This window comes from Blastococcus brunescens (assembly GCF_035320885.1).
In the GTDB taxonomy this organism is placed as follows: Bacteria; Actinomycetota; Actinomycetes; order Mycobacteriales; family Geodermatophilaceae; genus Blastococcus_B; species Blastococcus_B brunescens.
Genome location: NZ_CP141261.1, coordinates 2,461,855 through 2,570,175, shown reverse-complemented (window position 1 = coordinate 2,570,175; position 108,321 = coordinate 2,461,855). Strand labels below are relative to the sequence as shown.

Below are 108,321 nucleotides of genomic sequence, written 5' to 3'. Positions count from 1 at the left end.
GGGCGGCCGGCTCGTGCTGGTGACGGGCGGCGGGCCGATCGGCCTCCTGGTCGGGTTGCTGGCACAGGTGCACGGTGCAGCGGAGGTCGTCGTCGTCGATCCGACCCCGGAGCGCAGGGCGGCGGCGCTCGCGCTCGGCCTCGACGCCGTCGACGACACCCCGGACGTGGCGCGCGAGCTGAAGATGCGGTGGCGGCACGGACCGGCCGACCACGGAGCCGACGTGGCGTTCCAGTGCCGTGGCGCCGGCGCGGCGCTCGCCACCGCGCTGCGCTGTCTCCGTCCCCAGGGCACGGTGATCGATCTCGCCTTCTACACGGGAGGTGCCGACGACGTCGCACTCGGCGAGGAGTACCACCACAACGGGCTGTCGATGCGCTGCGCCCAGATCGGCCGCGTCCCGCGCGGGCTGGCGCACCGCTGGGACCGCCGTCGCCTCTCGACGGAGACGCTCGCGCTGCTCGACGTCCACGGCCCGAGAATCGGGGCGGCACTGGTGACCGACGTCGTCCCGTTCGACGAGGCGCCGTCCTTGTTCGCCGAGCTCAGCGCGCGGCGTCGGCACGTGATCACGGCAGTACTTCGTGTGCCGGAACCCTGAGGGGTCATCGAGGCCTCCTTCCTCGTGCCACCGCGCACGCCACCGTCCGGCGGCGAGTCGGCGCGCCTCGGGCCATGACACCTGGGCCGGGTGCGCCCCGTCGATCGGCAGAAATACGGATCTGTCCGGCAACGGCGCCCGCGGTGATGCGGGGGTCCGGGAGGACTGCCGACCTCGCCGCCGCCGGTTCCGCCGGGATCCCGGACGTGAAGGGGAGTGCCGGCCACCCGGGGCGAAGATGGGCAGTTGTGCCGAGGCGCTGGACGGCAGCCCGAGGATTCTGGAGGAGCGGCGGCCTGACGGGCACGGGCGAGCGCGTCATCCCCACCGCGTGATCGCTCTCGGGTCGGAGGCGTCTGCACCACCATCGGAGCCTCGCGGCGGGCTGCACCGACCAGCACAGGATGCCTCGGGAAGCAAGGAGAACGAGCCGGAGTGAGCGATGAAGCCCTGGTCACCTGGCAGTGAACCCGGGACGACGGCTGGTGGAGCGGCACCCGGGCACCCGGACGTGTTCGGGGTGCGGCCTGCAGTCATCGGGCACCGCGGGCTCGGCTGCGGCGTCGTCGCCGGTCACCAGCAGAACACCATCAGCTCGATCGGTGCCGCGGTGCACAGCGGGGCGAGATGGGTGGAGGCCGACGTCCGGCGTCTGGCCGACGACGTCCTGGTGGTGGCCCACGACGCCGCCTACCCGGACGGGACCCGGCTCGCCGACATCACCGGGGCCGAGGCCGACCGTCGCGGCACGCTGCGGCTCAGCACCCTGCTGGCCGAGCTCCCTCATCGGGTAGGGATCAACCTGGACCTCAAGTCCTCGATGGACGACTGTCTGCCGTCACCCGGGCAGACCACCGCAGGCCTGCTCGCGCCGGTCGTGGCGGCGGAGGCGACGCGGCGGCCACTGATGGTCTCCTCGTTCGACCCGGCAGCACTGTGGCTTCTGCGTCTGAACGCGCCGCGTGTGCCCCTCGGACTGCTCACCTGGCACCGGTTCCCCGTGGAGATGGCCGTGGCGGCCTGCGTGCACATGGACGTCGAGGTGCTGGCTCTCCACGTCGGCTCGCTCCGGTCGGGAACGGCCCGTGGCCAGATCGACTCGGGGGTCCTGACGAGTCTGCTGTCGCTGCTCCACCGGTGCGGCCGGCAACTGCTGGTCTGGTGCCCGCAGATCGCGTTGGCCCGGTTGCTGGTGTCCGCGGGCACCGACGCCGTGGTCGTGGACGACCTGCCCGAGGCGCTCGTGGCACTGAGCCCTTCCCCACAGCCGAGCACCAGCTGCTCGGCTGCAGCGGACACCTCGCCGGGCAGCCGGCCGCAGCACCCCGCAGCTCCTTCAGCCCTGCCCGGCTGGGCCACGCAGCGCGCGCTGCGCAGCGGCGGACAGGCCGATGCCCACCACGACGGCGGCGGCTGACGGCTTCGGTGACCACCGCAGCGCGGAGACGGCCCAGCCGGGTGGTGCGTCGTACTGCCGATCGGACTCATGGCGCGGTGCTGTCGTCGCCGGCGCGGGCGAGGTGGTGGCGAAGGCGTCGAGCATTCCGGGGACGAAGGCGGCCATGTCCTGGGGCCCTCTGCTCGTGGTGAGGTTTCCGTCCCGGACGAGCTCCTGGTCGAGCCAGGTGGCGCCTGCGTTCACCAGATCGTCGCGGATCCCGGGCCAGGAGGTGAGGGTCCGTCCGTCCACGAGTCCCGCCGATGCGAGTACCCAGGGTCCATGGCGAAGGGTGGCGATCGGCTTGTCACTCGCGGCGAACGCGCGAACGAACTCCCGTGCCGGGGCGGACTGCCGGAGCAGGTCGGGATTGATGAACCCGCCGGGCAACAGGAGGCCGTCGTAGTCGCCGGGATCGGCTTCGCCGATCGTCTTGTCCACGCGGACCCGGCTGGCCGGCATGTGCAGGTTCACCCCGCGGATCCGTCCGCGCCGCAGGGACACGACATCGATCGTGGCACCGGCAGCCTTCAGGGCTCGCAGCGGGACGATCAGTTCGACCTTCTCGAACCCGTCGGCCGCCAGGGCGGCGATCCTGCGGCCCTTCAGCCGGCGTCTGGTGGGCATGTCGTCCCCCGGTCGCTCGATGGCGCACAGATGGCGGACCCCTCGGCAGGGGGCCTCGATGGCTGGCTGCTCAGCGGTGAGCGGGATACCCGCACCCGGCACCCGGACACGTGCCTGGGCGAACTGAGGCGCGACCATCGGTGGACGACGATGTGCCCGCGACCGATCCGGGCCTGGGTCCAGCCGACGCCGTTCCTCCTGGTGGCCGGTACCGGCCCGTCCTCCTCCAGCGCGGTCGGCCTCCCGTCTGCTTACGCTCGGCCGGGTGGACGGCACGGGACCACGTGGGTGGGGAGTTCCGCTGCGTGCTGCGGTGCTGGACGTGACCGCCCTCGGACGGGGGACGACGCTCCTCGACCTGGGTTGCGGCGCGGAGGTGTTCGCCCGGGCCTCCGCCGAGGTGCCCGAGGGCGTGTTCGTCGTGGGGACGCGCAGGAGCCGCCGTCGGGGCCGTTCGACGTGGTCGCCGCGGTGCAACCGCTCATGGACGTCGCCGACCCGGTCGCGTTCCTGGCCGCGGCGGCGCGCTCCGGAGCGGTCGTTGCGGCGACGGTCTGGGGCCGGGAGGAGGAGTGCGACATCCGCGTGCTCGGGGAAGCGCTCGCCCCGTGGCTGGGACAGCGGCCACCGTCGGGTCCGTCGATCACCGAGCCCGCACGGCTGCGTGCCGTCACCGGGCAGGCCGGGCTGGACGTCGAGCGGGTTGACCAGGTCGTGTGCCCTTCCACTACGCCGACGAGGACGAGCTGCTCGACTCGGCGCTCGGCCGGGCGGCCGGCCGAGCGCCGGGCCGATCGCCCTGCGGGACGCAGTGTTCGAGCGGCTGGCGCCGGATCACCCTGCGGCGGGGGCTATCGGCTGGAGAACGTCTTCCGTGTGCTCGTCGCGCGCCGGAACGCTGAGGCGGCCCCGTCCGGAAGCCTCCCCCGAGCGTGCACGGGGTGAGGGGCGGGGGCCGTCAACCGATGCCGGAGGAGGTCGCGTACCGGGTCGTGAGAGAGCTCCTGCAGAGGTCGCCGTTCGCCTCCATGCCGAGCCGGGTCAGCCGGGCGCGCCGCAGGTGCAGAGGAACCTGTGCCGCGGTCACCGCGCTGCCGTCGGCATGGATGAGGGAACGGCGTCAGGGCACGAGTATGGCGCGACCGCGGACCTTGCCGGCGTCGAGGTCGTGCAGGGCGTCGACCGCCTTGTCCAGCGGGTACTTCTGCGTGTGCAAGGTGACCGTGCCCGCCTGCGCGAGCACCATGAGTTCGGCCAGGTCGGTGTAGGTGCCGACGATGTTGCCGACGATGTTCCGTTCGGTGGAGATGATGTCCAGCGTCGGGATGCGCAGCTCCCCGCCGTAGCCGATGACGAAGTAGGAGCCGCCCGGCGCGGTCATGTGCCAGGCGTCCATCTCCGCGCCGTGCTCCGCGACGTAGTCGAAAACGACGTGCGCGCCGGTCCCGCCGGTGAGGCCCGAGACCGACTGGACCTGGTTGCCGTCGGCGAGCACCGTCTCGTCCGCCCCGATCTGCTCGGCGAGCCTCAGCGCGTCGGGATTGCGGTCGACGACGACGATGCGCGCGCCGGTCAGGGCCCGGAGGCACTGGATGCCGATGTGCCCGAGCCCGCCGGCGCCCTGGACGACGGCGGTCGTACCGGGGTGCAGCAGCGGTAACGCCTTGCGGACGGCGTGGTATGCGGTGATCCCGGCGTCGGCGAGCGCCGCCACGTCGGCGGGGTCGGTCCCCGGGTCGAGCTTCACGCAGGCGCGGGCGGACGTGCGCAGGTACTCGGCCATGCCGCCGTCGTCGTCGGACAGCCCCGGGAAGAACGCGTTCGTGCAGCGCATGTCGTCACCGGCCCGGCAGGCCAGGCACAGGCCGCAGCTCGGCTGTGGGTGCAGGATCACCGTGTCGCCGACCGAGACGTTGGTGACGCCCTCGCCGACGGCGTGCACCCAGCCGGCGTTCTCGTGCCCGAGCACGTAGGGCAGTCGAGGGTTCTGCGCGGCCTCCCACTGGCCCTCGACGATGTGCAGGTCGGTGCGGCAGACCCCGGCACCGCCGATCTTGACGACGACGTCCAGCGGGCTCGTGATCTGCGGTTCCGGGATCTCGTCGATCGACGGGTCCTGGTGGTAGCGGTGCAGGCGAACAGCTCTCATCGGACGCTTCTCTCGACCTCGTCGCGACCGCCGCCCACCCCGTCCCGACGAGTGGCGGCGACGGCCACACCCTCGTCCCGCACCGGCGCCCGGCGCAAGGTGCGCTCGCCCGGCGTCTCGACCGGGCGTGGTGACCGCCGGCGGCGGAGCCCGGGCGAGGACGGTCGGGCCGCGACTGGCTCTCCCTCGGTCGAACGGACGTCGTCGACGAGCGACCATGCCCGGGCGACTTCTCACCCATGATCGGCAGCGGGCGCTGCCGGGGCCGACGGGGGATCGGGTCCGGTGGTCGTCCTGCCGGGGCGACCCTTCGGCGGAGTTCGCATCCGGGGGCCGAATCCGACCGGCAGCGTCCAGTGCCACGGTGATCGCCGTCGGCGAGGTCGGACCGACGACGCCATGAGTCGACGTCACCCGGGAGCACCCTCATGACATCCCTGCGATCCGCTCCGCGTCCGGGGCGGCGCCGTCCTGCGGGGAGCCCGCGCTCCCCGGGCCACCGAAGGACGGGGGCGGTCCACCCGGAGGACGGGGGGCGACCGTCGTCCGGGCACGGGGACGCGATCGGAATGACCGCACCGTCGGGCATCCCGGTCTTCGTCCGGTTCTTCCGCGCGGCAGCGCAGCTCAAGATGGACCGCAACGACGTCAAGCGGTTCTGCGACTTCGTCGACGGGCTGATCGACGACATCGCCGTGACCGGCCGCAACGCCGCCAGGTGGAACGGCCGGGACGTCATCGCGCCCCAGGACCTCCCAATCACGAAGGGCCTGCAGGAGCGGATGCGGGAGTTCGACACGTTCGAGGAGGCCGACGAGATCCGCGCGAAGCTGGCGCAGACGCTGCGCGCGCCCCCGCCGATGCCACCTTCTCCGACGAGACCGAGCAGCTGCTGCCCGAGCTCTTCGGCGGGTTGTCCCTGGCGCTCGCCAGGGCCTTCCGCTCGGTCGATCCCGAGGTGGTCAACCCCTCGACCCAGCACTGGGACCGGGTCACCGACCTCTTCCGTCAGGTCTTCTGATGTGCGATCCGCGATTCTCCGACGTCCACGAGACGGACGGCGGGCAGGTCGAGGCGCACCTCGCGCCGGCTGTGCGGCTGCACCACGTCCCGTCGGACGGTTTCACCGTCCACGTCCACCGCGTCACGCAGGGGCCCGTGTCCGTGGAGGAGACGCGGGGCACCGACGGCGTGCGGATCACGCTCGAGGGTGAACCCTCCTACGTGGTCGGACTGCCGCTCCGAAAGCCGGTGCACGCCGTCCACGGCCGTCGCGAGCTCGACCTCAGCCCCGGGCAGGCCGCCGTGTTCGCGCCGCCCGTCGAGACGACGATGGGCACGCCCGACCAGTTCGACGTCGTGCTGGTCCGCGTCGGGCCCGGCGCGCTGGAGGGCGCGCTGGAGTCGTTGCTGGGGCGAGCCGTCCGGCGGCCGCTGCCGCTGGCGACCACCGTGGCGCTGGGCACGACAGCTGGGCAGGCCTGGGCCGGGGTGGTCCGGTCGGTCGCCGGCGCTGTGCCCGGCACGACCTCGATCCTCGGCAATCCGCTGGGCCGGGCGCACGTGCAGGATGCCCTTCTGGCCGGATTGCTCTACGCGACCGGCCACCCCGACCGCGACGCGCTGGACGTCCCCGTGCTCACGTGGGGTCCACGGAAGGTGCGCGAGTGCCTGGACCTCATCGAGGCACATCCGGAGCGCCTGCTGACCTCCGGAACGCTTGCGGCTCACGCCGACATGAGTGTCCGGGCACTCGAGGGATGCTGGCGCCGGGAGCGGGACGTGCTGCCCCGGCAGGACGTCGAGCGGGTCCGGTTGCGCCGGGCGCACCGAGACCTGGAGGCGCACCGGCCGGGGAGACGACGGTCGCGGACGTAGCCGCGTCCTGGGGCTTCCCGCCGCGGCGATTCGCCGCGGCGTACGGAGCCCGGTTCGGCCGGTCGCCCGCGCAGACCCTGGGCGGACCCGCCTACGCGTGACGTGAGAGGGGCCGCGTCCTCGACCGGCTGAAGGCCCTTCGCCGGCGGTCAGCCGGGCCGTGGTCCGTCGTCGACGCCCGCGGTCCTCGCCGGTCGTGGTGAGTGTGTCGCGCGTCCTGCGCCGGCCATCCGCACAGCGGGGCACGGGCTCATCGGCCTGCCATGCCGATCCGCAGGCTCCCCGGTCGTCCCGCGAAGTCCATGACCGACGGGCGGGCCCCCGCACGCTGGGGAGGTGGGATCACGACGCGCCGCGGAGGGCACCGGTCCGCGACCCGTGCAACCGCGACGCCCAGAGTGGCCGGCCGGCCTCGTCGGCCGGGTCTGACCGGACATGTCGACGCCCGTCTCCCTGCTGCTGGAGCTGGGTGTCCTGCTGGTCGCCCTCCACGTCGTCGGCATGGTCGCGCACAGGCTGTCGTTGACGCCCGTTCCGCTGTATCTCCTCGTGGGACTCGCCGCCGGTGAGGGCGGGCTCCAGCTCCTCCCGACGTCCGGGTCCTACCTCGAGGCCAGCGGCCACATCGGTCTCGTCCTGCTCCTGCTCATGCTCGGCCTGGAGTTCTCGGGTGACGAGTTCGTCAGCAGCCTCCGCCGCCACGTGCCGTCCGCCGTCGTCGACGCCGTCCTCAACGCCGCTCCTGGGGCGGTCGCCGGCCTGCTGCTGGGACTCGACGCCGTGGGCGTCCTCGCGCTCGCCGGGGTCACGTGGGTCTCGTCGTCGGGCATCGTCGCCCGGCTGCTGGGAGATCTGCACCGTCTGCGCAACCCGGAGACACCGGCCGTCCTCGGCGTGCTGGTGCTCGAGGACTTCGCCATGGCGATCTACCTCCCCGTGCTGGCCGTGACCGCCGCGGGCGGCACCTGGTGGCAGGCGCTGGTCGGGGTGCTCGTCGCCCTCGGGGCCCTGCTCGTCGCCCTTCTCGCCTCGCAGCACTGGGGACACCGGCTGGGACGTGTTCTGTCGCACCCGGATCCCGAACAGTTCGTGCTGCGGATCCTCGGCATCGCGTTGCTCGTCGCAGCGGTCGCCGAGCACATCAACGTCTCCGCCGGCGTCGGAGCCTTCCTGGTGGGGCTGAGCCTCACCGGTGAGATCACCGACCGTGCCCGCGAGGTGCTCAGCCCCTGCGTGACGTGTTCGCAGCCGCGTTCTTCCTCGGGATCGGGCTGTCGATCGACGCCGCGGACCTTCCTCCTGTCCTGCCCGCCGCGGTGGCCCTCGCCGTGGTCACGGCCGTCACGAAGATCCTGTCCGGGTCCTACGCGGCTCGCCGCGAGGGCGTCGACCGGCGTGGTGGCCTGCGCGCCGGTACCGCCTTGATCGCCCGGGGCGAGTTCTCCCTCGTCGTCGTCGGGCTGGCCGGCGCGGCGGCCGATCCGCGGATGAGCGCACTGGTCGCCGCCTATGTGGCGATCCTCGCCGTGGGTGGCCCGATCGTCACCCGGCTGGTCGGTGAGGTGGACCGCGCGGAGCAGGGAGCGCCGGCGCAGCGCGGGACACGCGGTCCCGACTGACGGGCGGCCGACCCGATCCCTCAGGTCACGCCCTGCATCATCTGCCAGGCACGAGCGGCGACATGCATGTTGAGCCTCGTGTCGACCGTCCCCAGGTCCCGACCGTTGATCTCCCTGATGCGCCGCAACCGGTAGCGCAGGGTGCTGCGGTGGATGACCAGTGCGTGCGCTGCGGCGTCGTAGTTGCCGCCGCACTCGAGGTATCTCAGCAGCGTCATCACGAGGTCGGTCCCGCTGGCGGCGTCGTAGTCCAGCAGGGGCCCGAGCCATTCCCGGACGTAGGCCCTGAGCTCCGCGTCGTCCGTCCCGGGGCTGAGCAATCGGTAGATGCCCAGGTCGTGGTCCACCGTGATCCCGGCCGGGGATGTCGAGGCGACTCTGACCCGCAGCGCCCGCCTCGCTTCGGCGTAGGACTTCGGGAGCCCGGACGGGGCGGAACACCCGCCGCCGACGCCGATCGCCCCTCCCGGCGGCTGCAGGCGCTCGGTCACTGCCCGGTACAGCTCGTTCCAGTGCCGCCGGGCGGTGTGCTCGTCCGGGCAGGGCAGGACGGCCACCACTCCGCCGCTCCGACGTCCCAGCAGAGGCTTGGTGTCCACCACGCGGCTGACAGCGGTCTCCAGGGCATGGGTCAGCGCCACCTCGGTCGTCGCGCCGGGCCACCGCACCGCCAGGACCTGGTGGGGTCGGCGCAGGTCGTGGCCGAGAGCCTGCGCGCGGGAGACCGCGCTCTCGTCGTCGGTCCCGTCGAGCAGGTCGTCCATCAGCTCACGCCGCAGCCTCAGCTCCAGCTCGACCAGGCTCCGTCGGTGACCCAGCTCGATGGCCAGGACGGTGGCAGCGTGCTCGAGGACGAAGAGTTCCGGCTCACCGGCTCGCTGTTCCGGATCCACCAGGGTCAGCACGCCGAGGGCCTCGTCACGGCGCTGCGCAACGGCGACCACGCGATCTCCCTGGCGGACCGGCTCCGGGCTGCGGCGGGCGTTCCCGAGCAGCTGGGCGCGGCGCCGTGGCGGCAGCGGGGCGGGAGGCGCCGATCCCGTCGGGCCGGCCCAGGCCTGCAGATTCCCGAAGCAGTCCTCAGCCGTGACGACCAGCCCCGTGAGCCGGTGCAGGGCCTCGGTGACGCCCGTCGCGCCGGTCCCCGATGCGGCCACACCGCCGAGGGTCTCGTGGACCAGGCCGCGCCACTCCAGGTCCGCCACGCGCTCGAGGAGGCGGCCGTTCACTCCGGTCAGCTGCGTGTCGGACCCGGCCGGCTGGTCGCCCTCCTGCGGCGCGAGACCGTGGCACGACATGAACGGAACTGCGGTCATGCGAAGTGCTCCCTCCCTGGGCTCACGACGACGCGGGGTGGTCCCGGCCCGCCGGGTCAGGGGCGACGGCGCTGACTCCGACATGACGTACAGGGGCACGTCCCTCCACCGCGCTGCTCGGAGGCCGAGGCCGAGGCGATGGCCGAGCAATGGCCATCGCCCTCTGCCATGAGACCGCCGGTGACCCCCGGCGTCGATCGGCAGGAGTACCGATCCTCCGGTGGACGACGCGTTCGCGGAGAGCGCCCGCGGGCTGGAGGAGAGCCGGATCGCCCTGGCGGGATCAAGGACGCGGGCGCGGTTGCATCCCCTGGACCGAAGCGCCCTGTCGCGCAGCGCTGCCACGGTCGGTGCATCCACTCGACCCGTCCGGAGGTGAGGGCTCATGACTCTCATGCGCTTCGATCCGTTCCGCGAGCTCGACCGGCTGGCGGAGCAGACCCTCGCCGTCGGAACCCGGGCCGCGCGGAGCATGCCGATGGAGGCCCTGCGCCGCGGCGACGAGCTGCTGGTCCACCTGGACGTCCCCGGCGTCCCGGACGAGGACATCGACCTGACCGTCGAGCGCAACGACGTGAGCGTCCGGGTCCGTCGCGCACCGGCCCGTCAGGAGGGTGACGAGGTGGTCATCGACGAACGGCCCTACGGCGAGTTCGCCCGCCAGCTGTTCCTCGGGGAGAACCTGGACCCCGACCGCCTGTCCGCCGACACCCGGGACGGCGTCCTGACCCTCACCATCCCGGTCAGCGAGAAGAGCAAGCCCCGCAGGGTCGAGCTCGGGTCCTCGAGCTCGGCCGACGGCGCGGCCGCCCCGGACACGGGCGCAGCCACCGAGGACAAGCCATCGCCGGCCGGACGTCCGTCCGTCGGCTGATCAGGAGGCCACGATGACCGATCGCTCCTACGCAGGGCACTCTCCGGCCGGTGCGTCCGGCGCCGGACGGCCGTGGTCGCCGGGTAGTCCGGGCAGCTCGACGCGGTGGGCCAGGCGCGCGGTCGCGTCGTTCTCGACCTACGAGGAGGCCGAGCGGGCCGTCGACCGCCTCGCCGACCGCGACTTCCCCGTCGAGCGGGTGGCCATCATCGGCCAGGAACTGGAGACCGTCGAGCAGGTCACCGGGAGGATGGACTATCCCACCGCCGCCTGGCGGGGTGCGCTGAGCGGTGCCGTACCGGGGGCGCTGATCGGCTGGATCTTCGGACTGTTCGACTGGGCCGATCCGCTGGTGAGCGCGCTCCTGCTCGCTCTCTACGGGCTGCTCATCGGCGCCGTCATCGGGGCGATCATCGGGATGATCGTCTACGCGCTCCAGCGGGGTCGCCGGGACTTCTCGTCGGTGACCTTCATGCGTCCCCGCCGCTACGAGGTGGTCGTCGACGACGAGGTGGCCGACGAGGCCGCCCGACTTCTCGCATCGGAGGCCTGAGATGGCACGCGCGGTCGGCATCGATCTCGGGACGACGAACTCGGTCATCGCCGCCTGGGAGGGCGGCGAGGCGTCGGTCGTCCCCAACGCCGAGGGCGCTCGCACGTCGCCGTCGGTGGTGGCGTTCACGGAGAACGGCGAGCGGCTGGTCGGCCAGCTGGCCCGCCGGCAGGCGATCCTCAACGCCAAGGGCACGATCTACTCGGTCAAGCGGTTCGTCGGCCGGAGATTCGAGGAGGTCGAGGAGGAGGCCGGTCAGGTCACCTACGACGTGGTCCCCGACGAGAACGGGCTCGCGCGGATCAAGGTGCGGGACAAGCTGTACGCGCCTGAGGAGATTTCCGCGCTGATCCTGCGCAAGCTCGCCGACGACGCCGGACGGCACCTCGGCGAGCGGGTGACCGAGGCGGTGATCACCGTCCCGGCCTACTTCAACGACGCGCAGCGGACCGCCACCCGCGACGCGGGGAAGATCGCCGGCCTCGAGGTCCTGCGGATCATCAACGAGCCGACCGCCGCGGCGCTGGCCTACGGGATGGACAAGGGCCAGCACGAGACGGTGCTGGTGTTCGACCTCGGCGGCGGGACCTTCGACGTCAGCGTCCTCGACGTCGGCGACGGCGTCGTCGAGGTGCGGGCCACCGCCGGTGACACCCACCTCGGCGGGGACGACTTCGACCGGCGGATCGTCGACCACCTGGCCGAGGACTTCCAGAAGGAGAACGGCATCGACCTGCGGAAGGACCCGCAGGCGCTGCAGCGGCTCTACGAGGCGGCTGAGAAGGCGAAGGTCGAGCTGAGCTCGGTCACCCAGACCCAGGTCAACCTGCCCTTCGTCACCGCGGACGCGAACGGCCCGAAGCACCTGACGACGACCCTCATGCGCTCGACGTTCGAGCAGCTCACGGCGGATCTCGTGGAACGGACGATGGGGCCGGTCCGTCAGGCCATGTCGGACGCCAAGGTCGGGGCGGACGACGTCGACGAGGTCATCCTGGTCGGCGGTTCGACCCGTATCCCGGCGGTGCAGGCGCTCGTGCGCCGGCTGACCGGTGGCAAGGAACCGAACATGACCGTCAACCCCGACGAGGTCGTCGCGGTCGGCGCGGGGATCCAGGCGGGCGTGCTCAAGGGCGAGGTTTCCGACGTCCTGCTGCTCGACGTCACGCCCCTGTCCCTGGGGGTGGAGACCCAGGGCGGCCTGATGACCAAGATCGTCGAGCGGAACACCACGATCCCGGTCCGGCGCAGCGAGGTCTTCTCGACGGCCACGGACAACCAGCCCGCCGTCGACGTCGTCGTGCTGCAGGGGAGCGGGAACGCGCGGCGGACAACCGGGTACTGGGGCGGTTCCAGCTCACCGGCATCCGGCCGGCGCCGCGCGGGGAGCCGCAGATCGAAGTGGTCTTCGACATCGACGCCAACGGCATCCTCAACGTCACCGCGCGGGACAAGGACACCGGGGCCGAACAGGGCATCACGATCTCCGAGAGCACCAACCTGGACACCTCCGAGGTCGAGCGGATGGTCACGGAGGCGGAGCGGAACAGGGCGTCGGACCAGCAACTGCGGCAGGAGGTGGACGCGCGCAACCAGTTGGACACGGTGGCCTACCAGGTGCAACGCCGGCTCGACGAACTCGGCGACTCCGCACCCCCGCACGAGCGGGCCCGGGCCGAGATGCTGGTGACCGAGGCCCGGCAGGCGGTGGCCGACCAGGGGCCGGTGGATCGCGTCCGCGAGCTCACCGGCGAGCTGCAGCAGGTGCTGGCCGGGCTCCAGGCCGCCTCGACCAATTATGCCGCGGACGTCGGGGACCCGACCGCCGGTGAGACGGCGGCCGCGGACGACGACGTGATCGACGCCCAGTTCGACCGGAACTGAGCGCCGGCCATGGCCGATCCCGGAGCGAGGACGCCGCCCGCGGGGCCGCCGGGTGGACCGGGTGCAGACCCCGGAGCTGCCGGAGCACCGGCTCACCCGGAGGGAGGCCGCCCGCCGGAGGCGGCGCCCGTCCCGACCCCGGCGGCGGGTCCCACCCAGGACGCGCTCGACGCCGCCGAGGACCGCTGGCGGCGGGCCGCCGCCGACCTGGACAACCTGCGCAAGCGGTACGCGCGGGAGGTCGCGCGCGAGCGCGACAACGAGCGGGAGCTGGTCACGTCGGCGTTCCTGCCGGTGCTCGACACCATCGATCGCGCGCTCGAGCACGCCGCGGCCGACCCGGGATCGATCGTCGAGGGCATCCGCACCCTCCGTGAGCAGGCCCTCGCCGTCGTCTCGGGGCTCGGTTACGGACGGGAGGACGAGCCGGGAGTTCCGTTCGACCCGGCACGGCACGAGGTGGTGGGGGTGGTGGACGCCGACGGGGCCGGGACCCCGCCCGGCTCGGTGGCCTCCGTCGTGCGGCCCGGCTACGGCGCCCCCGGCCGTCAGCTCCGACCGGCGGCCGTCACCGTGGCGCAGCGCCAGGGCGGCTGACGATGCCCCGCGACTTCTACGACGTCCTCGGGGTGTCGCGCGACGCGAGCCAGGACGAGGTGCAGCAGGCCTACCGGCGGCTGGCACGGCAGAACCATCCGGACGTGAACAAAGATCCGGGGGCGGAGGAGCGGTTCAAGGAGATCAACGAGGCGTACTCCGCGCTGTCGGATCCGGAGCTCCGCAAGCGCTACGACCGTTTCGGGGAGGACTTCCGCCGGGTTCCCGACGACTGGGAGCAGCGCGTCGGAGCCGGGGTCGGCGGAGCCGGCCGCCGGGCCGGTCGCGGTCCCCGCACGACCTGGACCACGCAGGGAACCGACGTCGGCGGGGGATTCGGTGGCGGGGGCTTCGGTGGCGGGGGTTTCGATGGCGGGGGTTTCGAGGGCATCGACATCGAAGACCTCCTGGGCGGCATGTTCGGCGGTCGCGGCCGCGGCCCGCGTGCGACCCGCACCGCGGGAGCGGACCAGGAGGCCGAGCTCCCGCTCACCGTGGAGGAGGCCTATCGCGGCGGGCGCAAGGAGATCACCCTCAACGGCCCGGACGGCCCGCGCAGCTACACGGTCACGATCCCACCGGGCGTCAACGACGGGCGGCGGATCAGGCTGGCCGGCGAGGGCGGGCGTGGCCTCGGCGACGGCCCTGCCGGAGACCTCTACCTCGTGGTGCGGCTGTTGCCGCACCCGATCTTCCGTGTGCAGGGCAGGAACATCCACGTCGACCTGAAGCTGGCCCCGTGGGAGGCGGCGCTCGGCGCGAGCGTCCCGGTCGCCACGCCCGGGGCGAGACCACGGTGACCGTGCCCGCCGGCTCCTCGTCGGGACGACGGCTCCGGCTGCGTGGGCAGGGCATGCCGGACCCGGCCGGGCACCCGGGCGACCTGTTCGCCGAGATCAAGATCATGGTCCCGCCACGGCTCAGCGACCGTGAACGTGAGCTGTTCTCCGAACTCGCAGCGTCGTCGACGTTCGATCCGCGCCGGGCTACGACCGACGCCGGGGAGGACGGCGATGAGCCCGCCGAGTCCTCCGCTCCGCTACCCGCTGGTCCGGCGACCGGCATCCGCCCTGCTGGACCAGGAGGAGTTCGCCCGGCGCTGTGGCGTCCACCCGGAACTGGTGCGGCGGTTCTGGGCACTGGGTCTGATCCGGGCCGCGCGGCACGTCGACGGCTCGCTGTGGTTCAGCCCGGCGCAGGTACCGGCCGTCGCGCGCTTCCAGCGGCTGCACGCCACCCTGCCGCTCAACTACGCCGCCCTCGGACTGGTGTGCGACCTCCTCGACCGGATCACCGATCTCGAGGCCGCCTTGCGCGTTCGCGGGCGCACCGAACCCGTACGACGACGCAGCCCACAGGAGCCCGCCAACCGACCCGAGCGGAGTTCGCGATGGACCTGAACCGCCTGACCCAGAAGTCCCAGGAGGCGCTCGCCGCCGCCCAGTCCCTGGCGATCGAGCACGGTTCCACCGAGGTCGACGTCGAGCACCTGCTCACTGCGCTCCTCGACCAGACCGACGGCCTCGTCCCGCGGCTGATCTCGGCGATGGGCGCCGACCCCGCGGCCCTGCGCAGGGACGTGGAGGCGGAGCTCTCCCGCAAGCCACGGACCACCGGCACGGCCCCTCAGCCGGGGCAGGTCTCGCTCACGCAGCGGGTTGCCCGGGCGCTCGAGGCCGCCGACCGCGAGGCCAGACGGATGAAGGACGAGTACGTCTCGGTCGAGCACCTGCTCGTCGCGCTGGCGGAGACGGGCTCGGCCACCGGGGCCGGGCGGGTGCTGGCGCAGCACGGCGTCACCCGTGAGGCGTTCCTCTCCGCGCTGACGCAGGTACGCGGCAACCAGCGCGTCACCTCCGCGACCCCGGAGGGCTCGTACGAGGCGCTGACGAAGTACGGGATCGATCTCGTGGAGTCGGCGCGTTCCGGCCGGCTCGACCCGGTGATCGGCCGCGACGCCGAGATCCGCCGCGTGGTCCAGATCCTGTCCCGGAAGTCGAAGAACAACCCCGTGCTCCTCGGTGAGCCCGGTGTCGGCAAGACCGCCATCGTCGAGGGGCTGGCCCAACGCATCCTCGACGGGGACGTCCCCGAAGGCCTGCGCGACCGAACGATCTTCTCCCTCGACATGGGCCTGCTGATCGCAGGGGCGAAGTACCGGGGCGAGTTCGAGGAACGCCTCCAGGCGGTGCTGACCGAGGTGAAGGCCGCCGAGGGCCGGATCCTGCTGTTCGTCGACGAGCTGCACAACGTCGTCGGCGCCGGTGCGTCCGAGGGGTCGATGGACGCGGGCAACATGCTCAAGCCGATGCTGGCCCGCGGCGAGCTGCACATGATCGGCGCGACCACGCTCGCCGAGTACCGGAAGCACATCGAGAAGGACGCGGCACTGGAGCGCCGCTTCCAGCCCGTCTTCGTCGACGAGCCGTCGGTCGAGGACGCGGTCTCGATCCTGCGCGGGCTGCGCGAGCGGTTCGAGGTGTTCCACGGCGTCCGGATCCTCGACGGCTCGCTGATCGCGGCGGCAACGCTGAGCCATCGCTACCTGACCGACCGGTTCCTGCCCGACAAGGCCATCGACCTCGTCGACGAGGCGTGCGCCCGGCTGCGCACCGAGATCGACTCCATGCCCGCCGAGCTCGACGAGATCACCCGCCGGGTGATGCGGCTGGAGATCGAGGAGGCGGCGCTGGAACAGGAGGACGACCCCGCCTCGGTCGCCCGCCTGGACCAGCTCCGCCGCGAACTGGCCGACCTGCGCGGCGAGGCGGACGCCATGCGGGCGCAGTGGAACGCCGAGCGGCAGGCGATCAAGCGGGTCCAGGAACTGCGGGCGGAGCTGGAGCAGGTCCGCCACGAGATCGGTGAGGCCGAGCGGGCCTACGACCTCAACCGCGCCGCCGAGCTGCGCTTCAGCCGGCTGGCCGACCTGGAACGGAGGCTGGAGACCGAGGAGCGACGGCTCGCCGAGAAGCAGGGCGAGCACAGCCTGCTGCGCGAGGTGGTCACCGCCGAGGAGATCGCCGAGATCGTCTCGGTCTGGACCGGTATCCCGGTGTCCCGGCTGACCGAGGGCGAACGGGAGAAGCTGCTGCGCCTCGACGAGGTGCTGCACCGGCGCGTCGTCGGCCAGGACGAGGCGGTGCAGGCGGTCGCGGACGCGATCATCCGGGCCCGTTCCGGGGTCAAGGACCCGCGCCGGCCGACCGGCTCGTTCATCTTCCTCGGCCCGACCGGCGTCGGGAAGACGGAGCTGGCCAAGGCGCTGGCCGAGGCGCTGTTCGACTCCGAGGACAACATCGTCCGGATCGACATGAGCGAGTACCAGGAGCGGCACACCGTGTCGCGGCTGGTCGGCGCCCCGCCCGGCTACGTCGGCTACGAGGAGGGCGGGCAGCTCACGGAGGCGGTCCGCCGCCGTCCCTACGCCGTCGTCCTCTTCGACGAGATCGAGAAGGCCCACCCGGACGTCTTCAACACGCTGCTGCAGGTGCTCGACGACGGCCGGCTCACCGACGCGCAGGGCCGCACCGTCGACTTCCGCAACACCGTCATCATCATGACGTCGAACATCGGGTCGCAGTACCTGCTCGACGGCGTCACCGACGACGGCCAGCTCAAGCCCGAGGCCCGTGACCTCGTGATGGCGGAGCTGCGGGGCCACTTCCGGCCGGAGTTCCTCAACCGGGTCGACGACACCGTGCTGTTCACGCCGCTCAACCCGGGCGAGATCGAGAACATCGTCGAACTGATGCTCGCCGACCTCCGGGTCCGCCTCGCCGAACGCACCATCACGGTGGGGATCACCGAGGAGGCCAAGCGCTTCATCGCCCGCGAGGGCTACGACCCGGTCTACGGTGCGCGGCCGCTGCGCCGGTTCATCGCCAGGGAGGTGGAGACCCAGGTCGCCCGGGCGCTGCTGCGGGACGGGGCGATCGAGGGCTCGACCGTGCGGGTCGACGTGGACGGCGACCGGCTCGTCGTCACCCACGAAATGACGGGAGCGGAGGCATGAGCGCCCCCGCGACCGCGCGGACGAGCATCGTTCCCTGCGCGCACTGCTCGAAGAAGAACCGGGTGCCGGCCTCCGCCGGCTCGGTGCCGAAGTGCGGGAACTGCCACCAGCGCCTGCCCTGGATCGCCGACGCGGGTGACGACGACTTCGCCGAGGTCGCGGAGCGGGCTCCGGTCCCGGTGCTGGTGGACCTGTGGGCGACCTGGTGCGGCCCGTGCCGGATGGTGAGTCCCGCTCTCGAACGGCTGGCCACCGAGCGTGCCGGTGAGCTCAAGCTGGTCAAGGTCGACGTCGACCAGGCGCCCCGGCTCTCCCAGCGGTTCGAGGTGCGCGCCGTCCCCACGCTGATGGTCCTGCGGGACGGCGAGGTGCTCGCCCGCCAGCCCGGAGCCGCTCCGGAGCCGGCGTTGCGCAACTGGCTGGACCAAGCACTGCAGTCGAAGGGAGCCGAGGAACGATGACCGTTCCGGTAGGACTCGACCCGCACCTGGCCTTCGCTCATGACGACGTCGAGCCCCGCACGCCTCAGGGATGCGAGGAGTGCCTGAAGATCGGGTCCCCTGGGTCCATCTGCGGCTGTGCCTGACCTGCGGGCACGTCGGCTGTTGCGACCAGTCCCCGGGCAAGCACGCCCGCCGGCACGCCGGACTCGTCGGCCATCCGATCATCCGGTCGTTCGAGCCGGGCGAGGACTGGCGGTGGTGCTTCGTCGACGAGGCACCGGTGTGACCACCCAGGCGACGGCTGCCGAGAAAGGCCACGGCGTCGAGCAACTGCTGGCCGATGTGCCGCCGGACGAGACCCTGACCTGACCGGGGCGTTCCCCGGCTGGAGGACTCGCAGCTCCGGATGCTCGAGGCATGGGGGAGCGACGGACGGTCCCGCACGGCGAGGTGCTCATCGCGGAGGGCGAGCCGGAGGACGTCTGCTACGTGCTGCTCGCCGGGCGGGTCGCCGTGGCCGAGGCGGTCGGGACGCCGGACCAGCGCGTCGTCCGCGTGCACGGGCCGGGCCGATTCCTCGGTGACCTGGGCATGCTCACCGGGCAGCCCGCCTACGCCACCAGCGTCGTGGCCGCCCCCGGGGAGGTGCTGGCGATCCCGGCGGAGCGGCTGCGCGCCGGGGCGGCCGCCTCCCGGCCTTCGGCGACCTGCTGCTGCGCGCCCTCCTGCTCCGGCGCTCGCTGGCCCTGGGGGAGGGGATGGGCTTCCGGATCATCGGCTCCCGGTACTCCGGGGCCAGCCGGCAGTTGCGCGAGTTCGCCGCCCGCAACCGGCTGCCGCACAAGTTCGTCGACCTGGAGACCGATCCGTCGGCGGAGCGGCTGCTGCGCGGCCTCGGACTGGCGCCCGACGACACGCCCGTGGTGCTCTTCCGGAAGCGGGTGCTGCGCAATCCGTCCCCGGCGGAGCTGGCCGCGACGTTCGGCCTGCGCGAGGTCGACCCCGCGGAGAAGGTCGTCGACCTCGTGGTGGTGGGCGCGGGCCCGGCGGGCCTCGCGGCCGCGGTCTACGGCGCCTCGGAGGGCCTCGACACGGTCCTGCTCGACGGCGTCGCGCCAGGCGGGCAGGCGGCGCGGACGTCGTGCATCGAGAACTACCTCGGCTTCCCGTCCGGGATCTCCGGGGGCGAGCTGGCCGATCGCGCCGTGCTGCAGGCGGAGAAGTTCGGGGCGCGGCGGTCCGTCCCGGCGGAGGTGGTGGGGATGGAGGAGCGCGACGGGAACCACGTGCTGCAGTTCGCCGACGGCGGTGAGCTGGCCACCCGCACGGTGGTCGTCGCGTCCGGCGTGCGGGTCCGCAGGCTCCCGGTCCCCGGACTGGACCAGTTCGAGGACACCTGCGTGTACTACGCGGCCACGCCCATCGAGGCCCAGCAGTGCGCAGGCGACCCGGTGGTGGTCGTGGGTGGGGGCAACTCGGCCGGCCAGGCCGCGGTCTTCCTCGCCGACCACGCCGCCGAGGTCCGCCTGGTGGTCAGGGAGCACCGGCTCGACGAGAACATGTCGCGCTACCTCGCCGACCGGATCACGCAGGACCCGCGCATCGAGGTGCACCTGCACACCGTGGTGGAGGAACCGGAGGGCGAGGGCGGCCGCCTCGAGGCCGTCGTCGTGAAGGACACGGTGACCGGCGAGCGTCACCGCCTGCCCGCCCGCGACCTCATGGTGTTCATCGGGGGACGCCCAGCACGTCGTGGTTGCCCGACGCGGTCGCCCGTGACTCCGGTGGCTACCTGCTGACCGGGCCGCACGCCCGCCGGTCGACGGAGCGGGGAGTCCGACGGACCCGACCCGCTGCTGCTCGAGACCAGCCTGCCCGGCGTGTTCGCGGCGGGAGACGTGCGCAGCGGCTCGGTGAAGCGGGTCGCGTCGGCCGCGGGCGAGGGCGCGATGGCGGTCCGCCTGGTGCACGAGCACCTGGCCACGGCACGGTGATCGCAGCAGAGCAGGAGGGGCGACAGGGGTCCCGGCGTCGGAGGGCGTCTCACGACCGGGCGGGTGCCAGCCAGGGGGCGGCCTGCTCGCAGAGGCGGTCGTAGTCGGCCGACAGCGTCAGCGACTCCTTCGCGCTGTCGAGGACGAGGCGCGCCTCTCGCAGGAGGGAGCGGTGCGGTCCGGCAGACCGGCATCCTCCAGCTGACCGATCAGCATCTCGATGGTGCTCAGCAGACAGCGGGCGACGGTCGGGGACTCCGCGCCCGAGAGGCGGATGCGTTCGAACGCGGTGGAGACGTAGTCGCCGAAGGACTGCTCGCGGGGAGGAGGATCGCACGCCCCGCACTGCCCGTTCGCCAGGCCGGTGGCAGGTCCCGCAGCAGCAGCGCGCGCAGGACGATGCCGACGTGCAGGACCACCTCGCGGACGGTGGTCGAGTCGCTGCTGCTCCCGGCGCCGGCGCGCTCGGCGATGTCCACGAGCAGGGTGATCCCGTAGCCGAGGTCCTGCTCCAGCGTCGGGTCCGCCCCGATCTCGACGGCCGAGCGGACGGCTCCGGTCACGCGGTCGTCCGGCTGTCCGTTCGCCTCCGTCCGGACGGTCGCCAGCGGCATCCCGTCGGTCACGAAGTCCCCGGCGCGCACCGCCATCTCCACGATCGTCTGCGGCGGAAGGGCGTCGAGCACGGCGCCGAGGTCGATCCGCTGGACCCATCCGCTGTCGTGAGCCAGCACCTGATGCCCCGGACCGTCCGCGCCCCGGGGGCTCGCGGATGGGGAGGTGCCTGGTTGCCGCGGTCGAGCGGCGGGTGGGTGAGCTCGATGAGGCGGAGGCAGTTGTCGGTCATCCAGCGGATCAGGCGGCCGATCTCACCCCAGCGGCTGGCATTGCGGAGTGCGAAGACGACCAGGACCGCGGCCATCACCGGCACGGCGCACGCGATGGCCACCGACACCTGCGGCACGGAGCCACCGGCGTCCGCGTCGGGGATCGCCCGGGCGACGATGATCACGAAGGTCATCGAGCCGACGAGGGCGCCCATCGCGTGCCGTTGCACGGGATCGGTCAGGAAGCGGCGCCGGACCCGGGCGGACAACGGTTCCGCGCTCATCTGCACGGCCCACATCCGGACCATGAAGACGACCGAGATCACGAAGAGCAGGCTCGAGCCGAAGCCGGTGGTCAGGGCCTGCGCGACCGAGGTGCCGACCTGCAACCAGGACGGCGTCCCGTCCGGGCCGAGCCATCGGTCGAGCGCCAGGGACCCGGCCGCCAGGGCCGCACCGCCGGCGACGTACAGGAGCGCCACGACCACGGGATGTTCGGTCAGCGGCCCGGCGCCGACGTCCTGGAAGGGACGGCGCTCGCCCCTCGTGCGCTGCGGATCGGTTCGAGTCGGGGAGGCCACGGTCGGACCTACCTCGACCCGGGCACGAGCCGGGCGTACTCCCCGCCCAGCTGGGAAAGGACGTCGTCGAACTCGCCGGGCTCGACCGCGTCGCGGGTCGTGGCCAGCACGGCGACCATCCCGGCCCGCGCTTCCGCCTCGGGCAGGCGCGCCATCCGTGCGACCCGTCGGGCGAACTCGTCGGGACCGAAGGACTGTGCCTCCGGTTCCGGCGGGATGAGGTCGCCGTACAGCTCCCCGGGCAGTTGAGCGCGCAGGTCGTCGGCCTCGCCGGCGGTGAGCCGCTCGGCCAGCACGCGCAGCGTGGCATGGACGAGCGTCTCGGTCTCGTCGCGGGGGCGTCCTCCACGGGCTCGCACGGACGAGACGAAGTCGTCGTACTGCACTGATCCTCCTCGCGGTCCTTCGCCGGTACCGGACGCGTCGAACCGCACCCGGTGCTCCCAACGTGAGGGATGCCGCCGGGGAGGCCATCGGCAGACCTGCCGATGTGGCGCGCTGTCCGGGTACGGGTGCCGAGCCGGGGTACGCAGCCCGCGACGCCGGAGGCGGTGTCGGGCCGCCGTTCGTGGGGAGGACCACCATGCGAGTCGAAGACCTGTCGGGGGAGGACGCGGCGGTGTACCGGGCCGTGGCCGAGGCGGAGGTCGGTGCCGGCGCGCCGCACCTGCAGGACATCGCCCGTGGTGCCGGGCTGGACCTCGACCGGGCGCGGGCCGCCGTCCACCGCCTGCTGCACAGCGAGCCGAAGATCCTGCACGAGGTGCCCGACTCCGGCCCCACCGATCTGGGACCGACCTACGAACTGGCGCCGCGGACCTGACTCCGTCGGCGAGCGAACAGCCTGGTCCCGGGGGTTCAGCCGGCGCGATGGGGAGTGCCGTCGACCCGGTCCTCCCGCGGCTCGCGCATGTGCTCGGCGACCCCGGCCGGGGCACGCGTGCGGGCCTGCTCGGCGGCCCGGCTCGCCGACCGGCCCGCTCCGGGGTCGACGGGCACCGACCGCGCCACCTCCGCACGGCTGCGGTACTCGACCGGCGGGATCGCCCGGAGGCTGCGGACCACCGCCTCGGGTGCGCCGGCCCGCTCGGCGGCGGCGACCAGCACGTCCTTGCCGGCCGGGTAGTCGACGTTCCCCAGGTACCGCAGGATCTGGTCAGGGGTGCTCGGATCGGTCACGAGGGTTGCCTTCCTGGTCGGTGGAGTCGGTCTGCGCCGGGCCGTGGGCGGATCAGCCGGAGGACCCGACCGCGGCGACCGCCGCGTCGATCCGCCGCGCGAGCTCGACGTCCATGTCGGTCACGCGGTCGAGCGAATGCGTCCAGACCTCGAAGGTGATCGAGTCTCGCGACTGCTCGACGCGCGCGTGGTGGGTCATGTCCTGCTCGGCGCGGGCGACGGCGTCGCGCAATGGCCGCTGGCGCTCGGGCGGGAGCACGACGACGCGCCGCAGCCGGTGTTCGTCGCCTTCCCAGCCCTCCAGTGCGCCGAGCGCGCGGTCGATCTCATCCCGGCCGAGCAGTCGCGGGGTCAGCCCGATCGGCACCCCGGAACCACGAGGCGTTACCCCTGGTCGACGGGCGCGAACAGCTCCTCACCGTCCGGGAGTCGCCGGGCGAGGACGCCGGCCACGTCGGGTTCGGCGGCGGCCAGCGTCGACAGGACCGCCTGGGTGTAGAAGCGGGCCCGCTCGGCCGGGCATCCCGAGCCGGCGCTGACCGCGGAGACCAGGGCGGCACCGCTGTCGTGGTGCAGAGCCTGCCCCCGCATCTCGGCGGCGCCCCGGAGGGAGCCGGGCAGGACCGCAGCCAGCCGATCGCGATCGGCCTCCTCCAGGGACGCGGCCACGGCGGCGATGACGGCCTCCACCGCCCGCCGGGCCTCCTCGGTGTCGGCCGTTCCGGCCTGCGCCCCCGCGGCCTCGACGAACGTCGCGTACCTGATCACCGCGATTCCTCCTCGCTGCGCCCGTCGTCGGTCGCGTGGGTGGCCGGCGCACTCAGGCCATCGGCCCGACCAGCTCCCGGTACTCCTGCGGCAGTTGCGAGAGGACGTCGTCGAACTCCCCGGGCGTGACCGCCTCCCGCACCGTGATCAGGACCGCGGCGGCTCCCGTCCGCGCCTCGTCCCGACCGACGTCCCCCGTTCCGCGACGCGGCGCACGAACTCGTCCACCCCGAACGCCTCCGCCTCTTCGCGCGGGGGACGCAGGTCCTCCTGGAGCCGGGCCGGGAGCTGGCCGGCGAGGTCCTGGGCCTCACCGCCGCTGATGCGGTCGGCCAGCGTCCGGAGGGTGGCGTGCTCGATCCGCTCCGCGGTCTCCTCCGGCATGCCGGCCCGCTCGGCCGTGGTCCGCGTGAACGTCGCGTAGTCCATGTCCGCTCCTGGAGGCGCCGTCCGGCGCCGGTCGTGAGGATCCGTCGTGTCCACCGCGGCTCTGACGCTAGGACCGTTCATCCCGCGTGGGCATCGGTCGATCGGCCGATGTCGCCGTCCCCGGACGGGACTCCCTCTGCTCCGAGTCCCTGCGCCGAGCCGATCCTGGCCCCGAACCGCGGGAGGCTCGCTAGGCCCAGGTCGCGCCCTGGCGCCGACTCGTGCACGCCCGCTGCCGCGGGGGCCGGGACGTAGAGACCCTCCCGTTCGGCGCGGACCGCGGCGAGCGTCCTCGTCGGTGCTCCGAGCTTGCAGAGGATGTGCTCCAGGTGGGCGGCCACCGTCCGCTGGGCGACGACCAGCGTGCGGGCGATCTCGTGGTTGGAGTCCCCTGCACCAGGAGGCCGAGGACCTCGAGTTCCCGGGGGTCAGCCCGTGCAGGTCGGTCGCCGGTGACAGCAGGGCCACAGCGGTCAGCCCCGGCGGCACGTCCTCGGGCGCCGCCAGGACGGTGACGCGCACGTGCCCGCCGGGGGCGTGCGAGCCGCCCACCGGCCAGAGGAACGAGGAGTAGACGTCCCCGTCGTCGATCCGCTCACGTGCGGCGGCCACGACGGGGAGTGGGGGACCAGCAACGCATCCGCCGGCAGGCCCGGCAGCGCCTGACAGTCGCCGTCGGCGCGCAGCACCACGCCGGCCGTGGCGCCCCGAACCAGGCGCGCGGCGGTGACCAGCGCCCGCATCGGGTCGATGCCGTGCGCGAGCACCGGTGCGAGCCGCCCGAGCCGGCGGCGCATGGTCGGGGACGGTGACTGCCGGCTCGCGGACAGCACCCCCAGGAAGCCGACGGGACGGCCTCCGGAAGCGAACAGCGCGACGGCCAGCGCCTCCTGGATGCCGGCCGGGACCAGGCACTCGGACCACGTCGGGTTCTCCTGGCCGGCGGGGGCAGATCCGACCGGCTCATCGGCGGGCCCCGATCAGCACCCGCGGCCTCGATGTCGTGCGCCGTCAGTGGCCCCGCGAGGAACTCCACGGTCGGGTCGTCCAGGTCGACGCTCGCCAGGGAGGAGTAGCCGTGGCCCAGCGGGTCGGCCAGCGCCAGCCAGGCACCGTCGAACGGGACGACCCGGCGGAGGACCTCCAGCAGCGCCTGCCCGCGCTCGGACGTGGTCCCGGCAGATGCGGCGGTCTCGGCCAGCAGCAGTTCACCGGCTCGGTGCGAACTCATGTCTGCCCCCGGGGAACGGCGCGGTAGCGGGCCGAATCCAGCCACGACCGCACCGGCTGTTCGACCGACCGGGGAGTACTCGACCCGATACCCGTACCGCCTCACGCAGCGGCCAACCGCAGCGAGCCTGACGTAGAACCACAGGGCTGTGAGCCCCGGCCTCATGCGTCGGCCGTCGGTCCCCGTCCTCGGCGGTACCGTGTCGTGTGGACCTGCGGCAGCTCAGGTACTTCCTCACCGTCGCCGAAGAGCGGCGCTTCTCCGCTGCCGCGCGCCGGTTGCACATCGCCGCTCCGTCCCTGTCGCAGCAGATCCGTGCGCTGGAGCGGGACCTCCGGGTCACGCTCTTCGACCGCAATCCGCGGGGAGCGGAACTGACGCCCGCGGGGCGTCCTGGCGGAGCGGGCGCGGGTGATCCTGGCCGAGGTCGATCGGGCCCGGGAGGACGTGCGATCCGCAGAGCCCTTGGCCCGGGAGCAGGTGCCCCTGCGGATCTGCACGATGGCCGACCGGGTCCTCGACGGCCCGCTGCGAACGGTGGGCCTGGCCATCCCGGGCGTCGAGGTCTTCGTGACGTCCAGCCCGGGGGACGACGCCGTCGAGGCGGTCCGGCAGGCGCGGGCGGATGCGGCGGTCGTCTGGAGCCGCTCGCAGGAGCACCGGGACCTCGACGGCGTCGTCCTCGGTTCGGTGCCGTTCGGCGTCGTTCTCCCGGAGGCGCACCCGCTCGCCGACCGGGCAGAGGTCCCGGTGACGGCGCTCGGCTCCGAATCCGTGGTGATGTTCCCGTGGTCCCCGTTCTCCGGCATCTGGCAGCGCACCGTGGAACACCTGCTGCCGGGAGGCGCCCAGCACCGGCAGGTGGTCGTCGAGCCGGACCTGATCAACAGCCCCGAGGCGATGCTGCGGGCGGTCGCAGCGGGGTCCGGCGTCGCCCCGGGGATCCTCGGGGTCGCCGAGCGCATGGACGTCGCCGGGATCGTCGTGCGGCCGCTCGATCCCCCTTGCTCCTCGACCTGGAGGTCGTCTGGCGGCGACCGGCCCGCCCCGCCGTCGGCCGCCTCGTCGACTTCCTCGTCGAGTCGGTCGACGATCCGGAGGTCCTCGTCTCGGCTCCCCGTCGTTCCCCGGAGGCGGGGGCGCTCAGGGCTTCAGGACCACCTTCTCGCAGCCGTCGGCCTTGTTCTTGAAGATGCTGTAGCCGTGCGGGGCCTCGGCCAGGGGCAGCCGGTGGGTGATCACCCGGGTCGGGTCGATCTCACCCCGCTCGATCCGGTCCAGCAGCGGGTGCATGTACCGCTGCACGTGGCACTGGCCGGTGCGCAGGGTGAGTGACCGGTTCATCCAGGCGCCGGCCGGAAACTTGTCGATCAGCCCGCCGTAGACCCCGATGACCGAGACGATCCCCCGCTGCGGCAGGACAGGATCGCCTGGCGCAGGGCGTGCGGCCGGTCGGACTCCGAGCGGACCGCCTGCTTCACCCGGTCGTAGAGGTGCACGTGGGCGGCCCCGTGCGTGGCCTCCATGCCGACGGCGTCGATGCACTTGTCCGGTCCCCGCCCACCGGTCAGCTCCAGCAGGGCGGAGCGGACGTCGGCGTCGGAGTAGTCGATCGTCCGGTAGCCCTGGGAGGCGGCCATCTCGAGGCGGTACGGGACGTCGTCGATGGCGATCACCGTGTCCGCGCCCAGCACGCGGGCGCTGTCCATCGCGAACTGGCCCACGGGGCCGGCCCCCAGACGGCGACGATGTCGCCGTCCCGGATGTCGCACATCTCCGCGCCCATGTAGCCGGTGGGCAGGATGTCGGAGAGGAAGAGCACCTGCTCGTCGTCGAGGTCGCTCTCGATGCGGATCGGGCCGACGTCGGCGAACGGCACCCGGGCGTACTCGGCCTGTCCGCCGGCGAAGCCGCCGGTGAGGTGCGAGTAGCCGAAGATCCCGGCGACGGGGTGCCCGAACATCTTCTCGGCGACGCCGGCGTTGGGATTGGTGTTCTCGCAGCAGGAGTACAGCTCGGCCCGGCAGGCCAGGCATGCACCGCAGGCGATCGGGAAGGGGACGACGACGCGGTCGCCGACCCGCAGCCTGGACCCGTCGACGCCGCGGCCGACCTCGACGACCTCGCCCATGAACTCGTGCCCCATCACGTCGCCCTTCTCCATCGTGGGCACGTAACCGTCGAGCAGGTGCAGGTCGGAGCCGCAGATCGCCGTCGACGTGATCTTCACGACGGCGTCGCGGCTGTTGAGGACCGTGGGATCGGGGACGTCCTGCACCTCGACCTTGTTCGGGCCGGTCCAGCAGGTGGCCTTCACGCCAGCACCTCCTGGCCTGCCTGGAGCTCCTGCAGCTCCTCGTCGCTCAGCGGCCGGGCCGGGCGCTGCGGGAACTCCTTGCGGGCCCGCTTGCCCCACGGGGCGCCCTCGGAACGCACGACCTCGCCGGTCTCCATCACCTGCTTGAAGCGCCGCAGGTCGTCGTCGAGCGCCTGGGAGGGCTCGTCGCCGAAGTACTTCGCAACGGCTCTGCCCAGCGCGCCGGCGGGCATGTCGTAGCGCAGCGTGACGCGCACCTCGGTACCCCGCCCGCCCGGTGCGGGCACGAACAGCACCTCGCCGGAGGTGGTGACGTCGGCGCCCCGACAGACGCCCAGGCGATGCGCTCCGCGGCGACGTCGCCCGTGGTCACGGCGTCCCACTCGACGACGGTGTCGAAGGGGGCGCTGGCCGACCAGTGGCTGGAGCTCGGGCCGGTCACCCGCACGTCGTCCAGGTGCGCCATGAAGGTGGCCAGGTTCTCCAGCCGGTGCCAGAAGTCGTACACCTCCTGCGGCGGCTTGGTGACGGTCGTGGTCGAGGTCAGCTCCATGGGTGGGCTCCTGAGGGACGGTGGGCACCAGCGCGTCCAGCCAAGCCCCGCGTCGGCGCGGCCTCCATCGGCAGGACGACCGATCTCGCCGTGCCCTGCACGGCCGGCAGGGGCCTCCGCGTCGCGGATCGGCATGTCTGCCGATACCACGGCCGGCGCTGTGCCGGGTGCAATCGAGGCCCCCGACCCGAGCCCGGAGCCGTGGGAACCCCGACGAGGAGGCAGCATGAAGGCAGTGGTCTACGAGGGGCCGCGGCAGGTCAGCGTCAAGGACGTGCCGGACGCGCGGATCGAGCGGCCGACCGATGTCCTGGTGCGGATCACCTCGGCGAACATCTGCGGCTCGGACCTGCACATGTACGAGGGCCGCACCGACTTCGAGACCGGCCGCTGGTTCGGCCACGAGAACCTGGGCCAGGTGGTCGAGGTCGGCGACGGGGTGGACAAGGTCCGGGTGGGCGACTGGGTCGTCCTGCCGTTCAACATCGCCTGCGGCCACTGCAAGAACTGCGAGCGCCAGCTCACGAACTACTGCCTGACCGCCCAGCCGGAGCCGAACATGGCCGGCGCCGCGTACGGCTTCGCCGACATGGGCCCCTATGGCGGGGGACAGGCCGAACTGCTCCGCGTGCCCTGGGGTGACTTCAACTGCCTGCGGCTGGGGAGGACGCCGAGGAGCGCCAGACCGACTACGTGATGCTGGCCGACATCTTCCCGACCGGCTACCACGCCACCGAGATGGCCGGGGTGAAGCCCGGCGACCAGACGGTCATCTACGGCGCCGGCCCGGTCGGGCTGATGGCCGCCCTCTCCGCGACCATCCGCGGGGCCGGCAAGGTGATGGTCGTCGACCGGCACCCCGACCGGCTCCGGCTGGCGGAGTCGATCGGGGCGATCGCCATCGACGACTCGAAGGTCGATCCGGTGCAGGCTGTCCTCGACCAGACGATGGGGCTGGGCGCGGACAACGGCTGCGAGTGCGTCGGTTACCAGGCGCACGAGCCGGACGGGCAGGAGCGGGCCAACCTGACGATGAACCGGCTGGTCGGTTCGGTGCGCTTCACCGGGAAGATCGGCACAGTCGGCGTCTTCGTGCCGCAGGACCCCGGCGCGAGCGACGACCTGGCGAAGCAGGGCAAGCTCGCCTTCGACTTCGGCATGTTCTGGTTCAAGGGCCAGAGCATCGGCAGCGGCCAGGCACCGGTCAAGAAGTACAACCGGCAGCTGCGTGACCTGATTGCCGGCGGCAAGGCGGAGCCGTCCTTCATCGTCAGCCACGAGCTGACCCTGGACGAAGCACCCACGGCGTACGAGCACTTCGACAAGCGGGACGACGGCTGGACCAAGGTCGTGCTGCACCCTGCGATGGCGGGGGCGTGACATGGCGGGCGCGCTGAACGGGCGGCGGGTCGCCATCCTCGCGGCCGACGGGGTGGAACGGGTGGAGCTCGAGCAACCGCGGCGGGCCCTGGACGACGCCGGTGCACGCACCGACGTCGTCTCGATCGCGAGCGGCGAGATCCAGGCCCGCAACAACGACCTGGAGGATGCCGGCACCTTCGGCGTCGACCGGCTGGTCGGGGCCGCCTCGGTCGACGACTACGACGCGCTGCTGCTCCCGGGCGGCACCGTCAATCCGGACAAGCTGCGGATGGAACCCGTCGCGGTCCAGTTCGTCCGGGACTTCGCCCGGTCGGGCAAGCCGGTCGCCTCCATCTGCCACGGCCCGTGGAACTTCGTCGAGGCCGACGTCGCGCGCGGTCGCCGGCTGACGTCGTTCCCGAGCATCCGCACCGACCTGCGGAACGCCGGCGCCGAGGTGGTCGACGAGCAGGTCGTCACCGACGGCAACATCACCACGAGCCGGTCGCCCGACGACCTGCCGGCCTTCTGCGAGCGCATCGTGCAGGAGTTCGCCCGTGCCCCGCAGCCCGCCGCCGCGGGAGGTCGGACATGACCGGCCCCATCGGGAACGTGGCGTCCCTCGCCGCGCGCGCCGGCGGGAGCGTCGTCCGCCAGGTGCGGTCTGCCGTCGACCCGTCCGCGGCCCGGCCGGCCGGCGCGGCTCAGCCCGCATCGGGGTGGCTCGCGGTGACGGTGTTCCGCGAGCCGTCCGAGGTCGACACCGCGGCGCTGCCCACGCCGCTGGCGGAGTACGGGGACCGGATCGAGGTCCGCGTCCGCCCGGCGGCCGGCGGCAAGGGCACGGAGCTGGCGGCCCGCCTGCGCGACCGGCCGTCGTCGGGCGCCCTCAGCCGGATCACCGGCAGTGACCCGCAGGCCGACCTGCGGTCCGCGCTGCGCCGGGCCAAGCAGGTCATCGAGGTGGGCGAGGTGCTGGCGGTGGATCCCGCCCCCACGGCAAGCGGACCGCGACTCCCGGCGGCGCGCTCCTGGAGGCGTGGACCAAGGTGGCGCCCAAGGCAGGTGTGCGATGAAGGCGGTGACCTGGCGCGGGGTCAACGAGATCGGCGTCGAGGACGTCCCCGAGCCCAGGATCCTCAACGACCACGACATCATCCTCGAGGTGGGGCTGACGGCGACCTGCGGCTCGGACCTGCACCTGATGGGCGGCTACATCCCGGCCATGCGCGCGGGGACGTGCTGGGCCACGAGTTCATGGGCACGGTCGCCGAGGTCGGCCCCGGCGTGACCAAGCACAAGGTGGGCGACCGCGTGGTGGTGGTCTCCTTCACCAGTTGCGGGCAGTGCTGGTACTGCAAGCAGGGGCTCTGGTCGCTGTGCGACAACGGCAATCCCAACCCGGGGATCACCGAGGCGCTGTGGGGTCAGGCCATCGGCGGCTGCTACGGGTACTCGCACGCCCTGGGGGCTGGGCGGGCAGTCACGCGCCCTACATCCGGGTGCCCTACGCCGACCAGGGCGCCTTCGCGATCCCGGACGGCGTCTCCGACGAGCGGGCGCTGTTCGCCTCCGACGCCGCACCCACCGGCTGGACCGGGGCGCACCAGGCGGAGGTCCGGCCGGGCGACGTCGTCGCGGTGTGGGGGCCGGCGGCGTGGGCCAGATGGCCGCCCGGGCGGCCATGCTCATGGGCGCCGAGCGGGTCGTCGTCATCGACCGGTACGACAACCGGCTCCAGCAGGTCCGCACGCACATCGGGGCGGAGACCCTCGACTACGAGGAGGTCGACGTCCCCGCCGAGCTGCGCGAGATGACCGGTGGCCGGGGACCGGACGTCTGCATCGAGGCGGTGGGCATGGAGGCGCACAGCCCGGGGCCGCAGTACCTCTACGACCAGGTCAAGCAGCAGATGCGGTTGCAGACCGACCGGCCCACGGCGGTGCGGGAGGCGATCTACGCCTGCCGCAAGGGCGGGACGGTGTTCACCCTCGGCGTCTTCGCCGGCCTGGTGGACAAGTTCCCCTCGGCGCGGTGATGAACAAGGCGCTGACCCTGCGCGGCGCCCAGCAGCACGGGCACCGCTACATCCCGGAGATCCTCGACCGGATGAGCCGCGACGAGGTGCGGACCGAGCACCTCGCCACCCACGTGATGTCGCTCGACGACGGGCCGAAGGGGTACCGGATGTTCAAGGAGAAGGAGGACGGGTGCGTACGTGCCGTGTTCCGTCCTGGTGCGTGAGGCGCCGAGAGACGGACCGCCGCCACCCCCGGCGCCGTGGACCACAGGCCGGCGCCGGGGGCTCGCGGGGCCGGTGCCGGGCCGGCGGATGAGCGTCCCCGGCGCCGGGGCGGCGGTGGAGGCATCGAGGCCGACGATCCTGTCGTGGCGCCGCCTGCTGATCTGCCTCGGCGGCGGCCTCCTCGCGGCCGGACTGGCCACGGTCGCCGGCGTCCCGGAGATCGCGGTGCTCGTCGGCTGGTCCGTCGCCGCCGGCGGCCTGCTGGCCTGGGTGTGGCGGATCGGCTGGCCGCGCGATCCGGAGGGGACCAAGCGGCTGGCCGAGGAGGAGGGGCGGACCCGCGTCACGGACACGGTCGTGCTCGGTGCGGCGGTCGCCAGCCTCGGCGCCGTCGTGGAGGCCCTCGTCCGGTCCGGCACGAGGGACGCCGTCGGCGCCGCCACTGTGGTGCTCGGCGTCGTGGTGGTGATCCTGTCGTGGGCACTGGTCAACACGGTCTTCGCGCTCAAGTACGCCCGGTTGTACTACGCGGGGGCGACGGCGGCATCGACTTCCACCAGGAGGAGCCGCCCGCCTACAGCGACTTCGCCTACGTGACCTTCACCGTCGGCATGTCCTTCGCCGTGCCGGAGACCCCGCTCGCGGACACCCGGATCCGGAAGGTCGGCCTCGGACACGCGCTGCTGTCCTACCTCTTCGGCACCGTGGTGATCGCCGTGGCGGTGAACCTGGTGACCAACCTGGGGCAGTCGTCGTGAGGGCGTGTCGCCACAGTGCCCTCTCGGTGCCGGGCGCCCGGGGGTAACCGTGGCAGCCGTGGTCGTGGGTCTGGGCTTGGTGCTGCTCGTGACCGTGGACGCGGTGCTCACGGTGCTGCACCCGACCCGCCGCGGGCCGCTGACCCTCGTGACCGGTTCGGCGGCCTGGACGACGGCGCGTGCCCTGGCCCGGGCCGTCGGACGTCCCGGTCTGCTGGCCGGGGCCGGGATGCTGGCCGTCGTCGCGGTCTTCGCGCTGTGGACGGCGCTGATGTGGCTCGGGTGGGCGCTGGTCTACCTGCCCAACCTCGGCGACTTCTCCTACGACAGCGCGGTGCCCTACGGCGACCGTGGCTGGGCCGAGGCGCTGTACGTGAGCGGCATGGCGCTGACGACGGTCGGGTACGGCGACGTCGTCGGGGCCACCGACCTGATGCGCCTGGCCACCGTCACCGAGGCCGCCGCCGGGTTCGGCCTGATGACCGCGGCGATCACCTACGTCCTGTCGATCTACCCGCTGACGACCGATCTCCGCAGCGCCGCCCGGATGGTGGAGACGCAGGCCGACGACCCGGCCCGGGCCGCGCGCCTGGTCGTCCTCGGAGGGGCCTCGTACCTGCAGAACCTGCAGCACGAGCTGCTGACCATCGACGAGAACACCGAGCGCTTCCCGTTCCTCTACTACTTCCGGGCCAAGGACGCCGCAGCCTCCCTGCACACCCTCATGCGGGGAGCCACGATGGTCTGCCTGGCGGCGCGCTGGGGCGTCTCTCCCGAGGCGGCCCCTACGCCCGGCTGCACGGGGAGGAGCTGCAGGTGCGGCTGCAGCGGATCATGGACCACTACGCGATCCGCTTCCTCATGCACGCGCGGGAGCCGCTGGGGCAGCCGCTCGACCCGGACGACGCGCGGAACCGGCTGCAGCGGCTGGTGTCCGCGGCGAGGGACGACGGCGGCGAGCCATGCCCGGACGACGAGGAGCTCCGCAGCTTCGCGCTGTTCGTGGGGCGGTGCCAGGCGTTCCTGGACGACCTCGCCGATCACCACCTGCAGCCTCCGGCGCAGATCCTCGCCGCCAGGTGAGGGCGGCCGCGCGCTCACCGCCGCCCTGTCCGTACCGGCCCGCTCAACGCCGGCGGGATGCGCAGCCCGGCGCGCAGCGCCCGCGTGGCAGCTGCGGTGGGGCCGGGGGCATCGAGTGCGACCTCGGCCCGGCGGAGAGCCGCGGTCGTGGTGCCCGGGTCGACGTGGAGAGCTGCGGCGAGCGCGGCGATCCGCGTCGTGCCGGCCACCAGGTGCCCCAGGAGCCGGAGGTCGAGGGGGTGAGGCCGCGCAGGTCCCCGGAGGAGGACAGCAGCACCGCGGCCGACAGGTGGTCGAGGTGGGGAGTGCGCAGTCCAGCGCGGTGACCCGCACGAGCCGTTCGGCGTCCGGGCCCGGCACCGGGGCGAGGAAGGCGGTGTAGGGGTTACCGGCGTGCAGCTCCTGCGCGGCCGCGGCGAGGATCGGCGAGCCGGGCGTCAGCAGGCGGTCGGCGGGCAGCCCCGGCAGGGGAAGGGGGTCCCCACCACGGGTCAGCACCACGCCGGCCTCGGCGGTCCCGACCATCCTGGCGATCCTGGCGATCTCCTGCGTCCGGTCCAGGTCGTCCGCGATCACCCTCGTGACGGCGGCGACGATCTGCCGGTCGGCTGACGTGGGGCGCGCCGGGTCGTCGGCGAGGAGGCTGAGAAACCCCACGTGCCGCCCGGTGGAGGCGAACAGCGGGCAGGCCACACCACCCCGGAACCCGGCCGGGAGGAGGTACTCGCCCCAGGCGCAGATCTCGGCGAGCGGCACGGGCAGCTCGCTGGCCAGCACCGGGCGCCGGGCGCTGTTGAGCCCGAGGTGTTCGACCTCGACGTCGGCCCCCGGGGACTCGAAGTAGCGGCGCAGCGGTTCCGCTGGGCCCGTGGTGGCCAGCGGGATGTGTCGCCGTCGTTCGGGATCGCGGACGGCGAGCCACCCGACGTCGAAGGGCAGGATCCGGCCCAGCGCCGCGAGGACCTCCTCGGCCCGCTGCCTCGGACCCTCCGGCATCGTTCCGACGTCGGCCAGCTCCTCGTGCAGGCGCGTGAGAGCCGGGTTGCGCTCCTTCACAGCGCCTCCCTCGGGCGGGCCCCGGCGCACACGGCACGCAGGGGCCGACACGTTCTACCCGTACCGCCGCCAGGATGCGCACCGCGGGTACCACGCCTGTTGCAGGCGGCGATCCCGCCACGTCAGGACCCGCCCCACAAGGATCCGCCACGTGCTGCGGCATGGACGTCCTCCGGCACGGCGACGTGCCCGCCGGGCGACACTCGCACCCGGACGATGGGCATCCCACTCTGGCAGGCGTCGACGCACCGGCCCATCGGCAGCTCGGCCGATTTTCACCCGCTGGCGGATCGGGCACCCACGGGGTGATCGACGGTCCGAGGGTGGGCGGAGGCGGTGGGGGATCTCAGGCAGCTGGAGTGCTTGCTGGCGGTGGTCGAGGAGGGCTCCTTCACCCGCGCTGCGGCGCGGCTGTGCATGGTGCAGTCGATCCGGCCGTGCCCACCGGCAGCGTCACCGCCGCCCGCGGGCGCCGCGTCGCGTGGCGACCGGGGAGATCGGTCGTTCTGCCGATACGGAGACGGGTGCGGCGTGGGTACCCCCAGGGGCAGCGGCGGCGAGACGCTGCCGAGCGCCGCCTAAGGGAGCATGCGATGCGAGCGATGGTGTACCGGGGGCCGTACAAGGTCAGGACGGAGGAGAAGGACCGGCCGAGGATCGAGCACCCCAACGACGCGATAGTCCGGGTGCAGCTCGCGGCGATCTGCGGCTCGGACCTGCACCTCTACCACGGCATGATGCCGGACACCCGGATCGGTCACACGTTCGGCCACGAGTTCATCGGTGTGGTGGACGAGGTCGGATCGTCGGTGCAGCACCTCACCGTCGGTGATCGGGTGATGGTGCCGTTCAACATCTTCTGCGGCACCTGCTGGTACTGCGCGCGAGGCATGTACGCCAACTGCCACAACGTGAACCCCAACGCCACCGCCGTCGGCGGCATCTACGGCTACTCGCACACCACCGGCGGCTACGACGGCGGGCAGTCGGAGTACGTGCGGGTGCCCTTCGCCGACGTCGGCCCGGCCAAGATCCCGGACTGGATGGCCGACGAGGACGCGGTCCTGCTGACCGACATGACGGCGACGGGCTACTTCGGAGCACAGCTCGGCGACATCGTCGAGGGCGACGTCGTCATCGTCTTCGGCGCCGGGCCGGTCGGCCTGGTGGCGGCGAAGTCGGCCTGGCTGATGGGAGCCGGGCGGGTCATCGTCATCGACCACCTGGACTACCGGCTGGAGAAGGCGCGCACCTTCGCCCACGCCGAGACCTACAACTTCACCCAGTACGGCGACATCGTGCTGGAGATGAAGAAGGCCACCGACTACCTCGGCGCCGACGTCGCCATCGAGTGCGTGGGCGCCGAGGCCGACGGCAACGTCCTCCAGCACGTCACCTCGTCCACGTTCAAGCTGCAGGGCGGCTCCCCGGTCGCGCTCAACTGGGCGATCGACTCCGTCCGCAAGGGCGCGACGATCTCGGTGATGGGCGCCTTCGGCCCGCTGTTCAGCGCCGTGAAGTTCGGGGACGCGATGAACAAGGGGCTGACGTTCCACACCAACCAGTGCCCGGTCAAACGGCAGTGGCCCCGGCTGTTCGAGCACGTGCGCAACGGCTACCTCAAGCCCAGCGAGCTGGCCACGCACCGCGTACCCTCGAGGACATCGCTGAGGGCTACCACATCTTCTCGGCCAAGCTCGACGGCTGCATCAAGCCCCTCGTCATCCCGACCGCCGCGTGAGCAAGGAGTCCCGATGACCTACACACCGCAGAAGCCACCGATCGCGGAGTCGTCCGAGGAGCTCCGGCAGCGCATCCCGGGCTGGGGCGTGGACCTCGACCCCGCGGTCCGCCCGTCGGTGCCGAAGCTGAAGTTCCAGGAGGACCTCACCGGCGCGCACTGGGAGTTCCCCGAGCGGCAGCCGGAGACCTATCCGCGGGAGCGGTCGCCCGAGCACGGGATGCTCACCCCGGTCTTCGGCACCGCCCAACCGCCGTCGGGAGTCTCGGGCGCCATCCGCCGGTACGCCTACCGCTACAGCGAGGGCCGTGCCGCGCACTGGCTGCTGCTCCTGTTCGCCGACCGGGTGGATGCGTGGGAGCACCACCTGAGGTCGTTCCTCACGCTGCACCCGGACAATCCGGTCACCGAGACCGGGGTGAAGGCCGAATTCACCCACCACGGCCTCCGGTCCCGGATCGGGCAGCACCGCACGGACCTCAGGCACCACCCGCTGGACCCGGTGATCGTCGCGGGCCCGTGGGTCGTAGCGACGTGGCTGGGCTTCTCCGGCGCCCGATCGCTGCTCAGGCTCCTGCGGTCCTGAGCCCGTCGCGTGGCCGGCGTCCAGTGCGCCGGGCGGGCCCGCCCGGCGCCGTGCCGCCGGCCTGACCTGGTCCGCAGGGGCACGCGCGCGAGCCCGATGCAGGGGCGGCTCGGAAGCCGCCGGGCCCCCTCTCGGCAGGATGACCGATGGAGATCCCGACCCAGGACGAGTAGGGCAGTAGGTGACCACGCCACTCCCCGGGACGGACGGACGACCGATGACCAGCGGATACTTCCCAGGCCCCCACGGCAGCCCCTTCGACGACTTCTTCGCCCGCTACATGGGCGGCGCGCGCCAGCCCCGCCAGCGGGTCGACATCACCCAGTTCCTCAGCGAACGGGCCCGCGAACTGGTGAACGAGGCCGCGCGCCGGGCCGCCGAGGCGGGCAGCCAGGACCTCGACACGGACCACCTGCTGCGGGCGATGACCGAGGAGGAGTCCACGCGGCAGCTGATCAGCCGCGCGGGCGCCGAGCCGGCGCAGCTCGGCGCCGACATCGACGGCATGTCCCGTCGCGGCGAGCCGCGCGACGAGACGCCGGCCCTCACCCCGGCGGCCAAGCGCGCTCTCCTCGACGCCCACCAGATCTCCCGTGCGCTGGGTTCGACCTACATCGGTCCCGAGCACCTGCTGTTCGCGCTGGCGGTCAACCCGGACTCGCCGGGCGGCCGGCTCCTGCGGCAGCGCGGCGTGACGCCGGAGGCCCTGCAGCAGGCCGCCAGCGGCGCAGGCGGTGGGCAGGGCGGGGCCGGCCGGCCCGCGTCGAGCACCCCGACGCTGGACGAGTTCGGCCGCGATCTCACCGCCATGGCGCGCAACGGGGAGATCGACCCGGTGATCGGCCGCGAGCAGGAGATCGAGCAGACCGTCGAGGTGCTCTCCCGCCGCCGCAAGAACAACCCGGTGCTGATCGGGGAGGCCGGCGTCGGCAAGACCGCGATCGTCGAGGGCATCGCCGCCCAGATCGTCGAGGGCGACGTCCCGGAGACCCTGCGCGGCCGCCGGGTGGTGGAGATCGACCTGACCGGCCTGGTCGCCGGCACCCGCTACCGCGGGGACTTCGAGGAGCGGCTGAAGAAGGTGATCGACGAGATCCGCGAGCACCGCGACGACGTGATCGCGTTCATCGACGAGCTGCACACCGTCGTCGGGGCAGGCGCCTCCGAGGGCTCCGGCGGTGCCGGCAACATGCTCAAGCCGGCCCTCGCCCGGGGCGAGCTGCACATCATCGGCGCCACGACGCTCGACGAGTACCGCCGCAACATCGAGAAGGACGCCGCGCTGGAGCGCCGCTTCCAGCCGATCCTGGTGGCCGAGCCGAGCGTCGAGGACGCGGTGCAGATCCTCTGCGGCCTGCGTGACCGGTACGAGGCCCACCACCAGGTCCGGTTCACCGACGAGGCCGTTGTCGCGGCCGTGGAGCTCTCCGACCGCTACCTCACCGACCGGCACCTGCCGGACAAGGCGATCGACCTCATCGACCAGGCGGGGGCACGCGTACGGCGCCGGGTGAAGACGCCCCCACCGACCTGCGGGGCCTGGAGCACGAGGTCGAGCGGCTGCAGCGGGAGAAGGACCAGGCGGTCTCGGGCGAGCAGTACGAACGGGCCTCGGACCTCCGCGATCAGCTCGCCGAGGCCCAGCAGCGGCTCTCGCGCGCGCGGGACGGCGGCGGCGAGGGACCGGGCATACCCGAGGTCGGCGTCGAGGACATCGCCGAGGTGGTGTCCCGGGCCACCGGCATCCCGGTCAGCCAGCTCACCCAGGAGGAGATGGAGCGGTTGCTCGCCCTCGAGCAGCGCCTGCACGAGCGGGTGGTCGGGCAGGACGAGGCGGTCGAGGTCGTCGCCGAGGCGGTGCGCCGCTCGCGGGTCGGCCTCGGCGACCCCGATCGGCCGATCGGCAGCTTCCTGTTCCTGGGGCCGACCGGCGTGGGCAAGACGGAGCTGGCGCGGGCCCTCGCCGAGGCGCTCTTCGGCGACGAGGACCGGATGATCCGCATGGACATGAGCGAGTTCCAGGAGCGGCACACGGTGAGCCGGCTGGTCGGGTCGCCGCCCGGGTACGTGGGCTACGAGGACGCCGGGCAGCTGACCGAGGCGGTGCGCCGCCGGCCGTACTCGGTGGTTCTCTTCGACGAGATCGAGAAGGCCCACCCCGACGTCTTCAACACCCTGCTACAGGTGCTCGACGACGGCCGGCTGACCGACTCCCAGGGCCGGACGGTGGACTTCCGCAACACGGTGATCATCATGACCAGCAACCTGGGGTCGGAGCTGATCGTCGGGCGGCGCGGCCCGCTCGGGTTCGGCACCAGCACCGGGGACGCGTCCGACCACGACCTGCGCGACCAGGTGATGCGCCGGCTGCGGGAGGCGTTCCGCCCGGAGTTCCTCAACCGGATCGACGAGATCGTGGTGTTCCAGCAGCTGGACAGCACCCAGCTGGAGCGGATCACCGACCTGATGCTCGACGAGACCCGGCGGCGGCTGCGGGCCCAGGGCATCGAGGTCGAGTTCACGCCGGAGTCGGTCAGCTGGCTCGCCGAGCGCGGTTTCGAACCGCAGTTCGGCGCCCGCCCGCTGCGCCGGGCCATCCAGCGGGAGGTGGACAACCGGCTCGCCCGGCTGATGCTCGACGGCCGGGTGCGCAGCGGCCACCGGGTGCGCGTCGTGGTCCGGGACGGCGACCTCGACCTCGAGGTGGAGGACGCGCGGGAGACCGCGTCGGCGCAGACGTGAGCGGTCGTCCCCGACGTCCTCGGCCGCGTGTCGTGGAGGCCCGGAACCGACGCGGCGACGGTGGTCGCGCGCTCGCCGAACCGAGACGCCGGCACGGGCGGATCAGCTCCGGCGGCGCGGAAGGGGTGTCCGCGGCGCTCAGGACGTCGGGCCCCACGAGTGCAGCCGTCACCGGCGGTCCACGGCGGTCAGACGCCGCCCATCCACCGGTCGTGGAGCCACCTCGTTCAGCGGACGATCCGCACCACCAGGTGCCGAACCGATGCTGCCCGGCCCGACGGCGGCCCCGCCGCTCGTCGAGTTCGGTCAGAGGGACCGCCGGGGATGATGCTCGAACTCCTCGCCGCCGCCGACCCCGAGCAGTTGCTGCCGGCGCGCCAGCAGATGGCCTTCACGCTCGGCTTCCACATCGTCCTCGTGCCGTTCGGCGTCGCCTTCACCTTCCTGATGCTCCTGGCGAACTGGCGAGGGCTGCGGCGGGGGACTCGGAGGCGCTGGTGCTGGCGCGCCGGTGGTCGCAGGTCGCCGGCGTGCTCTTCGCCGTCGGTGCCGTCTCCGGCACCGTGCTCTCGTTCGAGCTCGGGCTGCTGTGGCCGCGGTTGATGGGGACGTACGGGGCGGCCTTCGGTCTCCCGTTCGCCGTCGAGGGGCTGTTCTTCTTCCTCGAGGCGATATTCGTCGCGATCTACCTCTACGGCTGGAAGCGGATGCGCCCGTGGCCGCACTTCTGGGCCGGGGTGCCGATCGTGCTGTCGGGCATCGGCGGGACCGCTTCCGTGGTGGCCGCCAACGGATGGATGAACCAGCCGGCCGGCTTCACGATGCGCGACGGGGAGGTCGTCGACGTCCGGCCGGGGAGGTGTTCTTCAACGGGGGCTTCTGGCACGAGGCCGTGCACATGCTGCTCGCGGCCTACATGGTGGCCGGCTTCTTCGTCGCCTCCGTGTACGCCGTCGGCATGCTGCGCGGACGTCGGGACCGGTACCACCGGTTGGGGCTGGCCATCCCCTTGACGGTCGCCGCCGTCTGCGCCCCCGTCCAGATCGTCGTCGGCGACATCGCCGCGCGAGAGGTCTTCCAGGAGCAGCCGGCGAAGTTCGCCATGATCGAGGCCGTGGTCGAGACGGACACCCACGTGCCGCTCACGCTCGGCGGGGTCCTCGTGGACGGCGAGGTGCGGTACGGCCTGGAGATCCCGTGGGGGCCTCGATCCTCGCCGGCGAGAGCCCCGGCACCCGGATCCTCGGCCTGGAGGAGATCCCGGACGAGTACCGCCCGTCCGACCGCCTCGTGAACGTCGTGCACCTGGCCTTCGACGTGATGGTCTCGATCGGCTTCCTGCTGCTGGGGCTGTCCCTGTGGTGGGGCTTGGCGTGGTGGCGGCGCCGGCGGATGCCGGCCAGTCGATGGTTCCTGCGCGGGACCGCCGTCTCCGGGCTCCTGGCCGTGATCGCGATGGAGGCCGGCTGGATCGTCACCGAGGTCGGCCGGCAGCCCTGGATCGTCGTGGGTCACATGCTGACCCGCGACGCCGTCGCGACCGAGGGCAACCTCTGGCTCTTCTACGGGGCGACGGTGGCCCTCTACGCCGCGCTGGCGGCCGGCACGGTGCTCGCCCTGCGCCTGCTGCGCCGTCGCTGGGCCGCGGAGGACGCCGGCGGACCGGAGGACGACGACACCGCCGGCGTCCCCTACGGTCCCTCGCGCGCTCGGATGGACGGGCGGGAGGACGACCCGTGAGCACCGTCGCCGCGGTCGTGCTCTTCACGGGTGTCGTGGTCTACGCCGTGCTGGGCGGCGCCGACTACGGGGCCGGGTTCTGGGATCTCACCGCGGGCGGGGCACGCCGGGGTCGTCGTCCGCGGCACCTGATCGACGAGGCACTCGGACCGGTGTGGGAGGCGAACCACGTCTGGCTGATCTTCTGCCTGGTCATGCTGTGGACCGGTTTCCCCCAGGCCTTCGCGGCGATCATGACGACGCTGTACATCCCGCTGGGACTGGCCGCGCTGGGCATCGTGGCGCGCGGCGCGGGTTCGCCTTCCGCAAGGTCATGGTGCGGACCGACCAGCAGCGCGTGACCGGTGCGGCGTTCGCGCTGTCCTCCGTGCTCGCCCCTTCTTCTTCGGCACCATCGCCGGGGGCATCGCCTCCGGCCGCGTCCCCGCCCGCGGAGGCGGGGACCCGATGCTCAGCTGGCTCAATCCCACGTCACTGCTCGGGGGCGTGCTCGCCGTGGCCGCGTGCGCCTACCTCGGCGCGGTCTTCCTCGTCGCCGAGGCCCGGCGCCGCGGGGACGAGGGGCTCGAGGCGTACTTCCGCAACCGGGCCTGGATCGCCGGCGCGACCTGTGGCGTTCTGGCTCTGGCCGGCATGTGGGTGCTCGCCGCCGACGCGCCTCGGCTGTTCGACGGCCTGCTCGGCCCTGGGCTTCCTCTGGTTCTGGCCTCCGGCGTCGTGGGAACGGCTGCGCTCGGGCTGCTCGGACGGGCGGCACCGCGGCGCCGCAGGCGCTGGCCGTCATCGCGGTGACCTCGGTCGTGGTCGGCTGGGGGTTGCTCAGTACCCCTACATGCTCGGCACCCGGATGACCATCGTGGAGGCGGCGGCTCCGACGCCGACGCTCTGGATGCTGACGATCGTGGCGGCGATCGCACTCGTGGTGGTGGGCCCCGCGATGGCTCTGCTGTTCGGCCTGGCGCAGCGCGGCCGGCTCGAACACTTGTGACCGGGCGCGCTGACGCGAGTGGTCGCTCCACGGGGCGGAGCCCGTCTCCCATCGATGGCGCGTGAGCACGTGCGCTGCCTGCTGCTGCGGTCCCGGGGCATGGGCACCCACCGGCCAACAACCATCTCCTCGGGCGGTCATGCGTCGTCCGAGGCCCGGCAGGTCACCATCCCGCTGCACGTCCTGCTCCAGTGGGACGACTGGGCAACGACCGGCAGGTGGCGCCCTGGGCCTGTTGGACGCCTTCGGCTCCCCAGGAGAAGGCGCTGCACGCGAACATGGGCGGACACGCCGGCGTCCCGCAGTTCGAGGGGACGCCGCCCACCGGTGCTTCGCCCAGCACCTGACGTGAGCTCTGGCCGGGGCGACCCTCGACCACGGGATGTCGACGACGTCGAGGACCTCGGGACCGCCGGAGCGGATGGTCTGGACGGCGCGCGTGCTGGGTGTGACCTGCGTCCGGACGCACCGCGGCCCACGTGCGCCCGGTTACGGCTGGTCGGCCGCTGGAGCCGCCTGCCCGGCCGCTGACGACGACGTCTGCGTGGCCGCCCAGCTCGCCAGCACCTTCAGGCCGTCCTCCGACGCCGACCCGGGAGCGGCCGTGTAGATGGTCAGGCGGAGGTCCGAGCGATCCTCGGCGGGTAGGTCGAGGGTGCAGTAGCCGAGGTCGAGCGTGCCGACGACGGGGTGGTGGAACTGCTTGGCGCCGCCGTGGTGGATGCGCACGTCGTGGGCGGCCCAGCGGGCACGGAACTCGTCGCTCACCGTCGACAGCTCTCCGACGAGCTCGCGCAGGTGCGTGTCGTGCGGACGGCGGCCGGCCTCGGCGCGCAGCAGGGCGGCGGTGATGGTCGCCGCGCCCTCCCAGTCCTGGTAGAAGTCGCGCGACCTGGGGTCGAGGAACTGGAAGCGAGCGAAGTTCGCCGGCTGCCGCGGGTCGTCGAACATCGGTGAGTGCAGCGCCCGACCCAGGGTGTTGGCGGCGAGGATGTCGAGCCGGCCGTTGGCGACGAACGCGGCCGACCCGGTCATCGTGTCCAGCATCCACTGCACGCGGGGCTGGAGCTGCGCCTTGCTGCGGCGCTGCGGTGTGCGGGTCGGACGGCGGCGCGCGCCAGGTCGAACAGGTACGTCCGCTCGGCCTCGTCCAGCTGCAGCGCCCGGGCGACGGCCTCGAGCACGTCCTCGGAGACGCCGCTGATGTGTCCCTTCTCCAGCCGGGTGTACCAGTCGGTGCTCACCCCGGCGAGGACGGCGACCTCCTCGCGGCGCAGGCCTGCCACCCGTCGTCGTCCGCCGCCGGGGAGCAGCCCTGCCTGCTCGGGGGTGATCCGGGCGCGCCGGCTGGTGAGGAAGTCCCGGATGTCGGCGCGGTTGTCCACCCGATCGACGCTACGTCGCTGCGCCGCTCGAGGGAGGTCGAGCTTCTACCTCCCACAAACCCGCCCTCCCACGCGAGGGCCCAGAGGCGTTCCGTGGAGTCCGACGCCCCGTCCACACCACCTCGCGAGGAGCACCCCATGCGCGTCAACGCCTACGCCGCCCCTGCCGCCGGCCAGCCCTTGGCTGCCACCACCATCGAGCGCCGCCCGGTCGGCTCGAACGACGTCCTCATCGAGATCGAGTACGCCGGCATCTGCCACTCCGACATCCACACCGTCAGCGGCGACTGGGGGCCGCAGCCGTTCCCGGTCGTCCCCGGTCACGAGATCGTGGGGGTCGTCACCGAGGTCGGCCCCGACGTCACCCGCCACCGCGTCGGGGACCGCGTCGGCGTCGGTTGCATGGTCAACTCCTGCGGCGAGTGCGCAAACTGCCGGGCCGGCGACGAGCAGTACTGCCTCGACGGCATGGTCGCCACGTACGCCGGCACCGACCGCGACGGCAGCACGACCCAGGGCGGCTACTCCACCCACGTCGTCGTCGACGCCGGCTACGTCCTCCGCGTGCCTGATGGCATCGACCCGGCCGCCGCCGCGCCGCTGCTGTGCGCCGGCATCACGACCTATTCTCCGCTGCGCCGCTGGGGTGCCGGCCCCGGCAAGCGCGTCGCCGTCGTCGGCCTGGGCGGCCTGGGGCACATGGCCGTCAGGATCGCCCACGCCATGGGCGCCGAGGTGACGGTGCTGTCGCAGTCGTTGAAGAAGCAGGAGGACGGCCTGCGGCTGGGCGCCGACGCCTACTTCGCGACCAACGACCCGGGCACGTTCACGGAACTGGCGGGGCGGTTCGACCTCGTGCTCAACACCGTCAGCGCGGTCATCGACGTCGACGCGTACCTGTCGCTGCTGGCGGTGGACGGCGCGCTGGTCAACGTCGGCGCTCCGGCCGAGCCGCTGAGCCTCGACGTCATGTCGCTGATCGGCGGGCGTCGCACGTATGCCGGCTCGATGATCGGCGGGATCGCCGAGACCCAGGAGATGCTCGACTTCTGTGCCCAGCACGGGATCGGTGCCGAGGTCGAGGTCATCGCGGCCGAGCGGGTCAACGAGGCCTACGAGCGCGTGCTGGCCTCCGACGTCCGCTACCGGTTCGTCATCGACGCGGCCACCCTGCGGTGACGTCGATGGCGGACCGGACGGGCTGACTCCCAGCCCCGCACCCTTGCAGAGCCGACCGGCCCGGCCGAGGTGTTCACCGGACGCGGCCGGCGCAACAGGCAGGTCTGGCAGGGGTCGCCTAGGCGCTGTAGCGCGCGACCATCGTCAGCACGGCCTCCTCGACCGCTCGGCGTTCTTCTTCCTCCGTGATGGACCAGGTGGCGTGGACCAGCCGGGGCCAGAAGATCGCGGTCGCGATCATGCCGAGGAACTGGGCGGAGGCGGTCTCGGGAGAATCGATCGTCACCAGTCCGGCGTCCTGCTCGGCTCGGAGGTAGCGACCGAGGGCGGCGAGGGCGGGCAGTGTCCCGAAGTCGAAGGTCCGTTCACGCAGCTCGGGGAAGCGGGGTGCCTCGGCGATCACGAGCCGGATCAGATCGGCAGTCCGCGGCTGCCTCAGCACCTCCGCGTACTCCCGGCCCAACGCCGCGAGGCCGGCGTGGAAGTCGCCGGTCGGGGGACGGCGACAGTTCCCCCGGGGTCTGGCCCACTGCCAGAACGGTCGCCTCGAAGAGCAGGGCCTTCGTGGGGAACTGCTTGAACAGCGTCGCCTTGGACACACCCGCGCTCTCGGCGACGCGGGCGAGCGACGTCCTGTCGTAACCGCTCTCGAGGAACAGGCCTTCGGCGGCGGCGAGAATGGCTGCGCGATTCTCGTCGGCCACGCGCTGGTGGTACTCGGTGAGCTCGCGGGACATGCCTGCCAGTCTGACACAGAGGTGAGACGCTTGACTCACCACGCATGCGCCCCTAGCGTCGCAGAGGTGAGTCGATCGACTCACACCTCAGCGAAGGGTGGACCTCATGCGCGACACGACTCCCCGAACGGCCGCAGGCACGGTGCTGTGGCACTTCTCGATGTCGCTCGACGGGTTCGTCGCCGGCCCCGGTCACGGCATGGACTGGATGCCCGCGGCGACCAATCGCCCGGGGCTGATCGAGGAGTACGTCCGGACGACCGGGGCCGTCCTCGGGGGACGCGACGGATGGGATGCGTTCCCGCATGCAGGCGCCGTGTACGGCGGTGCGTGGAGCGGGCCCGTCTTCGTGCTCACCCACCACCCCGAGGACGCCGAGCCCGCCGACGGGGTGACCTTCCTCGACTGTGACGTCGCCGAGGCCGTGCAGATCGCCCGGCGCGCCGCGGGAGGCAAGAACGTCGAGGTCTTGTCCCCGACCATCGGCCGACAGCTCCTCGAACGCGGCCTGCTCGACGAGATCGATGTGCACGTCCTGCCCGTGCTGCTCGGCGACGGCGTGCGGCTGTACGACAACCCGGGCGGGTCCCCGGTGCCACTGGAGTTCGTGAACGGAGACCCGGTCGAGGAGATCAACCTCCGCTACCGAGCGGTCGGCCGGACCGGCGGCTGAGACCTCCGACCCTGCGCGCGAGCGCGGGCCGGGTGGATGGCCGGGTCGTCAGGCGACGTCGGTGCGGGCGCCGGCCAGGTAGTCGCGCACAGCCGGCTGAGGAACCCGGAAGGACCGGCCGACACGGACAGCGGCCAGCTCCCCGCCGTGCACCAGGCGGTACACGGTCATCTTCGAGACCCGCATGATCGCCGCGACCTCGGTCACGGTCAGGAAGGAGACGGCCGCACGGGGAGCCGGCCGCTCCGGAGCGGCCGCCGGTGCGGAACCGGTCAGCGGGCGGGCGGCCATGGGGTGCGCGCCCATGGAGTGCCGGACCGTCGGGACCGGGCCGGGTGCGGCGAACCGGGTCGTGGAACGCTGGCCGTAGGCGGCCGGGCGAGGAAGGGCGGGAGCGGCGGAGCGCTGGGGCAGGGACACGTCGATCTCCTCGGTGGTGGTTCTCGGGTCGCGAAGCCGGCTCGTCGTCGGCAACGTTGAGCGCCCGTGCTGTCACCGAGAGTAGGGGCATGTGGCCGGGTGCGCGAGGGGATCGAAGACGAGACGGACCGGTCCGGTTCGTCACATGTTGACCGTGCGCCCGGGACCGGCGAGGCGCGCGTGGCGCGGGCGGCGACCCGCCGACGGCGCGGAGCCCTCGTCGTCATCGACGGCCGGCCACAGGTCCCGCGGTGGTGGCGGGCGGTCACCGATCGGCGCCGCGGACGTATTTCCGCCCGCATGTCGACCCTCCCACCCGACGACGGCGTGATCGGATGCGGCCGTCGTCGGCCACCGCCGGTGGGAGGCTGGCTCCCGAGCGGGGCCCAGCTGCTCGACGGGGTCATGACGGGAGCCTGATGGCAATGACGTCCTTGTTCGGAACGGGAATCCTGCCTCGGCAGGACCACCTCATCGGTGCCGACCTGCTCGTCTCCGTCGGAGGGAGCCGCGTCGCTACGTGGACCTCGACGCCGCAGCCACCACGTCGGCGTCGGAGGCGGTCGTGCGTGCCGTGCAGGACTTCCTGCCGTGGTACTCCAGCGTCCACCGGGGAGCCGGTGCGAAGTCGCAGTTCTCCAGCGCCCGGTACGAGGAGGCTCGTGAGACCCTCGTCCGGTTCGTGGGAGCCGATCCGGCGACGCACGTCGCCCTGTTCCCGAGGAACACCACCGAGGGCCTCAACCTGATCGCCTTCCGGTTGGGACTGACCAGGGACGACGTCGTCGTCACCACCGCCATCGAGCACCATGCGAACCTGCTGCCCTGGCGGCGGAACGCGCGGGTGCGGGTCGTCGACGTCGATCGATCCGGGACCTTCGACGTGGCCGCCGTGGTCGCCGCCCTCGACGAGCGGCCCACGCCGCGCGTGCTGGCGGTGTCCGGGGCTTCCAACGTCACCGGCTGGCTGCCCGACCTCGCTGCGCTCGCGGCGGCGGCCCGGGAGCGCGGTGTGCTGGTGGTGGTCGACGGGGCGCAGCTGGTGCCGCACCGTCAGGTCGACATGGCGGCGCTCGGGATCGACGTGCTGGCCTGGTCCGGTCACAAGATGTTCGCGCCCTTCGGCGCGGGAGGCCTGGTCGTGGCCCGACGGCTGCTCGCCCACGGAGAGCCCTTCCTCGTGGGGGCGGGTCGGTGAAGGCGGTGTCCTACGACGAGGTCATCTGGGCCGACACCCCTGATCGGGACGACGCCGGCTCGCCCAACGTCGTCGGCGTCGTCGCTCTCGCCGCCGCGGCCGAGGAACTGCTCGCCGGTCGCGGGCGGGACCGGGTCCACGAGGAGGCGCTCGTGCGGGCGCTGGACGACGAGCTCGCCACGGTTGCGGGCCTGCGTCGTCTGGGACCCGTGGTCGGCGACCGGCTCCCCGTGGCCGCCTTCGTCGTCGACGGGATGCCCCATGGCGAGGTCGCTGCCCGGTTGGCCCAGTACGGCATCGGCGTACGCAGCGGGTGCTTCTGCGCCCACCCCTACCTGAGCCGGCTGCTCGCGCTGTCCCCGAGCGAGGTCGAGCGGTTCCACGCCGACGCTCGGGCGAACCGTCAGGACAGGCTCCCGGGCGCCGTGCGCGTGAGCTGCAGCTCGGCCACGCGACTGGCGGACGTCGCCGTCCTGGGAGAAGCCCTGCGCGCCATCACCGGTCCCTCGTAGCGACTCCGGATCCCCGGCTTCCTCCCACGCCTGGTCGGGCAGCTGAGTCGCGGCTGCCACCTCTCCCGGTCGGGGCCACGGCCACGGCTGAGAGGATGGCCGCGACGCGCTACTCGAGGGAGACGGACCCGACATGCCCAGAGCTCTGCTGCTGGAGAACATCGACCCGGTGGCGGTCGAGCTCCTGACCTCAGGGGGATACGAGGTCGAGTCGCGGCACGGTGCGCTCGACCAGGCCGACCTGACCGCGGCGCTGGACGGCGTCCACCTGCTCGGCATCCGGTCGAAGACGCAGATGACGGCGGACGTGCTGGCGGCCCGTCCGGAGCTGGCCGCCGTCGGCGCCTTCTGCATCGGGACCAATCAGATCGACCTCGCCGCGGCCGCCGCGGCGGGGTGGCGGTGTTCAACGCGCCCTACTCGAACACCCGCAGCGTCGTCGAACTGGCGATCGCGGAGATCATCAGCCTGGCCCGACGGCTGACCGACCGGGACCGCTCGCTGCACGCCGGGATCTGGGACAAATCGGCGACCGGCAGCCATGAGATCCGGGGGCGGACGCTCGGCATCGTCGGCTACGGCAACATCGGCAGCCAGCTGTCGGTGCTGGCCGAGTCCCTGGGCATGCGGGTGCTGTTCTACGACCTGGAGGACAAGCTCGCCCTGGGCAACGCCGAGGCCTGCAGCACGCTGGAGGAACTGCTCGAGCGCGCGGAGACGGTCACGTTGCACGTCGACGGCCGGGGCGGCAACGCCGGGCTGTTCGGCGCGGAGCAGTTCGCCCGCATGCGGAGCCGCAGCCTCTTCCTCAACCTCTCCCGCGGGTTCGTCGTCGACCACGAGGCGCTGCGCGACCACATCCTCAGCGGCCACATCGCCGGCGCCGCCGTCGACGTGTTCCCCGACGAGCCGAAGACGCAGGGCGACGAGTTCAGCTCCGTGCTGCGCGGCCTGCCGAACGTCATCCTCACCCCGCACGTCGGTGGGTCGACCCAGGAGGCGCAGTACGACATCGGGCGGTTCGTCGCCGGCAAGCTCGTCGACCACTCCGGCACCGGGACGACGACGCTCAGCGTGAACCTGCCCGCCGTGGCCCTGCACGGCTCCTCCGTGGCCCGGTTCGCGCTGCTGCACCACAACGTGCCCGGCGTCCTGGCCCGCGCCGATGCCCTGGTCGGCGAGCACGGCCTGAACGTGGACGGTCAGGTGCTGGCCACTCGTGGACAGCTCGGCTACGTGGTGACCGACGTCAACGGCGAACTGCCTCCGGCGCTGCTGGCGGCGCTGCGGGCCATGCCCGAGACCGTCCGCCTCACGACGTTCCCCCGCGCGGCTGAGCGGCGGTCTCAGACCTCGACGGCGGCGCCGCAGATGCCGCAGATCTCGAGCTGACGGCGCTTCCACCGGGCGAGCGGCACGAAGAACAGCGTGAACTGCCGGAACTGCCGTACCCGCGCCCACTGCGAGGTGTTCTGGCAGTTCGGGCAGGTCCGCACCTCGCCGGGGCCGAGGTGCTGCTGCTTGGTGCCGAAGCCGACGAGGAGGAACACCACGTCAGCCTAGGGACCGCGACCCCGCACCGCCCGCGCTCGGTTCAGTCGTCGTGCGCCATCTGCGCCTCCCGCAGCTCGGCGTGCATCTCCCAGGGGCCTGGGGGAGGACGTCGCCGGTCTCCAGCAGCGACTTGAGGTTGGCCAGCACGGCCGGCCAGCCGGCGGACAGCGCCTCGAGATCGGCCGCCGTCGGGATGTCCTCGTGCCGCACGGTGAGCCGCACGATGTCCTGGTGCGGCTCGATGGTGAACGTGACCCGCGACGGCGTTCCGTTCCGCTGCTCGTCCGAGCCGGGGAACGTGACCACGAGGTGCTCTGGCGGACGGACCTCGAGCACGGTGCCGGTGATGTCGGAGATCCCGGAGCCGTCGGTCCGCACGTGCTCCCAGGTCGAGCCGTCCTGCCAGTCGGACTCGTTGCGGTGCCCCCAGTAGCGGGCGGTGAGGTCGGCGTCGGTCAGCGCCGTCCACACCTGCTCGGGGCTCGCCCTGATGTAGGTGACGTAGACGTAGGTGGGCGGATGGGACATGGCCTGCTCCTCTGCTGACTGCCGGACGGCGCTGAGCGCGCGCAACCGGGGGATCTCGAACGTGGACATCCACCGCTCCTGCACCTCGTGCAGCGGAACGGGATTGAGGTAGTGCAACTTCTCCCGGCCGTGCCAGACGGTGCTGACCAGGTTCGCCGCCTCCAGGAGGGCGAGGTGCTGGGACGCCGACTGGCGGGCCATGGCGAAGAGCTGCAGAGCTCGCCGAGCGTCTGGCCGTTCCTGGCGTGCAGCCGGTCCAGCAGCTGGCGTCGCGTCGGGTCGGCCAGTGCCTTGAAGACGAGATCGAGGCTCCCGGGCACGCCGGCAATCATGCAGGCAAAAGCCTGCATGTTGCAACCCTGTTCGCCGCGCGCATCGTCCGGAGGCGCTCCGCCTGCCCGATCAGCGCTGCCGCGAGCCGGACAGCCGCCCGGCGACCCAGGTCGCGGCCAGGTCGCGGGCCCGGGCCACCGGGTCGTCGCCGGGCAGGTCGGGGGTCGTGGCGGCCCGGGCCAGGCGGTTCAGGGCGCCGTCGTAGAACAGCAGGAGCGTGGCGGCGGCGTCGTCGCGGTCCTCGAGGCCGGCGGCGGAAGCCAGGTCGCGCAGCCGGTCCACGAGCAGCCGCGTGTCCGCGTCCAGCCATCGGTGCCCGGGATGGGCGGGCGTCAGCTCGGTGGCCGCCGCCAGGAAGGCGCATCCCCGCCGGTTTGCCTCCCGCGCGCGGTACCGGGAGATCGCGTCGAAGAGCGACAGCAGCCGGTCGACCGGGTCGTCCCGCTCGGCCAGGACCTCGTCCCACGTCTGCCGCCACGCCTCGTGGCGCTGCTCGAGATAGGCGGCCACCAGGGAGTCCTTGCCGGCAAAGTGTGCGTACATCGTCGCGGGGAGACGCCGGCGCGCCTCAGCACCGCATCCACCCCGGTGGCCGCGATGCCCCCTCGTAGAAGAGCTCGCCCGCCGCCGCCAGCAGTCGCTCGCGTGCCGGCCGACTGGCCGTACCCGTGGTCATGATTCTACTGTAACGATCGTTATGCCGAAACGATCGTTACGTCGCTCGCGAAGAGCCGCGCAGGGTGGAGGCCTCGTCGTCTCCGGGCTGGCCGTCATCGCCGTCACCTACGGCTTGGCCCGCTACGGCTACGGTCTGTATCTCCCGCAGTTCCGCGCGGCCTTCGGGCTCTCCGCCGGCACCGCCGGCGCCATCGCGGCAGGCGGCTACGTCGGCTACTGCGGTGCCGCGGTCGTCGCGAGCGGCCTGGTCGGTCGCGGACGGGCCCGGCAGGCCCTGTGGGCGGCCGGAGGCAGCGCCGCCCTCGGATCGCTGCTGGTGGCCGCGTCCTGGAACGGAGCGTCGCTGGCCGTCGGTGCCCTCGTCGCCGGCAGCGGCGCCGGGGCGGCCACGCCGGCACTGGTCGCCGCCGTCGCCGGCTCGGTTCGCGACCCGGATCAGCCGCGGGCCCAAGGTCTGGTGAACTCCGGAACCGGCGCCGGAGTGGTGGTCGGCGGCCTCCTGGTGCTCGCGGTCCCCGGGGCCTGGCGCTGGTCGTGGGCGGGTTTCGCCGTCGCGGCGGTGCTGGTCACCTCGTGGGCGGACCGCCGGGCCCGGTGGAACCCGGCAGCGGACGGGCCGGCCGCCCCGGACCGTCCGAGCGGCCGGCGACAGATCCGGCGGCTCGCCCGGCCGCTGGTCGCCGCGCTGCTGGCCGGCGGCGGCTGCGCCGGCGTGTGGACCTTCGCCCGCGACCTGATGACCGCCGACGGTGGACTTCCCCGGCGGTCACCGGGCTGCTCTGGTGCGTGCTCGGGGCCGCCGGCCTGGTGGGCGGGCTGAGCGGGGTGCTGGTCCGGCAGGTGGGCCTGCGCGCGGCCTGGACGATCACCGTCCTGGCGGCGGCCGCGGGCACCACGGCGCTGGGCGCGTGGCCCGGTGCCGTGGTGCCCGCCGCCCTCGCCCTCGTGTGCTTCGGCAGCGCGTTCGTCGCGCTCAGCGGCGTCCTGATCGCCTGGGGCGCGGAGCGGGCCCCAGCCGCCGCGGCGGCCGCGGCGGCGGTCCTGTTCATCGGGCTGACGGTCGGTCAGGCCGTCGGCTCGGTCCTGCTCGGCGTGGTCGCCGAGACCACCGGCGCACCCACGGCCTTCCTCGCCGCGGGCGCGCTCCTGGTCGTCTCGGCCGCCGGGGCCGAGCCCCGGAACGCCCGGTCGGCTGCCGCCCGGCGCAGCAGCGGCACACTGCCTGTGGTCGGCTGTGGGGGTCGGCCGGGGCGCACGCCCCGCTGAGACGTGGACGACGGAGGAGGCTCCCATTCCGGCTGACCGGATCCTGGACGACGCGACGCGGATCGCGGATCTGCTGATCGAGGTCCAGACGCGGGTGAACGGGCAGATCGACGCGACGCTGGCCGACCTGCTGCCCGACGTGCAGCGCCGCCTGGGCCTCGAACCGGCCGGGGACGCCGACCTCACCACGCTGGTGAACGCCCGCATCACCGGCCTGAGCGTCGTCGTCACGCCGGCCGCCGTCGCCACCGTGGTCCCGCTCCCCGCCGCGTCCGCCGCCACCACTCGCGCCGGGCGCCGTGCGGTCACCGACATCGTCACCGGCGCCGACGACCGCCTCGCCGTCATCGCCGGCCCGTGCTCCATCCACGACCCGGTGGCCGCCGTCGAGTACGCCGGGTTCCTCGCCCGCATGCGCGAGCGGCACGGCGCCGACCTCGAGATCCTCATGCGGACCTACACCGAGAAGCCGCGTACCGAGGTGGATTGGAAGGGCTTCGCCTACGACCCGTTCCTCGACGGCTCCAGCCGCATCAGCGTCGGGCTGGTCGCCACGCGGATGCTGATGTGCCGCATCACCGAGCTGGGCGTCCCGGTCGCGGCCGAGCCGCTCAATGCGCTCACGCCGCAGTACGTCGACGGGCTGATCACCTACAACGGCGTCGGCGCGCGCAACGTCACCGACCAGACCGCCCGGGAGCGGGTGTCCGGGTTCTCCTCCGTCGTCGGCTTCAAGAACTCCCCGGAGGGCAGCATCGACGCCGCCATCCAGGCCGTCATGACCGCGCGGGCGCCGCACGAGTTCCTGGGCGTCGACCACCACGGCGTGAGCGCCCAGCTCTCGACGACCGGCAACGACACCGGCCACGTCATCCTGCGGGGCGACAAGGACGGCCCCAACTACTCCGCGGCCCACATCGCCGACACCAGGGCCCGGCTGTCGGCGCGGGGCCTGCCGGAGGTCGTCGTGGTCGACGCCTCCCACGGCAACAGCCAGAAGAACCACCTCCGCCAGATCGAGGTGGTCCGCGACCTCGCCGGGCAGATCGCCGGTGGGGAGAGCGCGATCCGTGGGGTGATGGTGGAGAGCAACCTCGTCGCCGGCCGGCAGGAACTGGACCGCCGCGACCCCGGATCGCTGGAGTACGGGAAGAGCGTCACCGACGCCTGCGTCGACCTGCCGACGACGGAGCTGCTGCTCGCGGAGCTCGCCGAGGCCGCACGGCGCCGTCGCTCGTGAGGACCGGCGCCCGCGCCCGGCCGGCGATCGGGCTCTCAAGGAGCGGTGCGGACGGGTCGATGGAGGTAGGAGAGCAGCCGGTGGACGACGGGAGGCAGACGGTGGCGGGCACGATCGGATCGGGGTGCGGGCGTGCCCGGCGCATGGCGGGCCGGCTGACCGCCGTCGGGGCCGCCGTCGCCGTCGTCCTCGGGGGCGCCTCCGGAACCGCGTCCGCCGCGCCGGGCAGCCCCTCCGGGGGCCAGGTCGCCGCCGCGGCGCAGGACGCTGACGTCGCCGCCGCCGAGGTGGGACGGCTGCTGGAGCAGCTCGGGGCCGCCCAGAGCGCCCTGGACGACGCGAACGCCCGGGTGACGCGCGCCCTGGGCGAGGTCACCGCGCAGGAGCAGGCCGCCGAGCGTGCCCGTGCCGACGCGCGGCGCGCCGACCAGGCCGCGCAGGACGCGGAGGCCGAGCTGGCCGAGGCGCGGAGCGCCGTCGCCGGCTTCGCCCGCGAGAGCTACATGAGCGGATCGACGTCACCCCTCCTGGAGGGGCTGCTGACCTCGGGCAGCCCCGCGCAGGCGATGGAGCGGGCTGCTCTCCTCGACGCCGCCGGTGATCACCGGTCCACCGTCCTCAGCGTCGTCTCGGCGGCCCAGGGCCGCGCTGCCGAGGCGCGCGCCGTGGCGCAGGAGGCGGTGACCGAGGCCGAGCGGCTGCAGCAGTCCGCCCGGACCGCCCTGCGGTCGGCCGAGGTGGCCCAGGTCGCCGCGGCGCGGCAGGTCACCGACCTTCGGACGACGCAGACCGTGATGCAGGGCCAGCTCGCCGCGGCACGGAACGCGCTGGTCGACCTGCAGGCCCAGCAGGCTGCCGCCTCGCGTCCCGCGCCCGCGCCGGTGCCCGCGACGCCCAGCGTCCCGTCCGGCGGCGGTCCTGCGCCGACTCCGCCTCCGGCACCGGCACCGGCACCGGCCGGGAACGACTGGGACGCCGTCGCGCAGTGCGAGTCCGGCGGCAACTGGAGCATCAACACCGGCAACGGCTACTACGGCGGCCTGCAGTTCAGCCCCTCGACCTGGCTGGGCTTCGGGGGCGGGGACTACGCGCCGCGGGCCGATCTGGCCAGCAAGAGCCAGCAGATCGCCGTCGCGGAGAAGGTCCTGGCCGTCCAGGGTCGCGGCGCCTGGCCCACCTGCGGCCGCAACCTCTGACCGCCGGACGAGCGGACGAGCGGCTGGTCGTGATCATGATCTCCGGCTGTACTGGCCGGTAGGCGGTGCGACCTGCGACCACCGACTAGGTTCGGGAACCGACACAGCGGTCGTCGCAGGGAGTGGCACGTGGGCAGATCGGTGCTGGTGACCGGCGGCAATCGAGGCATCGGGCTGGCGATCGCCCGAGCCTTCGCCGAGCAGGGCGACTCGGTGGCGGTGACGCACCGCGGCAGCGGCGCCCCCGAGGGTCTCTTCGGCGTCCAGTGCGACGTCACCAGCGCCGAGGACGTCGACCGCGCGTTCAGCGAGGTCGAGGGGCACCAGGGCCCGGTCGAGGTCCTGGTGAGCAACGCCGGCATCACCCGCGACGGCCTTCTCATGCGGATGAAGGAGGACGACTTCACCGACGTCCTCGACGCCAACCTCACCGCGGCCTACCGGGTGGCCAAGCGGGCCAGCGCCAAGATGGTCCGCGCCCGCGGCGGCCGGATGATCTTCGTGTCCTCCGTCGTCGGCCTGCTCGGCTCGGCCGGCCAGACGAACTACGCGGCGTCGAAGGCCGGGCTGGTCGGCCTCGCGCGGTCGATCGCCCGCGAGCTCGGCAGCCGGGGCATCACCGCGAACGTCGTGGCCCCCGGCTTCGTCGAGACGGACATGACCGCGGAGCTGCCCGAGAAGCGGCAGCAGGAGATCCTGGGGCAGGTGCCGCTCGGCCGGTACGCCGATGCCTCCGAGATCGCCGGCGTCGTGCGCTTCCTGGCCGGTGACGCGGCGGGCTACATCACCGGGGCCGTCGTCCCGGTCGACGGCGGACTGGGGATGGGGCACTGATGGGCATTCTCGAGGGCAAGAAGGTCCTGATCACCGGGGTCCTCACGGAGGCGTCCATCGCCTTCGCGACCGCCCGGCTGGCGCAGGAGCAGGGCGCCACCGTCGTCCTGTCCAACTTCGGGCGGGCCCTGTCGCTGTGCCAGCGGATCGCCAAGCGCCTCCCGCAGGAAGCCGCGGTCGTCGAGCTGGACGTCACGAACACCGAGCACCTGTCGTCGCTGGCCGACCGGCTGCGCGAGCAGGGCTTCGACTCCCTGGAGGGCGTCGTCCACTCCATCGGCTTCGCGCCGCAGGAGGCGATGGGGGACGGCTTCCCCGAGGTCGCCTGGGAGCACGCCGCGACGGCGTTCCAGGTGTCGGCCTGGTCCTACGCCTCGCTCACCCAGGCCTGCCGGCCGCTGCTGGCGAACCCGTCCTCGGTCGTCGGGCTCACGTTCGACGCCTCCGTCGCCTGGCCGGTCTACGGCTGGATGGGTGCGGCCAAGGCGGCGCTGGAGTCCACCTCGCGCTACGTCGCCCGGGAGCTCGGTTCCGACGGCGTGCGGTCCAACATCGTCGCTGCCGGCCCGCTGCGCAGCATGGCCATGAAGTCGATCCCGGGCAGCGCGCAGTTCGAGGAGGCCTGGGAGGGCCGCGCCCCGCTCGGCTGGTCGGTCACCGACACCGAGCCCGCGGGCAAGGCCGTCGTCGCCCTGCTGTCCGACTGGTTCCCCGCCACCACCGGCGAGATCGTGCACGTCGACGGGGCTTCCACGCCGTAGGCGTGTGAAGGGTCGTAGCGCCACGCCGTCGGCGTGTTCCCCCGTCCGACCCCTGAGGAAGAAGAACCACCGTGCCCCGCGCAACCGTCGACATAACCCCCGCAGGTCAGCGGCCCGACGAGGACCCGTCGCTCGCCGTCCGCAACAACGGCGGGGTCGAGCCGTCCAGCGACCCCGCCCCGTCCGGTCGCCGTGATGCGCTGCTCGTGCTCTCCTTCGGGGGCCCCGAGGGGCACGACGACGTCATGCCGTTCCTCGAGAACGTCACCCGCGGCCGCGGCATCCCGCGCGAGCGGCTCGAGGAGGTCGCCGAGCACTACCACCACTTCGGCGGGGTCAGCCCGATCAACGACCAGAACAAGGCGCTGATCTCCGCGGTCGAGAAGGAGCTCGCGTCGGCCGGCATCGACCTGCCGGTCTACTGGGGCAACCGCAACTGGGCGCCCTACGTCGAGGACACGTGGGCACGGATGGCCGAGGACGGCATCGACCACGTCTACGTCTTCCCGACGTCGGCCTACGCCTCGTTCTCCGGCTGCCGGCAATACCACGAGGACGTGGCGCGGGCCCGGGTCTCCCACGGTGGAGGCCCGACGGCGGAGAAGCTGCCGCACTACTACGACACCCCGGGCTTCGTGCAGGCCAACGCAGATGCCCTGGCCGCGGCGCTCGCCTCGCTGCCGGAGGACGCCCGCGGCACCGCCCGACTCGTCGCGACGGCGCACAGCATCCCGAACGCCATGGCCGCGGTCGCCGGGCCGGACGGCGGCGCCTACGAGGCCGAGCTGCTGGCCGCCGCAGAGCGCGTGGTCGCCGAGGCCGCGCCGGGCCGGCCGTTCGACCTGGTGTGGCAGAGCCGCAGCGGCCCGCCGTCGGTGCCGTGGCTCGAGCCGGACGTCAACGACCACCTGCGCGCTCTCGCCGCCGCCGGCGAGACCGCCGTCGTCCTCTTCCCCGTCGGGTTCATCAGCGACCACCTCGAGGTCATCTGGGATCTGGACAACGAGGCGAGGGAGACCGCGGAGGAGGCGGGGCTGGCGTTCGCGCGCGCGGAGACGGCGGGGATCCACCCGGCGTTCGTCGAGTCGATCCGGATGCTGCTGGAGGAGCGCCGCGCTGGTGGGCTCCCGCGCCTGGGCACCAACTGCCCCGCGTCCTGCTGTTTCGTGCAGCGCCCCGCACAGAGTTGATCATCGGCGGGTGGCTGTCCGACCCGCTGGCGGGTGCAGCCACCCGATGATCAACTCGCCGGGGGCGCCACGTGGGGGCGACGTCCTTGTAGTAGCTGCGACCGAAGGTCCTCGCCAGCACGGTGACCACGGGGAGGGGACCGTCTGCTTCAGGAAGGCGCGGTGCTCGTCGCTCATCCCGTCGGTCAGCCAGGCGAAGAACCGGCCGGCCACCCCCGGGGGCTGGCGGCTCAGCTTCCTCTCGACGGCCTTCCACTCGGGCGACTCGACGTGCGGCGCGAGCTGCGGCTCCAGCTCGGTCTCCTCGTGCTGGAGGTGGCGCTCCACGACCTCCTGCGTGCGGACGACGCTGCCCCGGGCGGCCGCGGCATCGGCGGCCGACCCGCTCCGCGCGACGGTGGTCATCGCCCCGGCGGTCTCGGCCAGCGCCTCGGCCATGGCGTGGTGCTCGCTCTCCATGGCGTCCAGCAGGCCCTGGTCGACGCCGATCTTCGCCAGCATCGGCCAGATGTAGGTGTCCTCGCCCTCGTGGTGGTGGGTCAGCTGGGTGCGGAGATTCGCGTAGCCGCGCTCGAGCGCCTGGGCGCGGGTCGTGTCGCCGTCCTCGAGCTGCCCGAGCGCGGTCGCCAGTCGGTCCAGGTCGCGGCGCACGGCGCCGTGGATGACGCGGTTCATCGTGAGGTTCGGCGCTGTCATGGCCGACGACGGTAACGATGCGCGGCCTATCGCGGAACGGCGTTGAACGCGGCCTCCGTGGCCTCGCGCACGGCTCGCGCCAGCGGCCGCAGGGCATCGTCCCGGGCGGCCGCCTGGGTCCGGGTGACGGCGGCACCGGGGGCGTCGGCCATCGCGAGGTCGAGCACCGCGCCCAGCCGCTGCGCCCGGCCGAGCACCGAGAGCGCGAGAGGATCGTGGTCGGGCGGCAGCCCGGGCGCGGCCGTCGTCCTCGACAGCCCGGCGAGCAGCGTCGGCACCTCGGGGTTCCAGCGGGCGAGGTCGAGGCCGGCCAGCGCGCGGGCGGTGTCGCCGACGGCCAGGTCCAGTGCGCCGGAGACGGCGCGCAGGTTGCCCTCCGGGGCGGGTGGCAACGGCGGGACGCCGTCCAGCGGGAAGGCGGTCCACTGGACCACCTCCGGCCCGAGGGGCTCCGGCACCAGCACCAGCCGCTCGCCGACCGCCGCCTGGCCGGACTCCAGGGCGAGCGGGGCCAGGCCGGGCACCCGCGGCAGCCCGCGGACGTCACCGGCCACCGGGAGCACGAGCCGGACGCGCCGCTCGCCGAGCCGCCGCAGCCCGGTCAGTGCACCACCGAGGAAACCGCTTCGTCGGTGCCCGGCAGGCCGGCGACCCGGTGCGCGGTCTCACCCAGGATCGCGTCGAGCGCGTCGTCGTAGGAGGTACGGCCGGCGAGCCAGGCTGTCGCCCAGACCGCGAACCGTCCGGCGGGGAAGTCGTGCACGCAGCGAGGCTACGACGCCGGCCGTCGTCGTCCCGCCGGAGGACACCGGGTCACCCGCACGGTCACAGGTAGGCGTCACACCGCGTCACCGGGCGCGCAGAGGTCGCCGGTTCTGCGACACCCGGACATGGCTGCCTGGTTGCTCTGGCTCATCGCCGCCGGCCTGTTCGCGGCCGGTGAGGTGGTCAGCCTCGACCTGGTCCTGCTGATGTTCGCCGGCGGAGCACTGGGCGGGATGACCGTCGCGCTGCTCGGCGGTGCCACGGTCCTCCAGCTCGTGGCGTTCATCGCCGTCTCCGGCGTCCTCCTCGCCCTGGTGCGGCCCATCGCCACCAAGCATCTGACGAACCGGTCGCCACTCCAGCTCGACGGCGTCGACACGCTCATCGGGCGGACGGCGAAGGTGACCCAGGAGATCGACTCCTCCGGCGGACGGATCCGGATGGGCGCCGACGAGTGGACCGCCCGGAGCCAGCACAGCGGCGAGACCTTCGCCGTCGGCGAGACAGTCCGCATCCTGCAGGTCGAGGGTGCCACGGCCGTCGTCGGCGACGCGCTGGAGTGAAGTCGACGCGGGGGTACTGACCTGGGCGGACTCCACGGGGAGGATCGAGCACGACCCCGACGAAGGGAGACCGCTGTGGATGCGGCACTCATCGCACTGATCGTCGTCGCGCTGCTGGTGATCGTCGTGCTGGCCAAGAGCGTGACCATCGTTCCCCAGGCCCAGGCGAAGGTGATCGAACGACTCGGCCGCTACAGCCGGACCCTCTCGCCGGGGTTGTCCATCCTGGTGCCGTTCGTCGACCGGGTGCGCGCCACGGTGGACCTGCGCGAGCAGGTCATCTCCTTCCCGCCGCAGCCGGTCATCACCTCCGACAACCTGCAGGTCGGCATCGACACCGTCCTCTACTTCCAGGTCACCGACCCGCGGCTGGCCGTGTACGGCATCGCCAACTACATCACCGGCATGGAGCAGCTGACCACCACGACGCTGCGCAACGTCGTCGGCGGGCTGAACCTCGAGGAGGCGCTGACCGGTCGCGACGGCATCAACAGCCAGTTGCGCGGGGTCCTCGACGGAACGACCGGACCGTGGGGCCTGCGCGTGGCGCGGGTCGAGATCAAGGCCATCGACCCGCCGCCGTCCATCCAGGACTCGATGGAGAAGCAGATGCGCGCCGACCGCGACAAGCGCGCCATCATCCTGACCGCCGAGGGCGCCCGGCAGTCGGCGATCACCACGGCCGAGGGCGAGAAGGCGTCGGCCATCCTCTCCGCCGAAGGCAAGAAGCAGGCGGCGATCCTCGAGGCGGAGGCCGAGCGGCAGAGCCGGATCCTGCGCGCCGAGGGTGAGCGGGCGGCGCTGTTCCTGCAGGCGCAGGGCCAGGCGAAATCCATCGAGACCGTCTTCCAGGCGATCCACGACGGCAAGCCCGACCAGGGCCTGCTGGCCTACCAGTACCTGCAGACGCTGCCGCAGATCGCGCAGGGCGACGCCAACAAGATGTGGATCGTCCCCAGCGAGTTCAGCAAGGCGCTGGAGGGGCTGGCCAGCCTGGGTGGTGCCGAGGGCGGGAAGTCCTGGATGGACGTCGAGCCCTCCGGCAACGGCGGTTCGGCCCCCAAGGACGGCGGACTGGACACCTCGAGCTGGTTCGAGTCGCAGCTGCCGCCGGCCGCGGAGCAGCCCGAGGCGAAGATCGAGCTGTCGAGCATCACCGACAGCGCGCCGGCGGTGCCGAGGCCGGAGGTCCCGTCACCGCCGTCGATCTCGCAGGTGAAGCACGACGTCCAGGACAGCGGCCCCGCCGCCGACCCGGAACTCCGCCGCGACGAGTAATTCCGCGTCGCCGTCCGCCTCGCCCAGGTATAGGAACCTTTACCTGCGTCCTGGGCTCCAGAACGCAGGTAAAGGTTCCTATGCCTGGGTCAGTCCTTGAGGAGGCCCTCGCGCAGCTTGGCCAGGGTCTGGCTGAGCAGCCGGGAGACGTGCATCTGGGAGATGCCGATGTCGGCGGCGATCTGCGACTGGGTCATGTTGCCGAAGAACCGCAGGATCAGGATGCGGCGCTCGCGGGCCGGGATGGTGGCCAGCAGCGGCTGCAGCGATTCCCGGTACTCCACACCCTCCAGCGCCGCGTCCTCCTCGCCGAGCGTGGCGGCGAGGGTGGGGAGTCGTCCTCACCGGACAGCCGCTCGTCGAGCGAGCTGCTGCGGTAGGCGTTGGCGACGGCGAGACCCTCGAGAACCTCGGCGCGCGGGATGCCCAGATGGGCGGCCAGCTCCGACGGCGTCGGTGCCCGGCCGTTCTTCTGCGCCAGTTCGCCGACGGCCGCGTTGAGCGACAGGTGCAGCTCCTGCAGCCGGCGCGGTACCCGCACCGACCAGCCCTGGTCGCGGAAGTGCCGCTTGATCTCGCCGGTGATCGTGGGGACGGCGAACGACAGGAACTCCACGCCGCGGGTCGGGTCGAACCGGTCGATCGCCGCGATCAGGCCGAGCGTGCCCACCTGCAGCAGGTCGTCGAACGGTTCCCCGCGGTTGCTGAACCGCCGGGCGAAGTGCCGGACGAGGGGAAGGTGCTCCTCGACGAGGATCTCCCGCAGCCGCTCACGGCGCGGGTCGTCCTTCTCCAGGGTCGCCAGTTCGGCGAACAGCGGCGCCGTCCGCTCGGCCCGGCGTCGGTTGTCCGACATCGGGGAGCGTCCGGAGTGGCTTCGACGGCGGCCTCGCCGATCTCCTGGCGCGGGTCGGGAACCGCCTCGGGGTCGACCGGCTCGGTGGCCGCTCCGACCTCGGGCGCCACGACCGGGGTCTCGCCGGTATGGGCCTCCACGACCTCGGTCCCCACGACCCCGTCCTCCGGGACGGAGGGCTCGGCGGCGGGGCGCGAAGCCTCGGACCTCTGGTCTGGCAGCGGAACCTCCACGACGGGGATCTCGCCGGTCGAGGGCGACCGGCTCACTGGGCGACCGAGAGGTCTTGGTCGGCTCCGCTTCCCAGGTCGCCCGGATGCTGACCCGGCAGGTACTTGTCCATGACGATCAGGCCGACCGGAGTCGCCTTGCCGTCGCCACCAGGGACGGCGTCCTGGCTCGAGCGCCGGGCGTCGACGCCGTCGACGAGCGTCGCCAGGATCGCCCAGCCGAAACCGTCGCGCGGCACGTCGACGCCCTCGGCGGTCGGCACCCACGCCTCGATGTGCAACCCCGCCCGGGTGGTCTCGAAGATGACCGTGAGGGGGCGTCGGCGGCGCCGATCTGGCTGAGGGTGGCGCAGGCCTCGTCGACGGCGAGGCGGAGGTCCTCGACCGCGTCCAGGTCGTAGTCCATCCGGATCGCGAGGTCCCCGGCCATCGCACGCACTGCCGGGAGCTGGGTCGCCGTGGTGGGCACCCGCAGCTCCAGTCGCTCAGCCCGTCGCTCGTCCTGCGCGAGGGCACCCTCGAGTCGGCCATCCGTCGTCCGCTCCTTCGTCGCCGGCGCCCGTCGGTCGGGCCGCGGCCATCCATCTTGCCGGGGCCGTGTCGGGGCCCCCGCAGCGCATCCGGCTGATGCGCAACCGCAGCGGCATACCCGTCCCGGCCGCGGCTCGAAACGTGGCGGTCGCCACCATTCCACGGTAGGTGTCATCGCGGTTGCCGGGGCCAGAAGGCTGGTATTGGCTGACCCGAGATGACCTCCAGCCTCGGCAGTCCGCCACCCTCCCTGACCACGCCGGGGGCGAGGGGGTCGCCGTGCTGGTCGCGGCTCTGGAGTCGGCAGCGGCAGCCATCTACCTGCTGAGCGCCGGGACGCCCGAACCCGTCTGGGCCAACGCCCGGGCGCGGGAACTGGGCACCGGACGCGAACGCCTGCCCGTCGTCGATGGCAGGCCGGTCGCCGACCTGCTCGACGGGGTCCTGCGGACCGGGCAGCCGCAGACGATCTGCGGGGCGCTGGACGGCGGGGGCCGGCCACGACGGTGATGGTCCGTCCGCTGCGCGTCCACGACGGGCCGGGGGCGATCGTGGTGGTGGAGCCGGCGGACGCCGCCACGGACACCTCGCTCTGGCCCACCCCGCCGGCCGGCGGGGTGGAGCAGGCGCAGCTCTCCCTGCTCCCGCCGTCCCTCCCGCTCCTGCCCGACGTCCACTTGTCCGGGAGCTATCACCGGGCCTCGGTGGACGAGCTCGCGGGGGCGACTGGTTCGACACGGTGGCGCTCGGGTCCGGCCGGGTGGCGCTCGTCGTGGGCGACGCGGTCGGCCACGGCGTGCCCGCCGCCGGCGCGATGAGCCGGCTGCGCGGGGCGATGCGGTCCTCGGCCCTGCGCGACCCGTCCCCGGCCGCGGTGCTGGCCGCCCTGGACGCCTTCGCCGCGCAGATGGAGGACGTCGAGGGCGCCTCGGTCTTCTACGGCGTCCTGGACGCGGGCACCGGTGAGTTCGCGTACGCCGCGGCGGGGCACCCACCGCCGTTGGTCGTCGGACCCGACGGGCGGACCAACTTCCTGCCCGTTCCCCCGCGCCCGCCACTGGGGAGCCTGCCGGACGTCGCGACCACCGTGACCCGGCACGTCCTGGAGCAGGGGGCGACGCTGGTCCTCTTCTCCAACGGTGCCGTCGCCGGGCCGGCGGCAGACGCATCCGACGCCCTCGACCGGCTGGCCGAGGTCGCCGTCGAGGTGCTCGCGACCCCGGGGGTCCTGGAGACGGAGGGGCCGACGGAGCCCGCCGCGGCGATCGCCGAGGGCGTGCGCAGCCCCGAGGGCTGGCTCGACGACGTGGCCGTGCTGGTCGCGCACCGGCGCGACGACACCCAGGACCCGCTGCAGATCGAGCTGACGGCCGACCCCGCCGCCCTCCCGGGTGTGCGGCGGCGCCTCAGCACGTGGCTGACCGCGCTCGGGATGGGGGAGCAGGACCGGGTGGGGGTCATGGTCGCCGTGGGGAGGCGTGCGCGAACGCCGCCGAGCACGCCTACCGCGGTGCCGAGCCCGGGCCGATGTCGGTGACCGCCGGGGTGGACGTGGACGGCGTCCTGACGGTGGTCGTGCGGGACGAGGGCACCTGGCGGCCGCCGAACCGGGATCCCGGGGACCGGGGACGCGGCCTGCTGATCATGCGCCAGCTCGTCGACCGCGTCGTCCTGGAGGAGGAGGTCAAGGGGACGACGGTGACGTTGAGCCTGCGGCTGCGGCGCAGCCCCGAGACCGACGAGGACCGGCCGGCCACGACCGGGTCCGCCGAGGTGACGGTGGACCGGGAGGGCTCGCGACCGGTGGTCCGGGTGGTGGGCGCGGTCGACGAGTTCGGCGCCGAGCAGGTGCGGATCCGGCTGCTCGAGGCCAGCCACGGCGGCACCGGCCGGGTGGAGCTCGACCTGGTCGGGGTGTCGGTCTTCAGCAGCGCGGCCGTGCGCGTGGTGCTCGCCATCGCCCGCATCGGACGCGACGAGGGATGGCGCCTCGTCGTGCACGCCCCGGACGGTGGGATCACCCGTCACGTCCTCGAGATCAGCGGGCTGGGTGGCCTCGTCGAGCTCCGCTGACCTGCGGCCTCCCGGTCGAGGGACAGCCCGCCGTCGTTCCGTTTGGGGAACCGCTCCGGTGCACATCCTTCGCCAGTGAGACTTCGGCGCAGTGACGTGAACGGTCCCGGCTACCGGCGGCGCAAGGTCGGTCGAGGTTTCGCCTACTACGACGTCGACGGCGCCCTCGTCCGCGACGACCGGCTCGACCGGATCCGTGGCCTGGCCATCCCGCCGGCCTGGAAGGACGTCTGGATCTGCCCGTGGCCCAACGGGCACATCCAGGCGACCGGCGTCGACGCCGCGGGCCGACGGCAGTACCGATACCACGACGAGTGGCGCACCCGGCGCGACGCGGAGAAGCACGAGCGGGTCCTCGAGATCGCCCGTGAGCTCCCCGACGTGCGGGACGCCGTGCAGGCCGGGCTGCGCACCCGCGGCCTGAACCGCGACCGGGTGCTGGCCACCGCCATCCGGATGCTGGACCTGGGGGCGTTCCGGGTGGGCAGCGAGCAGTACGAGGAGGAGAACGGCACGTACGGCCTGGCGACGCTCAAACGCAGCCACGTGTCGGTGCGCGGAGAACGGACCTTCTACACCTACACGGCCAAGGGCGGCATCGAACGCGAGGTCGAGATCACCGACCGGCCGACCGCCACCGTCGTCCGGCAGCTCCTGGAGCGGCCCGCCGACGCCGGCGAGGACCTGCTGGCCTACCAGGACGAGGACGGCGAGTGGCGCGACGTGACCAGCGCCGAGATCAACGCCTATCTCAAGGAGATCAGTGGCGCGGAGCTCACCGCGAAGGACTTCCGCACCTGGACGGCGACCGTGCTCATGGCGGCCGCGCTGGCGGAGATCCCCCGCCGGCCAGCAGGACCGCCCGGAAGAAGGTCATCAGCGCCGCGTACAAGCAGGTGAGCGAGCAGCTGGGGAACACCCCGGCGGTGTGCAAGGCCAGCTACGTCGACCCCCGCGTGGTGGACCGCTTCGAACACGGCGAGACCGTGGCGCACGCCCTGGGGAGGGCCGACGAGGCCGAGGCCGACCGGGACGCGCAGAAGGTGCTCGAAGCCGCCGTCTGCGAGCTGCTCTCCGCCTGAAAAGGACCCCGTCCTCCCCACCCTTCGCAGGCTCAGGGCGGGACCCGGGACGGGGCCGTACGACGAAGGGCCCCGCCGATCGGCGGGGCCCTTCGTCGTTCGCGTCGTTCAGCGGGCGGTGCTGTCGGCGATCGTGAAGAGGTCGATCAGACCGGTCACCTCGAGCGGCCGGGTGACGGCGCGCGTGGTGGCGATGAGGCGCAGAGCGACCTCGCGGGCCCGGGAGGACTTCTGCGTCTCTACGAGGACGGCGAGCCCGGCGGACCCGAGGAACTGGACGCCGGAGAGATCGATGACGAGCTCGCGCGGCTGCTGCTCGAGCTGGCTGTCCAGGGTGGAACGGAGGACGGGTGCGGTGAACGTGTCCACCTCGCCGACGACCGTCACCGTCACCACGCCGTCCTCACTGGTGGAGGTGGAGAGCGTGATCACGTCGTCGAAGGGCGCCTCTGTGCCCTCGGTCGACACGTCGGGCTGCCCTCGGCGGGCAGGTCGGAAGTGGTCACGGACAGTGGCTCCTCTCGGCGGCATTTCCCGGCGGCGGTGGCCGCCCGGACAATCTACCGCTGCGCGGTTCGGAGGCTGGTCGACCCCGATCCCGCAGGTGGTGAACGTGTTGCGCACCGGCGATCTTCCAGCCGGAGCGGTGCGGCTGCCTGCTGAACCGCGATTACAACGTAGACAACCGATCGCGCACACGCCAACCCCGCCCCACGAGGAGACGTCGCGGGGCGGGACGGTGATCGATCGGGGCGAGCTCAGTCGCCGGTGAGGTGCACGGCGCCCTCCTCGGGCCCCTGGCCGCCCACGGAGGCGTCGGAGGTGGCCTCGACGTCGTCTGCCGTGCGGTTGGTGCCCGAGTCGCTCACCGGGGTGGTGGAGGTGTCCTGCTCCAGCTGACCGACCGCGCGGTCCGGGTCCTCGGCCGGGCGGACATCGGCCGCGTCGTCGGGGACCTCCCGGGCGAGGCGGCCGTCGAGGGACTCACCCTCGGCCTGCTCCTCCGAGGTCGTCCCGAAGTCGACGGTGGCGTTGGCGCGCTCGCCGGGCATCGGCGCGAACTCCGGGTCCTCCGCGCGCTCCATGGTGGGGAGTCGTCCTGCGCCACCTCGGGGATGCCGTCGTCCTCGGGGAACACGTCGCGGGCGGTCTGGCCCTCGGGCTGGGTCACTGCTGTGCCTCCTCGTGTGCCGGGGTCCGCACCGGCCGGCGCTGTGGAGCGCGGACGCGGTGGGACGGGAACCGGTCGGTGACCGGCGTCTGTTCGCGGCCCTACCCGTGGGCTGCCGCGCCATGCGCGGATGTGGGACGCCGCACCTCCCGAGGCGGCGGGCATGCGCGCGCGTCGGCGGGGGTAGCGGCGGCTGCATGGCGTTCGCTGACGAGGTCCAACGGCTCGGAGCCCCCGTCCGTCGGTGGGTCCGCACGCAGAAGCGGGAGTACACCAACGGCGAGGAGCGTCCGCTGGCGGGCGACCTCGGGGCCATGGGCGTCTACGTGGGCCTGGTGTCCGCCGCCGCGGCCGCCGTCCGGGCCTCGGGCCGGGAGCTGCCCGAGCGGATCCCGGTGGGCGATGCCTTCCTGCTGACCGTGGCCACCTTCCGGCTCGCCCGCCGGATCGCCAAGGACCCGGTCACCGCGCCGCTGCGGGCCCCCTTCGTGCGGTTCGAGGGACCGTCGGGCCACGCGGAGGTCGCCGAGGAGGTGCGCGAGCACGGCGGCGCCAAGCACGCCGTCGGCGAACTGCTCACCTGCCCGTTCTGCCTGGCGCAGTGGGTGGGCACCGGCTTCGTGTTCGGCTACGTGTCCGCGCCCAAGGCCACCCGGCTGGCCGCGCTGACGATGACCATGATCGCGGGCTCCGACGTCCTCCAGTTCGTGTACGACGCGATCCAGAACGGCGGACCGGAGCCGGAGACCGAGGGCGTCGCGCCGGCCCCCGCGTAGCGGCCGTCCGGCGGGGCCCTTAATCCCTCCGGGGAGCCCGCGCGCCCGCCGACCTGCCGTGGGTGGGCCCGCGCACCTATCCTGCGATCTTGACCCACTCGCGGGTCCTCAGGGTCCGGCGCGTCCGGGCCGGACGGGTAAGGGGCGCAGGCATGCGATCGATCTGGCGCGGGGCCGTGTCGTTCGGCCTCGTCAGCATCGGCGTGAAGCTGTACTCGGCGACCGAGGACAAGGACATCCGGTTCCACCAGGTCCACGCGACCGACGGCGGACGGGTCAAGTACAAGCGGGTGTGCTCGATCGACGGCGAGGAGGTCGAGTACAGCGACATCGCCAAGGGCTACGAGCTGCCCGACGGTCAGGTCGTCATCCTCACCGACGAGGACTTCGACGACCTGCCGCTGAGCACCCGTCGCGAGATCGAGGTCCTGCAGTTCGTCGCCCAGGACGAGATCGACCCGATCATGTTCGAGAAGACCTACTACCTCGAGCCGGACGGCCCGGCGGCGCGCCCGTACGTGCTGCTGCGCGACGCGCTGGAGAACGCCGGGCAGGTCGCGATCACCAAGATCGCCATCCGGCAGCGCGAGTCGCTGGCCGCCCTCCGGGTGCGCGACGGCGTCCTGGTCCTGCACACGATGCGCTGGCCCGACGAGATCCGCCGTCCCGACTTCGGCTTCCTCGACGAGGACATCAGCGTCCGGCCGCAGGAGCTGAAGATGGCCGAGGCGCTGATCGGCTCCATGACCGGCGACTTCGCACCGGGCGAGTTCACCGACGACTACCGCGAGGCCATGACCGCGCTGCTGGAGGCCAAGCAGAGCGGCGGCGAGGTCGCGCAGGTGCCCGAGGTGGAGGACAGCGGCGGCGCCGTCGTCGACCTGATGAGCGCCCTGCGGCGGAGCGTCGAGCGCGCCCGCGGCGGTGCAGCGGACGACCACGCGGAGGAGTCGGCCGACGAGGCGTCGGAGGCGAAGGCCCCGGCGAAGCGGACGCCGGCGAAGAAGGCCGCTCCGGCGAAGAAGGCGCCCGCCAAGAAGGCGGCTGCGCCGGCCGCCGAGCGGACGGCGACAGCGCAGAAGAAGACCGCGGCCGAGAAGCCGGCAGCGAAGAAGGCGACGGACAAGCCGCCGGCCAAGCGCGCCCGCCGCAGCGCCTGACGTGCCGGCCCGCGCCCGCGGCCGGCCGGAGGACCCGCTCGCCGAGTACCGCGCCAAGCGCGACCCGGGGCGCACCGCCGAGCCCGTCCCGCCCGAGGGGAGCGCGCTGCCGGTGGGGAACGACGACACGTTCGTCGTCCAGGAGCACCACACCCCCGAGGCCGCACGGGGAACGCGTCCACTGGGACCTGCGGCTCGAGCGCGACGGCGTCCTGAAGAGCTGGGCAGTGCCCAAGGGACCTCCCACGGAGCAGGGGCCCAGCCGGCTCGCCGTCCCCACCGAGGACCACCCGCTGGAGTACGCGTCGTTCGCCGGGACGATCGCCGCCGGCGAGTACGGCGGCGGGCACGTGACCATCTGGGACGCCGGCCGGTACACGACCGAGAAGTGGGACGACCGGCACGTCATCGTGAGCTTCGACGGCGCCCGGATGGCCGGGCGCTACGCGATGTTCCCCGTCGGCGACGGCGCCTGGAACATCCGCAAGCTGGACGACACCCGGCCGGCCGGCGCCGTTGCCGAGGTGCCCCTGCCGATGCTGGCCACCCCCGGCGCGCTGCCGACGGACGACGAGGACGCGGCGTGGGGCTACGAGTTCAAGTGGGACGGCATGCGGGCGGTGGCCGCGGTGCACGGCGACGTCCTCGGGCTGACCTCGCGCAAGGGCACCGACATCACCGTGCGGTACCCCGAGGTGGCACGACTGCCCGCCGCGCTCGCGGGGCACGACGCCGTGGTGGACGGCGAGATCGTCGCCATGGACGACCAGGGCCGGCCGGACTTCGGGGCGCTGCAGAACCGGCTGCACCGCACCGGCGCCGAGGTGCCGCGGCTGGCGGCGGCGAAGCCGGTCACCTACCTCGTCTTCGACCTGCTGGCGTGGGACGGCGAGGACCTGAGCCACCGCCCGTACGCCGAGCGCCGGGAGCGACTGGACGCGCTGGGCGTGAGCGGGCACCGCTGGGTGGCCACCCCTGGTTCCGTGGCGGTGGGGCAGGTGTGCACGCCGCGAGCCAGGAGAACGGCCTGGAGGGCGTCGTCGCCAAGCGGCTGGACTCGCCCTACCGGCCCGGCGTCCGCAGCCCCGACTGGCGCAAGATCAAGAACGTGCGCACCCAATCGGTCGTCGTCGGCGGGTGGCGGCCCGGGCAGGGACGACGGGCCGGGGGAGTGGGCTCCCTGCTGTTCGGCGTCCCCGACGACGAGGGCCGGCTGATCTACGCCGGCCACGTGGGCACCGGCTTCACCGACCAGGACCTGCGCGACCTCGAGCGCATGGTGACCGCCCGGCCGACCTCGCCGTTCCACGGCACGCTGCCGCGCGACGTCACCCGGGACGCGCACTGGGTCGAGCCCGACCTGGTGGGGGAGGTCGCCTACGCGGTCTGGACGGCGGACGGGCGGTTGCGGCACCCGTCCTGGAAGGGTGTCCGCGACGACCTGGAGCCCGACGACGTGGTGATCGAACCGTGACGCCGGCCAAGCAGCGCGTGGAGATCGACGGGCGCACGCTGCAGGTGTCGAACCTGGAGAAGGTGCTGTTCCCGGAGGTGTCGTTCACCAAGGCGCAGGTGATCGACTACTACGTCCGCATCGCCCCCGTGCTGCTGCCGCACCTGGCGGGCCGGCCGGTGACCTTCACCCGATGGCCGGACGGCGTCGACGGTCAGACGTTCTTCGAGAAGAACAGCGCCCGGCACGCCCTGACTGGGTGCGCCGGGTCACGATCCCGAGCCCCGGCAGCTCGCGCGGCCGCGAGACCCTCGACATGGTCGTCCTCGAGTCGACCGCCGACCTGGCGTGGGCGGCCAACCTGGCCGCGCTGGAGGTGCACGTGCCCCAGTGGCGGGTGGACGACGACGGGCAGCCGGCCCTGCCCGACCTGCTGGTGCTTGACCTGGACCCCGGCCCCGAGACCGGCATCGCCGAGTGCTGTGCCGTGGCCGAGCGGCTCGGGGAGCGGCTGGAGGCCGACGGGCTGGACCCGGTCGTGAAGACCTCGGGCTCCAAGGGAATGCAGGTGTACGCGCCGATCGCCGTCCCGACCGATCGCGAGCACCCCAGCCGGTACGCCAAGCAGCTGGCGCAGGAGCTGTCCGCCGAGACCCCGGACGGCGTCGTCTGGCGGATGGAGAAGGTGTTGCGCCCGGGCAAGGTGCTCATCGACTGGAGCCAGAACAACCCGGCGAAGACGACCGTGGCGCCCTACTCGCTGAGGGCCCGTGCGGGCGCGACCGTGTCGACGCCGATCGGGTGGGACGAGGTGGACGCCGTGCGCGAGGGTTCGCTCGACCCGGCCGAGTTGCGCTTCACCACCGACGACGTCCTGGCCCGCGTGGAGGAGTACGGCGACCTGTTCGACGTCGCCGGCGCGACCCGGGCCCGGCTGCCCGAGATCTGACCGCGCCCCTGGTGATCAGGTTTCCTGGTCATCGAGGGTCATCCCTCGCGGTCGACCGTGGGGAGGACCCTGAACGATCAGGAGACCTGATCATCCGCCGGCGGGGAGGGGTGATCTGGCGCGTTGTCTTGACTAGATCAAAACAACAGGGTTGAGTGGACCCGATGGAGACGACGTGGGCGCACCAGCTCCGCACGGTCGGGTTGCGGGTCACCCGCCCCCGGCTGTCGGTGCTCGACGTCCTCTCCGCACACCCCCACGCCGATGCCGACACCATCGTCACCGGCGCCCGGGCCCAGCACCCCACGCTGTCCCCCAGACGGTCTACGGGGTGCTCGAGGCACTGGTCTCCGTAGGGCTCGCCCGCCGGATCGAGCCCGCCGGCGCCCCCGCGCTCTTCGAGCTGCGGGTCGGCGACAACCACCACCACCTGGTCTGCCGCTCGTGCGGCGCGGTCGCCGACGTCGACTGCGCCGTGGGGGCGGCTCCGTGCCTGAGCCCGTCGGACGCGGCCGGTTTCGTCGTCGACGAGGCCGAGGTCGTGTTCTGGGGGCTGTGTCGCGACTGCCAGGGACGGGCAGCAGCAGAGTCAGTGCAGGTCGACGAGCACGAAATCCGAGGAGGAACATCCACATGACCGATGTCGCATCGCAGGGCCCGGCCCGGAGCGAGGCCGACCGCGCCGTCCTGACCAACCGTCAGGGCCACCCGGTCTACGACAACCAGAACCAGCGGACGGTGGGCGCCCGAGGCCCCGCCACCCTGGAGAACTACCAGTTCCTCGAGAAGATCAGCCACTTCGACCGCGAGCGGATCCCCGAGCGCGTCGTCCACGCCCGGGGCGTGACCGCGTACGGCGTCTTCGAGGCCGACGGCACCGTCGGCGACGAGCCGATCGCGACGTACACCCGCGCGAAGCTCTTCTCGGAGAAGGGCAAGCAGACCGACCTGGCGATCCGGTTCTCCACCGTGGCCGGTGGCCGCGACTCCTCGGAGATGGCCCGCGACCCGCGTGGCTTCGCCGTGAAGTTCTACACCGAGGACGGCAACTGGGACCTCGTCGGCAACAACCTGGGCGTCTTCTTCATCCGGGACGCCATCAAGTTCCCCGACTTCATCCATTCCCAGAAGCCGGACCCGGTCACCTTCGAGGCCAACGTCGCCGAGCGCGCGTTCGACTTCTTCAGCCAGACCCCCGAGGCCCTGCACATGGTGTCGCTGGTCTTCAGCCCCGTGGCCTGCCGGCGTCCTACCGGCACATGCAGGGCTTCGGCGTGAACACCTACAAGTGGGTCAACGCCCAGGGTGAGACCCAGCTGGTCAAGTACCACTGGCTGCCCAAGCAGGGCGTCAAGTCCTTCACGGCAGGCGACGGCGCCGCCATCCAGGCCGGCACCCTCGGGTTCCACACCAAGGACCTCTACGACGCCATCGAGCGCGGCGAGTACCCCCAGTGGGACCTGCACGTCCAGCTGATGAGCGACGACGAACACCCCGAGCTGGACTTCGACCCGCTCGACGACACCAAGGTGTGGCCGGAGGAGGTCTTCCCGCTCCGCAAGGTCGGGACGATGACGCTGAACCGGATGCCGGAGAACTTCTTCGCCGAGAACGAGCAGATCGCCTTCGGTACCGGCGTGCTCGTCGACGGCCTCGACTTCTCCGACGACAAGATGCTGGTCGGCCGGACGTTCTCCTACTCCGACACCCAGCGCTACCGGGTGGGCCCGAACTACCTGCAGCTGCCGGTGAACCAGGCCAAGAACGCGACGGTCTACACCAACCAGCGCGACGGGCAGATGGCCTACGGCGTCGACCTCGCGCCCGGCCAGAACCCGCACGTCAACTACGAGCCGTCGATCACCGGCGGTCTGCGCGAGGCCACCTACCCCACGCACGACGAGCAGGGCCCGGTCATCAACGCCCGCCTCACCCGCAAGCGGATCCCGCGCACCAACGACTACAAGCAGGCCGGTGAGCGTTACCTGCTGTCGGAGCAGTGGGAGAGGGACGACCTGGTCGCCAACCTGGTGGGGGCGCTGCAGCAGTGCCGTCGCGAGATCCAGGAGCGGATGGTCTGGCACTTCTTCATGTGCGAGGACGAGTGGGGTCAGCGTGTCGGTGACGCGCTCGGCATCTCCGCCGACGACGTCCGTGGCCTGCCGCCGCTGCAGACGCAGACCCTCACCGAGGAGGAGCAGCAGCGCGCCGCGAACCTCGGCAAGAACGGTCCGCGCGACGTCACCGGGCTGACGATGACGCACTGCGTGCCCAACGAGCACGTCGTCGTCGGCTGAGAAGGACCCCGACGGCCGGCGGGCCGCGACCGGAACTCCCGGTCGCGGCCCGCCGCGCGTGCTAACCGGGGCAGTCCAGCGACTGCCCCGGTCGGCCGTGCCGGTCCACCACCCGGCACCGGTTCCCGTCGTCGACCACCAACAGCGGACGCACGATGGCGGCCTCCGTTCCGCACAGGCCCGTGCCCGGGGTGAGCGGGACGAGCTCGACCGCGTCCATCAACCCCTGGTCCAGCGGGATCAGCCGGGTGCGCGTGCCGGCCCGGAGCTCACTGGGCGGTTCGTCCCTGGACCAGTGCCCGGCCCAGCGGGTCCCCGGCCGCACGAGCACGTCCTCCTCGGCGTCGTACTTCAGCAGGACGAACAGCGGCGAGCCCTCGATCCCGCCGGTGTCGAGCACGATCCGCCCCGACCGCGGGGCGCTCCGCTCGTCGCAGGCGCCCCGGCTGATCTCCACGTCCCCCACCACCGTCTGCACGGTGGCGGGCCGCACGGTGCCCCGGTGGTCGATCAGCACCATGCGCGGACCGACGTCCCCGGGCGCGAAGCCGGGAACGATCAGGTCCAGCATGCGGTCGTGCCGGCCGAGCGGCCGGCTCCAGTTGGTCGCCATGGCCGGGTGGGCGAGCAGCGGCAGCAGCGTGACGTCCGGATCGGACCACTCGGGGGCGGCGGCGCGCACGGCGTCGAGATAGGCACGCGCCCGGGCCGTGTCGTCCCAGCGGCGGTCGAGGTAGGCCGCGTTGCTCGCCACCAGATAGGCCGCCAGCACCAGGCACCCGGCGGTGCGGAGGGCGACGGCGGCCCGGTGTGGGACCTGCCGTGCACCGGTCCACCGCCCGGGCACGCGCAGGTGCACGAGGGCGATGGTCGCGGGCACGGTGACGTAGACCGCGTACTGCAGCCGCTCGACGTTCCTGGTGATCGACTCCTCGCTCAGCAGGGTGCTGAACTTGAGGAAGCCGTAGTAGAGCAGCACGGTGGCGGCGGCGAAGAGGAGCGGTCCGGCGTTGCCCGGCACCAGCCGGGCGAGAGCCGTGCCGACGACGAGGACGGCCCCGAGTGCCACGAGCTCCCGCGCCGTCCCGGCCGGCTCCTCCAGCGGCTGGTTGACCAGCGCCGGCAGCACGTAGTTCCCGGAGGCCGACAGCATGGCGCGAGCCGTCACCCACCAGCTCGGCGTCGCGCCTGCGTCGTCGACGACGAAGGCGCGCAGGGCCGCCGCGATCCCCGCGGCCAGCACGGCGAGGACGGCGAGCGGCACCCGCTGCTGCCACAGCTCGGACACCCGGCTGCGCCAGGGCAGGTGCCGCCACAGCAGCAGGACGTCGACGAGCACGAGCAGGGGAGCGCGAAGATCGGCCGCTCCTGCGTCAGCTGGCCCAGGACGAAGAGCACGGCGGTGGTGGCGTGCCAGCGGACCCGGCCGGTCCGGACGGCGCGCACGTGGGCCGCGCAGACGGCGAGAGTGACGGCGATCGCCGGCAGGACGTGCATGCCGGTGTCGAACCAGACGGCGCTCTCGGTCACGGCGACGGAGAGGCCGATGAGCAGCAGCGCCACGACCCGACGGGTGGTGGACAGCCGCAGTTCCGTCATCAGCCACAGGCTCGCCGCGAGGAGGGCCGCGTCGTTGACCAGCACGATGGTCAGGCCCAGCGCGGGGAGAGGTCGCTGAACCGGAGCACGACGAGGTGGCCGAGCCGGTTGTAGGGGCGAAGTGCTGGAAGACGATCTGCGTCAGCGTCGTCCAGGAGAACCCGTGATCGCGCCCGGTGGTGAACTGGAGCAGGTCGTCGTTGCCGTAGTAGAAGCGGTCGGCCAGGAGGATGCCCGCGCCGGTCACCAGGGCGGCCAGCAGCGCTCCCCAGCCCGCCGCGCGTCGTCGGCGCGCGGACGAGGGTCGTGACCGCACCCGGTCCTCCGGTACGGACCGCGCCTCCCGGATGCCGGCGGAGGCGGTGTCGGTCAGGGGTCGCTCCTCGTGCGGGGACGGCACTGCCCGGGGAGGGCGGTGTCGTCCGCCGAGTCCCCGGTCCCTCAGACGGTAGGTCACCGCGGGCGCGGCGTGCTGCGGCCGCGGGGTGTCAGTCGCGGGGGCGCCTGCGGTCCTGGTCGGCGAGGAAGCGCTCGAACTCCGCGCCGATCTCCTCGGCGCTCGGCACCTCGCCGCCCGAGAGCAGGTCGGCGCCCTCCCGCGCGGCGGTGAACGCGTCGTACTGCTGCTCGAGTGCCGCCACGACGGCGGTGTTCTCGGGGGACCGGGCGATCTGCTCGTCGATCTCGGTGCGGTGGGCCTCTGCCGCCTCGCGCAGCGTCTCGGTCGGCAGGTGCAGGCCGGTCAGGCTCTCGAGGTGTTCGAGGAGGGTGAGCGAGGCGGCCGGATACGTGGCCTGTGCCAGGTAGTGCGGCACGTGCGCGGCGACACCGAGCGCGTCGACGCCGGCCTCGCCCAGGCGCAGCTCCAGCAGCGCCGAGACGCTTCCGGGGATCCGCATCTCGCCCCAGTAGACCGGGTACTGCTCGATGAGCTGGCGGCGGGTGGCGTGCGCGGTGACCGTGACCGGCCGGGTGTGCGGAACCGGCATCGGGATGGCCTGCAGCGCGACCACGGTGGTGACGCCGAGGCGCTCGACGAGTTCGGCGACGGCGGCGACGAACCGCTCCCAGGCGAAGTCGGGCTCGGCGCCGTGGAGCAGCAGGAACGTCGTTCCGGCGTCGTCCTCGACGGCGTGGAGCAGGATCTCCGGCGCGGCGAATCCCTCGTACCGGTCGCTGTTGAAGGTCATCCGCGGGCGGTGCGCCCGGTAGTCGACCAGGCTGTCGGCGTCGAACCGTGCGATGACCTCGTGCGGCAGGCCGGCCAGCAGGTGCGCGCCGGCCAGGGTGCCGGCGTGCGCGGCGTCGAAGTCGCCCGCCAGGTCGTGCACGAGCACCAGGCCGGCCCGCTCCTCGGGGCCGCCGAGCGCCGCCTCGCGGGCGAGGAAGGGCTCGGCCCCGGGGAGCAGCTCGACGAAATCCTCCGGTCGCTGCGGCACGTCGGACCTCCTGGCGTCGTTCGGGCGGTCGGTGCGGCCGCCGCCCCGGTGCAGCCGCCCCGGGGGCGGCGGCATTCCCGCCGCCTCCATGGTCCCCCGAGGGGTGGCTCAGCCCTCGGGGCGCTCGTCGGCCGGCGGCGCCACCGGCTCCCGGACCACCGCCGTGCCGGAGTCGTCACCGACCACGTCCGCGCGCGTCCCGTCGTCGGCGATCTCGGGGACTTCTCGTCGAGCTGGTCGCGGGCGTACCGGTACATCACGGCGATCAGCGCCGCGACCGGCACGGCGAGGAACGCGCCGATGATGCCGGCCAGGCTGCTGCCGGCGGTGACCGCGAGGATGACCACGGCCGCGTGCAGGTTGAACCCGCGCCCCTGGATGATCGGCTGCAGGACGTTGCCCTCGACCTGCTGCACGAGGACGACGATTCCCAGCACGATCAGGGCGGTGGTGAAGCCGTTGCTCACCAGCGCGATGAGGACGGCGAACGCGCCGGCCACGAAGGCGCCGATGATCGGCACGAAGGCGGCGAAGAACGTCAGCACCGCCAGGGGATCACCAGCGGGACGCCGAGGATCCACAGCCCGAGACCGATGAAGAGCGCGTCGAAGAAACCGACCAGGGCCTGCTGCCGGATGAACTCCGACAGCGTCGACCAGGTCTTGTAGGACAGCGCCGCGACGTGCTGGGCCGCCTTCGGCCCGGTCTGCGCCGAGAGCCAGGGGACCCAGCGGGGCCCGTCCTTGAGGAAGAAGAACACCAGGACCAGGGCCAGCACCAGGTTGACCAGGCCGCTGCCGACCGCGGTGGCGCCGGTGAGGGCGTAGCCGGCGATGTTCTGGGCGTTGCCCTGGATCGAGCTGATCGCCGAATCGACGGCGTTGCCGATCTGGTCCTCGCCGAGGTTGAACGGCGGGCCCTGCAACCACGCCTGCACGTCCTCCAGGGCAGCCGTGGCGGCGTCGGCGAGCTCGGTGACCTGGTTGGCCACCTGCGGCGCGATGGCCGCGATGATGCCGCCGAACGCGGCGAGGAAGGCGAGCAGCACGGTCACCGCCGCGAGCGCCGGGGGCCAGCGGTGGTTGCGGAGGAATCGGGTGAGGGGCCAGAGCACGGTGGCGATCAGCAGGCCGAGCACGATCGGCAGCAGGATGGACCAGAGCTTGCCGAGCACGTAGAAGAGGACGACGACGGCGGCGGCGACCAGCAGGAACTGGGCGGAGGCGATCGCGAGCGCGCGGCTGGCGGCTTGCATGCGGGGACCACGACCGTGGGTCGGAGCGGGGGACGTCGTGACGGCGGCCCGGCCCGGCTCCGGGGCGTCCTGCTGCTTCTCCGGCTCGCGCTCGGGGGTGGGACGGCCAGGGAGTCGGAGCCTCATGGGCCGATTGCAGCACAGAAGGCGCGAGCGGACCGGCCGGAAACGATCACTGTGAGGAAGTCGTAGCGTCGGGTCATGCCGAAGACCGCCACCGTCGACCGGGTGGACCGCGACTCCCTGCTGGGCTTCCTCCGACCGCGCCACCAGGCCGTGCTCGTGACCCGTCGCCGCGAGACGGGGTGCAGCTCTCACCGGTGAGCTGCGGAGTCGACGGAGAGGGGAGGATCGTGATCTCCACCTACCCGCAGCGGGCGAAGGTGGCCAACCTGCGACGGGATCCGGTCGTCTCGCTGTGCGTGCTGTCTCCCGACTGGAACGACGCCTGGGTCCAGGTGGACGGCGAGGCGGAGGTGCTGGATCTGCCGGAGGCACTGCAGCCGCTGGTCGAGTACTACCGGTCCATCAGCGGGGAGCACCCGGACTGGGACGAGTACCGGGCGGCGATGAGCCGGCAGGGGAAGTCGTTGATTCGCGTCACGATCACCGGCTGGGGGCCGATCGCCACGGGCGGGTTCCCGCCCGAGGTGGTCGACAAGCTCTGAGGCTTGCTTCGGCCCATGAAAGGTGTCAGACTTGCGGGATGCCGTACGTGCTGACCGTGGACCAGAAGGCGAGCCGGCGCAATCCCGACCGCGTCGGTGATGCGTTGCGCGACCTGGACGACGTCCGCACGCTGCTGGCGTTCGAGCGGACGGCCGGAGACGAGTTCCAGGGGTCCTGGCCGAGCCGGACGCGGTCGTCGACGTCGTCCTGCGTCTCGTCCGCGCCGGGAACTGGAGCATCGGGGTCGGGGCCGGAGCGGTGCAGACGCCGCTGCCGTCGACCACCCGGGCCGGCGCGGGACCGGCCTTCCTGTGCGCCCGCCGGGCGGTGGACGCCGCGAAGCAGCGGTCCGCCCGGTTGGCCGTGCGCGGTGCCGTGCCCGCCGACGCGTCGGACGCCCAGGCGGTGCTCAGCGCGCTCGCGCTCGTCGTGGATCGACGCAGCGAGCAGGCATGGGAGGCGATCGAGCTGGTCAGCGGCGGTCGTACGCAGGCCGACGCGGCCACCGTGCTCGGCATCTCCCGGCAGGCGGTCGGCCAGCGGCTGGCCGCCGGGCTGTGGGAGCTGGAGCAGGACCTGCGCCCGACGGCCGCGCGTCTCCTGACCCGCGCGGCAGGATAATCCGGCCATGAACGCTGCCGTGCTCGTCCTGCTCGGTCTGACCGCCGTCTGCGGGGTCCTGCTGACCACCCAGGGGAGCGCGTCCGCCCCGCGTGGGCCGCCGTCGTCCCCGGGCTCCTGCTCACCCTTGCCGGGGCGGTCGCGTGGGCCGGGGGAACGCGACCGACGGCCTCGTCGAAGCGGCGGCCGTCGCGGGGTTCCTCGCCGCCGTGGCGGGCGGCGGCCCGGTCGCCACCGCGGTCCTGCGCGTCGCCGACCCGGCGGCCGCGGGGGTCAGCGGTGGTCCGCAGGACCCGGAGATCCTCCGTGGTGGCGCCTGGATCGGCGTCCTCGAGCGGGCGGCGGTCGCGGCCACCCTGCTGGCCGGGTCGGCCGAGGGGCTGGTCGTCGTGCTGGCCGTGAAGGGGCTCGGGCGGTACGCGGAACTGCGCAGCCCCGCGGCCTCCGAGCGCTTCATCCTCGGGACCCTGGCGAGCGCGTTGTGGGCCGCGGCGTGCGTCGGTGTGGCCGTCCTCGTGCGGTGACCTCGCCGGAGGACGGGTAGGCCGGCCCGCGCGCGGGCAGGATGGGCTTCCGTTCCGTCATCCCTCCTGGAGGCCCTGTGTCCGAGTCGTCCGCAGCCGGCGCCGTGCGCAACCCCGACCTGCTCGGCATCTACTGCAACGACCACCTGGCCGCCGCCACGGGTGGGATCGAACTGGTCAGCCGGATGATCGGGGTGCACCGGGGCACCGCGTACGAGCCGCGCCTGGAGCAGCTGCTGGACGAGCTGCGGGAGGAGCGGGCCGGCATCCGGTCGTCGATGGCCGCGCTGGGGCTGCCGGTCACGCAGTACAAGCAGCTCGCCTCGTGGTTGGGGGAGAAGGCGTCGCGGCTGAAGCTCAACGGGCACCTGCTGTCCCGGTCGCCGCTCAGCGACCTGGTCGAGTTCGAGTTCATCTCGACCGCGGTGCTGGCCAAGCGGGCCGGGTTCGAGACCCTGCGCGAGCTCGCGGCCGTGGACGGCCGGCTCGACGCCGAGCTGCTCGAGCGCCTGATCGCCCAGGCCGACAAGCAGCACGAGTGGTTGGCCGACACCCGCCGCGAGGTGGCCGCCCGCGTGCTCGGGGGCAACCCCGGACCGGCCGACGAGGCGGCCGAGAGCTGACGCCTCGAGGAGCGCCTCGCGGCGCCCCCAGGTAGAACCGGGCACATGTGCCACGACCACGACAGCCGCCCGCCCGCACCACCCCGCAGCGGCGACGTCGCCGAACGGGGCGTCCTCACGCTCGCCTCCGCCGACGGGACCGCCTTCTCGGCGGCCTACGCCGCTCCCGCGCAGCCGGCCGGAGCCGGCGTGGTGCTCCTCCCCGACGTCCGCGGGCTGCACCCGTTCTACGTTGCCCTGGCCGACCAGTTCGCCCAGGCGGGCCTGCCGACGGTGGCGATCGACTACTTCGGCCGCACCGCAGGGGTGGCCGAGCGCGGGGTCCGCGACGCCGACTTCGCGTGGCAGCCGCACGTCCAGGCGGCGACGGCCGAGGGGATCGACGCCGACCTCGCCGCCGCGATCGCGTACCTGCGCGAGCGGGCCGGGGCCGACCTCCCGGTGGTGGCGGTGGGCTTCTGCCTCGGCGGCAGCATCTCCTGGAGACAGGCCGGTGGCGAGCTGGACCTCGCCGGCTGCGTGGGGTTCTACGGCAAGCCCTCCGTCGTCGGCGACGCGGCCGGCCGGGCACACCTGCCGACGGTGATGCTGATCGCCGGAGCCGACGCGGCGACTCCGGTGGCCGACCAGCTGGCGCTCGCCGACACCATGCGCGCGGCCGGTGCGGAGGTCGACGCGGTGGTCTACGACGGCGCACCGCACTCCTTCTTCGACCGGGCCTTCGGGGAGTGGGAGGACGCCTGCCGCGACGCGTGGGAGCACGTGCTGGCCCTGACCGACCGCGTGGCCCGGCGCTCGTGACCAGCGGCGGAACCCTGCCCGCCCCGCTGGTCCTCGGCGGCCGCGCTCTCCTCCTGCGGCGGGCGGCCGCCGCCGACCTCCCGGCCCTGGTGGCGCTGCTGGCCGACGACCCGTTCGGCGCCGCCCGCGAGGAACCCGGCGACCTGGCGCCCTACCGGCGGGCGTTCGACCTCGTGGACCGCGATCCCGCCCACACGCTCCTCGTGGTCGTCGAGGAGGACAGCGTCGTCGGCACGCTGCAGCTCACGCTCCTGCCCGGCCTCTCCCGCGGTGGTGCCCTGCGCGGGCAGATCGAGGCGGTGCGGGTGGCCGCCGGTCTGCGGGGTCAGGGGCTGGGCGCGGCGATGATCGGCTGGGCGGTGGAGGAGGCCCGGCGGCAGGGCGCCGCGCTGGTGCAGCTGACGACCGACACGAGGCGCCATGACGCCCGCCGGTTCTACGAGCGGCTCGGCTTCGTGGCCTCGCACGACGGCATGAAGCTCCTGCTGCGGAGCCCTCCTAGGCTGGTGCCGTGACTGGTGAGCCGATCGACCCGGGTGTTCTCGAACTGGCCGGGCGGGTCTTCGACCTGGCCCGCGGGGGCACACCGAGGAGCTGGCCGAGTACGTCGACGCCGGCGTCCCGGTGAACCTCACCAACGACAAGGGCGACACCCTGCTGATCCTGGCCGCCTACCACGGGCATCCGGGAACGGTGGGTGCCCTGCTGGACCGGGGGCCGACCACTCGCGGGCCAACGACCGCGGGCAGACCGCGCTCGCGGCGGCCGTCTTCCGGCAGTCGACCGAGACCGTCACGCGACTGGTCGCCGCCGGTGCCGACCCCGACGCCGGTGGGCCGAGCGCCCGGGCGACGGCGGCGTTCTTCGACCTGCCCGCGATGACCGAGCTGCTCGACGCGAGGTAGCGCCTCCATCGCCCGGGTGGGCACGCCCGGCACCATGGGGGCACGGTGTACCGGTACCACTCGGCGACCAGAGGGGAGGCGGGATGGCGGTCCGACCAGACGCACCGGGCACCGGTCCCGTCGCCCGCACCCACCCACGTCACGGGCCCGGACGTACGGGCGACATCCTCCCGGACGAACCCGGCGAGCGACCCGACGAGCCGGACGAGCGACTCGACGACGCCCCGTCCACGGGCGTCGCAGTCGGGGCCACCGCCGTCGAGTCCCCGGTCAGCCCGCCGGGGATCCCGCGGTGGTTCCTGCTCGTGGCCGGCTTGGCGGCGGCCAGCATCGCGGTGGGAGGACTGCGTGCGATCGCCTGGTTGGTCGCACCGGTCCTGCTCGCCCTGGTCGTGGTCGTCGCCCTCGCACCGGTGCAGAGCTGGCTGCGCAGGGTGGGCGTCCCGCGCTGGCTGGCGACGACGGTGCTCCTGCTGCTCGTCTGGGCGGTCCTGCTCGCCTTCGTGACCCTGCTCGTCGTCTCCGTGGCACGGTTCGCCGCGCTGCTGCCCGACTACGCCGGGCAGGCGGAGATCCTGATCAACGACGTCGTGCGGCAGCTCAACGACGCCGGCATCGTGTCGGGGCAGTTGTCGGACCTGGTCCGGCAGATCGACTACGGCCAGTTCGTCGGCCTGGCCACCGACCTGCTGGGGCGGCTGACCAGCGCCGCCAGCACCCTCGTGCTGCTGCTGTCGGCGCTGGTCTTCATGGCCATCGAGTCCAGTGGCTTCCCCGTCGGATGGCCCTCGTGGGGAGGACCGGCCGCACCTCCCGGTCGCGATGACGCTGTTCGCCCAGGGCACCCGCAGCTACCTGCTGGTCAGCACCGTCTTCGGCGCGATCGTCGCCGTCGGCGACTGGATCGCGCTGGTGATCATCGGCGTTCCCGCGGCAGGTTTGTGGGGGCTGCTGGCGTTCATCACCAACTACGTGCCCGCCATCGGCTTCGTCCTGGGCGTGGTGCCGCCGGCGATCCTGGGGCTGCTGGCCGGGGGCTGGGGCGACCTGATCGCGATCGTGGTCGTCTACTCGCTGCTCAACTTCGTGATCCAGACGCTGATCCAGCCCCGGTTCGTCGGTGACTCGGTGGGTCTGTCGATGACGGTCACCTTCATCGCCCTGCTGTTCTGGGGCTGGGTGCTCGGCGCGCTCGGCGCGTTGCTGGCGATCCCGCTGACCCTGCTGGTGAAGGCGCTCCTGGTGGACGTGGACCCCGGCGGGCACTGGCTGGACGCCCTGCTGCGCGAGGAGCCCCGGGCCCCACGCACGATGCGGGCCAAGCGGCGCATGCACGCCCGACGGGCAGCGCTCGCGTCGGTCCGCCGGGTGCACCATCCCCGCCGCCCGGTGCCGTCCTCGCACGTGGACCCCGAATGAGAAGCGCCGGTTCTCCTGGCGGCCGGTGACCCGGCCGGGCGTGTGCGGGCCCCGGTCCGTGCGCCGGACGGTGCAGTGCGGTAGACCTGGCAGGCCCGTTTCCGCGACAGAACCCGTTCCCACCAGGAGGTCCTCCCCGTGCTGGAGAGCATCGGCTATGCAGGCGCCTACACCGGGGTCGGCATCGCGCTCCTGGTCCTGGGCTTCTACGCCCTCGACCTGCTCACCCCCGGGCACCTCGGGCGGCACATCTACGAGGACCGGTCGATCAACGCCGCCCTTACCCTCGCCGCGGGGTTCCTCGGCCAGGGCGCCATCGTGTTCGCCAGCATCTGGACCAACGCCACGAGCGGCTTCGGGCAGGCGCTGCTCTACACCGTCGTGTTCGGCGTCCTCGGCGTCCTGCTCCAGGCCGTCGCGTTCCTGGTGCTGGACCTGATCACCCCGGGGAAGCTCGGCGCCCACCTGACCGACCGCGACTTCCACCCGGCCAGCCTGGTCAGCGCCGCGGTGCAGCTGGCGGTCGCGGCGATCGTCGTCGCCTCGATCTGGCCCTGACCACCGCCGCGTCCCGACCGGAACGGCCCTTCCGGACCGTGTGACGACGACGGCAGCGCCCGGCCGTAACGTGTCGGGCGCAGCTCTCGGCCCGTCGCGGGATGGATCCGCGCACGGCAGCCGGCATCCGATGCGAAAGGGAACATTCATGAGCGAGGCAAGTACCGCGACCCGGGTGGCGATCGTGACCGGGGCCGCGCGCGGCATCGGCGCGGCCACGGCCGTCCGCCTGGCGCAGGACGGGTTCGCCGTGGCGGTCCTGGACCTCGACGAGGCGTCCGCCAAGGGCACCGTCGAGACGATCGAGGCCGCCGGAGGCCGGGCGCTGGCCGTGGGCGCCGACGTCAGCGACGAGGCCCAGGTCGAGGCCGCCGTCGAGCGGATCGCGACTGAGCTCGGCGCCCCGACCGTGCTGGTCAACAACGCCGGCGTCCTGCGCGACAACATGCTGTTCAAGATGTCGTCGTCCGACTGGGACATCGTCATGAACGTGCACCTCCGCGGTGCCTTCCTCATGACGCGCGCGGCGCAGAAGCACATGATCGACGCCACGTGGGGCCGCATCGTCAACCTGTCGAGCACCTCGGCGCTCGGCAATCGGGGCCAGGCGAACTACTCCACGGCCAAGGCCGGTCTGCAGGGCTTCACCAAAACCCTCGCCATCGAGCTGGGCAAATTCGGCGTCACCGCCAACGCCATCGCCCCGGGCTTCATCGAGACCGAGATGACCAAGGCGACGGCCGAGCGCATGGGCATCCCGTTCGAGGACTTCATCAAGGGCGCGGCCTCGATGATCCCGGTGGCCCGGACGGGCAAGCCGGAGGACATCGCACACCTGGTGTCGTTCTTCGTCAGCGAGGGCGCCGGCTTCGTCTCCGGCCAGGTCGTCTACGCCGCCGGGGGCCCGAAGGCCTGACGGAGAACCCTCTGCCGTCCGCAGAGGAGCTCTCCGCGGGGCCCGGTCGCCATCGGTGCCGGGCCCCGCGCCGTTTCCCGTCCGAGGGGGTACGTGTCCGACAGCAGTGGCGTCGTCCGGGTCGAGCGCCGCGGTGCGGTGCAGGTCATCACGATCGACCGTCCGCAGGCGCGGAACGCGCTGGACGCCGCCGTCGCGCGCAGCGTGGCCGCCGCCGTGGACGAGCTCGACGCGTCCGACGAGCTGCGGACGGGGGTGCTCACCGGGGCCGGCGGCTTCTTCTCCGCCGGGATGGATCTCAAGGCCTTCCTCCGCGGGGAGACCCCGCGATCGAGGGCAGGGGGCTGTGCGGCATCACCCGCACGCCGCCGCGGAAACCGCTGATCGCCGCCGTCGAGGGCGGGGCGCTGGCCGGTGGGTTCGAGCTCGTGCTCGCCTGCGACCTCGTCGTCGCCGGCCGGGGTGCCCGGTTCGGCGTCCCCGAGGTGAAGCGGTCCCTGGTGGCCGCGGGCGGGGCGGCCCTGCTGCTGCCGCAGCGCGTGCCGCGCGCCGTGGCGCTCGAGCTGCTCCTGACCGGCGACCCCATGGACGCCGATCGGGCCGCGGCGGTCGGCCTGGTGAACCGCGTGGTCGACGACGGCGCCGCGCTGGACGCCGCGGTCGAGCTGGCCGGGGTCATCGCCGCGAACGGGCCGCTGGCCGTCGCCGCCACCAAGGAGATCGTGCAGTCGGCGCCTGCCTGGCCGGTCGCCGAGGCCTGGGCCCGGCAGGACGAGGTCGTCCGCCCGGTCTTCGCCTCGGACGACGCCCGGGAGGGATCCACCGCCTTCGCCGAGCGCCGCCCACCCGTCTGGCGCGGCCGCTGACCCCCGCCCCCGCCAGCGCCCCCCGCCAGCGCCCCCGCCGGCGCCCCCGCCGGCCCCGAATGATCAGGAGACCTGACCATTCCGGGTCCTCCCTCGTGGTCGACCGTGCGGGAGGACCCCGAACGATCAGGAGAGCTGATCATCGGGGAAGGCGCGGGGCGTGCCGGGGCGTTGGACCCGGTGTGACCCGCTCGTCCCTGCGCCTCGTCGTCCTCGGTGATTCCATCGCCTACGGCACCGGCGCCGCCCGCGCCGAGGACACCCTGGGCCGCCGTCTGCACGGGGCGCTGACCGCCGACGGCTTCTCCGTGGAGCTGCACGTCCTGGCCGTGCCAGGTGCGGTGTCGGCCGACCTGACCGCCCAGGTGGAGCGAGCACGCCCGCTGGACGCCGACGTCGCCGTCGTGGTGATCGGCGCCAACGACCTGGCCCGGTTCGTGCCGCCCGAGCAGGCCGCGGCCGCCCTGCGCGTCGCCGTCGGCGCGCTGCGGGAGCGGGGGACGGACGTCGTCGTCGTCCCTGCGCCCGACATGTCCTCGGTGCCGTTCGTCCCGCCCGCGTTCCGCCCCCTCGTGCAGGCGGCCTGCGCGCAGCTGCAGGCGCGCCAGGCCGCCGCCGTGGCAGCGGAGGGCGGGTCGGTCGCGGGCGTGGCCGCCGAGGTGGCGAGCGCCTTCGCCGCCGATGCGGCGATGTTCTCCGCCGACCGTTTCCACCCGTCGTCGGCCGGCTACGCCCGCATCGCGGCGGCGCTCGCGCCGGCGGTGCTCGCCGCTGCACGGGCCCGCCGGGAGGAGGCCGCCTGACGCGACGGCGACCCCGCGGGTCGGGTCAGCGCGCCGCGGGGACGGGGAGGAAGCGCGCGCCGAGCGGCTCGACCACCCGGGTGAGGACCGGTCCCGCGACGGCCAGGATCAGCACGTAGCCGGTCGCGATCGGGCCGACGTCGGCCAGCCCCGCGGTCACCGCGAGGCCGGCGATCACGATCGAGAACTCGCCGCGCGCCACCAGCGCCGTCCCGGCACGCAGCCGCCCCGGCACGGCCACGCCGTCCCGTGCCGCGGCGAACCAGCCGGTGCCGATCTTGGTGGCGACGGAGACGGCCGCCAGCGCGAGCGCCGCGGGGAGGACCGGCAGGATCGCGCCCGGATCGGTGGCGAACCCGAACGCGACGAAGAAGAGCGCCGCGAACAGGTCGCGCAGCGGGTTGAGGATGGCGCGGGCCCGCTCGGCGAAGGAGGCGGGCAGCGCGAGACCGACGAGGAACGCGCCCACCGCCGCCGAGGCCCCCAGCGCCTGCGCCAGCCCCGCGACGAGGAGCGTGAGGCCGACCAGCCGCAGCAGCACCTGCTCGTCGTCGTCGTGGGTGAGCAGCCGGCCCAGCCGGTGCCCGTGGCGCTGGGCGGCGACGAGCACCACGACCACCGCCCCGACCGCGAGCGCGATGCCGGAGGCCGCCGCGGTGGGGCCCTCGCCGGCCAGCGCGACCACCAGCAGCGGCAGGAACAGCGCCATGGCCAGGTCCTCGAGCACGAGCACCGACAGGACCGCCGGCGTCTCGCGGTTGGCCAGCCTGCCGAGGTCGCCCAGCAGGCGCGCGACGATGCCCGACGACGAGATGTAGGTGACCCCGCCCAGCGCCAGCGCCCCTGCCAGGGCAGGCCCAGCAGGAGTCCGGCGACGAAGCCCGGTGGTGCGTTGAGCACCAGGTCGACCAGCCCCGAGGGCGCGTGCCGGCGGAACGAGCTGAACAGCTCGGTCGCGGAGAACTCCAGGCCGAGCGTCAGCAGCAGCAGGACGACGCCGATCTCGGCCGAGGCCTCCAGGAACGGCTCCGCCGTGCTCAGCGGGACGACGCCGCCGTCGCCGAGCGCGAGGGCGGCGAGCAGCACGAAGGGCACCGGGGACAGCCCGAGCCGCCGGGCGGCCAGGCCCAGCACGGACAGCCCGAGGAAGAGCAGGCCGAGCTCGAGCAGCAGTGCGGCGACGTGGTCCACCAGGCCGGGTCCGGTCAGCCGTCGGACCGGCCGGCCAGCCGCCGTTCCAGCTGCTCCAGGCCGGTCGAGGAGCCGATGGCGACCACGACGTCACCGGCCCGGAGAGGGTCACCGGGGAGGGCGAGGGGACGACGTCGGCGCCGCGCACGATGGCGACGATCGAGCACCCGGTGAGCGTTCGGGCCCGCGTCTCGCCCAGGGTCCGGCCGGCGAAGGGTGACCCCGCGGCGATCGTGAAGCGCCCGGACTCCAACCCCGGGACCTCCCGGGAGAGGTCGGCGAACCGCTGCGTCAGCCGCGGGGCGCCGAGGACCTCGGCGACCGCGTCCACCTCCTCCGGCTCCAACCGGAACATCCCCGGGCACGGTCGGGGTCCCGCCGGTCGTAGACGGCGATCTCCGCGCCCCCTCGCGCTGGATGACGATGCCCAGCATCTCACCCGACCGGGTCCGCAATTCGTAGCGGACACCGACCCCGGGCAGCAGGGTCTCCTCGAGGTCCATGCCCGCATCGTCGCAGAGGCCACCCGGGCGTCAGGGGAGGCGGTCGGCCAGCAGCTCGGCGAGGTGCAGCCCCGCCGGTCGGCGAGCTGGTCGAGCTGCGTGCGGCAGGAGAAGCCGTCGGCGAGCACGACGGCGTCCGGGCCGAGGCCGTCGACCGCCGGTAGCAGCTGCTGCCCGGCGATGGTGACCGAGACGTCGTGGTGCCCGCGCTCCACGCCCCAGTTGCCCGCGAGCCCGCAGCAGCCGCCCAGTCGGGTGACGGTCGCGCCGGCCGAGTCGAGCAGCCGGGCGTCGGCCGACCAGCCCATCACCGAGGCGTGGTGGCAGTGCGGCTGGGCGACCACCTCCAGGCCGGCCATCGACGGCGGTGTCCAGCCGGGAGTGTCGGCCAGGAGCTCCGCGAGGGTCCGGGTGGCGCGGGCCACCCGCTCCGCCGCAGGCCCGCCGACCAGCTCCAGCGATTCGCTGCGCAGGGCCGCGGTGCACGACGGCTCGACCCCGACGATCGGGATGCCGTTCTCGGCCAGCGGAGCGAGCGCGTCGACGGTGGACCCGAGGATCCGGCGGGCGGTGTCCAGCTGCCCGGTCGTGATCCAGGTCAGCCCGCAGCAGGTGTCGGCGCCGGGGACCTGCACCCGGTAGCCGGCCGACTCCAGCACCCGGGCGGCGGCCCGGGCCACCTCGGGGGCGAAGTGGTCGGTGAACGAGTCCACCCAGAGCGCCACCGGCGCTCCCTCCCCGCTCGGCGCCGGCCGCGCCGCCCACTCCTGCCGGAAGGTGCGGGGGCGAACGGCGGGACCTCCCGGCGCTGGTCCATCCCGGCCGACATCTTGGCGATCCGACCGCCGAGCCGGGATCGCAGCACCGCGTTGACCAGCCGGGGCGCCCGCGCGGCAAGGTCGGCCCAGAACGGCAGCCGCCCCAGTGTGTAGTGCGAGAGGGGCGCAGCCGGCGGCGGTAGGACTGGTGCAGCACCTCGGCCTTGTAGGAGGCCATGTCGACGCCGGTCGGGCAGTCGCGGGAGCAGCCCTTGCACGACAGGCAGAGGTCGAGGGCGTCGTGCACCTCGGGGGACCGCCAGACGGTGACCGGCCCGCCCGGGGCGAGCATCTCCTGGAGGACCCGCGCCCGGCCGCGCGTGGTGTCCTTCTCCTCCCGGGTGGCCGGCCACGACGGGCACATGACGCCGCCCGAGGCCTGCAGGTCGGCGCGACACTTCCCGACCCCCGTGCAGCGGTGCACCGCCGCGGATAAGTCGCCGCCGTCGTGCCGGTAGGCCAGCGCCAGGTGCTGGCGGACCACGGGGGCCGCGGCCATGCGGACGTCCTCGTCGAAAGCGGCCGGCCGCACCAGCACGCCGGGGTTCAGCACGTCGTCGGGGTCGAAGAGGCCCTTCACCCGGCCGAACAGCTCGATGACGCCGGGGAGTACATGAACGGCAGCAGCTCGCTGCGGGCCCGCCCGTCCCCGTGCTCGCCGGAGAGCGACCCGCCGTACCCGGCGACGAGGCGGGCGGCGTCCTCGACGAAGGAGCGGTACGCGCTCCGTCCTCGATGAGCGGGCCCCCGTCGTCGCCCGCACTGAAGGGGAAGTCGATGCGCACGTGCACGCAGCCGTCGCCGAAGTGCCCGTAGGGGACGCCCTGGAGCCCGTGGTCGTCGAGCAGCGCCTCGAAGCCGCGCAGGTAGTCGCCGAGCCGCTCGACCGGGACGGCGGCGTCCTCCCAGCCCGCGTGCGCCGGCCGTCCGTCGGAGGTGCGCGCGGCCAGCCCGGCGCCGTCCTCGCGGATCCGCCAGATCGCGGCGGCCTCGGCCGGGTCGGTGACGACGAGGGAGTCCAGGGCGGCCGCGTCGGCGAGCACCCCGCGGGCCTTCGCCTCGACCTCGGCGACGGTCTCGCCGGTCAGCTCCACGATCAGCCAGCCGTCGCCGCGGGGCAGGTCGGGGACGACGGCGGCCGGCACGTCGCGCAGCCGCTGCACGATCCGCTGGTCGAGCCCCTCGACGGCGGTCGGCTCGTGGGGAGCAGCCCTGGCGTTGCATCGGCGGCGTCGGCCATCGAGGGGTAGCCCAGCACCACCAGGCCGCGGAACGGTGCGTCGGTCACCAGCCGCACCGTCGCGCCGAGCACGAGCGCCAGCGTCCCCTCGCTGCCCACCAGGGCGCGGGCGACGTCGAACCCGCGCTCGGGCAGCAGGTGCTCCAGCGAGTAGCCCGACACCTGGCGGCCGAAGCGGCCGAGCTCGGTGCGGACCAGCGCCAGCTCCGCGGCCACCAGCGCGTGCAGGTCGCCGAGCACGCCGTCCGCGGGCTCGGTGGTCGGGCCCAGCCGCAGGCGGGTGCCGGCGCCGGTGACCACGTCGAGCCCCACGACGTTGTCCGACGTCCGCCCGTACCCGAGGGCGCGCGAACCGCAGGCGTTGTTGCCGATCATCCCGCCGACCGTGCAGCGGTTGTGGGTGCTCGGGTCCGGGCCGAACCGCAGGCCGTGTGGCCGGACCGCCGTCTGCAGCGCGGCCTGCACCAGGCCGGGGTCGACCGTCGCGGTCCGGGCCTCCACGTCGATCTCGTGGACGCGGGACAGGTAGCGGCTGGTGTCCAGCACCACCCCGGGGCCGACGGCGTTGCCCGCGATCGAGGTGCCGGCACCCCGGGCGGTCAGCGGGACGCCGAGGGACCGGCACACCTCCAGGGTCGCGACCATCTCGTCGACGTGCCGGGGCCGCACGACGGCCCGGGGCAGCACCCGGTACAGCGAGGCGTCGGACGAGTAGAGGGCCCGGGCCAGGCCGGAGTCGTCGACGTCCGCGATCCCGGCAGCCCGCAGCGCGGCTACGAGCTCGAGGCCGGTCTCCGAGGTCGTCAGGGGCGTGTCGGTCGCCGTCATGGGACGAGTCTCCCGAAGGGCACCGGCGGCCGGTCACCCGGCCTGTTCACCCGTTGGTCGGGCTGACCGAGAGGACGACGAGTGCTGGAGCCCGGTTCCACGGCTCGGAACCGGGCTGCAGCGCACATCGCCGGGAGGCGTCAGGACGTCGGGGGCTCGTCCTTGCCCTCCTCCTCGAGCCGGTCGGCCTCCTCCTTGGTCTTGTGCACCGCGCCGTCGGCGTGCTCCGGCGGGCCGTAGACCGTGTAGAGGATGAGCGGGTTCTCGCCGGTGTTCAGGAAGTTGTGCTTCGTCCCGGCGGGCACGACGACCAGGTCGCCCTGCGCGACGTTCTTCTCCGAGCCGGAGATGACCGCCTTACCGGTGCCGCTGACGAAGGTGAGGATCTGGTCGATGTCCTCGTGGGTCTCCTCGCCGATCTCACCGCCGGCCGGGATGGTCATGATCACCAGCTGGGTGTTCTTCCCGGTCCAGAGGACGCGACGGAAGTCCGGGCTCTTCTCGGCCTCGGTGGCGATCGTGTAGTGGATGACGGACGCCATGGACGGCGCTCCTCTCGTCGGGATCAGGTTCTGCCGTCCGGACGACGTGCCGGCGTCCGGACGGGCGGTGCCCTGCTCCTGCCCCTCACGTGCCGCGAGTAGTCGTCGCCCGCACCCGGAGTTGATCACTCTGGTGGGACGCGCCCGACCCGACGGGAGCGCAGCAGGCCGACGGCGACCAGGAGGAACGCGGTGACGACCGCGGTGACCGCGATGGTCACGACGGACAGCCGCCCGGTGGCCGAGAGCAGCTGCACGACCAGCGCCTCCGCCAGCGCCGCGGCCCAGACGGCGCCGACGGCCGACCGGTCGGCCGTGGCGACGCCCGAGTAGAGGAGCAGCTGGGCGAGGGCCAGGAGGGTGCCGAGCGCGGCGAACAGCCAGGCGGCGGCCCCGAGGGTGTCGCCGTAGGCCGCGCCCCCGGCGAGCGGCAGCGCAGCGGAGCCGACCGCCGCCGTCGCGATCGTGAGCACCGCACCGGCCCCGGCGACGAGGCCGAGTGCCGTGGGAAGGAGCCGCCGGCGGTGGGCCTCGTCGGCCAGCCGGGGAGCAGCACCACCCCGACCCCTGCGGCAGCCAGAAGGCGACCTTGGCGATGACCGAGCCGACCGCGTACTCGCCGGCGTGCGCGGCGGTCAGGTGGTGGCGGGCGAGCAGCAGGTCCAGGTTGAGCAGCAGCACGAAGCCGAGCAACGCGCCCGAGGCGCTCAGGGCGGCGGCCAGTGGCGCCCGCAGGCCGCCCCGTGCCACCCCGGTCGCCCGCACCCGGCCCAGCCGACGAGCGCCCCGGCGACGGCCGCCCCGGTCATCCCCGCGAGCGCCGCCGTGGGGGTTCCGCCGATCAGGAGCCCCACCGTCCCACCGGCGAGCTTGGTCAGGCCGAAGAACGCGTTCACCCCGGCGAGCCGGACGTAGCGCCCGCTGCCCTGGAGCACCCCTGGTACCCGGCGACGAGGGTCGACGGCAGCAGGAGTGCCACGAGCCAGCCCACCGCCGCGGCGTCGGGCAGGTGCAGGAGCACGGTCAGGGTAGGGACGACCAGCACTCCGATCGCGGTGCCGGCCAGGCCGGTCACCCATGCTGCGGCGTGCAGCCGGGAGGCGGCGCCTGGCCGGCCGCGGGACGACGACCCGCCGAGGTACAGGGCTGCCGCGGTCTGCAGCCCGGTGGCGGGCACGATGCCGACCAGCAGCACGCCGAGGAGAGCCGCCAGCTCCCCGAAGGCCGCCGGGACGAGCAGGCGGGCGGCCAGCAGCGTGAAGACGTAGGACAGCGCGTTCGTCCCGAGGAAGGCGACGGACACGAACGCGGCCGGACCGAGCAGACGGGGCGCGCGGAGCGGAGCGGACCGACCGGCGGGCATCTCGGCGGGCGTGCCCTCGACCGTGCCGTCCTCGCGGATGAGGGGTTCAGCCATGCCCGCCCCTACGCTGCGTCCCGGTCGCCGGGGCGACCAGCGGCGAGCGGACGGGAGGTGACCGTGGACGAGGGCTGGACCCGGCCGGAACCGTCCCCGTGGCCGGCCCGTCTGCTGGCGCTGGTCGTGGCCCTGCTGGTGACCGGTCCCGCTCTCGCGCCCGGCTTCGTGCTCCTCCGGGACATGGTGTTCGTGCCCCGCCAGGACCTCGACCTGGACGCCCTCGGGCTGGGCGGTGGCCTGCCGCGCGCCGTTCCGGTCGACGCGGTCATGGCGGTGGTCACCACGGTCGTGCCGGGTGAGTTCGTGCAGAAGGCCGTGCTCCTGGCCACGGTCTACGCGGCCGTGCTCGGTGCCGCCCGCCTGGTGCCGCCGGGTCCGGACGGCCGGCGCGGCATCGCCGCGGTCGTGGCCGGGCTCGTCTACGGATGGAGCCCCTACCTGGCCGAGCGGTTGCTCATCGGCCACTGGACGCTGCTGCTCGCCTTCGCCGCGCTGCCCTGGATCGCCCGCGCCGCGCTGCGGTTCCGCGACGGCGAACCCCGCGCGCTGCCGCGGCTGGTGCTCGCGTGCGCGCCCGCCGCCCTGACCCCGACGGGCGCGCTGCTCGCCGCCGGCGTCGTGCTGGCCCTGGTCGGCCGCCGCCACCTCCTGCCCGCCGCGACGGTGCTGCTCGTCCTCTCGCTGCCCTGGGTCGTCGCCGGCGTGCTGCATCCCGCAGGCGGGGCGTCGGATCCCGCCGGCGTGGCCGCCTTCGCCGCTCGCCCGGAGGGGTGGGGCGGGGCGCTGCTCGCGCTGCTGGGCACCGGGGGCATCTGGAACGCCGGCGCGGTGCCTGCCGGCCGGGGCTCGGTGCTGCTCCCGCTGGTCACCCTGGCCCTCGTGGCGCTGGCCGTCGTCGGCTGGGCGGGCGGGGGTGCGCGGCGCGGGCCGGGGCTCCGGCTGCTCGTGCTCGGTGCCCTCGGGCTGGTGCTCGCCCTGGCGGGGACGGTGCCCGGACTGCGCGAGGGCCTCGAGGTCGTCGTCCGGTCGGTTCCGGGCGGCGGGCTGCTCAGGGACGGCCAGAAGTGGGTGGCCTGGTGGGCGCTGCCCCTGGCGCTGGGGGCCGGCCTGGGCGCCCGCCGGCTCGCCGACGCCGTCCGTGCGCGGGACGTCCTGCCCGGTGCGGCCGGCCTGGTCGCCGCGGCCGCGGTGCTCCTGCCGGTCATCGCCGTGCCGGACCTGGTGTGGGGAGTGGGCGGACGGCTGCAGGCGGTCGACTACCCCGCCGACTGGGAGCGCGTCCGCGACGTGCTCGCCGACGATGAGCACCCGGGCGACGTCCTGGTGCTGCCCTTCGGCGCCTACCGGGCGTTCGGCTGGAACGACGACCGGCCCCAGCTGGACCCCGCGCCCCGGTGGCTGCCCCGGCCGACGATCACCGACGACGCGCTCGTCGTCGACGGCCGGGTGGTGGAGGGGAGGACCTCCGTGCCCGCGAGGTGGCGGCCGTCAGCGACGACCCGGCGGCGCTCGCCGAGCTCGGGGTGGGCTGGGTGCTCGTGGAACGGGGCACGCCCGGCCGCGACGTCCCCGACGAGGTGACCGCGCTGCCCCTGGTCGTGGACGGCGCGGAGCTGGACCTGCACCGCGTCCCGGACCCCCGTCCCGGCCCCCAGCCCTCGCCCGGTCGGGTGACAGCGGTCGTGGTGGTTCACGCCTGCTGGGCGGCGATCGTGACGGGGTCGGTGTTGTGGATCACGAGGTTGCCCTCTAGCGTCACGCCCCGTCGTCGCCCTCCACGGAAGCGAGTTCCCGCATGAAGACCCTGATCGCCGTGCTCATCTCCCTCGGCGGAGGTGCCGTGGTCGGCGTCGCCGCCGTTGCCGGCATCCAGGCGTCGCTCGACCCGGACAACGGCATCGAGACCACCAACGAGACGATCAACGTCCTCGACTACGGCGCCCGGGGCTGACCCCGGGCCGGCCGGCCCGTCCTCCCGCACCGCGGAGGCGAGCACCCGGGCGAAGCCCTCGATGCTGGCCGGCCAGCTGAACGCAGCAGCATGACGTGCCGCCGCCTCGCCCATCGCGAGGCGGCGGTTCTCGTCGGCCAGGAGACCGTCGACCGCCGCCACCATCTCGTCGAGGTCGTCGACGAGGACGCCGGTGCGGCCGTCGAGGACCGACTCGCGCAGCCCGCCGGCGGACCGGTAGCCCACCGTCGGGACGCGGTGCGAGCCGGCTTCGGTCACCACCAGCCCCCAGCCCTCCTTGATGGACGGGCACAGGTGCACCCACGCCCGGGCGAGCTCCTCGTGCTTGGTCTGCTCGTCGACGTGACCGGTGAAGTCGACGGAGTCCGAGACGCCCAGGTCGGCGGCGCGGGCGCGCAGCTCGGCGTCCCACCAGCCCTCACCGACGACCGACAGGCGCAGCCCCGGCCAGCGGTCGCGCAGCCGGGCGACCACCTCGATGGCGTGCTCGACCCGCTTGTGCGGCACCAGCCGGCCGAGCACCACCAGGTGCGGGTCCACCGACCGGGCCGAGCCCACCGGCGGCGGCTGCTCCACACCGTTGCCCACCACCGAGAGGCGGTCGGCGTCGATCCCGAGGCCGACCAGCTCCTCGGCGGTCGCGGTGGACACCGTCACGTACCGGCTGCGCCGGTACAGCCGGGGCGCCACCACGGACTCGATCCACCAGCCGATGGCGCCGCCGATCCGACCGAAGACGATCGGCCACTGCTCGCGGTGGACGTGGTGGACCAGGACGACGACGGGGCGCCGGGTCACCAGCGAACTGGCGAAGGGCAGTCCGTTCTGGACGTCGACGACGAGGCGCGGCCGGGTCCGGAACACGTGCAGCAGGGCCCGGGGTAGACCCCGAGCCGGCCGCCGCGGCGGACGACCCGCACCCCGCCGACGACCTCGTCGGCCACCGCTCGGGGGTGTGCGGCGCAGAAGATGGAGACGCGGAGCCCGCCACCCGCGAGCCCTTCGGCCATGCGGTGGACGTAGCGTTCCGAGCCGCCACCCTCGGGATGGGTCGCGTCCCTCCAGTTGACGAAGAGAACGTCGATCGGCGTTGACCGTTCCTGCATCCGCGCGACACTACCGGTGAGTAACACGCTTTCCCTCAGCCCCCGAGAGCCCATTCATCCGAAAAGGAACGGGAGACGAAAATGCCTCGGCCCGCCACGTTCGCCCGTTCCGTGAGGCTGTTCCGCGCATTCCTGGTCGAGCAGACCGATCCCGACCACTTCTACCGGACCCTGGCCGAGGACTCGGTGGCACAGTTGGCCGGCTACACGCCTCTGGAGGGGTCGACCGTCCTCGACGTCGGCGGGGGACCCGGCTACTTCGCCGACGCCTTCCGGAGGGCGGGAGCGACCTACATCGGGCTCGAGCCCGACGTGGGTGAGATGACCGCGCGGGGGTCCGCCGAGCCGGGCACCGTGCGTGGCAGCGGTGAGGCGCTGCCGGTGGGGGACGGCACCGTCGACGTCTGCTACTCGTCCAACGTGCTGGAGCACGTGCGCTCGCCGTGGACGATGGCGGCCGAGATGGTGCGGGTGACCAGGCCCGGGGAACGGTCTTCCTGTCCTACACGCCCTGGTGGTCCCCCTGGGGTGGCCACGAGACCGCGCCCTGGCACTACCTCGGCGGCCACCGGGCCCGCCGCCGGTACCGCCGTCGGCACGGTCGCGAGCCCAAGAACCGGTTCGGGGAGTCGCTGTTCGCCGTCTCGGCCGCCGGAGCCCTGCGCTGGGCCCGGTCCTGCCCCGACGTGGACCTGGTGCGCGCCTTCCCCGCTACCACCCCTGGTGGGCCACCTGGGTGGCGGCGGTCCCGGTGCTGCGCGAGGTCGTCTCGTGGAACTTCGTGGTCGTGCTGCGCCGCCGGGACGCCGACCGACCTGGTACGGCGCGGTATCGCCTGGGGTCGCGTCACCCGCACGGGTGACCGCATTCACTCTGGTACGCAGCGGTACCGGGCGGGCGGTACGGCTGCGTACCAGCCGGTATTGGATACCGCCCTACTCGTCAGTAGTGTTGCCCCGCTGCGACGCAAAGGTGCTGTCGCGACGAGCTTTGAGGAGCAATGGGCATGCGTGGACGCGCCATCGGGCTGGTTCTGCTGGGTCTGGGAGCGTTCCTGCTCACCGGTGCCCTGGCGGTCCGCCTGCTGCTGGAGCCGGCCCTGGTCAAGCTCCCGCTGGACCAGAAGGCCAGCCCGACGGCCCAGGGCACCGAGGTGGACTTCTTCAGCATCGGTGACCAGGAGCAGCTCGAGGGGCTGGAGGCCGACGTCCGCCAGCAGGTCCAGGGCGACCCGGACTCCAAGGCCGCCAGTGACGAGGTCGCCGTCTGGAACTTCGGTTCGACGATCACCAGCACTGACGGGACGCTGCTCAACGCCGGCACGTACCGCGTGTGCCTCGACCGGCGCGAGGCCGTCGCGGTCGAGTGCGACGTCGACCACATCGACTACGACGACGACGCGCCCGTCGAGGGGCTGACGCTCACGTTCCCCTTCGGCACCGAGCAGCAGGACTACGACGTCTTCAACTCCACGACGCGGCAGGCCTGGCCGGCCACCTTCGAGGGCGAGGAGGAGCTGGGCGGCCTGGACGTCTACCGGTTCCAGGTGTCGATCCCGGACACCGTCGTCCGCGAGCTCGAGGTCCCGGCCGCCTTCGCCGGCGCGGACGGCGAGGACACCGTGACCGCCGAGGTCGTCTACAGCAACGAGCGCACCATCTGGGTGGAGCCCACCAGCGGTGTCATCGTCACCTCGCAGGAGACCCCGAACACCGTCCTGCGCGGGCCGGAGGGCACGACCGGCGCCACCATCCTGGCGGGCACGTTCGCGGGTTCCGAGCAGACGATCGCCGACGGCGTGGAGCGGGCCGAGGACATCCGGGGCCAGATCACCCTGGTCAAGACGACGCTGCCGCTGACGATGGCGCTCGTCGGTCTCCTGCTGCTCGTCGTGGGTGCGGTCCTCCTGGCGCGCACCAACCGCCGCGGCGCCCACCGCGACGACGACGACTGGAGCGACACCCGCGAGGTCGCGCAGGTCGGCTGACCCCAGCGAGGGACCGGCGCCCACAGGGCCCCGGGCAGGACCTCGCTGCTGGACCGCACGTTCCGCCGGCGGTCGGCTCCGGATCATCCGGAGCCGACCGCCGGCGGCGTCGTCCGGTCGTCGGACCGCCCCGGTGCTGCCGGCCGCAGCGCGGACGTCGGCCGTCGGGACGCGCTGCTCCCGGAGCAGCGCAGCCGGACGCGGACGCGGGTGCACGAGGGGTCGGGGGTGCGACCGGGCGGCGTTCTGGCTGCCCGCCGGCCCGGAGGCAGGTGGGTGGTGGACCAGGCGGTCACCCGGTCAGCGGGACGGCTCCGGGATGCGGGCCTCGGCAGGAGCGACCGGGTGCGGTCGTGCGGTGCGGCCGCGCCGGAAGGGCATCCGCACGCCTCGCCCCCGCACGAGCGAGGACAGCAGCAGCCCCAGCCCCAGCGCCGCCGCGGTGTCGGCCCAGAAGCCCGGGACGCCGGCGGCCAGGCCGGACGACGTCGCGACGAGCAGGCCACTCCCGAGGAGGGCGACCACGCCGAGCACCGTCGCGTACCGGCGGACGCGCGGCAGGAGGCCGGTGGCCCACCCGACGACGACCGGGACCCCGGCCACGACCAGCGCGACCACCCCCAGCACGAACGCCGCACCGACCGCGAGGACGCGGTCCGGCGAGGTCAGGTCGGTCGGGCCGGCGCCGGCATCGCGCCGGCGGCCGGAACCGGTCAGCGCGAGCGCCACCAGTGCCAGCGCGAGCACGAGGCCGACCAGGAGGGAGGCGCGGTACCACCGGTCCGCGGTGAACTCGACCTCGACGGTTCCGGAGCTGCCGGCCGGGAGGAGGTACCCCTGCTGCCAGCCCTCCAGCACGACGAGCTCCAGCGGCCGCCCGTCGAGCGTCGCCCGCCAACCGTCGTTCACGTTCTCCGGGATGCGCAGGACGGTCTCGGTCGCGGTGTCCACCGAGAGGACCCGCCGGCTGTCCGACCACGACACGATCTCGAGGTCGGACGCCGCGGCGTCCCGCGTCGCTGCGGGGGTGACGCCGTGGGTGACCAGGTGAGCGACAGCGGCCGGAACTGCGGTGTCGGCTCGGCCACCACCCGGTGCTCCCCGGCCGTCAGGTCGACCGGGCCGTCGCAGACGCGCCAGCCCAGGGGCGTCCCGTCCAGCACGTCGCCCAGCGTCCCGGTCACCTCGGTGCGGTGGACCGTGCCGTCGATCCGCACCTCGGGTCCCAGCCCGCAGACGGCTCCGGTGCCGCCGTCCCGCCAGGGGCGGTGCTGGAGCCCTCCAGGCCCTCGACGCGGATCTCGCCGACGCCCAGCGGCTCGTCGGCGGCGAGGTCCGAGCGGTAGAAGGTGATCGACAACCCGTCGCGGGCGGACAACGGTTCGACGTAGCCGAAGCCGTCTAGGTCGACGTCCCGGACTCCACCCGAGGCCTCGATCCGGGCGCGGACCGGCTCGGCGGCCGGCACCCCGGCGGCGTCGACCGCGAGCCGGCTGACCGTGCGCTCGCCGGTCCAGCTCATGGTCAGCGTCGCCTCGTCGTCGGCCGGATCGGCCAGCCAGGGCGTCTCGATCGTGCCGTCGAAGGCGAACACCCGGAGACAGCCGGATCGTCGCCGAGGACGGATCCGGCGGTCACGGCCGCCGACCCGTCGAGCGGGCCCAGCAGAGCGGCGGCGGCCGGGGTGGGGAGCGCGACCACGGTGCCGGAGAGGTGCCAGCTGCCGTCCTCGACGAGCGTGAGCCGCCGGTCGATGCCGTTCCACTCCGGCGCCGACGTGGAGGTCCGGCAGTAGGGCCCGTAGCCGATGTCGAGGCACGGGCGCTCCTCGGCGGCGTTCCCGAGCAGCACCGTGGTGCCGGCCCCGACCGGACGGGGCACGTCGAGCGTGCGGCCCGCCGTCGTGTCCGGCAGCTGCACCTCCCTGATCGCGACCGGCACGAGTTCGGACGCCCCCGGCTGCACGGCGGTCACGGTGACCCGGACGTCGTGCACCGCGGTGCGCGGGACGGCCACCACCAGGTGGCCGTCGGCCGGGACCGCGTGCACCTCGGCGTCGCCGTCGAAGCTCACCTCGGCCTTCCGGACTTTGCTGGTGCCGCGCTCGCGCAGGAACCAGACGTGCAGCGCCCCGCCGGAGACCGGCCGGGCCAGGTCGACGTCGAGCCACTGCCCGACCGGCGGTTCGTACGCCCCGGACCGCCACGCCGTCTCCAGGCGGCCGTCGAAGGCCGCGGCCGGTCCCCGCTCGGGGCGGACGGAGCCGTAGTTGTCGGCATACCCCTGGGAGCTCGACGCCGTGACGTCGTCCACCGCGAGGAAGCCGGCCTGGACCGGGTCGACCGTGGGGGCGCCGGGGAAGTCGTCGGCCGGCCGGTCCAGGCGGGACGGCGAGGTGCGGGTCATGACCTCGCCGACCGCGTCGTGGATGCTGCCGAACTGGCGTTCCACCCGCCGGTAGCCGTCGGTCACCAGGTCCGCCGGCTCCTCGGCCCCGCCGACGGTGACGGCCTGGGCAGGCGAGAGGACATCCGCGTCGAGCGCGGCGAGGACGTCCTCCGGCCCGCCGTCCAGAGTCACGATCTCGTCGGTCTCCACCAGCGAGGCCCGGGGGACGGCGTTGCTGACCGCGTAGACGGTGATGAGGTCCTGGTCGGCGAAGCCGGTGCTGCCGAACCCGGCCACCCGGCGGATGCCGGGGCTGTCGAGCAGGGCGCGCTCGGTCCGGTTGACGTCCGCGGCGCTGGTCGCCCGCCGGTCGAGGTCACGCCGGAGGACGACGTGCGTGATCCCGGTCCGCGCCAGGACGTCGGCCAGCCCGGCGCTGCCGTGCCCGGCGCCCAGCCGGCGTTCGATCGTGTCCAGCACCCGGATGGTGGCGCCCGGTGCCAGGACGGTCTGGCTCCGGGTCACCCAGGCGGAGTCGGTCAGGCCCTGGATCGGCTCGTCGACCGTCCACCCCCAGGTCTGCACCCCGAACCCGGCGCCGGGCACGACCAGGGCCCGGTTGTGCGGCTGGTCGTCGAGGTAGGCGGCGGTCTGCATCCAGGCCTCGGGGACGTCGGTCCACCCGGGCGTCCGCAGCCCGTTCGTGAACAGCGGGGCGGCGCCGACCAGCAGGACCGCGGCGAGCACGCCGCCCAGCACCCTGCGTCCCACCGTCGCGTGCCGTTCCCGGCCCCGCTGTTCCAGGAACGATCCGGTCCGCCGGAAGAGGAGGGCCGACGCGTGCGCGGCGCCGAGCGCGAGCGGCAGCCGGACCAGCGGGTCGACCTTGTGCACGTTGCGCAGCGGGGCCAGCGGGCCGTCGAGCAGCGCGCGGACCGGGCCGTCGACGAAGGAGCCGGCGAGGGACGGGTTGCCCAGGGTCAGGCAGAGCAGCCCCAGGAGCAGGGCGAGGGTGAGCGGCAGCCGCAGGGGCATGCGGGGGTGCAGGAGGCCGACGAGCCCGAAGGCAGCGACGCCCATGGCGAGGACGGCGAGCGGTGCCGACGTCACCAGGGTGTGGGCGCCGGGCCACCAGGCCTCCCCGCCCACCGTGTGGTACGCCACCCAGTGCTCGGCGCCGCGCAGGCTGTTCGCCCAGCCGGTCGTGTAGGTGGTCGCGCCCGCCGTCTCGATGTAGTCCAGGAACGGCGGGCTGTAGCGGCCGAGCAGGAGCAGTGGCCCGATCCACCAGGCGCAGGCCAGCGCGGCCCCGAGGCTCCACCAGCCGAGCAGCGCTGCGCCGTCGCGGCGCAGCCGGCTGGCGGCGACCAGGAAGGCGAGGGGAGCACCGCCAGCGTGCCGACGGCGTTCACGCCCCCATGCACAGGATGGCCACCCCGGACAGCAGTCCCCCCGGCGGGCCGACAACCGCCCGTCCAGCGCGAGCACCAGGGGCAGCACCGCCCAGGGGAGGAGCGCCACGGGAGGCGCCTCTCCGGACAGGACGCCGACGCCACCCAGGAACCGCGGGGACAGGGCGTAGGCCAGCCCGCCCAGCAGGGCGGCCGCAAAGGGCAGGCCGAGGGCGCGGACGAGGCGGCGCGCGCCCTCGTAGGCGACCACCAGCAGCAGGCCGGACCACAGGCGCTGGGCGAGCCAGTCGGGCGCCTGTAGGACGTCGGCCACCAGGAAGAAGGTGCCGTGCGGGAAGAGGTAGCCGTAGGCCTGGTTCTGCAGCGCGCCCAGGGTGAGCGGGGACCACAGCTGCAGGGCCTGGTCCAGGAAACCGGCGGGATCCGCGGTCAGGTCGAACTTGGTGTCGAACGTCGTCCGGCCTGGCTGCTGCAGGACCGAACCGAGGAGCAGGAGGGCCCACACCCCGACGTGCGTCCACGTCCGCGAAGAGGATGCCGCGGCACGACGACCGAGCGCGTTCCCCGAACGGTTGTGCTGATGGAAACCCTCCGCGTCGTGCAGTTCCGCTGCTGTAGTGTGCCGCGCGAGTGTAGCCGTCCTCCGTCTACTGATTGGCAATACGTGCCGGACTTCCCGCTGCCGCCCACCGACGAGCGCTTCCCGGAAATCTGGGCCCTTGCGGACCCCATTCCCGGATGGTTGACCGCGGCGCAGGCAGAATTGCTGTTCGAGCAGGCGGGAGCGCTGCCGGCCGGGGCCACCGCCCTCGAGATCGGCAGCCACCAGGGTCGTTCCACCGTGGTGCTCGCGCACGCCGTGCGGCCTCGGGGCGGTCGGGTCGTGGCCATGGATCCATTCGTCGACGGCCGTTTGTTCGGCGGCAGTGCCACGCGCCTGGAATTCGAACGGCACGTGCAGGAGGCCGGAGTCGAGGACGTCGTGGAATTGGTCTGCGAATACTCGACCAAGGCGCGGAAATCCTGGACGCGCAGTTTCGATCTGCTGTACATCGACGGGAAGCACGATTACTGGACGCTTTCCGACGACCTCAGGTGGCGGGTGCACCTGCCCGCCGGCGCGCCGGTGCTCGTGCACGACTGCTTCTCCTCCATCGGGGTGACCCTCGGCGTCCTGGCCCACGTGCTGCTCGCCGGTGACCTGCGCTACGAGCGGCGGGCGGGATCCCTGGCGCTGTTCCGCGTCGGCCGGCCGTCGGGCCGCGACCGGCTGCGCATCGTCGCGGAGCTGCCGTGGTGGCTGCGCAACGTCGTCGTCAAGGTCCTGCTCCGGCTGCGGCTGCGCTCCGTGGCCCGGCTCCTGGGCCACGACTCGCCGTACGACCCCTACTGAGCCCCTGCCGAGCCCCGGCGACGGTCAGCCGCGCCGCTCCAGCACGCTGATCACGACCGCGGTGGCGAGATCGGTGTCCTCGGGCAGTCGCTCGGCCTCGCCCCGCTCCACCCGCGCCAGCATGAGCTCGTTGATGCCACCGACCGCGGCGAGCACGAGCGAGCGGTCCACCCGTCGGACCTCGGCGGGAACCTCCTCGGCAAGGCCGGAGGCGACCTCCGCGAGCAGGTCCACGTAGCCGTCGATCATGTCGCGACGCAGCGCCTGGGCCCGGCGGCCCGCGGCCTGCACCTCCACGAGCGCCGCCCAGGCCACGGGCGCCCCGGCCGCCATCGTCGCCAGGTAGGCGGCGATGCCCGCCCGCAGCCGGTCGCGCCAGGGCAGCCCGGCCCGACGCGCCTCCTCCTGGGCCTCCCGAACGGTGGCCAGCACCTTGGCGTTGGCCCGCGAGTACAGCTCGAGCAGGCACTCCTCCTTGTCCCGGAAGTGGGCGTAGACCACCGTCTTCGACACCCGCCCGGCGCGTGCGATGTCGGAGATCGTCGTGGCCTGGTAGCCCTTCTCGGCCATCGACACGGCCAGCGCCCAGAGGATCCGCCCCGCCGGTGGGCGTCGTCGACCGCGGGATCCTCGGTGGGATCGACGAGGCTGTGCACGCCGGAAGAATGTCACGCGCGGAAGGAGCGGTGAGGGAACTCACCGCTCCTGCCGGAAGCTGGAGCGCGCCCGCAGCGTCGGGTATGGGGTGAGCATGCCGACTACCGAGCGGGCCCCCGGCGCGCGTACGCGGTCTGGGGCGTGGGACTGCTCGCCTACGCCGTCGCCGTCTTCCACCGCTCGTCCCTCGGGGTGGCCGCCGTGGAGGCGCAGGAGCGGTTCTCGGCCGGCGCCTCCGCGGTGTCGCTGTTCCTGGTCCTGCAGCTGGCCGTGTACGCCGGGCTGCAGGTGCCCGTCGGGGTGGCCCTGGACCGCTTCGGCTCGCGCCGCATGATCCTGGCCGGGGCGCTCACCATGGCCGCCGGTCAGCTGGTGCTCGCCCTGGCCGACGACGTCCCGACGGCGGTGGCCGCGCGGGTCCTGGTCGGCGCCGGTGACGCGATGACCTTCATCAGCGTCCTGCGCGTCGTCGCGATGTGGTTCCCCGGCAGTGCGGCCCCGCTGATCACGCAGTTGACCGGGATCCTCGGCCAGGCCGGGTCCGTCGTCGCGGCCTATCCGCTGGTGGCCCTGCTGCACGGCACCTCGTGGGAGGCGACGTTCCTCGGCGCGGCGGCCACCGGGCTGCTGGTCGCGGTGCTGGTGACGGTGGCGCTGCGGGACGCGCCGCGTGGCCGGGCCGCCGGTCCGGCCCTGGACGCGGCCGAGCTGCGCCGCAGGCTGGTGGACACGTGGCGCGAGCCGGGAACGCGGATCGGGATGTACACCCACCTCGTCACCCAGTTCTCCGGCACGGTTTTCGCGCTGCTGTGGGGCTATCCGTTCCTGGTGGTGGGCCAGGGGCTGACCCCGGGAGGCGCCGCAGCCCTGCTGACGCTGCTCGTCCTCGTCGCGATGGCCGTGGGGCCGGTGCTCGGGCGGCTGTGCGCGCGCTGGCCGCTGCGCCGCTCGGTGCTCGTCTTCGCCATCCTGGGCGCCACGGTGACGGCGTGGACCGTCGTCCTGGTGTGGCCGGGGCGCGCTCCGGTCGCCGTGCTCGTGGTGCTGGTCGTGGTGCTCGGCACGAACGGCCCCGGTTCCATGATCGGGTTCGACTTCGCGCGCACCGAGAACCCCGTGGAGCGGATGGGGAGCGCCAGCGGGGTGGTCAACGTGGGCGGCTTCGTCGCGTCCCTGCTGACGATCCTGGCGATCGGCGTGGTCCTCGACGTGCTCACCCCCGGTGGGGGCACGGACTACGACCTCGGCGCGTTCCGCGCGGCCTTCGCCGTCCAGTACGTGTTCTGGGCGATCGGCCTGGTCGGCGTCCTGCGGCACCGGCGGGAGCTCCGGTCCCGGCTGGCGCGGGACGGCGTGGTCCTGGCACCGCTGCACGCCGCCGTCCGTGCCCGGCTGAGGGGCACCTCGGCCTACCGCTGAGGTGCCCGCCCGGTCGGCCTCACCCCTTCGGGCCAGGCTGCGCCCCCGGCGCCGAGGGCCGGGGCTCGGACCGGGGAGGATGGCGTCCCGCTGCTAGCATCCGGCGGACGTCGAGCCCCGGGGGCATCCATCACTACGGGAGAGCGCGGCCCGCGCCTCGATTCGCTGACCGGCCTGAGGTACGTCGCGGCGCTGAGCGTGGTCCTGCTGCACGTGACCGCCAGCAGGGTGAACGGGGAGGCGCTGGTCGACCTCGGTCCGGTCCTCGGGCGCGTGGCCGAGCTCGGGTACCTGGGCGTCACCTTCTTCTTCGCCCTCTCCGGTTTCGTCCTGACCTGGTCGGCGAGCGGGAGCCGGCTCTCGGCCGGTGCGTTCTACCGGCGCCGCTTCGCCCGGGTGTACCCGCTGCACCTGGCGACGGCGGTGCTCGCCGGGCTGGCCGGGATCCTCTACGGGGCAGCCGCCGGACCCGGCACCTGGGCAGCGGTCCTGCTGCTGGTGCAGTCCTGGATCCCGGACCGGGACGTCTTCTTCGGCCTCAACTCGGTCTCGTGGTCGCTGTCCTGCGAGGCCTTCTTCTACGCGGTGACGCCGGTGCTGATGGCCGTCGGCGCGCGCAACTCCCTGCGCCGCGTCTGGACGGCCGCGGCCCTGCTGGGCGCGACGGTCCTGGCCGCGTCGGTCGTGGCGGTGTCGGTGGACCCGGCGCTCGACCTCGCGGTCTGGGTCTCGCCCTGGTACTCCGTCGTCAGCTTCGTCGGCGGTATGGCGCTCGCTCTGACGCTGGAGCGGGGCGGCCTCCGGTGGCCCTCCTCCGGACGGCGAGCGGCGCGCTGCTCGGTGCGGTGGGCCTGGTCCTGCTGGGGTCCTGGGACGGCAGCTGGCCGCGGTCGCTGGCCACGCTCGTCGTGCTGCCCGCGATCCTGCTCGTGCTGGGGGCGGCGGCCCGCCAGGACCTGGCCGGGCAGCGCTCCTGGCTGTCCCGTCCCTGGACCGTCCGCCTGGGGAGTGGTCCTTCGCCCTGTACCTCGTCCACTTCCTCCTGATGCACGCGATCGGCCGGGTCCGGCCGGCGCCGGCGCTCGAGGGCGTGGCCGCCGTGCTCGGCCTCGTCGGGTTCGTGGTCGTCGCCACCGGCGTGGCCGCGGTGGCGTACGCCGTCGTCGAGAAGCCGGCCGAGCGCTGGTTGCGTGGCCGACCCCGGGCCGAGGACGCGGTCGGCGGCCCCGCCGCGCGAGGCACCTAGGGCTTCGGCGCGGTGACCGCTGCGTGCGGTCGCGCCGCTGCCGCCGGCGCGGCATGATCACCGCTGCCGGACCGTCGTCGCAGGAGGGTGGTCGTCGTGACCGAGGTCGAACCTGCGCTGGGCGCCGGGCCGCTGCTGCTGATCGCGGCCGCCGCGGTGGCGGTGCTGCTGTTCCTCATCATGCGGCTGAAGCTGCACGCGTTCGTGGCCCTGGTGCTGGTCAGCCTGCTCACGGCCCTGGCTGCCCAGGTGCCGCTCGAGGACGTGGTGAGCACGCTGACCGCCGGCTTCGGGTCCACGCTGGCCAGCGTCGCCCTGCTGGTGGGGCTCGGCGCGATGCTGGGCCGGCTGCTGGAGTTCAGCGGCGGGGCACAGGTGCTCGCCGACTCCCTGATCCGCCGTTTCGGGGAGCAGCGGGCACCGCTGGCCCTGGGCGTGGCGGCGCTGCTGTTCGGCTTCCCGATCTTCTTCGACGCCGGGCTGGTCGTCTTCCTTCCGATCGTGTTCACCGTGGCGCGGCGGCTGGGCGGATCACTGCTGACCTACGGCCTGCCCGTCGCGGGCGCCTTCGCGGTGATGCACGCCTTCGTCCCGCCGCACCCGGGCCCCGTCGCGGCCGCCGAGCTGGTCGGCGCCGACATCGGCCTGGTGCTGGTCTTCGGCCTCCTGATCGGCCTCCCGACCTGGTACCTGGGCGGCTACCTCTTCGGAACCTGGGCCGGCCGTCGCTACCAGGTGGCCGTGCCGGACATCCTGGGATCCGACGACGACGGCCCGTCAGGCACGGCGGGCTCGTCGGGGGCGCCCCAGGAAGCGGTGGAAGGCACCTCGCCCGCCGTCGCGGATCCCGGCGCGGACACCCGGACGGCGGCACGGACCGCCGGGCCACCCTCGTTCGGGACCGTGCTCGCGATCCTGCTCCTGCCCCTGCTGCTGATCTTCCTGAACACCGGCATGAGCACCCTGGCCACGGCCGGCACCGTCGACGCGGACTCGACGTTCGTGCGGACCGCCCAGCTGATCGGTGCCACCCCGATCGCCCTGCTCCTCACCGTGCTCGTCGCGATGTGGGTGCTGGGCAAGCACCGGGGCACCGACGGGGCGGAGATCGAGTCGGTGGTCAACAGCGCGCTCGGCCCGGTCTGCGCGATCATCCTGATCACCGGCGCCGGCGGGATGTTCGGCGGCGTCCTGCGGGCCAGCGGCATCGGTGAGGCGCTCGCCGACGTGCTGGCCGACATCGGGCTGCCGGTCATCGTCGCGGCGTTCGTCATCTCGGTGCTGCTGCGGATCGCCCAGGGCTCGGCCACGGTGGCCCTGACGACCGCGGCGGGCCTGATCGCGCCGGTGGTCGAGGCGACCGACGGTCTCTCGAGCCCCGACCTGGCCCTGATCGTCATCGCCATCGCCGGCGGGGCCACCGTCCTCTCGCACGTCAACGACTCCGGCTTCTGGCTGGTCAG

Annotated in this window: 125 protein-coding genes and 27 pseudogenes (2 of these 152 cut by a window edge); 96 read left to right on the top strand and 56 right to left on the bottom strand. The window is 73.3% G+C overall.

Annotated elements, in window-relative coordinates:
* Nucleotides 1-601, top strand: partial view of a zinc-binding dehydrogenase gene (locus U6N30_RS17165; protein ID WP_324273208.1) — the 3' portion only. The gene continues 497 nt to the left of window position 1, outside the view; the window shows 601 of its 1,098 coding nt (coding positions 498-1,098); its start codon lies off the left edge, out of view; its stop codon occupies nt 599-601.
* Between the two features lie 520 nt (nt 602-1,121).
* Entirely contained in the window at nt 1,122-2,018 is an 897-nt protein-coding gene (locus tag U6N30_RS17160; protein ID WP_324273207.1) for a glycerophosphodiester phosphodiesterase, read from the top strand.
* Here the strand turns inward: U6N30_RS17160 and U6N30_RS17155 are convergent.
* Nucleotides 1,938-2,666: a type 1 glutamine amidotransferase domain-containing protein gene (locus U6N30_RS17155; protein WP_324273206.1), complete on the bottom strand. Its 729-nt coding sequence runs from the start codon at nt 2,664-2,666 to the stop codon at nt 1,938-1,940. The genes U6N30_RS17160 and U6N30_RS17155 overlap by 81 nt on opposite strands.
* 471 nt (nt 2,667-3,137) lie before the next feature.
* On the opposite strand from U6N30_RS17155, the gene U6N30_RS17150 reads away from it, so the two are divergent.
* The gene (locus U6N30_RS17150; RefSeq protein WP_324273205.1) at nt 3,138-3,611 is read left to right on the top strand and encodes a hypothetical protein; all 474 of its coding nucleotides are present in this window, start codon (nt 3,138-3,140) and stop codon (nt 3,609-3,611) included.
* Between the two features lie 13 nt (nt 3,612-3,624).
* Here U6N30_RS17150 and U6N30_RS17145 read toward each other — a convergent pair whose 3' ends face one another.
* Both U6N30_RS17145 and U6N30_RS17140 read right to left on the bottom strand, forming a co-directional pair.
* Entirely contained in the window at nt 3,625-3,753 is a 129-nt protein-coding gene (locus U6N30_RS17145; RefSeq protein WP_324273204.1) for a hypothetical protein, read from the bottom strand.
* A 33-nt stretch (nt 3,754-3,786) separates the two neighbouring features.
* On the bottom strand, nt 3,787-4,815 hold the full coding sequence (locus U6N30_RS17140) for an NAD(P)-dependent alcohol dehydrogenase (RefSeq protein WP_324273203.1): 1,029 nt from the start codon (nt 4,813-4,815) through the stop codon (nt 3,787-3,789).
* Nucleotides 4,816-5,243: 428 nt separating this feature from the next.
* Here U6N30_RS17140 and U6N30_RS34040 point away from each other — a divergent pair.
* From U6N30_RS34040 to U6N30_RS17120, 4 genes and pseudogenes are all read left to right on the top strand, one after another.
* A pseudogene (locus U6N30_RS34040) lies at nt 5,244-5,836 on the top strand (DUF1931 family protein).
* Nucleotides 5,836-6,693: a cupin domain-containing protein gene (locus U6N30_RS17130; RefSeq protein WP_324273201.1), complete on the top strand. Its 858-nt coding sequence runs from the start codon at nt 5,836-5,838 to the stop codon at nt 6,691-6,693. The pseudogene U6N30_RS34040 and the gene U6N30_RS17130 overlap by 1 nt, the downstream one beginning before the upstream one ends.
* 435 nt (nt 6,694-7,128) lie before the next feature.
* Nucleotides 7,129-7,827, top strand: a pseudogene (locus tag U6N30_RS17125) (cation:proton antiporter); the annotation flags it as partial.
* 104 nt (nt 7,828-7,931) lie between these two features.
* Complete coding sequence (locus U6N30_RS17120) at nt 7,932-8,312, top strand: cation:proton antiporter domain-containing protein (protein ID WP_324273200.1); 381 nt, start codon at nt 7,932-7,934, stop codon at nt 8,310-8,312.
* A 20-nt stretch (nt 8,313-8,332) separates the two neighbouring features.
* On the opposite strand, the gene U6N30_RS17115 is transcribed toward U6N30_RS17120, so the two are convergent.
* Nucleotides 8,333-9,628, bottom strand: a complete 1,296-nt coding sequence (locus U6N30_RS17115) for a PucR family transcriptional regulator (protein WP_324273199.1) — start codon at nt 9,626-9,628, stop codon at nt 8,333-8,335.
* Between the two features lie 394 nt (nt 9,629-10,022).
* On the opposite strand from U6N30_RS17115, the gene U6N30_RS17110 reads away from it, so the two are divergent.
* The 11 genes and pseudogenes from U6N30_RS17110 (at nt 10,023) to U6N30_RS17055 (ending at nt 19,793) form a co-directional block, all read left to right on the top strand.
* Nucleotides 10,023-10,502: an Hsp20/alpha crystallin family protein gene (locus tag U6N30_RS17110; RefSeq protein ID WP_324273198.1), complete on the top strand. Its 480-nt coding sequence runs from the start codon at nt 10,023-10,025 to the stop codon at nt 10,500-10,502.
* A 13-nt stretch (nt 10,503-10,515) separates the two neighbouring features.
* On the top strand, nt 10,516-11,055 hold the full coding sequence (locus tag U6N30_RS17105) for a general stress protein (protein WP_324273197.1): 540 nt from the start codon (nt 10,516-10,518) through the stop codon (nt 11,053-11,055).
* A 1-nt stretch (nt 11,056) separates the two neighbouring features.
* Nucleotides 11,057-12,939, top strand: a pseudogene (gene dnaK / locus U6N30_RS17100) (molecular chaperone DnaK).
* Nucleotides 12,940-12,948: 9 nt separating this feature from the next.
* Nucleotides 12,949-13,536 carry a nucleotide exchange factor GrpE gene (locus U6N30_RS17090; protein ID WP_324273196.1) on the top strand — a complete coding sequence of 196 codons (588 nt, stop codon included), beginning with the start codon at nt 12,949-12,951 and terminating at the stop codon, nt 13,534-13,536.
* A gap of 2 nt (nt 13,537-13,538) precedes the next feature.
* Nucleotides 13,539-14,389, top strand: a pseudogene (locus U6N30_RS34035) (DnaJ C-terminal domain-containing protein); the annotation flags it as partial.
* Nucleotides 14,390-14,549: 160 nt separating this feature from the next.
* Nucleotides 14,550-14,936, top strand: coding sequence for a chaperone modulator CbpM (locus tag U6N30_RS17075; RefSeq protein WP_422678123.1), 387 nt, complete (start codon nt 14,550-14,552; stop codon nt 14,934-14,936).
* On the top strand, nt 14,927-17,551 hold the full coding sequence (gene clpB, locus U6N30_RS17070) for an ATP-dependent chaperone ClpB (RefSeq protein WP_324273194.1): 2,625 nt from the start codon (nt 14,927-14,929) through the stop codon (nt 17,549-17,551). The genes U6N30_RS17075 and clpB overlap by 10 nt, the downstream gene beginning before the upstream one ends.
* On the top strand, nt 17,548-18,012 hold the full coding sequence (gene trxA, locus U6N30_RS17065) for a thioredoxin (protein ID WP_324273193.1): 465 nt from the start codon (nt 17,548-17,550) through the stop codon (nt 18,010-18,012). Before clpB ends, trxA begins: the two co-directional genes overlap by 4 nt.
* A gap of 79 nt (nt 18,013-18,091) precedes the next feature.
* Nucleotides 18,092-18,280 (top strand): UBP-type zinc finger domain-containing protein, encoded by a 189-nt coding sequence (locus U6N30_RS17060; RefSeq protein WP_324273192.1) that lies wholly within the window; start codon nt 18,092-18,094, stop codon nt 18,278-18,280.
* A 131-nt stretch (nt 18,281-18,411) separates the two neighbouring features.
* Nucleotides 18,412-18,660 (top strand): annotated as a pseudogene (locus tag U6N30_RS34030) (cyclic nucleotide-binding domain-containing protein); the annotation flags it as partial.
* Between the two features lie 92 nt (nt 18,661-18,752).
* The gene (locus U6N30_RS17055; RefSeq protein ID WP_324273191.1) at nt 18,753-19,793 is read left to right on the top strand and encodes an NAD(P)/FAD-dependent oxidoreductase; all 1,041 of its coding nucleotides are present in this window, start codon (nt 18,753-18,755) and stop codon (nt 19,791-19,793) included.
* A 422-nt stretch (nt 19,794-20,215) separates the two neighbouring features.
* On the opposite strand, the gene U6N30_RS17050 is transcribed toward U6N30_RS17055, so the two are convergent.
* The 3 genes from U6N30_RS17050 to U6N30_RS17040 form a co-directional block, all read right to left on the bottom strand.
* Complete coding sequence (locus U6N30_RS17050) at nt 20,216-20,722, bottom strand: DUF2254 family protein (RefSeq protein ID WP_324273190.1); 507 nt, start codon at nt 20,720-20,722, stop codon at nt 20,216-20,218.
* Nucleotides 20,611-21,303: a DUF2254 family protein gene (locus tag U6N30_RS17045; RefSeq protein ID WP_324273189.1), complete on the bottom strand. Its 693-nt coding sequence runs from the start codon at nt 21,301-21,303 to the stop codon at nt 20,611-20,613. The genes U6N30_RS17050 and U6N30_RS17045 overlap by 112 nt, the downstream gene beginning before the upstream one ends.
* 101 nt (nt 21,304-21,404) lie before the next feature.
* Nucleotides 21,405-21,782, bottom strand: coding sequence for a DUF2267 domain-containing protein (locus U6N30_RS17040; RefSeq protein ID WP_324273188.1), 378 nt, complete (start codon nt 21,780-21,782; stop codon nt 21,405-21,407).
* Nucleotides 21,783-21,979: 197 nt separating this feature from the next.
* On the opposite strand from U6N30_RS17040, the gene U6N30_RS17035 reads away from it, so the two are divergent.
* On the top strand, nt 21,980-22,219 hold the full coding sequence (locus U6N30_RS17035) for a hypothetical protein (RefSeq protein WP_324273187.1): 240 nt from the start codon (nt 21,980-21,982) through the stop codon (nt 22,217-22,219).
* Nucleotides 22,220-22,254: 35 nt separating this feature from the next.
* On the opposite strand, the gene U6N30_RS17030 is transcribed toward U6N30_RS17035, so the two are convergent.
* From U6N30_RS17030 to U6N30_RS17000, 7 genes are all read right to left on the bottom strand, one after another.
* A complete protein-coding gene (locus U6N30_RS17030) occupies nt 22,255-22,575 on the bottom strand; it encodes a DUF2795 domain-containing protein (protein ID WP_324273186.1) in 321 nt (106 codons plus the stop codon).
* A gap of 52 nt (nt 22,576-22,627) precedes the next feature.
* Entirely contained in the window at nt 22,628-22,942 is a 315-nt protein-coding gene (locus tag U6N30_RS17025) for a 4a-hydroxytetrahydrobiopterin dehydratase (protein ID WP_324273185.1), read from the bottom strand.
* A gap of 17 nt (nt 22,943-22,959) precedes the next feature.
* Nucleotides 22,960-23,343 carry a DUF2267 domain-containing protein gene (locus U6N30_RS17020; RefSeq protein WP_324273184.1) on the bottom strand — a complete coding sequence of 128 codons (384 nt, stop codon included), beginning with the start codon at nt 23,341-23,343 and terminating at the stop codon, nt 22,960-22,962.
* A gap of 52 nt (nt 23,344-23,395) precedes the next feature.
* Complete coding sequence (locus U6N30_RS17015) at nt 23,396-23,485, bottom strand: DUF2267 domain-containing protein (protein ID WP_324273183.1); 90 nt, start codon at nt 23,483-23,485, stop codon at nt 23,396-23,398.
* A gap of 5 nt (nt 23,486-23,490) precedes the next feature.
* Entirely contained in the window at nt 23,491-23,772 is a 282-nt protein-coding gene (locus U6N30_RS17010) for a DUF2267 domain-containing protein (RefSeq protein ID WP_324273182.1), read from the bottom strand.
* A 77-nt stretch (nt 23,773-23,849) separates the two neighbouring features.
* Nucleotides 23,850-24,113 (bottom strand): hypothetical protein, encoded by a 264-nt coding sequence (locus tag U6N30_RS17005; RefSeq protein ID WP_324273181.1) that lies wholly within the window; start codon nt 24,111-24,113, stop codon nt 23,850-23,852.
* 254 nt (nt 24,114-24,367) lie between these two features.
* Nucleotides 24,368-25,003: a hypothetical protein gene (locus tag U6N30_RS17000; RefSeq protein ID WP_324273180.1), complete on the bottom strand. Its 636-nt coding sequence runs from the start codon at nt 25,001-25,003 to the stop codon at nt 24,368-24,370.
* Between the two features lie 206 nt (nt 25,004-25,209).
* Here U6N30_RS17000 and U6N30_RS16995 point away from each other — a divergent pair.
* A pseudogene (locus U6N30_RS16995) lies at nt 25,210-25,383 on the top strand (LysR family transcriptional regulator); the annotation flags it as partial.
* A gap of 31 nt (nt 25,384-25,414) precedes the next feature.
* Nucleotides 25,415-26,338, top strand: a complete 924-nt coding sequence (locus U6N30_RS16990; protein WP_324273179.1) for a LysR family transcriptional regulator substrate-binding protein — start codon at nt 25,415-25,417, stop codon at nt 26,336-26,338.
* 35 nt (nt 26,339-26,373) lie between these two features.
* Here U6N30_RS16990 and U6N30_RS16985 read toward each other — a convergent pair whose 3' ends face one another.
* The 4 genes from U6N30_RS16985 to U6N30_RS16970 are packed head-to-tail and all read right to left on the bottom strand — an operon-like array spanning nt 26,374 to nt 27,873.
* Complete coding sequence (locus tag U6N30_RS16985; RefSeq protein WP_324273178.1) at nt 26,374-26,697, bottom strand: zinc-binding dehydrogenase; 324 nt, start codon at nt 26,695-26,697, stop codon at nt 26,374-26,376.
* A complete protein-coding gene (locus U6N30_RS16980) occupies nt 26,676-27,320 on the bottom strand; it encodes an alcohol dehydrogenase catalytic domain-containing protein (protein ID WP_324273177.1) in 645 nt (214 codons plus the stop codon). Before U6N30_RS16980 ends, U6N30_RS16985 begins: the two co-directional genes overlap by 22 nt.
* A complete protein-coding gene (locus U6N30_RS16975) occupies nt 27,317-27,457 on the bottom strand; it encodes a hypothetical protein (protein ID WP_324273176.1) in 141 nt (46 codons plus the stop codon). The genes U6N30_RS16980 and U6N30_RS16975 overlap by 4 nt, the downstream gene beginning before the upstream one ends.
* Nucleotides 27,457-27,873 (bottom strand): SRPBCC family protein, encoded by a 417-nt coding sequence (locus U6N30_RS16970; protein WP_324273175.1) that lies wholly within the window; start codon nt 27,871-27,873, stop codon nt 27,457-27,459. The genes U6N30_RS16975 and U6N30_RS16970 overlap by 1 nt, the downstream gene beginning before the upstream one ends.
* Before the next feature lie 226 nt (nt 27,874-28,099).
* Between U6N30_RS16970 and U6N30_RS16965 the strand changes: the two genes are divergently transcribed.
* From U6N30_RS16965 to U6N30_RS16865, 21 genes and pseudogenes are all read left to right on the top strand, one after another.
* A complete protein-coding gene (locus U6N30_RS16965; RefSeq protein ID WP_324273174.1) occupies nt 28,100-28,570 on the top strand; it encodes an alcohol dehydrogenase catalytic domain-containing protein in 471 nt (156 codons plus the stop codon).
* The gene (locus U6N30_RS16960) at nt 28,570-29,253 is read left to right on the top strand and encodes a zinc-binding dehydrogenase (RefSeq protein ID WP_324278342.1); all 684 of its coding nucleotides are present in this window, start codon (nt 28,570-28,572) and stop codon (nt 29,251-29,253) included. Before U6N30_RS16965 ends, U6N30_RS16960 begins: the two co-directional genes overlap by 1 nt.
* Nucleotide 29,254: 1 nt before the next feature.
* Nucleotides 29,255-29,830 (top strand): type 1 glutamine amidotransferase domain-containing protein, encoded by a 576-nt coding sequence (locus U6N30_RS16955; protein WP_324273173.1) that lies wholly within the window; start codon nt 29,255-29,257, stop codon nt 29,828-29,830.
* Nucleotides 29,831-30,307: 477 nt separating this feature from the next.
* A complete protein-coding gene (locus U6N30_RS16950) occupies nt 30,308-30,526 on the top strand; it encodes a hypothetical protein (RefSeq protein WP_324273172.1) in 219 nt (72 codons plus the stop codon).
* Nucleotides 30,493-30,621: pseudogene (locus U6N30_RS34025) on the top strand (alcohol dehydrogenase catalytic domain-containing protein); the annotation flags it as partial. The gene U6N30_RS16950 and the pseudogene U6N30_RS34025, both read left to right, overlap by 34 nt.
* 256 nt (nt 30,622-30,877) lie before the next feature.
* Entirely contained in the window at nt 30,878-31,273 is a 396-nt protein-coding gene (locus tag U6N30_RS16940; protein ID WP_324273171.1) for a zinc-binding dehydrogenase, read from the top strand.
* The gene (locus U6N30_RS16935; RefSeq protein WP_324278588.1) at nt 31,273-31,479 is read left to right on the top strand and encodes a hypothetical protein; all 207 of its coding nucleotides are present in this window, start codon (nt 31,273-31,275) and stop codon (nt 31,477-31,479) included. The genes U6N30_RS16940 and U6N30_RS16935 overlap by 1 nt, the downstream gene beginning before the upstream one ends.
* Nucleotides 31,480-31,567: 88 nt before the next feature.
* Nucleotides 31,568-32,238: pseudogene (locus tag U6N30_RS16930) on the top strand (DUF1345 domain-containing protein).
* A gap of 64 nt (nt 32,239-32,302) precedes the next feature.
* Nucleotides 32,303-33,703 (top strand): potassium channel family protein, encoded by a 1,401-nt coding sequence (locus U6N30_RS16925; protein WP_324273170.1) that lies wholly within the window; start codon nt 32,303-32,305, stop codon nt 33,701-33,703.
* A gap of 285 nt (nt 33,704-33,988) precedes the next feature.
* Nucleotides 33,989-34,165 carry a hypothetical protein gene (locus U6N30_RS16920; RefSeq protein ID WP_324273169.1) on the top strand — a complete coding sequence of 59 codons (177 nt, stop codon included), beginning with the start codon at nt 33,989-33,991 and terminating at the stop codon, nt 34,163-34,165.
* A gap of 548 nt (nt 34,166-34,713) precedes the next feature.
* A complete protein-coding gene (locus U6N30_RS34020; RefSeq protein WP_422677947.1) occupies nt 34,714-34,959 on the top strand; it encodes a LysR family transcriptional regulator in 246 nt (81 codons plus the stop codon).
* A gap of 11 nt (nt 34,960-34,970) precedes the next feature.
* On the top strand, nt 34,971-36,704 hold the full coding sequence (locus U6N30_RS16915) for a zinc-dependent alcohol dehydrogenase (RefSeq protein ID WP_324273168.1): 1,734 nt from the start codon (nt 34,971-34,973) through the stop codon (nt 36,702-36,704).
* Nucleotides 36,705-36,921: 217 nt separating this feature from the next.
* Nucleotides 36,922-38,181, top strand: a pseudogene (locus tag U6N30_RS35500) (Clp protease N-terminal domain-containing protein); the annotation flags it as partial.
* Between the two features lie 53 nt (nt 38,182-38,234).
* Nucleotides 38,235-38,306 (top strand): annotated as a pseudogene (locus U6N30_RS35495) (hypothetical protein); the annotation flags it as partial.
* Between the two features lie 330 nt (nt 38,307-38,636).
* Nucleotides 38,637-39,446: an AAA family ATPase gene (locus U6N30_RS35490; protein WP_324273166.1), complete on the top strand. Its 810-nt coding sequence runs from the start codon at nt 38,637-38,639 to the stop codon at nt 39,444-39,446.
* A gap of 324 nt (nt 39,447-39,770) precedes the next feature.
* Nucleotides 39,771-40,049, top strand: a complete 279-nt coding sequence (locus U6N30_RS16900; protein WP_324273165.1) for a hypothetical protein — start codon at nt 39,771-39,773, stop codon at nt 40,047-40,049.
* Nucleotides 39,944-41,186, top strand: a pseudogene (locus tag U6N30_RS34015) (cytochrome ubiquinol oxidase subunit I). Before U6N30_RS16900 ends, U6N30_RS34015 begins: the two are co-directional and overlap by 106 nt.
* The gene (locus U6N30_RS16880) at nt 41,183-41,527 is read left to right on the top strand and encodes a cytochrome d ubiquinol oxidase subunit II (protein WP_324273161.1); all 345 of its coding nucleotides are present in this window, start codon (nt 41,183-41,185) and stop codon (nt 41,525-41,527) included. Before U6N30_RS34015 ends, U6N30_RS16880 begins: the two are co-directional and overlap by 4 nt.
* Nucleotides 41,528-41,573: 46 nt before the next feature.
* Nucleotides 41,574-41,978: pseudogene (locus U6N30_RS16875) on the top strand (cytochrome d ubiquinol oxidase subunit II); the annotation flags it as partial.
* 40 nt (nt 41,979-42,018) lie between these two features.
* Complete coding sequence (locus tag U6N30_RS16870) at nt 42,019-42,174, top strand: hypothetical protein (RefSeq protein WP_324273160.1); 156 nt, start codon at nt 42,019-42,021, stop codon at nt 42,172-42,174.
* A gap of 218 nt (nt 42,175-42,392) precedes the next feature.
* The gene (locus tag U6N30_RS16865; protein ID WP_324273159.1) at nt 42,393-42,521 is read left to right on the top strand and encodes a hypothetical protein; all 129 of its coding nucleotides are present in this window, start codon (nt 42,393-42,395) and stop codon (nt 42,519-42,521) included.
* Nucleotides 42,522-42,663: 142 nt separating this feature from the next.
* On the opposite strand, the gene U6N30_RS16860 is transcribed toward U6N30_RS16865, so the two are convergent.
* Both U6N30_RS16860 and U6N30_RS16855 read right to left on the bottom strand, forming a co-directional pair.
* Entirely contained in the window at nt 42,664-43,209 is a 546-nt protein-coding gene (locus U6N30_RS16860; RefSeq protein ID WP_324273158.1) for an MmyB family transcriptional regulator, read from the bottom strand.
* Entirely contained in the window at nt 43,206-43,559 is a 354-nt protein-coding gene (locus U6N30_RS16855) for a helix-turn-helix domain-containing protein (protein ID WP_324273157.1), read from the bottom strand. Before U6N30_RS16855 ends, U6N30_RS16860 begins: the two co-directional genes overlap by 4 nt.
* Before the next feature lie 138 nt (nt 43,560-43,697).
* On the opposite strand from U6N30_RS16855, the gene U6N30_RS16850 reads away from it, so the two are divergent.
* Complete coding sequence (locus U6N30_RS16850; protein WP_324273156.1) at nt 43,698-44,738, top strand: NAD(P)-dependent alcohol dehydrogenase; 1,041 nt, start codon at nt 43,698-43,700, stop codon at nt 44,736-44,738.
* Nucleotides 44,739-44,856: 118 nt separating this feature from the next.
* Here U6N30_RS16850 and U6N30_RS16845 read toward each other — a convergent pair whose 3' ends face one another.
* Nucleotides 44,857-45,339, bottom strand: coding sequence for a TetR/AcrR family transcriptional regulator C-terminal domain-containing protein (locus U6N30_RS16845; protein ID WP_324273155.1), 483 nt, complete (start codon nt 45,337-45,339; stop codon nt 44,857-44,859).
* Nucleotides 45,293-45,475, bottom strand: a pseudogene (locus U6N30_RS34010) (helix-turn-helix domain-containing protein); the annotation flags it as partial. The pseudogene U6N30_RS34010 and the gene U6N30_RS16845, both read right to left, overlap by 47 nt.
* Before the next feature lie 106 nt (nt 45,476-45,581).
* On the opposite strand from U6N30_RS34010, the gene U6N30_RS16840 reads away from it, so the two are divergent.
* Entirely contained in the window at nt 45,582-46,148 is a 567-nt protein-coding gene (locus U6N30_RS16840; RefSeq protein ID WP_324273154.1) for a dihydrofolate reductase family protein, read from the top strand.
* A 48-nt stretch (nt 46,149-46,196) separates the two neighbouring features.
* Here U6N30_RS16840 and U6N30_RS16835 read toward each other — a convergent pair whose 3' ends face one another.
* Nucleotides 46,197-46,568, bottom strand: a complete 372-nt coding sequence (locus U6N30_RS16835; protein ID WP_479690513.1) for a helix-turn-helix domain-containing protein — start codon at nt 46,566-46,568, stop codon at nt 46,197-46,199.
* 520 nt (nt 46,569-47,088) lie between these two features.
* On the opposite strand from U6N30_RS16835, the pseudogene U6N30_RS34005 reads away from it, so the two are divergent.
* Nucleotides 47,089-48,278, top strand: a pseudogene (locus tag U6N30_RS34005) (aminotransferase class V-fold PLP-dependent enzyme).
* 133 nt (nt 48,279-48,411) lie between these two features.
* Nucleotides 48,412-49,670, top strand: a pseudogene (gene serA / locus U6N30_RS16815) (phosphoglycerate dehydrogenase).
* Here serA and U6N30_RS16810 read toward each other — a convergent pair.
* The 3 genes from U6N30_RS16810 to U6N30_RS16800 all read right to left on the bottom strand — a co-directional run bounded on the left by U6N30_RS16810 (nt 49,625) and on the right by U6N30_RS16800 (nt 51,236).
* A complete protein-coding gene (locus U6N30_RS16810) occupies nt 49,625-49,828 on the bottom strand; it encodes a zinc-ribbon domain-containing protein (RefSeq protein WP_324273149.1) in 204 nt (67 codons plus the stop codon). The pseudogene serA and the gene U6N30_RS16810 sit on opposite strands and share 46 nt — an antisense overlap.
* A gap of 4 nt (nt 49,829-49,832) precedes the next feature.
* Complete coding sequence (locus tag U6N30_RS16805) at nt 49,833-50,561, bottom strand: ArsR/SmtB family transcription factor (RefSeq protein ID WP_324273148.1); 729 nt, start codon at nt 50,559-50,561, stop codon at nt 49,833-49,835.
* Nucleotides 50,562-50,762: 201 nt separating this feature from the next.
* Nucleotides 50,763-51,236, bottom strand: coding sequence for a TetR family transcriptional regulator (locus U6N30_RS16800; RefSeq protein WP_324273147.1), 474 nt, complete (start codon nt 51,234-51,236; stop codon nt 50,763-50,765).
* Between the two features lie 154 nt (nt 51,237-51,390).
* On the opposite strand from U6N30_RS16800, the gene U6N30_RS16795 reads away from it, so the two are divergent.
* The 7 genes from U6N30_RS16795 (at nt 51,391) to U6N30_RS16765 (ending at nt 57,858) form a co-directional block, all read left to right on the top strand.
* The gene (locus U6N30_RS16795) at nt 51,391-52,191 is read left to right on the top strand and encodes an MFS transporter (RefSeq protein WP_324273146.1); all 801 of its coding nucleotides are present in this window, start codon (nt 51,391-51,393) and stop codon (nt 52,189-52,191) included.
* Nucleotides 52,158-52,637: a hypothetical protein gene (locus U6N30_RS16790; protein ID WP_324273145.1), complete on the top strand. Its 480-nt coding sequence runs from the start codon at nt 52,158-52,160 to the stop codon at nt 52,635-52,637. Before U6N30_RS16795 ends, U6N30_RS16790 begins: the two co-directional genes overlap by 34 nt.
* 94 nt (nt 52,638-52,731) lie before the next feature.
* Nucleotides 52,732-53,877, top strand: a complete 1,146-nt coding sequence (locus U6N30_RS16785) for a 3-deoxy-7-phosphoheptulonate synthase (protein ID WP_324273144.1) — start codon at nt 52,732-52,734, stop codon at nt 53,875-53,877.
* Nucleotides 53,878-53,978: 101 nt separating this feature from the next.
* Entirely contained in the window at nt 53,979-55,073 is a 1,095-nt protein-coding gene (locus tag U6N30_RS16780) for a transglycosylase family protein (protein WP_324273143.1), read from the top strand.
* A 129-nt stretch (nt 55,074-55,202) separates the two neighbouring features.
* Entirely contained in the window at nt 55,203-55,907 is a 705-nt protein-coding gene (locus U6N30_RS16775; RefSeq protein WP_324273142.1) for a beta-ketoacyl-ACP reductase, read from the top strand.
* Nucleotides 55,907-56,668 carry an enoyl-ACP reductase FabI gene (gene fabI / locus U6N30_RS16770; protein ID WP_324273141.1) on the top strand — a complete coding sequence of 254 codons (762 nt, stop codon included), beginning with the start codon at nt 55,907-55,909 and terminating at the stop codon, nt 56,666-56,668. Before U6N30_RS16775 ends, fabI begins: the two co-directional genes overlap by 1 nt.
* Nucleotides 56,669-56,739: 71 nt before the next feature.
* The gene (locus U6N30_RS16765; protein ID WP_324273140.1) at nt 56,740-57,858 is read left to right on the top strand and encodes a ferrochelatase; all 1,119 of its coding nucleotides are present in this window, start codon (nt 56,740-56,742) and stop codon (nt 57,856-57,858) included.
* On the opposite strand, the gene U6N30_RS16760 is transcribed toward U6N30_RS16765, so the two are convergent.
* Genes U6N30_RS16760 through U6N30_RS16750 form a run of 3 tightly spaced genes read right to left on the bottom strand, consistent with a single transcriptional unit; the run spans nt 57,859 to nt 59,317 of the window.
* Nucleotides 57,859-58,533 carry a hemerythrin domain-containing protein gene (locus U6N30_RS16760; RefSeq protein WP_324273139.1) on the bottom strand — a complete coding sequence of 225 codons (675 nt, stop codon included), beginning with the start codon at nt 58,531-58,533 and terminating at the stop codon, nt 57,859-57,861.
* A gap of 47 nt (nt 58,534-58,580) precedes the next feature.
* Nucleotides 58,581-59,108, bottom strand: coding sequence for a hypothetical protein (locus tag U6N30_RS16755; protein WP_324273138.1), 528 nt, complete (start codon nt 59,106-59,108; stop codon nt 58,581-58,583).
* 47 nt (nt 59,109-59,155) lie between these two features.
* Nucleotides 59,156-59,317, bottom strand: a complete 162-nt coding sequence (locus tag U6N30_RS16750; RefSeq protein WP_324273137.1) for a hypothetical protein — start codon at nt 59,315-59,317, stop codon at nt 59,156-59,158.
* A 127-nt stretch (nt 59,318-59,444) separates the two neighbouring features.
* Here U6N30_RS16750 and U6N30_RS16745 point away from each other — a divergent pair, with 127 nt between their 5' ends.
* Together U6N30_RS16745 and U6N30_RS16740 are read left to right on the top strand one after the other, a co-directional pair.
* The gene (locus tag U6N30_RS16745; RefSeq protein ID WP_324273136.1) at nt 59,445-59,882 is read left to right on the top strand and encodes an NfeD family protein; all 438 of its coding nucleotides are present in this window, start codon (nt 59,445-59,447) and stop codon (nt 59,880-59,882) included.
* 75 nt (nt 59,883-59,957) lie between these two features.
* The gene (locus U6N30_RS16740) at nt 59,958-61,160 is read left to right on the top strand and encodes an SPFH domain-containing protein (RefSeq protein WP_324273135.1); all 1,203 of its coding nucleotides are present in this window, start codon (nt 59,958-59,960) and stop codon (nt 61,158-61,160) included.
* A gap of 89 nt (nt 61,161-61,249) precedes the next feature.
* Here the strand turns inward: U6N30_RS16740 and U6N30_RS16735 are convergent, their stop codons facing one another.
* From U6N30_RS16735 to U6N30_RS16725, 3 genes are all read right to left on the bottom strand, one after another.
* Nucleotides 61,250-61,444 (bottom strand): sigma-70 family RNA polymerase sigma factor, encoded by a 195-nt coding sequence (locus tag U6N30_RS16735; protein ID WP_249932975.1) that lies wholly within the window; start codon nt 61,442-61,444, stop codon nt 61,250-61,252.
* The gene (locus U6N30_RS16730) at nt 61,378-62,016 is read right to left on the bottom strand and encodes a sigma-70 family RNA polymerase sigma factor (RefSeq protein WP_324273134.1); all 639 of its coding nucleotides are present in this window, start codon (nt 62,014-62,016) and stop codon (nt 61,378-61,380) included. Before U6N30_RS16730 ends, U6N30_RS16735 begins: the two co-directional genes overlap by 67 nt.
* Nucleotides 62,017-62,281: 265 nt before the next feature.
* Complete coding sequence (locus U6N30_RS16725; protein WP_324273133.1) at nt 62,282-62,509, bottom strand: hypothetical protein; 228 nt, start codon at nt 62,507-62,509, stop codon at nt 62,282-62,284.
* Nucleotides 62,510-63,056: 547 nt separating this feature from the next.
* Between U6N30_RS16725 and U6N30_RS16720 the strand changes: the two genes are divergently transcribed.
* The 6 genes from U6N30_RS16720 to U6N30_RS16695 all read left to right on the top strand — a co-directional run bounded on the left by U6N30_RS16720 (nt 63,057) and on the right by U6N30_RS16695 (nt 65,932).
* Complete coding sequence (locus U6N30_RS16720; protein ID WP_324273132.1) at nt 63,057-63,287, top strand: hypothetical protein; 231 nt, start codon at nt 63,057-63,059, stop codon at nt 63,285-63,287.
* Entirely contained in the window at nt 63,284-63,595 is a 312-nt protein-coding gene (locus tag U6N30_RS16715; RefSeq protein ID WP_324273131.1) for a hypothetical protein, read from the top strand. Before U6N30_RS16720 ends, U6N30_RS16715 begins: the two co-directional genes overlap by 4 nt.
* Complete coding sequence (locus U6N30_RS16710; RefSeq protein WP_324273130.1) at nt 63,517-64,314, top strand: PP2C family protein-serine/threonine phosphatase; 798 nt, start codon at nt 63,517-63,519, stop codon at nt 64,312-64,314. Before U6N30_RS16715 ends, U6N30_RS16710 begins: the two co-directional genes overlap by 79 nt.
* Nucleotides 64,305-64,850: an STAS domain-containing protein gene (locus tag U6N30_RS16705; RefSeq protein ID WP_324273129.1), complete on the top strand. Its 546-nt coding sequence runs from the start codon at nt 64,305-64,307 to the stop codon at nt 64,848-64,850. Before U6N30_RS16710 ends, U6N30_RS16705 begins: the two co-directional genes overlap by 10 nt.
* 96 nt (nt 64,851-64,946) lie before the next feature.
* Complete coding sequence (locus tag U6N30_RS16700) at nt 64,947-65,750, top strand: DNA topoisomerase IB (RefSeq protein WP_324273128.1); 804 nt, start codon at nt 64,947-64,949, stop codon at nt 65,748-65,750.
* Complete coding sequence (locus U6N30_RS16695) at nt 65,747-65,932, top strand: hypothetical protein (protein WP_324273127.1); 186 nt, start codon at nt 65,747-65,749, stop codon at nt 65,930-65,932. Before U6N30_RS16700 ends, U6N30_RS16695 begins: the two co-directional genes overlap by 4 nt.
* A gap of 108 nt (nt 65,933-66,040) precedes the next feature.
* On the opposite strand, the gene U6N30_RS16690 is transcribed toward U6N30_RS16695, so the two are convergent.
* Nucleotides 66,041-66,400: an STAS domain-containing protein gene (locus tag U6N30_RS16690; protein ID WP_324273126.1), complete on the bottom strand. Its 360-nt coding sequence runs from the start codon at nt 66,398-66,400 to the stop codon at nt 66,041-66,043.
* A 290-nt stretch (nt 66,401-66,690) separates the two neighbouring features.
* Nucleotides 66,691-67,017, bottom strand: coding sequence for a hypothetical protein (locus U6N30_RS16685; protein ID WP_324273125.1), 327 nt, complete (start codon nt 67,015-67,017; stop codon nt 66,691-66,693).
* Nucleotides 67,018-67,300: 283 nt separating this feature from the next.
* On the opposite strand from U6N30_RS16685, the gene U6N30_RS16680 reads away from it, so the two are divergent.
* From U6N30_RS16680 to U6N30_RS33995, 9 genes and pseudogenes are all read left to right on the top strand, one after another.
* Complete coding sequence (locus U6N30_RS16680; RefSeq protein ID WP_324273124.1) at nt 67,301-67,879, top strand: DUF1360 domain-containing protein; 579 nt, start codon at nt 67,301-67,303, stop codon at nt 67,877-67,879.
* Nucleotides 67,880-68,031: 152 nt separating this feature from the next.
* Nucleotides 68,032-69,039, top strand: a complete 1,008-nt coding sequence (ku, locus tag U6N30_RS16675) for a non-homologous end joining protein Ku (RefSeq protein WP_324273123.1) — start codon at nt 68,032-68,034, stop codon at nt 69,037-69,039.
* Between the two features lie 227 nt (nt 69,040-69,266).
* Nucleotides 69,267-70,256, top strand: coding sequence for an ATP-dependent DNA ligase (locus U6N30_RS16670; RefSeq protein ID WP_324273122.1), 990 nt, complete (start codon nt 69,267-69,269; stop codon nt 70,254-70,256).
* Nucleotides 70,211-70,513 (top strand): ATP dependent DNA ligase, encoded by a 303-nt coding sequence (locus tag U6N30_RS16665; protein ID WP_324273121.1) that lies wholly within the window; start codon nt 70,211-70,213, stop codon nt 70,511-70,513. The genes U6N30_RS16670 and U6N30_RS16665 overlap by 46 nt, the downstream gene beginning before the upstream one ends.
* Nucleotides 70,510-71,441 (top strand): annotated as a pseudogene (ligD, locus tag U6N30_RS16655) (non-homologous end-joining DNA ligase). Before U6N30_RS16665 ends, ligD begins: the two are co-directional and overlap by 4 nt.
* A 164-nt stretch (nt 71,442-71,605) precedes the next feature.
* The gene (locus U6N30_RS16650; protein WP_324273119.1) at nt 71,606-71,797 is read left to right on the top strand and encodes a hypothetical protein; all 192 of its coding nucleotides are present in this window, start codon (nt 71,606-71,608) and stop codon (nt 71,795-71,797) included.
* Nucleotides 71,773-72,078: a Fur family transcriptional regulator gene (locus tag U6N30_RS16645; protein WP_324273118.1), complete on the top strand. Its 306-nt coding sequence runs from the start codon at nt 71,773-71,775 to the stop codon at nt 72,076-72,078. The genes U6N30_RS16650 and U6N30_RS16645 overlap by 25 nt, the downstream gene beginning before the upstream one ends.
* A pseudogene (locus tag U6N30_RS34000) lies at nt 72,075-73,243 on the top strand (catalase); the annotation flags it as partial. The gene U6N30_RS16645 and the pseudogene U6N30_RS34000, both read left to right, overlap by 4 nt.
* Entirely contained in the window at nt 73,241-73,738 is a 498-nt protein-coding gene (locus tag U6N30_RS33995) for a catalase-related domain-containing protein (RefSeq protein WP_422678121.1), read from the top strand. The pseudogene U6N30_RS34000 and the gene U6N30_RS33995, both read left to right, overlap by 3 nt.
* 61 nt (nt 73,739-73,799) lie before the next feature.
* Here U6N30_RS33995 and U6N30_RS16630 read toward each other — a convergent pair whose 3' ends face one another.
* Complete coding sequence (locus U6N30_RS16630; RefSeq protein ID WP_324273115.1) at nt 73,800-75,077, bottom strand: hypothetical protein; 1,278 nt, start codon at nt 75,075-75,077, stop codon at nt 73,800-73,802.
* A gap of 423 nt (nt 75,078-75,500) precedes the next feature.
* On the opposite strand from U6N30_RS16630, the gene U6N30_RS16625 reads away from it, so the two are divergent.
* Nucleotides 75,501-75,647, top strand: coding sequence for a hypothetical protein (locus U6N30_RS16625; RefSeq protein WP_324273114.1), 147 nt, complete (start codon nt 75,501-75,503; stop codon nt 75,645-75,647).
* A 178-nt stretch (nt 75,648-75,825) separates the two neighbouring features.
* Here U6N30_RS16625 and U6N30_RS16620 read toward each other — a convergent pair whose 3' ends face one another.
* Both U6N30_RS16620 and U6N30_RS16615 read right to left on the bottom strand, forming a co-directional pair.
* Entirely contained in the window at nt 75,826-76,623 is a 798-nt protein-coding gene (locus U6N30_RS16620) for a proteasome assembly chaperone family protein (protein ID WP_324278340.1), read from the bottom strand.
* Nucleotides 76,524-78,031 (bottom strand): annotated as a pseudogene (locus tag U6N30_RS16615) (AI-2E family transporter). The gene U6N30_RS16620 and the pseudogene U6N30_RS16615 overlap by 100 nt, the downstream one beginning before the upstream one ends.
* Nucleotides 78,032-78,232: 201 nt before the next feature.
* On the opposite strand from U6N30_RS16615, the gene U6N30_RS16610 reads away from it, so the two are divergent.
* The 15 genes and pseudogenes from U6N30_RS16610 (at nt 78,233) to U6N30_RS16540 (ending at nt 86,736) form a co-directional block, all read left to right on the top strand.
* Nucleotides 78,233-78,355 carry a hypothetical protein gene (locus U6N30_RS16610; protein WP_324273113.1) on the top strand — a complete coding sequence of 41 codons (123 nt, stop codon included), beginning with the start codon at nt 78,233-78,235 and terminating at the stop codon, nt 78,353-78,355.
* A gap of 29 nt (nt 78,356-78,384) precedes the next feature.
* Nucleotides 78,385-78,699 (top strand): PPOX class F420-dependent oxidoreductase, encoded by a 315-nt coding sequence (locus tag U6N30_RS16605; protein ID WP_324273112.1) that lies wholly within the window; start codon nt 78,385-78,387, stop codon nt 78,697-78,699.
* A gap of 259 nt (nt 78,700-78,958) precedes the next feature.
* A complete protein-coding gene (locus U6N30_RS16600; RefSeq protein ID WP_324273111.1) occupies nt 78,959-79,321 on the top strand; it encodes a hypothetical protein in 363 nt (120 codons plus the stop codon).
* Between the two features lie 143 nt (nt 79,322-79,464).
* Nucleotides 79,465-79,845, top strand: a complete 381-nt coding sequence (locus U6N30_RS16595; protein WP_324273110.1) for a hypothetical protein — start codon at nt 79,465-79,467, stop codon at nt 79,843-79,845.
* A gap of 77 nt (nt 79,846-79,922) precedes the next feature.
* Nucleotides 79,923-80,468: a hypothetical protein gene (locus tag U6N30_RS16590; protein ID WP_324273109.1), complete on the top strand. Its 546-nt coding sequence runs from the start codon at nt 79,923-79,925 to the stop codon at nt 80,466-80,468.
* Nucleotides 80,469-80,513: 45 nt separating this feature from the next.
* Complete coding sequence (locus U6N30_RS16585) at nt 80,514-81,269, top strand: dienelactone hydrolase family protein (protein ID WP_324273108.1); 756 nt, start codon at nt 80,514-80,516, stop codon at nt 81,267-81,269.
* Complete coding sequence (locus U6N30_RS16580) at nt 81,266-81,784, top strand: GNAT family N-acetyltransferase (RefSeq protein WP_324273107.1); 519 nt, start codon at nt 81,266-81,268, stop codon at nt 81,782-81,784. Before U6N30_RS16585 ends, U6N30_RS16580 begins: the two co-directional genes overlap by 4 nt.
* A 109-nt stretch (nt 81,785-81,893) precedes the next feature.
* Nucleotides 81,894-82,151 (top strand): hypothetical protein, encoded by a 258-nt coding sequence (locus U6N30_RS16575; RefSeq protein ID WP_324273106.1) that lies wholly within the window; start codon nt 81,894-81,896, stop codon nt 82,149-82,151.
* Nucleotides 82,152-82,257: 106 nt separating this feature from the next.
* A pseudogene (locus U6N30_RS16570) lies at nt 82,258-82,884 on the top strand (AI-2E family transporter); the annotation flags it as partial.
* A gap of 112 nt (nt 82,885-82,996) precedes the next feature.
* Nucleotides 82,997-83,593: an AI-2E family transporter gene (locus U6N30_RS16565; protein WP_324273105.1), complete on the top strand. Its 597-nt coding sequence runs from the start codon at nt 82,997-82,999 to the stop codon at nt 83,591-83,593.
* Between the two features lie 138 nt (nt 83,594-83,731).
* Complete coding sequence (locus U6N30_RS16560; protein ID WP_324273104.1) at nt 83,732-84,151, top strand: DUF350 domain-containing protein; 420 nt, start codon at nt 83,732-83,734, stop codon at nt 84,149-84,151.
* A 148-nt stretch (nt 84,152-84,299) separates the two neighbouring features.
* Nucleotides 84,300-85,067 (top strand): 3-oxoacyl-ACP reductase FabG, encoded by a 768-nt coding sequence (gene fabG, locus U6N30_RS16555; RefSeq protein WP_324273103.1) that lies wholly within the window; start codon nt 84,300-84,302, stop codon nt 85,065-85,067.
* Nucleotides 85,068-85,160: 93 nt separating this feature from the next.
* The gene (locus U6N30_RS16550) at nt 85,161-85,451 is read left to right on the top strand and encodes an enoyl-CoA hydratase-related protein (protein ID WP_324273102.1); all 291 of its coding nucleotides are present in this window, start codon (nt 85,161-85,163) and stop codon (nt 85,449-85,451) included.
* 44 nt (nt 85,452-85,495) lie between these two features.
* Nucleotides 85,496-85,933, top strand: coding sequence for an enoyl-CoA hydratase-related protein (locus U6N30_RS16545; RefSeq protein WP_324273101.1), 438 nt, complete (start codon nt 85,496-85,498; stop codon nt 85,931-85,933).
* A 182-nt stretch (nt 85,934-86,115) separates the two neighbouring features.
* The gene (locus U6N30_RS16540; RefSeq protein ID WP_324273100.1) at nt 86,116-86,736 is read left to right on the top strand and encodes a GDSL-type esterase/lipase family protein; all 621 of its coding nucleotides are present in this window, start codon (nt 86,116-86,118) and stop codon (nt 86,734-86,736) included.
* Between the two features lie 25 nt (nt 86,737-86,761).
* Here U6N30_RS16540 and U6N30_RS16535 read toward each other — a convergent pair.
* From U6N30_RS16535 to U6N30_RS16485, 12 genes and pseudogenes are all read right to left on the bottom strand, one after another.
* Nucleotides 86,762-87,822: pseudogene (locus U6N30_RS16535) on the bottom strand (cation:proton antiporter).
* 277 nt (nt 87,823-88,099) lie between these two features.
* Nucleotides 88,100-88,282 (bottom strand): annotated as a pseudogene (locus tag U6N30_RS35485) (cation:proton antiporter regulatory subunit); the annotation flags it as partial.
* Nucleotides 88,283-88,373: 91 nt separating this feature from the next.
* Nucleotides 88,374-88,430, bottom strand: a pseudogene (locus tag U6N30_RS35480) (cation:proton antiporter regulatory subunit); the annotation flags it as partial.
* Nucleotides 88,431-88,957: 527 nt separating this feature from the next.
* Nucleotides 88,958-89,089, bottom strand: a pseudogene (locus tag U6N30_RS35475) (hypothetical protein); the annotation flags it as partial.
* Between the two features lie 397 nt (nt 89,090-89,486).
* Nucleotides 89,487-89,612: pseudogene (locus tag U6N30_RS16520) on the bottom strand (hypothetical protein); the annotation flags it as partial.
* Nucleotides 89,613-89,824: 212 nt separating this feature from the next.
* Nucleotides 89,825-90,043: an FAD-linked oxidase C-terminal domain-containing protein gene (locus tag U6N30_RS16515; RefSeq protein ID WP_324278339.1), complete on the bottom strand. Its 219-nt coding sequence runs from the start codon at nt 90,041-90,043 to the stop codon at nt 89,825-89,827.
* A 26-nt stretch (nt 90,044-90,069) separates the two neighbouring features.
* Nucleotides 90,070-90,411, bottom strand: a pseudogene (locus U6N30_RS16510) (FAD-binding oxidoreductase); the annotation flags it as partial.
* On the bottom strand, nt 90,345-91,316 hold the full coding sequence (locus U6N30_RS16505; RefSeq protein WP_324273098.1) for an FAD-binding oxidoreductase: 972 nt from the start codon (nt 91,314-91,316) through the stop codon (nt 90,345-90,347). The gene U6N30_RS16505 and the pseudogene U6N30_RS16510, both read right to left, overlap by 67 nt.
* A 140-nt stretch (nt 91,317-91,456) precedes the next feature.
* Complete coding sequence (locus tag U6N30_RS16500) at nt 91,457-91,858, bottom strand: cupin domain-containing protein (protein WP_324273097.1); 402 nt, start codon at nt 91,856-91,858, stop codon at nt 91,457-91,459.
* Nucleotides 91,859-91,983: 125 nt separating this feature from the next.
* Nucleotides 91,984-92,331: a hypothetical protein gene (locus tag U6N30_RS16495; protein WP_324273096.1), complete on the bottom strand. Its 348-nt coding sequence runs from the start codon at nt 92,329-92,331 to the stop codon at nt 91,984-91,986.
* Nucleotides 92,332-92,565: 234 nt separating this feature from the next.
* Nucleotides 92,566-92,754: a hypothetical protein gene (locus U6N30_RS16490; protein WP_324273095.1), complete on the bottom strand. Its 189-nt coding sequence runs from the start codon at nt 92,752-92,754 to the stop codon at nt 92,566-92,568.
* Nucleotides 92,751-93,275 (bottom strand): polysaccharide biosynthesis protein, encoded by a 525-nt coding sequence (locus tag U6N30_RS16485; RefSeq protein WP_324273094.1) that lies wholly within the window; start codon nt 93,273-93,275, stop codon nt 92,751-92,753. Before U6N30_RS16485 ends, U6N30_RS16490 begins: the two co-directional genes overlap by 4 nt.
* A 57-nt stretch (nt 93,276-93,332) precedes the next feature.
* Between U6N30_RS16485 and U6N30_RS16480 the strand changes: the two genes are divergently transcribed.
* Nucleotides 93,333-94,859: an MmpA family trehalose lipid delivery protein gene (locus U6N30_RS16480; RefSeq protein ID WP_324273093.1), complete on the top strand. Its 1,527-nt coding sequence runs from the start codon at nt 93,333-93,335 to the stop codon at nt 94,857-94,859.
* A gap of 109 nt (nt 94,860-94,968) precedes the next feature.
* Here U6N30_RS16480 and U6N30_RS16475 read toward each other — a convergent pair whose 3' ends face one another.
* Together U6N30_RS16475 and U6N30_RS16470 are read right to left on the bottom strand one after the other, a co-directional pair.
* On the bottom strand, nt 94,969-96,114 hold the full coding sequence (locus tag U6N30_RS16475; RefSeq protein ID WP_324273092.1) for a glycosyltransferase family 4 protein: 1,146 nt from the start codon (nt 96,112-96,114) through the stop codon (nt 94,969-94,971).
* A complete protein-coding gene (locus tag U6N30_RS16470; RefSeq protein ID WP_324278338.1) occupies nt 96,045-96,356 on the bottom strand; it encodes a glycosyltransferase in 312 nt (103 codons plus the stop codon). The genes U6N30_RS16475 and U6N30_RS16470 overlap by 70 nt, the downstream gene beginning before the upstream one ends.
* An 81-nt stretch (nt 96,357-96,437) precedes the next feature.
* Between U6N30_RS16470 and U6N30_RS33990 the strand changes: the two are divergent.
* The 3 genes and pseudogenes from U6N30_RS33990 to pgfA form a co-directional block, all read left to right on the top strand.
* Nucleotides 96,438-96,830: pseudogene (locus tag U6N30_RS33990) on the top strand (class I SAM-dependent methyltransferase); the annotation flags it as partial.
* 262 nt (nt 96,831-97,092) lie between these two features.
* Nucleotides 97,093-97,218 carry a hypothetical protein gene (locus U6N30_RS16465; RefSeq protein WP_324273091.1) on the top strand — a complete coding sequence of 42 codons (126 nt, stop codon included), beginning with the start codon at nt 97,093-97,095 and terminating at the stop codon, nt 97,216-97,218.
* Between the two features lie 144 nt (nt 97,219-97,362).
* Complete coding sequence (gene pgfA, locus U6N30_RS16460; RefSeq protein WP_324273090.1) at nt 97,363-98,343, top strand: cell envelope lipid trafficking protein PgfA; 981 nt, start codon at nt 97,363-97,365, stop codon at nt 98,341-98,343.
* A gap of 300 nt (nt 98,344-98,643) precedes the next feature.
* Here the strand turns inward: pgfA and U6N30_RS16455 are convergent, their stop codons facing one another.
* The 4 genes from U6N30_RS16455 to U6N30_RS16440 are packed head-to-tail and all read right to left on the bottom strand — an operon-like array spanning nt 98,644 to nt 102,648.
* The gene (locus tag U6N30_RS16455; protein ID WP_324273089.1) at nt 98,644-99,294 is read right to left on the bottom strand and encodes a hypothetical protein; all 651 of its coding nucleotides are present in this window, start codon (nt 99,292-99,294) and stop codon (nt 98,644-98,646) included.
* The gene (locus tag U6N30_RS16450) at nt 99,249-99,560 is read right to left on the bottom strand and encodes a hypothetical protein (protein WP_324273088.1); all 312 of its coding nucleotides are present in this window, start codon (nt 99,558-99,560) and stop codon (nt 99,249-99,251) included. The genes U6N30_RS16455 and U6N30_RS16450 overlap by 46 nt, the downstream gene beginning before the upstream one ends.
* Nucleotides 99,524-99,937, bottom strand: a complete 414-nt coding sequence (locus tag U6N30_RS16445) for a hypothetical protein (RefSeq protein WP_324273087.1) — start codon at nt 99,935-99,937, stop codon at nt 99,524-99,526. Before U6N30_RS16445 ends, U6N30_RS16450 begins: the two co-directional genes overlap by 37 nt.
* Nucleotides 99,868-102,648, bottom strand: coding sequence for an alpha-(1->3)-arabinofuranosyltransferase domain-containing protein (locus U6N30_RS16440; RefSeq protein ID WP_324273086.1), 2,781 nt, complete (start codon nt 102,646-102,648; stop codon nt 99,868-99,870). The genes U6N30_RS16445 and U6N30_RS16440 overlap by 70 nt, the downstream gene beginning before the upstream one ends.
* A gap of 75 nt (nt 102,649-102,723) precedes the next feature.
* Between U6N30_RS16440 and U6N30_RS16435 the strand changes: the two genes are divergently transcribed.
* A complete protein-coding gene (locus U6N30_RS16435; protein ID WP_324278337.1) occupies nt 102,724-103,536 on the top strand; it encodes a class I SAM-dependent methyltransferase in 813 nt (270 codons plus the stop codon).
* 24 nt (nt 103,537-103,560) lie between these two features.
* Here U6N30_RS16435 and U6N30_RS16430 read toward each other — a convergent pair whose 3' ends face one another.
* Complete coding sequence (locus U6N30_RS16430; protein WP_324273085.1) at nt 103,561-104,112, bottom strand: TetR/AcrR family transcriptional regulator; 552 nt, start codon at nt 104,110-104,112, stop codon at nt 103,561-103,563.
* Nucleotides 104,113-104,334: 222 nt separating this feature from the next.
* Here U6N30_RS16430 and U6N30_RS16425 point away from each other — a divergent pair, with 222 nt between their 5' ends.
* The 5 genes and pseudogenes from U6N30_RS16425 to U6N30_RS16410 form a co-directional block, all read left to right on the top strand.
* On the top strand, nt 104,335-105,612 hold the full coding sequence (locus U6N30_RS16425) for an MFS transporter (protein ID WP_324273084.1): 1,278 nt from the start codon (nt 104,335-104,337) through the stop codon (nt 105,610-105,612).
* A 198-nt stretch (nt 105,613-105,810) separates the two neighbouring features.
* Nucleotides 105,811-106,362, top strand: a pseudogene (locus U6N30_RS33985) (acyltransferase family protein); the annotation flags it as partial.
* A gap of 53 nt (nt 106,363-106,415) precedes the next feature.
* Complete coding sequence (locus U6N30_RS16420) at nt 106,416-106,658, top strand: hypothetical protein (protein WP_324273083.1); 243 nt, start codon at nt 106,416-106,418, stop codon at nt 106,656-106,658.
* Nucleotides 106,658-106,858, top strand: a complete 201-nt coding sequence (locus U6N30_RS16415) for a hypothetical protein (protein WP_324273082.1) — start codon at nt 106,658-106,660, stop codon at nt 106,856-106,858. The genes U6N30_RS16420 and U6N30_RS16415 overlap by 1 nt, the downstream gene beginning before the upstream one ends.
* A 96-nt stretch (nt 106,859-106,954) precedes the next feature.
* Nucleotides 106,955-108,321, top strand: partial view of a GntP family permease gene (locus tag U6N30_RS16410; protein WP_324273081.1) — the 5' portion only. It continues 112 nt past the right edge of the window; only the first 1,367 of its 1,479 coding nucleotides appear in the window; the start codon lies at nt 106,955-106,957; its stop codon lies off the right edge, out of view.

What these genes read in the sequence shown, in the direction of transcription:
- U6N30_RS17155 (WP_324273206.1), bottom strand. Translation starts at nt 2,666, where the DNA reads ATGCCCACCAGACGCCGGCTGAAGGGCCGCAGGATCGCCGCCCTGGCG.
- U6N30_RS17140 (WP_324273203.1), bottom strand. Translation starts at nt 4,815, where the DNA reads ATGAGAGCTGTTCGCCTGCACCGCTACCACCAGGACCCGTCGATCGAC.
- U6N30_RS17130 (WP_324273201.1), top strand. Translation starts at nt 5,836, where the DNA reads ATGTGCGATCCGCGATTCTCCGACGTCCACGAGACGGACGGCGGGCAG.
- U6N30_RS17115 (WP_324273199.1), bottom strand. Translation starts at nt 9,628, where the DNA reads ATGACCGCAGTTCCGTTCATGTCGTGCCACGGTCTCGCGCCGCAGGAG.
- U6N30_RS17110 (WP_324273198.1), top strand. Translation starts at nt 10,023, where the DNA reads ATGCGCTTCGATCCGTTCCGCGAGCTCGACCGGCTGGCGGAGCAGACC.
- U6N30_RS17105 (WP_324273197.1), top strand. Translation starts at nt 10,516, where the DNA reads ATGACCGATCGCTCCTACGCAGGGCACTCTCCGGCCGGTGCGTCCGGC.
- U6N30_RS17090 (WP_324273196.1), top strand. Translation starts at nt 12,949, where the DNA reads ATGGCCGATCCCGGAGCGAGGACGCCGCCCGCGGGGCCGCCGGGTGGA.
- U6N30_RS17075 (WP_422678123.1), top strand. Translation starts at nt 14,550, where the DNA reads ATGAGCCCGCCGAGTCCTCCGCTCCGCTACCCGCTGGTCCGGCGACCG.
- clpB (WP_324273194.1), top strand. Translation starts at nt 14,927, where the DNA reads ATGGACCTGAACCGCCTGACCCAGAAGTCCCAGGAGGCGCTCGCCGCC.
- trxA (WP_324273193.1), top strand. Translation starts at nt 17,548, where the DNA reads ATGAGCGCCCCCGCGACCGCGCGGACGAGCATCGTTCCCTGCGCGCAC.
- U6N30_RS17055 (WP_324273191.1), top strand. Translation starts at nt 18,753, where the DNA reads ATGGGCTTCCGGATCATCGGCTCCCGGTACTCCGGGGCCAGCCGGCAG.
- U6N30_RS17035 (WP_324273187.1), top strand. Translation starts at nt 21,980, where the DNA reads ATGCGAGTCGAAGACCTGTCGGGGGAGGACGCGGCGGTGTACCGGGCC.
- U6N30_RS17010 (WP_324273182.1), bottom strand. Translation starts at nt 23,772, where the DNA reads ATGGACTACGCGACGTTCACGCGGACCACGGCCGAGCGGGCCGGCATG.
- U6N30_RS17000 (WP_324273180.1), bottom strand. Translation starts at nt 25,003, where the DNA reads ATGAGTTCGCACCGAGCCGGTGAACTGCTGCTGGCCGAGACCGCCGCA.
- U6N30_RS16975 (WP_324273176.1), bottom strand. Translation starts at nt 27,457, where the DNA reads ATGGAGACCGGCGAGGTCGTGCGTTCCGAGGGCGCCCCGTGGGGCAAG.
- U6N30_RS16970 (WP_324273175.1), bottom strand. Translation starts at nt 27,873, where the DNA reads ATGGAGCTGACCTCGACCACGACCGTCACCAAGCCGCCGCAGGAGGTG.
- U6N30_RS16965 (WP_324273174.1), top strand. Translation starts at nt 28,100, where the DNA reads ATGAAGGCAGTGGTCTACGAGGGGCCGCGGCAGGTCAGCGTCAAGGAC.
- U6N30_RS16960 (WP_324278342.1), top strand. Translation starts at nt 28,570, where the DNA reads ATGCTGGCCGACATCTTCCCGACCGGCTACCACGCCACCGAGATGGCC.
- U6N30_RS16955 (WP_324273173.1), top strand. Translation starts at nt 29,255, where the DNA reads ATGGCGGGCGCGCTGAACGGGCGGCGGGTCGCCATCCTCGCGGCCGAC.
- U6N30_RS16950 (WP_324273172.1), top strand. Translation starts at nt 30,308, where the DNA reads ATGAAGGCGGTGACCTGGCGCGGGGTCAACGAGATCGGCGTCGAGGAC.
- U6N30_RS16935 (WP_324278588.1), top strand. Translation starts at nt 31,273, where the DNA reads ATGAACAAGGCGCTGACCCTGCGCGGCGCCCAGCAGCACGGGCACCGC.
- U6N30_RS16915 (WP_324273168.1), top strand. Translation starts at nt 34,971, where the DNA reads ATGCGAGCGATGGTGTACCGGGGGCCGTACAAGGTCAGGACGGAGGAG.
- U6N30_RS16900 (WP_324273165.1), top strand. Translation starts at nt 39,771, where the DNA reads ATGATGCTCGAACTCCTCGCCGCCGCCGACCCCGAGCAGTTGCTGCCG.
- U6N30_RS16870 (WP_324273160.1), top strand. Translation starts at nt 42,019, where the DNA reads ATGCTCGGCACCCGGATGACCATCGTGGAGGCGGCGGCTCCGACGCCG.
- U6N30_RS16860 (WP_324273158.1), bottom strand. Translation starts at nt 43,209, where the DNA reads ATGACCGGGTCGGCCGCGTTCGTCGCCAACGGCCGGCTCGACATCCTC.
- U6N30_RS16850 (WP_324273156.1), top strand. Translation starts at nt 43,698, where the DNA reads ATGCGCGTCAACGCCTACGCCGCCCCTGCCGCCGGCCAGCCCTTGGCT.
- U6N30_RS16840 (WP_324273154.1), top strand. Translation starts at nt 45,582, where the DNA reads ATGCGCGACACGACTCCCCGAACGGCCGCAGGCACGGTGCTGTGGCAC.
- U6N30_RS16805 (WP_324273148.1), bottom strand. Translation starts at nt 50,561, where the DNA reads ATGGCCCGCCAGTCGGCGTCCCAGCACCTCGCCCTCCTGGAGGCGGCG.
- U6N30_RS16800 (WP_324273147.1), bottom strand. Translation starts at nt 51,236, where the DNA reads ATGTACGCACACTTTGCCGGCAAGGACTCCCTGGTGGCCGCCTATCTC.
- U6N30_RS16795 (WP_324273146.1), top strand. Translation starts at nt 51,391, where the DNA reads ATGCCGAAACGATCGTTACGTCGCTCGCGAAGAGCCGCGCAGGGTGGA.
- fabI (WP_324273141.1), top strand. Translation starts at nt 55,907, where the DNA reads ATGGGCATTCTCGAGGGCAAGAAGGTCCTGATCACCGGGGTCCTCACG.
- U6N30_RS16760 (WP_324273139.1), bottom strand. Translation starts at nt 58,533, where the DNA reads ATGAACCGCGTCATCCACGGCGCCGTGCGCCGCGACCTGGACCGACTG.
- U6N30_RS16745 (WP_324273136.1), top strand. Translation starts at nt 59,445, where the DNA reads ATGGCTGCCTGGTTGCTCTGGCTCATCGCCGCCGGCCTGTTCGCGGCC.
- U6N30_RS16730 (WP_324273134.1), bottom strand. Translation starts at nt 62,016, where the DNA reads ATGTCGGACAACCGACGCCGGGCCGAGCGGACGGCGCCGCTGTTCGCC.
- U6N30_RS16705 (WP_324273129.1), top strand. Translation starts at nt 64,305, where the DNA reads ATGTCGGTGACCGCCGGGGTGGACGTGGACGGCGTCCTGACGGTGGTC.
- U6N30_RS16685 (WP_324273125.1), bottom strand. Translation starts at nt 67,017, where the DNA reads ATGGAGCGCGCGGAGGACCCGGAGTTCGCGCCGATGCCCGGCGAGCGC.
- U6N30_RS16680 (WP_324273124.1), top strand. Translation starts at nt 67,301, where the DNA reads ATGGCGTTCGCTGACGAGGTCCAACGGCTCGGAGCCCCCGTCCGTCGG.
- ku (WP_324273123.1), top strand. Translation starts at nt 68,032, where the DNA reads ATGCGATCGATCTGGCGCGGGGCCGTGTCGTTCGGCCTCGTCAGCATC.
- U6N30_RS16650 (WP_324273119.1), top strand. Translation starts at nt 71,606, where the DNA reads ATGGAGACGACGTGGGCGCACCAGCTCCGCACGGTCGGGTTGCGGGTC.
- U6N30_RS33995 (WP_422678121.1), top strand. Translation starts at nt 73,241, where the DNA reads ATGGCCTACGGCGTCGACCTCGCGCCCGGCCAGAACCCGCACGTCAAC.
- U6N30_RS16610 (WP_324273113.1), top strand. Translation starts at nt 78,233, where the DNA reads ATGCCGAAGACCGCCACCGTCGACCGGGTGGACCGCGACTCCCTGCTG.
- U6N30_RS16585 (WP_324273108.1), top strand. Translation starts at nt 80,514, where the DNA reads ATGTGCCACGACCACGACAGCCGCCCGCCCGCACCACCCCGCAGCGGC.
- U6N30_RS16565 (WP_324273105.1), top strand. Translation starts at nt 82,997, where the DNA reads ATGACGCTGTTCGCCCAGGGCACCCGCAGCTACCTGCTGGTCAGCACC.
- fabG (WP_324273103.1), top strand. Translation starts at nt 84,300, where the DNA reads ATGAGCGAGGCAAGTACCGCGACCCGGGTGGCGATCGTGACCGGGGCC.
- U6N30_RS16505 (WP_324273098.1), bottom strand. Translation starts at nt 91,316, where the DNA reads ATGACGGCGACCGACACGCCCCTGACGACCTCGGAGACCGGCCTCGAG.
- U6N30_RS16500 (WP_324273097.1), bottom strand. Translation starts at nt 91,858, where the DNA reads ATGGCGTCCGTCATCCACTACACGATCGCCACCGAGGCCGAGAAGAGC.
- U6N30_RS16485 (WP_324273094.1), bottom strand. Translation starts at nt 93,275, where the DNA reads ATGGCTGAACCCCTCATCCGCGAGGACGGCACGGTCGAGGGCACGCCC.
- U6N30_RS16470 (WP_324278338.1), bottom strand. Translation starts at nt 96,356, where the DNA reads ATGCAGGAACGGTCAACGCCGATCGACGTTCTCTTCGTCAACTGGAGG.
- pgfA (WP_324273090.1), top strand. Translation starts at nt 97,363, where the DNA reads ATGCGTGGACGCGCCATCGGGCTGGTTCTGCTGGGTCTGGGAGCGTTC.
- U6N30_RS16435 (WP_324278337.1), top strand. Translation starts at nt 102,724, where the DNA reads ATGGAAACCCTCCGCGTCGTGCAGTTCCGCTGCTGTAGTGTGCCGCGC.
- U6N30_RS16415 (WP_324273082.1), top strand. Translation starts at nt 106,658, where the DNA reads ATGCACGCGATCGGCCGGGTCCGGCCGGCGCCGGCGCTCGAGGGCGTG.